Below are 115,343 nucleotides of genomic sequence, written 5' to 3' on the forward strand. Positions count from 1 at the left end.
CCACCACCTCGTCGCCCGGTCCGACCTCGGCGGCCGCGTACGCGACGTGCAGCGCCGCCGTGCCGTTGGAGACCGCGGCGACGCCCACCCCGCCGGTCCAGCGGGCGAGGTCGGCCTCGAACGCGTCGACCTGCGGCCCGGTGGTGAGCCAGTCACCGCGCAGCACGTCGGCGACGGCCGCGATGTCGTCCTCGGAGATCGACTGCCGGCCGTACGGGAGCATCCCGGTCATGCGGTCAGGCCGAGCATCTCGCGTAGCTGCTCGACGGTGAGCCACTCGTCGTTGGTGTCCGACTGGTAGGCGAAGCCGTCCGGCACGGGCTCGCAGTCGACCGGCGGCTGGTAGCCCCAACCGGCGATGGTCGGCTGGACGATGTAGCGGTCCTTGGCGCGCAGCGTCCGCCGACTGTCGTCCGGGGCGATCATCTCCTCGTGCAGCTTCTCGCCGGGCCGGATACCGATCTCGTGGGTGGTGGCGTCCGGCGCGACGGCCTCGACCAGGTCGAGGATGCGCATGCTGGGGATCCGGGGCACGAACAGCTCGCCGCCCTGCATCTGGTCGAACGAGTCCATGACGAACTGCACGGCCTGCTCGAGCGTGATCCAGAAGCGGGTCATCCGCTTGTCGGTGATCGGCAGGCTCTTGCCCTCGGCGGCCAGCCGGTGGAACAGCGGGACGACCGAACCACGGCTGCCGACCACGTTGCCGTAGCGCACCACGGCGAACCGGGTCGGGTGGTGCGCGGCGTAGTGGTTGGCCGAGACGAACAGCTTGTCGCCGACCAGCTTGGTGGCGCCGTACAGGTTGATCGGGCTGGACGCCTTGTCGGTCGAGAGCGCGATGACCTTCTTGACGCCGGCCTCGATCGCGGCGTCGACGACGTGCTGCGAGCCGGTGATGTTGGTGGCGATGAACTCCGACGGGTTGTACTCGGCGGTGTCCACCTGCTTGAGCGCGGCGGCGTGCACGACGTGGTCCACGCCGTGCATCGCCCGGGTGAGGCGGTGCCGGTCCCGGATGTCGCCGATGAACCAGCGCAGCCGCGGGTCGTCGCCGAGCTGCTGGCGCAGCTCGTACTGCTTGAGCTCGTCGCGGGAGAAGACCACCACCCGGGCGGGGTCGGCCTCGGTGAGGATGTGCCGGAGGAAGGTCCTGCCGAAGGAACCCGTTCCCCCGGTGATCAGAATGGACGATCCATTCAACTCACTCAATTTGGTGCTCCCGTGATCGTGGATGAACCGGCGGCCCTCGGCCGGCCGACCGGGGTGAGACGCTAACGGCGGCGGGTTAACGCACCGGCGCTCGCGGGTTAACCGCTCCCCCTGCTGTCGTGAATGGCGGGCACCGCGCAGGCGAACACTTCCGACCGTCCGGGAAGCGGGCTGACCAGGGGAGATCCGGCCGCTACAGTGGCCGCGCGAGCGACCCGGCCGCCGTGCGCGTGTCGTCGGTACCGCGTTCACCCGACATCCGCACCGCCTCGGTGCGAGCGGGTCATCCCCGGGCGTCACCGGCCGCGCCGCCCTGCCCGGCGGCGGCCCGGCCGGCAGTTCAGGAGGCGTTGATGGCAACCGGCAGCGACGTGATCGAACGACCGGCGGTCCCGGCCGGGGGACCGCCCGCGACACCCGAACGCCGGTGGCTGGTGCCGCTGCTGCTGTTCGTCGGCTGGCTGTTGAGCGTTGCCTGGCGTATGTGGCTGTCGCGGCACATCGCGCTGCCCATCGCGCATACCGACGAGGACAGCTACCTGAACACCGCCCGCGCCCTCGTCGGCGGTCCGGGCGGCTTCAGCAGCGAGAACGATCTGCTGCGCCGGGTCGGGTACCCGATGCTCATCTCGCCCGCGTTCCTCGGCCACCACGACTTCACCGACAGCTACCGCCTCGTCCAGCTGATCAACGCGATGGTCAACTCGACGCTGCTGCCTCTGGCGTACCTGCTCGGCCGGCGGGTGCTCAGGCTGCCCCGCGCGTCGGCGCTGCTCGCCGCCGTGGTGGCGGCCACGCTGCCGGCCACCGCCTTCTACGCCGGCGTCGCGATGATCGACACCGTGATGGCCCCGCTCGTCGTCGCCTGGCTGCTTGCCGTGCACCGGTGGATCGAGCGGCCCGGTCCGCTCGCCGCGGCCACCGTCGGCCTGCTGGTGGGCGCGTTCCATCTGCTGCACTCGCGGGCTCTGGTGATCGTGGCGGTGCACGCCGGCCTGGTCCTGCTGCTGTTCGTCCGCCGCCGGATCGACCCCGTCGCGGTGCTCGCGGCGCTGCTGCCGGTGCTGGCCCTGGCCCTGGTCAACGAGGCCGGCATCCGCTTCCTCGGGGACAAGGTCTACCTGCTCGGCAGCACCCCCGGTGGCGGCACCGTGGCCGCCGTCGCCTCCGCGCAGGGGGTGGTCCGCGTCGGCGCGGCCGTCACCACCCAGCTCTGGTACCTCGTGGTGATCACGTTCGGGATGGCCGGCATCGCCTGGGCCGCCGCGGTCAAGGAACTCTGGCGTCCGCGCCACGGCGACGCCACCCGCTGGACCATGGGTGTCGCACTGGTGGTGAGCGTCGGGGTCGCCAGCGGCGCGTCCGTGATCCTGGCCGGCATCACCGGCAAACCGTTGGACGCGATCTACGGCCGCTACGTGCAGATGCTCGCCCCGTTCTGGCTGCTGGTCGGGCTCGGGGTGCTGCTCACCGAGGAGCGTCGGGTGGTGCTGCGCCGGGCGGCGGTCGCGGTGGGCCTGCTGGTCGCCGGCGGCGCGCTGGTCGCCGTCCGGCTCGCGTACGTGGCCAGCCGGGGACACTCGCTGCGGTACGGCGGGTTCGGCGCACCGGACCTGATGGCGTTGACCAACGGTTGGCGGGAGATGCGTCCGGTGCTCGGGTCGCTGATCGGTATCGGCGCGTGCCTGCTGCTGGTGGCCGCGGTCCGGGTGCCCCGGCTACGGCTGCCGGTGCTCGGCGTCCTGGTCGTGGCCAACCTGCTCACCATGCAGGTGATCGACCAACGGCTGGTGCGACCGATGGCGGCGAGCACCGCGCCGACCCCGTGGGTCGCCGACGTCGGCGTACGCCCCGGCGAGCGCGTCTGGGCCTCCACCGGGGTGCACTACATCCTGCGGTTCAATCTGAGCCACCAGGTGACCTGGACCGACGTGCGGTGGTTCCGCGAGCAGCCACCCGCCGCCGCGCAGGTGGTGTTCGCCCGCTGGGCGCCCGGCCAACCGGACGACTGGGACGGCGCGAAGTACGGCTTCGTCCGGCTCGGCGGCAACGAGCGGCAGCACTGGGCGGCCTGGCGGCGGGCCTGATCCGATATTCGTTCCGCCCGGTGGACACCGCAATTGTGTGAACGGCGGATGTCCACCGGGTTAATGCTTGTCGGCCAGTGCGCAAATGGTGGCGGTAATCAGCGCTGGCGACGATCCTGACGGGCCAGGGAAATCGGGATCACGGTGATTTCCCGCCCGTCGGACACCTCCTGTCGTGGCGTGCCCTCGACGAATCGGAAACGCCGGTTCATCTGCCGCACGACGGTGTTGTGCGCCAGCACCTCGCCGTCGAGCCGCAGCAGGTGCAGTCCGTCGAAGGCGTACTCCACGGCCTCGGACATCACGCCCAGCCAGGCCGGCAGCGTCTCGCCCCGGTCGGCCAGCCCGTCCGCGTCCAGGTAGAAGCCCCACGCGCCGGTACGCGGTCCGTCCAGCCGCAGGTCGAAGAAGGTGACGACCCCGCAGGGCCGGTCGTCGTGGACGTACATCAGGACCCGTCGCGTCGGGTCCTCGCGCACCGCCGACCACCACCGGGCGTGCTCCTCGGCGGTGATTTCGTGGCTGGTCTTGCTGACCTGACGGTTGGTTTGCTGATTACGCCAGGACAACATCAGATGAACGTCGTCCGTCGTCGCTTCGCGCAGCACGTGCTCTCGCTTTCCTGTCTGAACACAACCGGTCCCGGCACCTTACCCGGGGCCACCGGGAAAGCAGTTATCCATTCGCCGGGTTGTAGACTCCGCCGCATGAACGAATTGAGTCGCGCGCAGATCCGCGACCTCATGGCGCAGGTGCTCAAGAACCAGGACAAGGAACTGCCCGACGACGACGCGGCGCAGTTGCGGGACATCGGTTTCCGCTCGCTGGACTTCTCCGAGCTGGCCCTGCGGGTGGAGGACGAGACGGGGGAGGAGCTCAACTTCGACGCTCCCGGCCTGCGCCGCATCGCCACCGTCGGCGACGTCCTCGACTTCCTCGTCGAGCTCCAGCAGCGGTGACCGTCGCGACAGCCCAGCCGGCCACCGCGGGCCCGGAACCGGCCGGCGTCGACAACCGGATCGTCGTGGGCGGCGCCCCGCTGACCTGGCGTACCTTGCCGTCGCCGGAGCTGCCCGACCCCGCGGCGGTGCTGGCGACCTCCGCCCGGCACGCGCTCGCCGCCGCACGGCAGCACGCCGTGCACGGCACCGAGCTGCTGCTCAGCACCGCGAGCCGGGTGGACGCGACGATGCGCGCGGAGCTGGGCGACGCCGGGTTCACCGTGACGCTGCTCGACGACGACGGCGCGCACCCCGGCGCGCCGACCCGACCGCGCGCCGCCGAACCCGGCCGGCTGTGGCTGCTGACGTCCGGCTCGACGGGCCGTCCCAAGCGGGTCGGGCACACCCTGGACACGTTGACCACCGTCCGGGCCGACCAGCCGGACCGGACCTGGCTGTGCCCGTACGCCCCCGGCACGTACGCCTGGTGGCAGGTGGTGACCCTGTCGTTGACCCAGCCCGGTCAGCACCTGGTGGTGGTCGACCCGGACGAGTTGGACGACTGGCCGGTGGTCGCCGCCACGTACGGGGTGGACGCCGCGTCCGGCACGCCCACCTTCTGGCGGCGCACCCTCTACCGGGACGCCGCCGCGCTGGCCCGGGTCCCGCTGCGGCAGATCACCCTGGGTGGGGAGCCGGTGGACCAGGCGATCCTGGACCAGCTCCGCGAGGTCTTTCCCGCCGCGCGGATCTCCTGGATCTACGCGTCCTCGGAGGTCGGTGCGTCCATCGTGGTGCACGACGGGCGGGCCGGGTTCCCCGTCGAGTGGCTGGACCGGGAAACCCCGGGTCGACCCACCCTCTCCGTACGCGACGACGAACTGGTCGTGACCTCCCCGTACCACGGGGTCGGCCTGGCCGGCCCGGTCCGCACCGGGGACCGGGTGCAGGTGCTCGACGGGCGGGTGCTGATCACGGGTCGGTTGGACTCCGACGAGATCAACGTCGGTGGGAGCAAGGTCTCCGCCGGTGTGGTCCGGGGCGTACTGGCACAGCATCCCGGCGTGGCCTGGGCCCGCGTCACCGGCCGCCGGGCTCCGGTGCTCGGCCGGATGGTCGTCGCCGACGTGGTCCTCGCGCCCGCCGCCGCCCCGCTGCCCGACGAGGCCGCATTAGTCCGCTGGTGCGCCGACCGGCTGCCCGAGCACGCCGTGCCCCGCCGGATCCGTGTGCTGACCGAGATTCCCGTCAAGGAGACCCTGAAGAGCGATGTCTGACCCCGCCGACACCAAGCTCGTACCCCCCAGCTCCGTGGTCCTCGTCTCCGGCGGTTCCCGAGGGCTGGGCCTGGCCATCGTCACCGACCTGCTCGACGCGGGCGTACGGGTGGCCGCGTTCGCCCGTACCGTCACCCCCGAGCTGGAGAAGCTCGCCGCCGAGCACCCCGACCGGGTGCACGTCGGTTCGGTCGACGTCACCGACCTGCGCGCCGCACAGGGTTTCGTCCGCGAGGTGGAGCAGCGTCTCGGCCCGATCGACGGCATCGTCAACAACGCCGCCGTCGGGCAGGACTCCCTGCACGTGCACACCGCCACCGACGACATCGCCCGGATCATCGAGACCAACCTGACCGCGCCGCTGCAACTGACCCGGTTGGTGATCCGTCGGATGCTCGCCAAGGGACTGCGCGGCCGGATCGTCAACATCACCTCGATCTGCGCGCAGCGCGGCTTTCCGGGCCTGGTCGCGTACTCGGCCACCAAGGGCGGCATGGACGCGGCCACCCGCTCGCTCGCCCGGGAACTCGGCGGCCGGATGCTGGTCAACGCGGTCGCGCCCGGTTTCTTCGCCTCGGAGATGTCCGCCGTGCTCGGCCCGACCCAGCTCGACCAGATCGTGCGCCGTACCCCGACCGGTCACCTGACCGAGCCGGAGGAGGTCGTACCGGTGGTGCGGATGCTGCTGCGCGAGCACACCAACATCAACGGTCAGGTCATCGTGGTGGACGGTGCCGCCTCCATCTGACCTGCGGCCGGTGCCGGGGCTGCTCGCCGCCGCCGAACGGCACCTCCGGATCGGTACGCCCGTCGAGGTGGCCGCGGCGACGACCCGCAGTCACCTCGACGACGGGCGCTGCGTCGGCTGGTACGGCCCGCCGGTGCCGGGCTGGCGGGTGGCCGTCGACGCGGAACGCGCCGACGCCCCGGTGCCCCCGGCGCTGGCCCGCCGCTTCGGCCCTGGTGACTTCTGGGCCCGCTGGACCCGGGCCGAGTGTCACGGCAAGTTGGCCGACGTGCCGATCGCGATCTGGTGGCGCCGGCACGGGTTGACCACTCCGGTGTACGGCACCACCCTCTGGCGCACGCTTCGGGTCGCCGACCTGGTGGTCACCGTCGGCTTCGCTCCCGGGCAGGGCGCCGGGCCGATCGGCCGCGCCTGACCGGTCGGGGTGCGGTTGGTGTTGGCGGTGCCTGTCGAGCTGCCCCACGAATGGGGCGAGATGGTGTCGGTGGCGGGCCCGCCCCATTTCCGGGGCAGCTCGACAGGACGCGGGCTGGGCGGCCGGACCGTCGGCTGTGATCGCGCACAGGGCATTGCCGGCTGCCGGGAGGGCGCACAGGGCATTGCCGGGCCGGTCGGCCGCGACTGACCGGTGGGGCGCGGGTGGTGTCGGCGGTGCCTGTCGAGCTGCCCCACATCTGGGGCGTGACGGCCTCAATGGCGGCCCGCCCCATTTCCGGGGCAGCTCGACAGGACGCGCACAAGGCACTGCCAACCGGAGGTACGCGCGGCCGCCCGGCGCTCTGTCCGCCGGCTCGCCCGGTCAGCCGGTCAGATCAGGTCCCAGCTCAGCGGGGTGCCGCGCGGGACGTCGGTGGTGAAGGTCCGGCCCCGTACCTTGTCGATCTCGACCGGGGCCAGGCCGCCGGCCGGCCGGATCGACCGGACGTTCTGCGCCGTCACCGGGTCGCCGGCCCGGACGTCCTCGACCACGAACAATGAACGGCGGAACCGCAGCCCCTCCCGCTCGGCCGGTGTCGGGCCGATCGCGGTGCCGCCCAGCGCCGCGTGGGCACGGCCCGACTCCTCGACGAGCGCCGTCAACTCCGCCGGGTTCAGCGAGAAGTCCGAGTCCACGCCGCCGTCGGCCCGGTCCAGGGTGACGTGCTTCTCGATGAAGCAGGCGCCCAGCGCCACCGAGGCGACCGCCACGCCGATACCGGGCGTGTGGTCGGAGAGCCCGACCGGCAGGTCGAACGCGCCGGACAGCACCGGCAGGCGGCGCAGGTTGCTGTCGCCGGGCGGCGCCGGGTAGGACGCGGTGCAGGCCAGCAGGACGATGCCCGCCGCGCCACCGTCGCGGGCGGTCCGCACGGCGGCGTCGATCTCGGCCACCGTCGCCATCCCGGTCGAGATCACCATCGGCTTGCCGGTGCTGGCCACCAACCGGATCAGCGGCAGGTCCACCAGCTCCGACGACGCGATCTTGTACGCCGGGACGTCCAGCGACTCCAGCAGCTCCACGGCGGTGGCGTCGAACGGTGACGAGAACACCGTCAGCCCGCGCTCGCGGGCCCGCGCGAAGATCGGGGCGTGCCACTCGTACGGCGTGTGCGCCCGCTCGTAGAGGCGGTACAGGTTCTCCCCGCCCCACAGCTCGTGCCCGCCCGAGATGCGGAAGGCCGGGGTGTCGACGTCGATCGTGATCGTGTCCGGCCGGTACGTCTGCATCTTGAGCGCGTGCGCACCGCTCTCGGCGACCGCGTCGACGATGGCCAGCGCCCGATCCAGGTCCCCGTTGTGGTTACCGGACATCTCGGCCACCACGAAGGGTCGCTCCCCGGCACCGACCGCGTGCGGTCCGATCTTGATTGTCGCCGTCATTCCGACCTCTGTTCCTACGCCCGCACCGACGTGCGGTGGTGCTGTCGTCGTCCCCCGACGGGCGGACGACCTGAAAAACCTCGGCACCCGCCGGACGGTTCACGACCGGCGGCCACCGGCCAACGCGTCCGACCGGTCCGACGTGCGCGCGGTGTGCCCGCCGTCCGGCCCGCTCGCCGACCCCACCGTTCGGGAAGGGTCGTCGGCCGTCGACGGGTCGCCGCCACCGGCCGGGACCGGGCGACGCCACCGGCCGGTGACCCGGTGCGCCTGCCGTAGCGCCGAGTACGCCAGCCAGTCACCGCGCCCCACCAGGCGGTGCTTGAGCCCGGTGACGCCCGCCGGCATCGGATAGCCCCCTGGGGGCAGGTATCGGCGGTAGTGCTCGGCGACCCGGTGGAAGAAGGCACGCCGCAGGTGCGGGTGCAGCCGGTCGTCGTTGCCGACCACCACCAGGTAGTGGCTGATCATCAACTGGAACAGCTCGGCACGCAGGCCCTCGTCCGGGTGCCGGCGGGCCACCCAGTCCATCAACCGCTCGTACTGACCGAACGCGTCGAAGTGCCGGCCGCTGCGGGTCGAGGTGATCGCGCCCTGGCGGCCCTGCCGGTACAGGTAGCAGACCCGATCCAGCACCGAGATCTTCTCCGCGCCGATCAGCAGCGGGTGGCTGAACGGGATGTCCTCGTACCAGCCGGGGAAGAAGCGCAGTTCCAACTCGTCAAGGAAGGCGCGTCGTACCACCTTGTTCCACGCCGTGTGCTGCACCCGCAGCAGTTGGGGCTGGTCGGCGAGGCGGGCCACGCCCGGCACCCCGCGCAGCAGGTGGCTGCTCGCGTCGACCTCCCGCCGGCCGTCCTCGTGCACCCGCAGGTGGTCCAGCATCAGCACGTCGGGCTGGTGTTCACGCAGCCGGTCCAGCACCGCCGCGATGGTGCCCGGCGGCAGCCAGTCGTCGCTGTCGACGAACCAGACGTACCGGCCGGTGGCCACGTCGAGGCCCGCGTTGCGGGCCAGGCCCAGACCCACGTTCTCTTCCAGGTGTACGACGCGGACGCCGTCGCGTCCGGTGGCGTAGGACCGCAGCATCGCGCCGCAGCCGTCCGGGGAGGCGTCGTTCACGGCGATCAGTTCGACCGCCTCCGACTCGCCCACCGGGATGTCCGCCCGGATCGACTCGAGGCACTGGTACAGGTAAGCCTCGACGCCGTAGACGGGCACGACGATGCTCAGCAGCGGCGCGTGCGTCGGCTCATTGACCACGTCGCCACCTTCGACGACCCGGATGGCCAGCCCCGGAACCACATGTGACCGCGGATGGTGGAAGTCCTGAACACCCGCGAAGCGGAAGGTTAACAACGGCCGCCCGGTTCACCCGGGAGTGACCCGGTAGGGTGCCTCGGTGCGGTCCTGCCGGGCCGTCGCGGGCGTCGTCGTCGCGCCGTCCGACGCCACGGGCCGAGGAGGAGGCGTACGTGCTGGTGACCCTGCGGAGCGTCGGGACCCCGGCATGACGAGCACCGCCGACGCGCCGGCCGCGCCGCCCGCCCCCGCCCGGCTGCCGTCGCTGACCGGGCTGCGGTGGATCGCCGCGCTGCTGGTCTTCGGGTTCCACGCCGGGACGATGCGGATCATCGCCGAGCCGGACTACAAGGCCGTGATCGACGCCCTGTTCACCCTCGGCCTGTCCGGCGTGCAGTTCTTCTTCATTCTCAGCGGCTTCGTGCTGGTCTGGTCGGCCCGCCCGGGCGACTCGCGGCTGACCTTCTGGCGTCGGCGGGTCGCGAAGATCTACCCGAACCATGTGGTGCTGTGGGCCGCCGCGCTGCTGGTCGCCTGGTGGTTCGCCGATCCCGTCCTGCCGGCCGTCGCTTTGGAGAACCTGCTGCTGTTGCAGGCCTGGGACCCCAGGCTGGGCTGGTTCTACAGCGTCAACACGGTGAGCTGGTCACTGTCCTGCGAGTTCTTCTTCTACCTCTGCCTCCCGCTGGCGCTGCCGTTGCTGCGCCGGGCCCGGCCCGCCGTCCTCTGGACGCTCGTCGTCGCGTTGCCGCTGCTGATCCTCGCGCTCTGGCCGGCCCAGCAACTGGTGCCGGAGGTGAGCCGCTGGTGGTTCACCCAGATCTTCCCGCCGGTGCGGTCCCTGGAGTTCTGGCTGGGGGCGGTGGCGGCCGAGCTGATGCTCCGGGGCCGTTGGCGCGGCCCGGGACTGCCCGTCGCCACCGCGATCTTCGTGGCCACCTGGGTGGCCGCCGCGCAGTGGATCCGTGCCGAGTTGTGGACCACCCTGCTCGCCGTCGCGTACCTGTTGGTGATCACCGCCGCCGCCGACGCCGACGTGCGGGACCGGCGCTCGCCGTGGCGCTCCCGTCCGCTGGTCTGGCTCGGCGAGGTCTCGTTCGCCTTCTACCTGGTACACGTCCTGGTGATGACCAGTGTGCTCCGGCTCAGCGGTGACTGGGGGACCGGGTTCCGGGGCTGGCGGGGTCCGGCGGTGGTGCTCGGATTCCTGCTCGTCAACCTGGTGCTCGCCGGGTTGCTGCACCGCTGGGTCGAGACCCCGCTGATGCGCCGGCTCGCGCCCCGCCGCCCGGCCCGGCCGCCGCTCGTCCCCCGGCAGCGCACTCCGGCGGTCGGCGATGGGGACGCCGACGTGCCGGGTGACACCGGCCGCGCGCCCGCGCAGGATCGCGCTCGATCCCGGTTGTAGTGGTGTCGTCGGCCGGTCGGGGCCACCACATCAACGATCGGGCACGATCATGACCGGGCGCGGTGGCACCCACCAGCGCTGGCTCCCGTCACCCTGTCCACCCTGGTCGGACGGGGTCGGCGCGGCGCGGGTCGACACGCCCGTCGCCGATGCGTACGGGCGGTTGCGACGGTAGCGTGAGGTGGTGCTCCCGGTCGCGCTCACCTGTCCCCTGTGGTGGGTGGCGCGCTGGGCGACCCGGGTGCTGACCAGCCTCGCCGTCCTGTCGCTCGCTCTCGGCGCGGCCCCGGCGCTGTTGCCGGCTCCGGCCGCTGCCGTGTCGCCGTCCACCGTGCAGTCGTCCGCCCGCGCGGACCGGACGACCGCCGTCAGCGCCACGGTCACCGCCGGCCGAGCCCTCGCCGACCGAGCTGCGGCGCAGCGGGCGAGCGCCGACCGGGCGGCCTCGCAGCGGGCGAGCGGCGACCGGGCGGCCTCGCAGCGGACGAGCACAGACCGGGCCGCCTTGCAGCGGGTGAGCGCAGACCGGGCCGCGTCGCAGCGGACCAGCGCCGACCAGGCCACCACGCAGCGGGCCGGCACAGAGCACGCCGCCCGGCGGGCCGCCGCAGACCCGGTCACTCGAGTGAGCGTCGCCGAGGCCGCCGCGGGCGTGCTGCCGGCGCGGCCCGTCGACCCGCAACCCGCGCTGCTCGGTGCTCCGGGTCTCCTGCCCGGCCCCCCGACCGCGGTGACCTCGGTGGGCACGGGCGCGGAACGCTTTCTGCGAGCCGCCGGCTCGGCCGGCCGGACGCCCCGAGCGCCGCCGGCCTAGCGGGTCACCCGCCGGGGTCGGCGCGCCATCCGGCGGGAGCGCCGAGTCGTACGGCAAGCGCCGAGTCCACACCGACCGCCAGGTCCACCACGGGCGGCGTCGCCAGGCCGAGCGCCCCCGTCACCGCATCTGACGACACATCGCCCGCACCTTCGCCGTGCGGCATCCCATCGCTGACGTGCTCATGCCGAGGAGCCGACCATGGAAACCGTCGTCTTCTACCAGTTCCTGACCGGGGTGCCCCGGGCCGCCGCCATCTGGTCGGCCCTGTTCCTGCTGGCGCTGACGGTCCTCGCCGTCCTGGTGGCCCGCCCGGAGCGGGACTCGCTCCCGGCCGATCCCACGCCGCCGACGCCCACCGCCCGCGAGACGGCCGCCGCGGAGATCGCCGACCTGCGCCGGTACGCCGAGGAGGTGGCCGTGGCCTCGGCCCGGGCGGCGCGGACCGCCCGGCGGCGGCGCGCTGACTGGCTGGTCGCTCAGGACGACGCTCAGCGGGCCTGGACGGCGTACGACGAGGCGGACAGCGCGGCCCGCCGGGTCGCCACCGCCGGCGCGCTGCCGACACCGCGTACCCCGCACACCCCCGCCGAGTACGCGGCCCGGGAGCGTTACCTGCACCGGGCCGCGATGGCTGCGTACTGGCGCGGGGAGTTGACCATGGCGCAGCTCGGTGACGTGTTCGGGCACCGGCGCGGCTGGGATCCGCGCCGGCACCCGGTCGAGCAGGAGGTGCTGCTCATCCGGGCGATCCGGGACGCGAGGCTGGCCGAGCACCGGACGGCCGCCGAGCGCGAGCGGACGGCCTGGCGGGACGCGGAGGTGGCCGCCTCGTCGGCACGCGCCCTCGCCCAGGAGGCGTACGCGGCGGCGGTGCGGTCACGGCCGGTCGCGGTGCCCTCGCGCCGTACGGTGACCCGGGTGTCGCCTACGGCCGTGGCTGCACGCTGGCGTCCGGTCCGCGCCGGTTGAGCCCGATCCGTTATGTGAGGCGGGTCACCGGCGGCGAAAATCGGGCGACCGGCATCATCGGCGGCCATTGTTCTCGCGATTGCGGCGGCGTTCTCGGCGCCGTGTCCGGTTGTCGCCCGCAGGTGCCGGCGGAACCGGTTGTCCCATCGAGTCACGTCAGCGGCCAAACGCGCAGAAATTGCGGTGCCAAATGATGTTTACGCAGGTGAGAGCGGCTTGGCAGAGTGCGGACCGACCAGTAGTGTCGTCCCGTCCGGTGCGGTAACCGATCGCAACAGGCGACGCCGCGCCGACCCGCTCAATCGTGAACAACGAACCGGGGACCCACAGTAAGTCCGGGGTGAATCCGCGAGCCACGGCCCGCGGTAGGGCGATCTTCCCGCCCGAATCCGTCAGCTAACCCGGTAGGCGGTGACGGAAGGAGTTCCATCCTCGTGCAGCATCCCTCGCCCCCCTCTTTGTTCCTCCGCCTCCACGGCGTAGCGGTGTCTCCGCTCACCCGCCTCGTGACGGTGAGCTGACCCCCGGTCACCGCACTTCCCGCCCGGTCACGCCGGGCGTTCCCCTGAGCGGTTCATCATCCGCGGGCCACGGCCCGTGCGCTGACGCCTGCCCGGATACCGGTCGAGCCCCGGTGTGCCGCTCTCCCTGTGAACCGTGGAGGACCTCGTGAAGCACACCCTGAAGCGCCAGCTCCGTCGCCTGGCGACCGAGCGCCCGTACCAGATCGTCGCCGCCTCCGCCGCGGCCCTGGTCATCGCCTCTACCACCGGCGCCCTGGTCGCCGGTGCCGACGACGCCCCGGCCGGCTCGCGCACCCCGACCACGGTCGCCGAGATGCGCAGCGACACCGTCGCCTCCCGTGGCGAACTCCGGTCCGCGCCCCCGTCGGCGAGCGCCGCACCGAGCACCGCCGCCCCGGCCACCAGCGCCGCGTCCCCCGTCGCGAAGGCCACGAGCAACCCGGACCTGACCCGGAAGCCGACGCCGCCCAAGCCGCCCGCGACGAAGGTCCTGGACTACGACTACGAGGCGCAGAACACCTACTACAACTGCGGCCCGGCGGCCACCCGCAACGCGCTCAGCGCCAGCGGCATCGACCGCACCCAGGAGGAACTCGGCGCGGAGCTGGGCACCACCGAGATGGGCACCAACTCGGCCGAGGACACCACCCGGGTGCTCAACGCCGAGGTGAAGGGCTCCCCGTACCGCACCCGGATGTTCGCGGGTACCCCCAGCTCGGCCCAGATCGACCGCCTGCAGGCCGACGTCGTCAAGGCCATCACCGACGGTCGCGGCGTGGTGGCCAACGTCGTCGGCGACGCCACCGACACCAACGGCGGTTGGCACTCCTACGGCGGCGGGCACTACATCGCCGTCGTCGGCTACAAGGACAACGGCCGGATCGTGCGGATCGCCGACTCGGCGAACGCCGCCGACCCGGCCTACTGGATCACCACTATCGACCTGGCGAACTGGATCGCCACCCGGGGTTACTCCGCCTGATCGAGGCGCGGACACCCACGACGCCACGGGCGCCGTCCCCACGAGGGGCGGCGCCCGTGACGTTGTGCGGACCACGCCGCTGAACGGCTCTCGTACCGGGCCGGGAACCGTGGGAGACTGCGGCCGTGGTGGATGAATCGGGTGGTCAAGCCGGCCGTGAGCCGATCCTGTTGCTGCTGCACGGCATGGGGGCGACGGGTGACGTGTGGCTGCCCTGGGCACCTCTGCTGGAGCAGCACTGGCCCGGCCGGTGGCTGGCGCCCGATCTGGCCGGTCACGGCTGGTCGGCGCCGTTGGCGTCGTACTCCTTCGAGGGTTTCGCCCAGCGGGTCGCGCAGGGCCTGACCTCCGACGACCGCCTCGTCGTGCTCGGACACTCGCTCGGTGGTGTGGTCGGCCTGGCGCTGGCGGCCCGCGCCTCCGGGCTGCCGGTGGACGCGGTGGTGGGGCTGGGCATCAAGGCCGTCTGGTCACCGGCCGAGCTGGCCCGCGCGGCGGACCTCGCCGCCCGGCCGGTGGGCTGGTTCACCAGCCGCACCGAGGCCGCCCGTCGGTACCTGCGGGTCGCCGGCCTCACCGGTCTGGTCCTCCCGGACCACCCGATGGTCGACGCCGGTCTGCGTCAGGTCGACGGCCGGTGGCGGCTCGCGATGGACACCGCCGCGTTCGCCGTGGGTGCGCCCGACCTGGCCGCGCTGCTCGCGGCGACCGACGTGCCGGTGGTGCTGGCCCGCGGGGAGCACGACCCGATGGTCACCGACGCGCAGCTCAAGGAGTACGGCGTACCGGTCGCCACGCTGCCCGGCCTCGGGCACAACGCGCACCTGGAGGACCCGGCGGCCGTGCTGGAGCTGCTGGAGCCGTACCGCTGATCGGCTAGGCGGGCGCGGGCGCGGGTACCTCCCGCGCCGACGCCAGCTCCTGGCGGGCGGCGGTGAGGAACCCCTCGGCGTACGACTCGGCGGGGAAGTCCCCCAGGTAACGACGGCGGGTGACCCAGCGGGCGTCGGCCAGCGGGTCGGTGTCCAGCAGGGCGGTGAGCACGGCGTCCACGTTGGACATGTCGCGCCGCAGCACGTAGCCCGAACCGGCCAGCGGGAAGCGTTCGGTGAACAGGTCGCCCTCGCCGCCCATGTCGGTGACGGCGTACGGCTTGCCGGAGTAGAGGTAGTCGGAGATCACCCCGGAGACGTCGGAGACCAGCGCGTCCGAGCGGTTGACGCACTCGGTCAGGCTCAGCTCACGGGCCGCCGCGCCGAACACGTGCTGCCGGCCGGTGCGGGCGCGGTCGGCGGCCAGCAGTTCGGTGAGCCGGCCCAACTGGCGCGCCGACGCGGGGTTCTGCGTCGTGTACGGGTGCGCCCGAAGGATCACCGTCGCGCCGCGCTCCAGCAGCCGCCGCAGCAACTCCTCGGCCACCGGCAGCGAGCAGTAGTCGGCGTCGGCGTGGTGCCCGGTCCAGGTCGGGGTGTAGAGCACCGTGGGGTGCGCGAGGCCCCGCGCCGGCTCCTGGCGTACCTCGATCGACTCGACCTGGGGACGGCCCACCACGACGAACTTCTCCGCCGGGATCCGTACGCCGGCGCGGGCGTACCTGTCGATCGCCGCCGGTCCGGCCACGAAGATCCGGTCGAAGATTCCCGAGACCGGGTTGGCGCTGGGTGCCTTGTCGCTGTCGCCGTGGTGCAGTTGGACGTGGGTGAGCTGGGTGAACCGGATGCAGTGGCTGTTCTTCGCCCCGTGGTTGACGTAGAAGGCCACCCGCAGGCTCGGCACCAGTGCCTCGTCCATCGCGCGCAGGGTGGGGCAGTAGACCACCGGCGCGTCGGTGGCCGCGGCGAGCGGCGCGAGGAACTCCGGCTCACGGACCAGCACCAGGAAGGGCCGGCCGATCCGTTCCAGGTACGGCAGCCACATGGTGACCTGGTACTCGGAGCCGGGCGGCGCGGAGAAGTAGAGCAGGAACTCCGGCTGGTGCCGGCGTAGCGCGCGGGCGACCTGCCCACCGCCGGCGGCCGGACGGAACCGCCGCTTGGCCAGGTCCAGTGCGACCGCCCCGGCGCCGGCGGCCAGCAGCAGGCTGGCGGCGAGCGCCACCACGGCCGGCAGGGTCAGCGCGGCGGCGACCGCGACCACGGCGAGCAGCCCGAGCAGGGCGACGCCGAGGCGGTCGGCGATCAGCGGGGTCCAGGCGCGTACCGGCAGGTTGGCCGCCCGGATCTCCAGGTTGCCCGCGGTGCGCAGCGGCCCCACCAGCAGCACCAGCCCCAGCAGGACCAGCGCCGTGGCGGCCAGCGCCGGATCGAACCCGTCGTCGAGCCGCCGTGAGTAACCGACCAGGACCGCCGCGGCGATCAGCGTGGTCTCGGCCACCAGGTCGGCGCCCGGTCGGATCCGCTGCTCGGCGGCCGCCGCCAGCAGCGCGGCGACGGCCAGCGCGAGGCCCCACCCGGTGCCGCCGGTGAGGGCCAGCACCACGAAGGCCAGTACGGCGAGCCCGGTGCTCAGGCACCGGGCGGCCAGCTTGCGAACCAGGTCACCACGCATGTCGCTCCGTTCGCCGCCCTCGGTGTCGCGGTGCCGCCGGCGTCAGTTCGCGGACGCCGCGGCCGGCGTCTCGGACCGGTCCGGACCGGCCTGGGCCGGCACGGACGGGCCGTCACCGGGCGTCCGGCGTACGTCGATGACCTGACCGGTCAGGTCGGAGATCAGCACGTCGAGCGAGGACTGGGCGACGGCCTCCGCCGCCAGCAGGGTGTTCTCCGGCTCCTCGCCGAAGGCCCGGGTACGCATGGGGGTGGCCGTCCGCTCCGGGTTGATGCAGTTGACCCGTACGCCGACGTCGGCCCACTCGTCGGCGAGCGCCTGGGTCAGGTTGACCAGGGCGGCCTTGGTGGACGAGTAGAGGGCGTAACGGGCCCGACCCCGGGTGTACGAGCTGGAGGTGTAGAGCAGGAGCTGACCCTTGGTCTGCTGCAGGTACGGAAGGGCCTGCCGGGCGATGGTCACCGGACCGACGAAGTTGACCTGCAACACCCGGTCCATCGTCTCCTCGTCCATCTCGGCGAGGGCGCCCCGCTCCAGGATCCCGGCGGTGACCACCACGTGGTCGATCCGGCCGGTGGCCTCGAAGGCGGTCGTCAGCGCGGCCTCGACGTCCTCGGCGCGCTCGACGTGGGTGCCGGTGGTCGAGCGGCTGAACGGGAAGACCTGCGCGCCGTAGCGCCGCGCCAGCTCGGTCAGCTCGTGGCCGATCCCGTAGCTGCCGCCGAACACCACGATCGTCCGGCCGGTCAGCTCCTCGGTGTAGCTGCGGTGGTCGGTCAGCCGGGGCGCCTGCGCCGCCGCGAGCTGGAAGAGCTTGTCCGCCAGGTGCACGTCGACCGGGTGGGTGACCTTGATGTTCTCGTCCGAGCCGTCGATCACCTTGATCGGGGTGCCCGGCAGGTACCGCAGCACCACGCCGCAGTCGTCGGTGGCGGCGAAGTCGGGGTCGTCCTCGGCGATCCGGTACGCCTCGCGGATGGTGGGGGAGCGGAACGCCTGCGGGGTCTGTCCCCGGCGCAGCCGGGAGCGCACCGGGATGTCGGTGATGCAGTCGTTCTCGTCCACCTGGACGATCGTGTCGGCGGAGGGGATGGCGACGTCGACGGCGGAGTAGGTCCAGAGCGCGTTCACGCACTCGCGGACGATCCGGCCGCTGAGCAGCGGGCGGACGGCGTCGTGGAAGAGGATGTTGCAGTCGGCCGGGCCGACGGCGTCGAGCGCGATCCGGGTGGTCGCGTTGCGGGTGTCGCCGCCCTCGATCACCTTGGTGACCTTGCGCAGGCCGGCCTTCTCGACGATCTGCCGGGCCTCGTCGACGTGACCGCTCGCCATCAGCACGATGATCTCGTCGATCTCCGGAGCGGCCTCGAAGACCGCGAGGGTGTGCTCGATGATCGGCTTACCGGCGATCTTGAGGAGCTGCTTGGGGATGCCGAGGCCCAGCCGGGTCCCGGTGCCGCCGGCCAGCACCACGGCCACTGTCCGCGAGGGCCGCCACGGTGCGGGGGTCTCCGTTGCGGCGTCCGGGCCAGTGGTCTGGTCCTGCGTCATTGCCGGATCCTCACTCTCAGGGTTGCGTTAACGGAAGGTTCCGCCCGAGCGGCGACGGAATGAACCTTAACGCGCGGACCGCGCCGCCCCAACGCGGGCGACGCGGTCCTGGTTGCCGTGTCGATGCCGGGGGTTGGCCGGCACTCTACTTGCTGTTCGCGTAGGCCTCGTACGCGCGGATGACCTCGTCGGTGGGGCCGTCCATCCGGATGAGGCCCGATTCCAGCCAGATCGTCCGTTCGCAGGTGTCGCGTACGGAGGAGAGCTGGTGGCTGACCAGGAACACCGTGCCGGCGCCCTCGCGCAGCTCACGGACGCGCTGCTCGCTGCGCTTGCGGAAGCCCTTGTCGCCGGTGGCGAGCGCCTCGTCGATGAGCAGCACGTCGTGCTTCTTGGCGGCGGCGATGGAGAACCGCAGCCGGGCCGCCATGCCCGACGAGTAGGTGCGCATCGGCAGGCTGGCGAAGTCACCCCGCTCGTTGATCCCGGAGAAGTCGATGATCCCCGCGGCCTGCTTGGCGACCTCGTCGGGGTGCATGCCCATGGCCAGGCAGCCCAGCACCACGTTGCGCTCACCGGAGAGGTCGTTGAGCAGCGCGGCGTTCACCCCGAGCAGCGACGGCTGCCCCTGGGTGTGGATCGCGCCCCGGTTGACCGGCAGCAGACCGGCGATGGCCCGCAGGATGGTGGACTTGCCCGAGCCGTTGCTGCCGATCAGCCCGATCGCCTCGCCCCGGTACGCGGTGAACGAGACGCCCTTGACGGCGTGCACCTCCCGGACGTTCGGCGCGTTGGTGCGCTTGACCAGCCGGCGCAGCGCCGCCACCGGCGTGGTGCCACCGGTGGCGCCCTGGTGGACCCGGTAGATGATGTGCGCGTCGTCCACCACCACGGTGGGGATCCGCTCGGGCGTCAGCACCGGCAGGGAGACGGTCGCCTCGTCGGCGGCCGGCAGGGAATCAACCACGGCCGTACTCCTGTTCGCCGCGCCAGAAGTAGATGTAGCCGCCGATGCCGGCCACCAGCGCCCAACCGGCGGCGACCAGCCAGAGCTGGGTCAGCGACTCGTTGAGCATCGGCGGCTCGTCCATCAGCGCGTAGCGCGCCAGCTCGATGTAGACCAGCAGCGGGTTGTACTGGACCAGCGTCGCCGCCCAGCCGGGCAGCCGCTCGAAGAGGCTGACGCTGTAGAGCACGCCGGAGCCGTACATCCAGGTACGCATGAGGAACGGCATGACCTGCTTGAGGTCGCTGGCCTTGGAACCCAGCCGGGCGACCGCCAGCACCACGCCGGCGTTGAAGACCGCCTGCAGCAGCAGGGCCGGCACCAGCATCAGCCACTTCCAGGTGATCGACTCGCCGGTGACCAGCACGATGCCGATCAGCACCACCATCGACGCCAGGAGCTGCTGGAACTGGGTCACCGTGGTGGACAGCGGCAGGCTGGCCCGGGGGAAGTGCAGCGCCCGGATCAGCCCCAGGTTGCTGCTGATCGACTGGGTGCCGGCCAGGACCGCGCTCTGGGTGAAGTTGAAGATGAACAACCCGGTGGTCAGGTAGCCGATGAAGTTCGGGATCCGGTCGTTCTGCCCCAGCACCACCCCGAAGATCAGGTAGTAGACCGCGGCGTTGGTCAGCGGGGTGAGCACCTGCCAGAGCTGGCCCAGCTTGGCGTTGCTGTAGGACGCGACCAGCTTGGCGTTGGCGTACGCGGCGATGAAGTGCCGGTAGGCCCAGAGTCGGCGGCTGTACTCGACGAGGGTGGGTCGCTCACCGGCGACCCGTAGCCCGTGCCGAGCGGCCAGCTGCGCCTGGGTCAGGCCCGTGTCAGGGTCGACCAGCGCGGTGGTGGCCATGGAAATGGCACTCCGATCTTTCGTGCAGACGGGTTGCTCGCGACGATGGAATCCTAGTGGGAGTCGTGCGCGGGACGCCGCCTCGTCGCTGCGTGGACAGTAGTCCGAAACACGTCGGGACGCAACCGTACCGTCGTTGCGCTACTGTAGCGGGCGTGACCTGCGAGAAGAGTCCTCGGTGACGACCGAGAAGAGACGCGCACCGGCCGGCGCGGCGGTGCTGCGCGACGAGATCACCACGGCCATCCGGCGCGCCCTCATGCAGGAGTTGGCCGCGGTCGGCTACGGCCGGCTCTCCATCGAGGCGGTGGCCCGCCGGGCCGGCGTCAGCAAGACGGCGGTCTACCGCCGGTGGAGCTCGAAGCTCGACCTGGTGGTGGAGATCGTCGCCGCCGCCGCGCACGGCAAGCTGCCGGTGCTGGACACCGGCACCCTGCGCGGCGACCTCGCGCTGCTGTTCCAGGCCGTGGCGCACGCGCTGCGCCACCCACTGGCGTCGCAGATCATCCCCGACCTGCTGGCCGAGGCGGCCCGGAACCCGGCCATCGACGAGACCCTGCGGCAGGTGCTGCGCACCCGCCAGCAGGAGATCGGCGGTCGCCTGGTCACCCGTGCCGTGCAGCGCGGCGAGCTGCCCGCCGACACCGATCCGGACGCCGCCGTCGACCTGATCGTCGGCCCGCTCTACTGGCGGCTCGCCATCGCCCGGCAGCCGCTCACCGACAGCTACCTGGACAACCTGGTCGAATCCGTGGCCGCCGGACTCGGCGCGACCGGCGTGGTGCCGCTGCCCCGGGCGACGCCGGTGTCCGGCTGACCGGGCCCGCGACACCCCCCCACGACGGGGACCTGGCGGGCCGATCGCCTCCGCTAGGCTGCCCCCTTGACACCCGGCCGTCACCGAGCCGACATCCACCTTTCGCCCCCAGATCCGCCTGACGAGAAGGACGCCCGTGGCCAACGTCGACAGCATCGCCGTCGCGCCCACTGACCCGGACCCGACGCCGCGCCCCGAGCCGGTGTCCCGGGCGAGTCAGGGCCCCGACCGTAGTCCCGCCGCCCGGGTGCGCGCGCTGGTGGCCGCCGCCCCGACGCTGATCACCGACGGCGCCGTGGTCGCGTTCGCGCTCTTCACCGTCCTCTACCACGCGGCCTTCCTGGCGGACCTGCGCCCGTCGGTGACCTTCCGGATCTGGCTGGTCGCCTGCGTGCTGCTCGCCGTGGTGGCGATCCTGCGCGGTCGCCGACGTCGGGCTGCCCTGCGGGAGGAGAGTGGGGCGGCCGAGCCGGCCGAGTCGACCGGGACGCCGCCTCCCCTGGACCGGCGGCTGCTGACCGGCGTGCTCGTCGCCGCCGTGGTGGCCGCGGTCAGCGCCGGAGTCGTCGGTACCGGTGCCGGGCTCTCCTGGTGGATCCCGGCGGTGGCGGGCCTGCTCGCGGCGGCCGGTGGGATCCTGCTGCTGCGTCGGGTCTGGCTGAACGGCCCGACGCCCACCTCGATCGCGCCACTGCCCACCGCGGGGCAGTCGGCGTACGCGCTGGTCATCTCGGTGCTGGTCGGGATCTCCTCGTTCTTCCTCGCCCGGAACACCCCGGACGACGTCTACTACGTCGGGAAGTCGGTCTGGATCGCCGAGCGGGACCTCATTCCGCTGAACGACTTCCTGTTCTCCGAGAACGTCCTGCCGGCGATGGGTTCGCAACCCCCGATCCCCTCGATCGAGGTGTTCGATGGCGCGCTCGGCAACGTGCTCGGGATCCACGGCGCCTCGGCCACCTGGTACGTGATGCTGCCGATCATGGCCGTGCTGGCGGTGCTCGCCCTCTGGCGGCTGACCCAGCGTTGGGCGCCCCGGCGGCCGGTGCTCGCCTTCTCGGTCGCCGTCGCGTACCTGTACCTGGTCGCCGGCGGGGACGCCGCGCTGGGCACGTTCCACCTGCCCCGGCTCTACGAGGGCAAGGGCATGTTCGTCTCGGCGGTCATCCCGCTGATGTGGCTCTACCTGACCGAGTGGTTCGACCGGCGTACCCGGCGGAGCCTGCTGCTCATCGTGGCGCTCTCGATCACCGCCATCGGCCTCACCACCACCGCCGCGATCATCCTGCCGATGCTGGTCGGCGCGGCCGGCTTCGCCATGCTGCTGGTCGGACGCTGGAAGCCCGCCGTGGTGGCGGCGGTGGCCGCCCTCACGTACCCGATCGGCTCCCTCGTGGTGTCCCGCCTCCTGCTCGGCGGGCTGGCCGCCGACGGCGCGGACGACGCCTTCTTCGACGCGGCGTACACCTACAAGCGGACCCTGCTGTTCGGTGTGGTCGGTGTGATCTCCGGTCTGGCGCTCTGGTGTGGCCCGCTGCTGGCCCGTCGACGTACGCCCGCGCTGCTCACCGCCGGTGCGACCCTGGCGCTGAGTGTGCTGTTCGTCCCCGGCGTGCTGGAGACGTTGAGCGCGCTCAGCGGCATCTCGGTCGTGTTGTGGCGGGTGCCGTGGCTGCTCGCCCTGCCGACCCTGATCGGTCTGCTCTGCACGGTTCGCGTGCCGGCCCCCACGCCGCTGCTGCGCCGCGCGGCGTCCGGAGGGATCGCGGTGCTGCTGGTCGCCTCGTTCGCGCTCTTCGCCACTCCGATGTGGTCCGCCAAGAGCTGGGTCGACGTGCACGAGCGGCCCACCTGGAAGCTGCCGCAGCAGCGCCAGTCGATCGCTTTCTGGATCAAGGGGTTGGATCGACCGCCGGGCCTGCTGCTGGCCCCGAAGACCATCATGCGGACCTCCCTGGTCGTCACCAGCCAGGTCCGGGTCGTCCTACCGCGTGACTTCTACCTCGTCGAGTACGACCTCAACTCCCAGTTCGCCAAGGACCGGCTGTTGCTCGCCGGCTTCGCCGACGGCGCCACCACCGCGACGCCGGCCGAGTTGGCGCCGGCGCTGGACCGGCTGGACGTGGGCACCATCTGCGTCTACAACGGGAACCAGTACGCCCGCGACCTGGCACCGCAGCTCGGCTACCAGGAGTTCGCGAAGCGCCGCAAGCCCGGAGCGATGACCTGTTTCCGGCGGCTCGGCTGAACAAGTCGTCCCAGAGATCGGTCGGTGCCGCAACGGTGCGGCGCCGACCGGTCGGCGTGGTGACCGATATGTGCGCCCGATACCCGAGCGACACCGCTGGGCGTCTTCGCGTTAAGGTCGCAGTCATCACCACCGCCCGCCGCACGGGGTCTGGATCACCGGATCCGTGGCCTGCCGCTGCGGGTGCGCGGTAGGTCATGCGCGACGGGGAGTGTCACCGACGCACCGCGGGCATGCGTCCACCACGGAAATCGTAGGGAGCGAACTCGTTGTTCGGCACGTTGACAGGACGCATCGGAGTGGCCGCCCGCAGCGCGCTGCTGGTGCTGGCCTACCTGGTCATGCTCGTCGCAGGCGTCTTCGGTTGGGTCGGCCTGTTCGCCGTCGCCGCACTGGCGGCGGTGATCGGCGAATTCGCCGTCGCCCGCTGGTCCCCGCCGTCCCAGGTGCTGCTGGAGAAGGTCGGCCTGACCTGGGCGTACCGGCAGTTGACCCGGGACCTGTCGGCGGTGCTGCTGGTCGCCGCCCAGGTCGCGCTCGACGGCGTCGAGCTGAGCCTGCTGCTGATCCTGCCGGCCGCGGTGTGGGTCGTCTCGGTCTTCGCGGGCGCGCTCTCCACCATGATCGACCGTCGTAACCCGCAGTCCGCGCTGGTGCGCAACATCGAGCTGGGCCCGCTGCGTTCGGCCCCGCGCCCGCCGGCCTGGGCGGCGGCGGTCGCGGGGGAGCGGATGCCCCTGCTCAACCTGCTGCTGATTCCGGCCGCAGTGGTCGCGGCGGTGCGGCACGAGACGACGCCGTACTTCGTCGCCGCCGCGGTCACGGTGGCGGCGACCGGGGTGGTGGGCGCGATCATCGCCCTCACCTGGCTGCGTGGTCGGGGCTCCGGCCAGGGTCCGCTGCTGCCGGCCGTGCAGCGCTGGCTCGACACGTACCAGCCCGAGGTGGCGCTCTACTTCGCCGGCCCGGCCAAGGACGTCTACCAGGCCAACATGTGGCTCGCCCCGACCGAGGCGCTGAACCAGCGCGCGGTGGTGCTGATGCGCAGCCGGGAGGCGTTCGCCGAACTGGCCGACACCCGGCTGCCGGTGCTCTGCGTACCGGCCGGGGTGGACTTCATGAACCTCGAACTCGGCAGCGTCCGCGCGGCCCTCTACGCCGCGAACGTCGGCGCGAACATCCACATGCTGCGCGAGCCCGGCATGAAGCACGTCTTCGTGGGGCACGGCGACAGCGACAAGCAGGCCAGCGTCAACCCCTACAGCAAGGTGTACGACGAGGTCTGGGTCGCGGGTCTGGCCGGTCGGGAGCGGTACGCCCGCGCCGGGGTGGGCGTGCTCGACGCGGACATCGTGGAGATCGGCCGGCCGCAGTTGGCCGGTGTGCACACCTTCGGGGCCGAGTCGGTGGACCGTCCGTTCACCGTGCTCTACGCGCCCACCTGGGAGGGCTGGCTCGACGACGACCCGTACCACACGTCGCTGGTGCTGATGGGTGAGCGGATCGTCAAGGGCCTGCTGGCGAGCAACCCCCGGGTGCGTCTGGTCTACAAGCCGCACCCGCTCACCGGGTCCCGGTCGAAGGCGGCCCGGGCCGTGCACGACCGGATCGTGGAGGCGATCCGGGCCGCCGGCGGCAACCCCAACGCGGCGTCCCTGGACGGCACCGCGCACCTGGTGGTGACCGGCCGTACGCCCGCGCTGTTCGACTGCTTCAACCAGACCGACCTGCTGATCAGCGACGTGTCCAGTGTGGTCTCGGACTTCGTGCAGAGTCAGCGCCCGTACGTGGTGGCCAACCCGGCCGGCCTGCCGGAGGACGAGTTCCGCCGGGAGTACCCGACCGCGCGGGCCGCGTACCTGCTCTCCGCCGACTGCGGTGAGCTGGAGAAGATCGTGGCGGTGACCCGGGCCGGCGACGACCCGATGACCGAGGCGCGCCGCGACCTGAAGACCTACCTGCTGGGTCCGGCGGAGGCCAACCCGATGGACCGGTTCGCCGAGGAGATCACCCGGCTCTGCCGCTGACCTTCACGCAGCACGTCCCGCGCCCGGCCCGACACCCGTCGGACCGGGCGCGGTCGTGTCAGCGGCGAGGCGGTGTGGTTCAGTCGAGCAGGGCGGCGACCGCGTCGGCGACCGGGGTGTCCGCCGGCAACGCCCGTGCCGTCACCACCGCGCTCAGCGGCAGCGGCCCGTACAGGTGGGGAAAGAGTTGCCCGCCACGCGACGGCTCCCAGCGCAGGGCGTCACCGAGGCGGTCGGCGTCCACGCCCAGCAGGGTGAGGCCGGTCGCGCCGGAGAAGTGCCGGCGGGCCGTCTCCACCACCTGGTCGGCGGCGGAAAGGTGGATGAAACCGTCCTGGCGGTCCACGGCCGAGCCGGCGACGACCCCGGCGTCCTGGGCGTCGTCCCACTCCACGGTCGGCAACAGCTTGTAGATCACCTCCGCAGACTACGTCGCCCGCGTTTCGGCCGTACCGCCGCCGACGCCGGTCGCCGCCCGGCATGCTCAGGTGGACCGGCCGGAAAGGGATGGACGATGGCGAGCTACGACGACGACTGGACCGACACCCAGCGCGGGCTGTACGACGAGTGCTACCGGGCCGGCGGCGAGTGGGCCGAGGACCCGGACACCCCGTCCGACGACGTGCAGCACGTGATCAACCTGGCCGAGGCGGACGACGACGCCTTCGACGACGCCGAGATCGACTTCCCGCCCCTGGTCGACGCCGTCACCCAGGCCAGCGGCGTCAACGTCACCAGCGTGCCCGCCCGGCACGACGATCCCGGTTTCCGGGGCTTCGCCGACGGGGTCCGGGACGCGGTCGCCGACGACGTGTTCGGGCTCTAGGAGACCAGCCCTCCCGCTCGCGGCGGGCTTCTGCCACCATTCGCAGGACGGCTGCGACGGATGGGGGCACGGTGCGGATCCTGCTGGTGGAGGACGACCGCCGGGTGGCCGCCGCGCTCTCCGCCGCACTGACCCGTCGTGGCTACCAGGTCGAGCACGCCGCCACGGTCGCCGCGGCGCTCTCCGCCGCCCCCTGCGACCTGGTGCTGCTCGATCTGACCCTGCCCGACGGCGACGGCACCGAGGTGTGCCGGGAACTGCGCCGGCGCAGCAGCCAACTCGGCATCATCGCGGTCACCGCGCGGGGTGAGGAGCGTGACCGGGTCCTCGGGCTGCGCCTGGGTGCGGACGACTACGTGGTCAAACCGTTCTCGATGGTGGAGTTGCAGGCCCGGATCGAGGCGGTGCTGCGCCGGGCCGCGAACGCCGCCCCGGAGCGGCACCTGATCGAGGCGGGGGCGGTGCGCATCGACGTGGCCGCCCGCACGGTGACGGTGGCGGGGCGCGCGGTGACGCTGACCCGCAAGGAGTTCGACGTGCTGCTGTCGCTCGCCCGCCAGCCGGGGGTGGCGGTGCCCCGCGACCGCATCCTGCTCGACGCCTGGGGTACCACCTGGGGCGATCCGCACACCGTCGAGGTGCACGTCGGCTCGTTGCGCGGCAAGCTGGGCGACGCGCGGCTGGTGGAGACCGTCCGCGGGGTCGGCTATCGGCTGCGCGATGCGTGAGGGGACGCCGTGCGCCGTCGACTGGTGATCAGTTACCTGCTGCTGATGGTGCTCGTCCTCGTCGCGCTGGAGAGCCCGCTCGCGGTCACCCTGGCCAGTCGGGAGACCGAGCGGGTACGCGCCGACCGGCTCGCCGACGCCACCCGGTTCGCCTCGCTGGCCGGTCCGGCGCTGCGCGGGGGCGAACCCGGCCCGATCGGCGCGGAGCTGCGCAGCTATGACGAGCTGTACGGGATCGGCGCGGCGGTGGTCGACCGGGACCGGGGCATCGTCGTCGACTCGGCGAGCTGGCGGTCCACCGGGACGGCCACGGTGCTGGACGTCGCGCTGGCCGGGCAACAGTCCAGCGCACCCGAGTCGGTCTGGCCCTGGTCCGCCGGCCCGGTGGTGGTGGCGGTGCCGATCAACGACGGCGGTGAGGTCCTCGGCGCGGTGGTGATCGTGACGCCGGCCGGCGAGATCCGCCGGGCCGTCACCACCTGGTGGCTGCTGCTCACCCTGGCCGGCCTGCTCGTGGTGCTGGCCTGCGTGCTCACCGCGTTCGGCCTGGCCGGCTGGGTGCTGCGCCCGGTCACCGAGCTGGACGCGGTCACCCACGAGATCGCCGAGGGCGACCGGGGCGCCCGCGTGCAGCACCGACTCGGTCCGCCGGAGCTGCGCCGCCTCGCGGCCAGCTTCAACCACATGGCCGACGTGGTCTCCGACGTGATGGACCGGCAGCGGGCGTTCGTCGCGCACGCCAGCCACCAGCTGCGTAATCCGCTCACGGCGCTGCGGTTGCGGGTGGAGGAGCTGGGTCCCAGCCTCACCGATCCGGACGGACGCGCCGAGCACCGGCTGGCGTTGGAGGAGACCGACCGGCTGGCCTTGGTGCTCGACGCGCTGCTCACCCTGGCCCGGGCCGAGCGCGAGGAGAACGAGCGGCTCACCGTGGACGCCGCCGCCGTGGCCGCCTCCCGGGTGGCCGCGTGGGCGCCGTTGGCCCGCCACCGGTCGGTCGCGCTGCGCCTGGCCACCAGCGACGCCCCGGCGTACGCGCGGACCGTGCCGACCGCCGTCGACCAAGCGCTGGACGCCCTGATCGACAACGCGGTGAAGTTCAGCGGGGCCGGCGGGGCGGTGACGGTGACGGTGGCCCACCGCGACGACGGGGTCCTGCTGGAGGTACGCGACACCGGCCCGGGAATGACCGAGAGTCAGCTCCGCCAGGCCACCGAGCGGTTCTGGCGGGCCCCCGACGCGCAGAACGTCGACGGCGCCGGGCTCGGCCTGACCATCGTCGCCGTGCTGGTGGACGCCTCCGACGGGCGGCTCACCATGCGTGCCGGCACCCCGCGCGGGCTGGTGGCCGGCCTGTGGTTTCCGGCGGCCGAGCCGGTGGCGGAGCCGGTGGACGGTGACCCGGCCGCCGACCGGTGGCCCACCCCGGCGCGCTAGAGGGCCGGCGACTCAGGGCGCAGCCGCCGCGGGCGACCCGGCAGCTCAGGCGCGGGCGACGCGGCAGCCCGGCCGCTCAGGGCTTCGCCGCCCGGTACCAGGCGGCGGCGCCCGGGTGCAGCGGCAGCGGCGCGGTGGCGATCGCCGAGCGGGGGCTCATCCGTCCCGCCGCCGGATGCGCCGCGCCCAACTCGGCTCGACGCTCCATCAGCAGTCGGGTCACGTCCCGGACCAGCGGCTCCGGCAGGTTCGCCCGCACGATGAGGTAGTTCGGGTCGGCCACCGTGGTCACCGGGTTCATCCCGTACACCGAGCGGGGGATGTCCCGGGAGACGTAGACCTGCCCGTAGCGGGCGCGCAGCGGCTCCGTCCACTCGCCCAGGTCGACGATCCGGGTGGCGCTGCGCCCGGCCAACTCCTCGATGCCCCGTACCGGCAGACCACCGGAGAAGAAGAACGCGTCGACGCGTCCGGAGCGCAGGGCGTCGACCGAGTCGTCCAGGCCGAGCCGTTCGCGGTGTACCGCGTCGCCGCCGAGCCGGGCCACCTCCAGCAGCCGGGTGGCGGTGATCTCGGTGCCGGAGCCGGCCGCGCCCACGGAGACCCGCCGGCCGCGCAGGTCGCCGACCGTACGGATCGGCCCGCCGTCGGTGGTGACCAGGTGCAGTTGGTCGTCGTACACCCGGGCCACCGCGTCCACCGACGGGTTCTCCGCGGGGTTGGTCGGCAGCACGTCGGCCTGGGTGAAACCCAGTTCGGCGGCGCCCGAGCCGACCAGGCGGACGTTCTCCGCCGAGGCCGCGGTGACCACCACGCTGGCCCGTACCCCGGGCAGTTCGCGGTTGAGGATGGTCGCGAGGGACTGCCCGAACGCGTAGTAGACGGCGGTCGGGCTGCCGGTGGCGATCCGGATCTCCACGGGCTCGCCCCTGTCGTCCCGGCAGCCGGCGACGGTCAGGGCCACGACCAGCGCCAGCGCCGCCGCCCACCCGCGGCGTCGACGGGCCCGAGGCGACGAGGTACGACTCACGCGGTGCACTGTGCGCGCTCCGGCTGGCCCGCGCAAGCCCGTACCCGTCAGTCCCGCCGGTGCGGGCTCTCGCTCAGCAGGCCGGGCGTCGGTCCGGCGTCGGCACCCCGTCGCGCGCCGGCTCCATCGACGCGCTGCGCAGGATGCGCTCCCGGTCCGGTCCGTCGGCCACGCTCACCAGGAAACAGCCGGTGCCCGGGCGGAGCGCGGCCGGCACGTCGAGCACGGCCGCGCTGCGGATCAGTACGGCGGCCAGCTCCCGGTCGGTGAGCCGCACACCGAGGATGTGCCGCCGTACGTGCCGCCCGCCGGCCAGCAGCGCCGACCGCCACGCCGCCGCCGCGAGGCGGGACACCCACCGGCGGCGGGCCGGCGAGGCGCCCGGCACGGGACCGCCCAGCAGCTCCCGACGCCCCTGCCACCAACCGGCGTCCATCAGCCGGGTGTACGCGCCCTGGTGCTCCGGCGGTACCCAGAGCCGGTGCAGCTCGTAGCGACGGCGCAGTCCACCGACCGCCACCTCCTGGCTGACCGGGATGTCGAGGCGGGCGAGCAACTGCCGCATCCGCTGCGCGGCGTCCTCCCGGTTGAACTCGACCCCCGGCGCGTGCGACGGCAGCGCGGCGGTCGACCGGCCGCCCCGCGGCGGCGCGGTGCAGCGCAGCAGGCAGGCCGCCTCGAACGCGTCGCCCAGGGTCAGCCAGTCCAGCGGGGGTGGTGTCGCCGGCGGGCGGGGCCGGTCGAGCAGGGCGGGGTCGCGGGCCAACTGAAGGCTCCCTCGTCGGAGTCTGGGTTCCCCTACCGTGGCCCCTGCGCGGCCGTTACGGAACGTGTCCTGCCCAGCCTTGAGGAAATCTTGCGGCTCTCGCTCCGCTACAGGTCGGTGACCACCAGATCCACCTGCCGTACCCGCCCGGCGGCGGCCGGTTCCTCCACCACGGTGTGCTTCAGCTCGCGCAGGATGCCGACCAGCTCCCGGGCGGTGCGCGGCCGGGCGTCGGCGAGGAGCAGATCGCGGACCAGCCGGCCCTTTGTCGCCTTGTTGAAGTGGCTCACCACCGAACGGACCGGCACGCCGTCGACCTCCCGCTCGTGCAGCACCCGCACGGTCACCGTCCGTTCGGCCAGCTCACCGCGCGGCGTCCAGGTGGCCGCGTACGCGCCGGAGCGCAGGTCCAGCACCGGGCCCCGACCGGCCGCGCCAGCCAGGACCGGCGTCAACTCCCTGCGCCAGTACGCCGACAGCGCCCCGACGTCCGGCAGGCGGACCCCGATCGGGCAGCGGTACGGCGGGATCCGGTCGGCGAGGCGTACCGCGCCCCACAACCCGGAGCTGATCAGGATCGACCGGCGGGCCGCCCGCAGCGCCGCCGGTGGCAGCGTGGCCAGCTCCAGCGCCTCGTAGAGCACGCCGGTGTAGAGCCGCTCGGCCGGTGCGGTCGCCGCCTCCCGCAGCCGGGCGTTGCGGCGCAGCTCGCCCCGCTGACCGTCGCTGAGCCCGAGCGTGGCCAACGCCGCCGCCTCATCGGGCCCCGCGCTGAGCGCCACGAGCGCGTCGAGCACCCGCTCGCGGGCCGGGTTCAGCTCCGGCAGCGAGAGCTTGTCCGGCGTCCACCGCCGTCCGGTGCCGGCGTCGGCCTTGCCCTCCGAGGGCGGCAGCAGGATGAGCATCGGGTCTCCTCGGACGGGTACGGCGGCGGCCCGGCCAGCGTACGACCCGTCCTCACCGCCAGGGCCGCACCGGGGTGTCGGGGTGGTACACGCGATAGCCACCCACCTCGCGTACCGGCGCGGCGTCGGGCCGGTCGGCGAGCAGCCGGCGCAGCCGCCGGTCCATCGGCGAGTCGACCTCCACCACGTAGCCCGGCCGCGCGGCCCGCCCGACCTGCCGCCAGTACGGCCGGTAGCGGTTCTGCCCCGGGGACAGGTCGCCGTCGAGCACCCCGCAGACCACCGTCTCATCGGTGTTGAAGATCAGCCGGTTGCAGGTCCAGTAGTCCCCGTACACCTCGTGGGGTCCGTCGGCGCGCAGCGCGGCGGCCAACTCCCGGGCCTGACGCTCCTCGGTCCGGGACGCCGCCGTGCCGCCGGTCGCGAAGAGCACGGTGACCACCAGCGTCGTCGCGGCCAGCGCGGCGAGGACGGCGGCGGCCAGCGCGCCGGTCAGCCGGCCGAGTACGCCCGCCGTGCCCCGCCAGCCGGCCACGCCCGCCGCCCAGAGCGGCCAGAGCACCGCCGGCAGCGACAGTTGCAGCACCGACAGGTAGCGGGCGTTGTCCAGTGGGCTGGTCGCGGCGAGCGGACTGCGCACGTACGACAGCAGGGTCAACGCCGCGCCGACGACCAGCGCGAGCTGCACGACCGGGCCGACCCGCGCGGCCCGTGGCCTGCCCGCGGCGTGCTCGTCGGTCGGCGTGCCCGCGGCCGGCTCGCCGGTTGTCGTGCCGGCGGCCCGGCGGTACGCGAGGAGCGCGAGCACCGCGGCGGCCACCAGCAGCGCCGGGTAGAGCAGCCCGAACCACTGCTGCCAGCGGCCGCACCCGTCGACCGGACAGAGCCCGTGCGCCAGCGGCACCCCCTCCAGCAGACCGCCGGAGATCCGCTCGGACCACGGCGGCAGCGGGCCGTCCTTGGTGCTGACCTCCCGGAACACCGTCAGCGAGTCCTCACCCGGCCCGGCCCGCAGGTTGTCGACGACCATCGGCGCGATCCCGACCACGAACCCCGCCACCAGCAGCAGCCCGGACCAGCCGAGCAGTTCCCGCCGCACCGCCCAGACCAGGGCCAACGCGGCGACCGCCAGGTACGGCAGGATCAGCCAGTCCGACCAGGCGGCCAGCCCGGCCAGCAGCCCGAACAGCGCGACGGCGAGCCGGCGGTGGCGTACCGACCCGGCGGCCAACCCCACCACGATCAGCAGCATCAACAGCACCGCCGGTTTGACCTCCGGCCGGCCGCCGACCACGGTGAGCTGGTCCCGCACCACCCGCTCGGGTCCCAACGCCAGCAGACCTACCACCAGGACGGCGAACCACGGCGCGTAGAGCCGACGGGTGAGCCGGTACGCCAGGTAGAGGAAGATCGCGTACAGGGCGAGCATCGGCAGCCGCAGCACCGGCCAACTCGGCCCGAACAGGGCGAGCAGTGGCGCGGCCAGGTACGACTCCAACATCCCCATGTAGTGCTGGCCGTAGAGGAAGACGGGATGCTCCCGGCCCTGCCCGATGTGCAGGGCGGCCAGCCCGAAGGTCGCCTCGTCGCTGTTCGACACCGGCACCGTGTACAGCGTCAGGACCAGCCGGTACCCGACGCCGACCAGCCCGAACAGCAGCGCCACGAGCGCCGGCCGGTCGAGTCGCGGACGCCACCGCCCGCGGTGCTGCTCTGGATGCGACACGACCACGCCCCCGTCGTCGTCCCGACCGGAGTGTTTCACGGACGGCGGGCCGGCCGTGGCGGATCGGCTCAGCCGGCTCGGCTCGGCCCGGTGGCGGGGGTTCGGGGCGTGCCCGCGGGCCCGGGGTGCGGGCCGGCTCGGTGGCCGGGGTTCGGGCCGTGCTCGCGTGCCCGGCGTTCGGCCCGGCTCGCGTGGCCGACTCCGGCGACGTGTGGCAGGGTTGGCGGGTGCCACCCACACCCGCCGGCGAACTTGCCGTGCCGAACCTGCACCGGGCCGCGCGGATCGAAGACGCCGTGCATCAGCTCGTGGAGCGTCGGCTGCGCCGGACCGGCTGGCGGATCAACATCGTGGCGTACACCGGCTACGGCCGCCCCGGCTGGGTGCGCGTCATGTGCCGGGTGCTGCTCGGTCGTCCGGACACCCGCCAGCGCGGGCGGCTGGAGAAGGTCCGTGGCTGGCGCAGCTTCACCACGCTGCCCGCCAAGCACGTCACGGTGCACATCGAGGCCGGCGGCGTACGGCACGAGGCCCAGGCGGACCGCAGCGGTTTCGTCGACACGCTCGTCGAGGCCGACCTGCCGCCCGGCTGGGGCACCGTACGGCTCAGCGTCCCCGACGCCGAGCCCGTCGACGCCCCCGTGCGCATCCTCGACCCGGACGTCAAGTTCGGCATCCTCTCCGACATCGACGACACGGTCATGGTGACGGCGCTGCCCCGACCGCTGCTCGCCGCGTGGAACACCTTCGTCCTGGACGAGCACGCCCGCGCCGCCGTACCCGGCATGGCGGTGCTCTACGAGCGGCTGGTCACCGCGCACCCCGGCGCCCCGGTCTTCTACCTCTCCACCGGAGCGTGGAATGTCGCGCCCACGTTGACCCGGTTCCTGTCCCGGCACCTCTACCCGGCCGGGCCGCTGCTGCTCACCGACTGGGGTCCGACCGCCGACCGCTGGTTCCGCAGCGGCATGGAGCACAAGCGCTCCACCCTCGCCCGGCTGGCCAAGGAGTTCCCCGACGTACGCTGGCTGCTGGTCGGCGACGACGGCCAGCACGACCAGGAGATCTACCGGGAGTTCGCCGCCGCCCACCCGGAGAACGTCGCCGGGGTGGCGATCCGCAGGCTGTCCCCGACCCAGTCGGTGCTGGCCGGTAGCCTGCCCGCCCCGGCCGGGCGACCCTCGTCGGGGCCGGTGGGGCAGAAGTGGCTGTCCGCGCCGGACGGCGCCGGCCTGTGGCAGCTGCTCCGCGACGCCGGCCTGGTCTGACTCGCCAACCGCGCACAACGTGTGCGTGCCGTGTGCGCGCCGCCAAGATCTGCGCGACATCGGGGATGGTGCTGTCTCCCGCGTGTCGGAGGCAGCAACATCCGGGAAGTTGCTCGGATCTCCATGCAGCGCTCGGTTGCGACGCTGCGTTATCGTCCCTCCCGACCCGACCGAGCGGTGGACGGGGAGCGGGGGTGGACAGTGCTGCACTACGCGCCACTTCGGTTGGCCGCCGACGAGCGGATCGTCTTCACCCAGCGCGGATATCTCCCGTTTGGCACGACGTCACTGAGCAGGAAAGGTGTCCTGCTCACCATCACGACACGGCGGCTGCTCTTCGCGCCGGTCAGGGTCTGGGGTCTGCGGAGCTTCGGCGAGTCCTGGGTCCGCGCCCAGTCGATGAGCCTTCAGGATGTGACGGCCTTGGTACCCGCGGCCGGTGCTCGCTTGACGATCAGTTCCCGGTTCGGCGACAGCGTCTCCTTCGTCGCCATTCTCCCGACCGGTGTCGGGTTCGTCTGGCAGGCTGGCGCCGCCGTCCCGTACCGCGACGAGACGGTACGACGGATCAGGGAGTCCTGTGGCCTCGGCGAGCCCGGTTCGAGGGTCGTCGAGCCGGGTGACGGCGGTGCGTCCACCTGAACGCGCCGGACGCGGCCCAGACCGCACGCAGTCGAATGAGTGGCCGTCGCCTCCTCGCCTGGGGAGTGCCGTTGCTGCTGGTGCTGGCGGCAGTCGCCGGGTACCTCGCGATCCGGCCCGCCGACGTGCGGCTGGCCGGCACGCCCACAGGACCTCTCATCCCGACGTCACGTGGCGAGCTGCTGGGCGCGCCGGTCGGCCTGGCGAACGGCGAGGTCGTCTTCCTCCTGGTCGAGCGAGGTGGATGGGATTCACCGCAGGCGCTGTTCAGCGTGCATGGCGACGGCGGCGAACTCGACCGGATGAGCTACTGGGACTGGGAGATGAAGTGTCCCGGCTTCTACACCCTGGAGCGCATCGCCGCTCGCGGAGGTGACGACATCCTTGCCGCCGGCTACTGCCACGGAGAGAAGGACGTGGTCGACCTGCTGAATCCGGCGCACACGCGCATGGAGCGCTGGGCTGGCTTCGATGCGGTGGCCGGCGTTTCTTCGGCCGACGATGGCACCGGAATCCTCGTGGCCAAACCGTCAGGCGCGGCGTGCCTCACGCTTCTCCGCGGCTCGACCGGCACGTGGAAAGAGGTCACGAGCGGGCAGGGTGAAGACGTGGCAACCGGGCCACGTGGGGCGTGTCGCTTCGACGACGATCAGCCGCTGTTCCTCGGCGCTGTCGGGACTCAGGACGTCTACGTCGTGCAAGGGCGAACGCTGTGGCTGACGAACGGCCGCGAAGGGCTTGTCGAGCAGGATCTGCCATTCGAGGTGATCCGGGGAGTGGCGACGATCGACGGCCGGCGGTTGGCGGTCAGCGGCCGCGTCGACGGGCGGGACGGGATCTGGCTCTACTCGCTCGACGGCGATGCGGTGCGCCTACGTGTCGAGGGACGGTTCGGTGAGCTGTCCCGGATTGACGGCGGAGTGTTGACCGGACAGTCGGTCCGGGGCGGGACACAGATCGTCCGCATCGCGGTGCAGTAGGGCGACGCCGCCAGCTGGAGAGTTGTACGTCGTCCCACCTCTTCAGCGTGACGATCACTTAATGCTGACCAGTTCCAGGAGGCTCCTGACGGCTGCAGCTGCGCGAGCCCGGGCTGGTCCGACGGCTGCTGTCGGGCTACCGGACGTCGAACACGTCTTCAAGGACAAGCCTCGCCCGGCCGGGGACCTCTTCGTCCGGGAAGATCTCGGCGCAAAGGCCGAGGACCTCTCCGGGGTCGTTCAACCCAAGGTGTTCCACGAGGAAGCGGATGTCATCAGCGTCTCGGCGTCGTGCCGCGAGAACCTTCATCGCAAGCAGATGCTCCGGGGACGCCGCCGAGACCCGCAGGCCAGGATGATCGAAGACTCTTGGTGCCTCCGGGTCCCCGCCAGCGGCGACGTACACGCTCGCCTGCTCGTTCAGCCACCACTGCGGCAGCCCTAGCTCGTCCGCGACGGCCCGCGCTTCGTCGAGGACGATGCCGTGCGGCTGAAAAACGGCGTCAATATCGCGCGTCGCCCGGCGGGCGTCGTAGGCCAGTGCCATGGCAGCCCCGCCGAAGATGTACAGGTCGGCGACCACACCCCGCTTTGCCAGCCGGTCACCGAGCCTGCGGAAGGCGTCCTGGATGGCAGTACGATTCAGCAGCGGGTCGTCGGCGCTCACGCGACCTTCAACTCCTGCGGGGAGATGAACACCCCACGGCGCCGGAATGCCGCGGGCGCGTGCACCACGGCGTCGACGCGGGCGGCACGCGTGTTGAAGGGGAACCAAAACTGCCGTAGCGACCGCGACTCGACCCACGAGGGTGCACCGCGCCCGTCGCGGGCGGAGAGATACTCCGCCAATGCGGCGAGGAAGACATCCCAATGATCGTCACCGGTTGGCGCTGGCTCCTGGATCAGCAGGTCAGCACGCTGCTCGGATGCTTCCCAGCCGTACTCCTCCAAGAACTCCGCCACCAGACGCCACCGCCTGGTGTCGTCGCTCCCGGCGAGCAGGACACCCAGGCGTGCCATCGTCATCGGCTCGTACCGCGCAGGACGATTGCTCACAGCATCAACGTAGTACAGGACCGCGCCGATACGTCGTAGGGCCTTCAGGCTGACCAGTGAACCCGCCCGCCACGCCGGCGGGCGGCGGTCAGATGCCGCGTTGCGTTCTCGTCCCTCTCGACCCTCGACGACATCTGCAACTTCCGGAGGTGATGGGACATCTTAGGTCGACTCCGAAAGCAATTCCACCTTGATCACTTGATGCTCACCAGTTCCAGGAGCCTTCTGGAGACTGGTGAGCATCAAGTGATCATGTATCCGGCGGGAGCGGTCAGTCGCGGCGGAGCCAGATGACGCCCAGCGGGGGCACCTGGAGGGCCGCCGAGGCCACCATGCCGTGCCAGGGCACGTCCTCGGCGTGCACCGCGCCCAGGTTGCCCACGCCGGACCCGCCGTAGTGGTGGGCGTCGGTGTTGAGCACCTCGGTCCAGGTGCCGCCGGCCGGTAGGCCGATCCGGTAGTCGTGCAGCGGCAGGGCCGAGAAGTTCGCCACGCATACCAGCGTCGAGCCGTCCGGGGCGATCCGGACGAAGGAGACGGTGTTGTTGGCGACGTCGTCGCCCGCGATCCACCGGAACCCGGCCGGTTCGGTGTCCTGCGCCCACAGCGCCGGGGTGCCCCGGTAGACGCGGTTCAGGTCACCGACGAGCCGCTGCACGCCGGCGCGAGCCGGGTCGTGCAGCAGGTACCAGTCGAGGCCGCGCTCCTCGCTCCACTCCCGGTCGTCGGCCAACTCGGAGCCCATGAACAGCAGCTGCTTGCCGGGGTGCGCCCACATGTACGCCAGCAGTGCCCGGACGTTCGCCAACCGTTGCCAGGTGTCGCCGGGCATCTTGCCGGCCAGCGAGCCCTTGCCGTGCACGACCTCGTCGTGGCTGATCGGCAGTACGTAGTTCTCGCTCCAGGCGTACGCCAGGGAGAAGGTGAGCTGGTGGTGGTGGTGCTGGCGGTAGATCGGGTCCTTGGACGTGTAGAGCAGGGTGTCGTGCATCCAGCCCATGTTCCACTTGAACCCGAAGCCCAGCCCGCCGTCGGCGGTGGACCGGGTGACCCCCGGCCACGCGGTCGACTCCTCGGCGATCATCACGACCCCGGCGTGGTGCTTGTAGACCGTCGCGTTCACCTCCTGCATGAGCGCGATGGCCTCCAGGTTCTCCCGACCGCCGTACTGGTTGGGGGCCCACTGGCCCTCCTCGCGGGAGTAGTCCAGGTAGAGCATCGAGGCGACCGCGTCGACCCGCAGCCCGTCCACGTGGAACTGGTCGCACCAGTAGAGCGCGTTGGCGACCAGGAAGTTGCGCACCTCGCGGCGGCCGAAGTCGAAGACGTAGGTGCCCCAGTCGGGGTGCTCGCCGCGCCGGGGGTCGGGGTGCTCGTAGAGCGGGGTGCCGTCGAAGCGGGCGAGGGCCCACTCGTCCTTCGGGAAGTGGGCGGGCACCCAGTCGAGGATCACGCCGATGCCGGCGGCGTGCAGGGCGTCGACCAGGTGCCGGAACTCGTCCGGGTCGCCGAAGCGGGAGGTCGGGGCGTAGTAGCCGGTCACCTGGTAGCCCCAGGAACCGCCGAACGGGTGTTCCATCACGGGCAGGAACTCCACATGCGTGAAGCCCAGTTCGGTGACGTAAGCGGTCAGCTGGTCGGCCAGCTCACGGTAGCCGAGGCCGGGCCGCCACGAGCCGAGGTGCACCTCGTACACGCTCATCGGCTCCTGGTGCGGCTGCCGCCCGGCCCGCCGGGCCAACCAGTCGGCGTCGTTCCACCGGTACGTCGAGTGGTGTACCACCGAGGCGGTGGCCGGCGGCACCTCCGCGTACGCCGCCAGGGGGTCGGCCTTGTCCCGCCACTGCCCGTCGGCGCCGAGCACCCGGTACTTGTAGCGGGCCCCGACCCGGGCGTTGGGCACGAACAGCTCCCACACGCCGCTGGAGCCGAGCGACCGCATCGGCCAGCCGTCGTCGGCACCCCAGCCGGTGAAGTCACCGATCACGCGCACGCCCTGGGCGTTCGGCGCCCAGACGCTGAACGCCACGCCCTCGTCGAAGACCCGCGCGCCGAGCGCGTCCCACAGCCGCTCGTGCCGACCCTCGCCGATGAGGTGCAGGTCCAGCTCGCCGAGGGTGGGCGGGTAGCGGTACGGGTCGTCGTGCGCCGTGCCGTCGACCTCCACCCGGTAGTCGAGCACGGTCCCCTCGACCTGCGCCTCGAAGACACCCAGGTCGTGCACCCGCTTCATCGGATGCCGCTCGTCGCCGACGAGCAGCACCACGTCGCCCGCGCCCCGGCGCATCGTGCGGATCGTGGTCGACCCGTCGGCCGGGTGCGCTCCGAGCAGCGCGTGCGGGTCGTGCGTCACACCGGTGATCAGCTGGTCCATCGGTCGTCCTTCGGGGCGGCGTCGGTCGGTGCGGAGGCGGGCGGGCGGGTGGCAGCCGGGCGGGGCGCGGACGGCCGGCCGGTCGAGGACTGGGCGGCAGCCGCACGGGCCGCCGCACGGAACGCCAGCGTGGCCGGCGTCGCCACCCCGCTGGCCGGGGCCGCCGGCCTGCTGGCCGGGTTCACGGGCGCGGCGACCGGAGGCGGCGCAGCGCTGGCCCGGGGCGGCGGCGCGCTGGCCGGGGCCGCCGGGGCCGTAACCGGGGGCGGCGTCGAGCCAGCGTCGGCCGTCGGTCCAGCGTCGGCCGTCGAGCCGGCGCCCGCCGCCGTGCCCGTGGCGGATGTCGGTGCCGGAGTCGTCGGTGAGGTGCCGCCGGAGATCTCGTCCGGGACGTCGGCGACGGTGAGGTCCGCCGGTTCGACACCGGCCGGCTCGGGTACGGCGGGCGGCGTCGGGCGGCGGACGGTCAGCACGTGCGCCGGTTGCAGGTACGGGTCGAGCCGCACCGCGTTGCGCTGCCCCCAGTCGTAGCTGGCGCCGGTCAGCTCGTCGTACACGGTGAAGCGCTCGTGCCAGTCGAACCCGAGCGCCGGCATGTCGAGCGTGGTGTTGCCCCACTGCACCTCGCGCGAGTCGAACGAGCAGACCACGATGACCGTGTTGCCAGTCTCCGGGTCGTGCTTCGACCAGCACAGCAGCGCCGGGTTGTCGATCTCGTGGAAGCGCAGGTTGCGGAGCTGGTGCAGGGCGGGGTTGTCGCGGCGTACCCGATTGAGGGTGGTCAGGAACGGCGCCAGCGAGCGGCCCCGCGCCTCGGCGGTGGCCCAGTCGCGCGGGCGCAGCTCGTACTTCTCGTTGTCCAGGTACTCCTCCGCGCCCGGCCGGGCCACGTGCTCGAACAGCTCGTAGCCCGCGTACAGGCCCCAGGAGGGGGAGAGCAGCGCCGCCAGCACCGCCCGGATCTTGAACATCGGCGGGCCGCCGTGCTGCAACGATTCGTGCAGGATGTCCGGCGTGTTCGGCCAGAAGTTCGGCCGCATGTAGTCGGCCGACGCGACCAACTCCTCGCAGTACTCCCGCATCTGCGCGGCCGTCGTGCGCCAGGTGAAATAGGTGTACGACTGCGTGAAGCCGATCTTGCCGAGCCCGTGCATGATGGCCGGCCGGGTGAACGCCTCGGCGAGGAACAGCACGTCCGGGTCGACCTTCTTGACCTCGGCGATCAGCCAGTGCCAGAAGTCGAACGGCTTGGTGTGCGGGTTGTCCACCCGGAAGATCCGGATGCCCTCGCCCACCCAGTGCAGCACCACCCGCAGCACCTCGGCCCGGATGCCCTCCGGGTCGTTGTCGAAGTTGATCGGGTAGATGTCCTGGTACTTCTTCGGCGGGTTCTCCGCGTACGCGATGCTGCCGTCGGCGCGGGTGGTGAACCACTCCGGGTGCTCGGTCACCCAGGGGTGGTCCGGCGCGCACTGCAACGCCAGGTCCATCGCCACCTCCAGGCCCTGCGCCGCGGCCGCATCGATGAAGGCCCGGAAGTCCGCCGGCGTACCCAGATCGGGGTGGATCGTGTCGTGGCCGCCCTCGGCGGCGCCGATGGCCCACGGCGAGCCCACGTCGGTCGGCCCGGCGGTGAGCGCGTTGTTGCGGCCCTTGCGGTTGATCCGGCCGATCGGGTGGATTGGCGGCAGGTAGAGCACGTCGAAGCCCATCGCGGCGACACCGGGCAGCCGCTCGGTCGCGGTGGCGAAGGTCCCGGAGCGGCCACCCGCCGCTCCTTCGGAGCGCGGGAAAAACTCGTACCAGGCCGAGAAGAGGGCCCGCTTGCGGTCAACCCAGATGGAGTACGCGTCACCGACCGTCACCAACTCGCGCACCGGGTGCTCCCAGAGCAGGTCGGCGAGGGCGAGTGCCGGGGCGACGCGCTGCGGCAGCGGCAGGTCGGTGTCGGCGAGGGCGGTCAACGCGTCGGCGACGCGCGCGCGGTCAGCGGCCGGTACGAGGTCCCGGGCGGCGGCCAGCACCCGGGCGCCCTCGGCCAGGTCGTTGGCGAGGTCGGCCGCGCCCTGCCCGGCGGCGATCTTCTTGGTGACCGCGTTCTGCCACGTCAGGTACGGGTCCTGGAAAGCCTCGATGACGAAGGTCCACGCGCCGACGCTGTCGGGAGCGATGGTGGCGTGCCAGCGGTCCTGGCCCGGTTCGCCGGGGCGCATCCGGGTGAACGGCCGTTCCTCGCCGTCCGGGCCGGTCCACACCACGTTGCAGCCCAGCGCGTCGTGCCCCTCCCGGTAGGCGCGCGCCGACACCGGAACCGGCTCGTCGACGACCGCCTTGGCCGGGTACCGCCCGCACGAGACGACGGGGGAGACGTCTTCGATCGGGAACCGTCCTGTCACTCCGCCAACCTACTGTGCGAGATCCGCTCGCGCGCGGCCAAGCACCGGCCCGATGGGCACCCGACCCAAGATCCGCTCACTTTCGGGGAAACTGCTGCATCAGAGCGCGTCGAGGCAGCAGTTTCCCCGAAGTTGTGTGGATCTCCGCGATGCGGATCGTCGTGACACCGCTGGGTGGGGCGGGCTGCGTGACGGCAGGCGTCACGCAGCGTTGATTACGTCACGGAGGTGTGGGCGCATGCGGCTGAACAGCAAGGGCCAGGTAACGATCCCGGCTGCGCTGCGAGCCCGTTACGACCTGCGCGCGGGTGACGAGGTCGACGTCGTCGAGGAGGGCGGCGCTCTCCTCATCGTTCGCGCGCAGGACGCCGGCACCCGGGGGCAGCGGCTCGTGCGCCGCATGCGTGGTCGGGTCAGTGCCAGTTGGCCCCCCGCCGACCGGCCGCTCTTGTCCTGATCTACTCGCATTCCGTGAAACCGGGGTGTCAGTGGGCCGGCGATGCCGCGGTTTCCTGAAGTCCGAGTGGATCAAGGGTTACGCGGGTGACTCGAACGGGTCAGGCGGGCGGGTTCGGTGCCACGAACGACCCCTTGCCCTGGCGAGTGACGATCCAGCCGCGCTCCTCCAAGATCCGCAGAGCGTAACGCACCGGCCATGCGCTCGACTGGTACTGCTCGCGCATCTCGGCGATCGACGGCAGCTTGTCGCCCACTTTGAGGGTGCCGCTGCGGATCGAAGCAGCGACGTCGTCAATGATCTGCTCGTATAGCGGTGCTTGCGGCATGGTGGCGCCACCTCTCGTCAGCGCACCGATCTTCGCACTCTGGGTGACTCGCCGTGCATGCTCTGTTGACTGTGACGGCATTGCCTTCTAAGTTGACGGGCAGGGGTTCTCTCGTCAGCAGCGGAGGTCCCTCGGGCAGGGCGGGGCGGTTCCCCCGTGTCGCCCCGCCCTGACCTGCTTCTTCGCCATCGCGTTCCGTCGCGTCCAGGAGGTGCCGATGCGTGAACGTCCGTCCGACGGGCCGCTGCCGCCCGCGTACCCGGTGGCCGGTGGTCGGCCGCCGCAGCCCGACGGGGATCGGGTGCCCTGTCCGCCGCGTCCTGTGCGGGCACCGCTGCCCCGGCGGCAGTACCTCTACGGAATTGTGATCGCTGTGGTCGTACTCCTGTTGTTTGTTCTTGGGGTGGTGCGGTGAGCGCGACGGGCCGGCGGTGAACGAGCTGCCGGTGGGTCGCCGCGTCGCCCAGTGGCGGGTGCGGCGCAACATGACGCAGCAGCAGTTCGCCGACCGGCTCGGCAAGTCGAAGAGTTGGGTGGACAAGGTCGAACGTGGGGTACGCCGGCTGGAGCGGGTGTCGAACCTCCGGGAGATCGCCGAGACGCTGCGCATCGACGTCGAGGTGCTGCTGGCCACCCGGCCGGTGCGGCGCGCGCCGGTTGCCGCCGGAGTGGATGGGGTGCGGGCGGCGCTGGCCCGGTACGACCGGTCGGGTGGAGACCGGCCGCCGCTGGTCGAGGCGTTGCGGGCTCGGGTGGAGCACGCCGAGCAGAGTTACCGCCACGCTCGGTACCCGGCGTTGCTGGCCCTGCTGCCCGGCCTGCTCGACGCGGCCCGGGAAGCGCACGCGGCTCGCCCTGGAGCGACGGACGCGCTGTTGGTGCCGGTGTACGCGCTCATCGCCCTGGCGCTGGTCAAGGTCGACCAGGGTGACCTGGCGTGGTTGGCCGCCGACCGTGCGATGACCGCCGCCGCCGACGACCCCCGGCTGGCCGCCGTCGCCACCGTGGCACTGAGTCAGGCCCTACGCTCCCGTGGTCGGCGGCTCGCCGCTCTGGATGCCGCGCTCCTCGCCGTCGACCGCTGCGACGGGTCCACGGCCGCCTCGTCGCTACGAGGAGCGCTGCTCATCCAAGCCGCCCTCGCCGCCGCGGACCGGGGAGACGAACACGTCGCCCGCCAGTCGCTCGACCAGGCTGCGGACGCCGCCCGGGCTGCCGGAGCGGACAGGCGGGCGGCGGTCGACGCGGCTCGGGTGGTTGCCGAGGCGGCGCTGGGCGACGTCACCACGGCCACGGCCCGGCACCAGCGACTGGTCGCCGACGACCGGTGGCGGTCACTGCCGCCCGAGCACCGGGCCGCGTACCTCCTCGACGTGGCCCGCGTTCACGCTCGCGCAGGTGACATGCGCCGGGCCGGCCGGACGCTGCTCGACGCGGAACGCGTAGCCCACAGCGAGGTGCACCATCGGCCGGCGGTACGGAAGCTGGTCGCCGTCGTGTCGCGAAACGCCGACGCGTCGGCTGAACTGGCCCAGCTCGCCGCCACCCTCCACGTCGCCTGACGCTGTCTCCCTCAGCTCGCGATGACCGAGCGGTAGATGTCCAGGGTCTGCCGCGCGACGGCGTCCCAGGAGAAGTGCTCCACCGCGCGCCGCCGGCCGGCCAGACCGAACCGCTCGGTACGCGCCGGGTCGGCGAGCAGCGTGTTGATCGCCGCCGCCAGGTCGGCCACGAACGTCTCCGGCTTCAGCGGCGTGCCCGACCCGTCGGTGGCCTGCTCGATCGGCACCAGCAGGCCGGTCTCGCCGTCCGCCACCACCTCGGGGATGCCGCCGGTGGCGGTCGCCACCACGGCCGTCTCGCAGGCCATCGCCTCCAGGTTGACGATGCCCATCGGCTCGTACACGGACGGGCAGGCGAAGACGGTGGCGTGGGTGAGCACCTGGATCACCTCGGGCTTGGGCAGCATCTCGGCCACCCAGATGACGCCGGATCGGTTGGCCCGCAGCTCGGCGACCAGCTCCTCGACCTCGGCGGCGATCTCGGCCGTGTCCGGCGCGCCGGCCAGCAGCACGAGCTGGGTGTCCGCCGGCAGCTCCCGGGCCGCCCGCAGCAGGTAGGGCAGGCCCTTCTGCCGGGTGATCCGGCCCACGTAGACCACGCTTGGCCGGGACGGGTCGATGCCGAGCCGGTCAAGCACGTCGGTGTCGGAGTCCGGGGCGTACTGCACGGTGTCGATGCCGTTGTAGACCACCCGGACCCGGTCCGGGTCGATCCGCGGATACGCGGTGAGCACGTCACTGCGCATCCCGTCGCTGACCGCGATGATCGCGTCGGCCGACTCGTACGCCGTGCGCTCGATCCAGGAGGAGAGCGCGTAGCCGCCGCCGAGCTGCTCGGCCTTCCACGGTCGCAGCGGCTCCAGGCTGTGCGCGGTCACCACGTGCGGCACCCCGTGCAGCAGCTTCGCGGTGTGCCCGGCCAGGTTCCCGTACCAGGTGTGGCTGTGCACCACGTCGGTGCCGGCGGTACCGGCGGCCATCTCCAGGTCCACGCCCATCGTCCGCAGCGCGGCGTTCGCGCCGGTCAGGCCCGGCGGATCGGCGTACGCCGTGACACCCGGCTCGGTACGCGGCAGGCCGAAGCAGTGCACCCGGACGTCGGCGAGGCGACGCAGCTCCCGGGCCAGGTACTCGACGTGCACGCCCGCGCCGCCGTAGACCTCCGGCGGGTACTCGCGGGTGAGCAGGTCGACGCGCAGCGGGGTGGGTTCCGTCATGACCCCGCACCCTAGTGCAGAAGACTCCCCGTACGAGTGGTGAAGTGGCACGCGGGTGGATAGCGTCGGGGCATGGCTGCCAAGGTGCTCGCGATCGTCCTGGCGGGTGGGGAGGGCAAGCGCCTGATGCCACTCACCACGGACCGGGCCAAGCCGGCCGTCCCGTTCGGCGGGATGTACCGCATGGTCGACTTCGTCCTCTCCAACCTGGCCAACGCCGGCTATCTCAAGATCGTCGTGTTGACCCAGTACAAGTCCCACTCCCTCGACCGACACATCACCAAGACCTGGCGGATGTCCACGCTGCTCGGCAACTACGTCACCCCGGTGCCGGCGCAGCAGCGCCGTGGCCCGTGGTGGTTCGCCGGCTCGGCCGACGCCATCTACCAGAGCTTCAACCTCATCAACGACGAGCAGCCCGACTACGTGATCGTCTTCGGCGCCGACCACATCTACCGGATGGACCCTCGGCAGATGGTGGAGGACCACATCGCCTCCGGCGCCGCGGTCACCGTCGCCGGCATCCGCCAGCCGCTGTCGATGGCCGACCAGTTCGGCGTCATCGAGGTCGGCGAGGACGGCCGGAAGATCCGCGCGTTCCGCGAGAAGCCCACCGACGCGGTCGGACTGCCCGACGCGCCGGACGAGATCTACGCCTCGATGGGCAACTACGTCTTCACCACCCGGGCGCTCTGCGAGGCCGTCGAACGCGACGCCGCGGACAAGAGCAGCAAGCACGACATGGGCGGCAGCATCATCCCCATGCTCGTCGAGCGGGGCGAGGCGAACGTCTACGACTTCCGCGACAACGAGGTGCCGGGCAGCACCGACCGGGACCGGGGCTACTGGCGCGACGTGGGGACGCTCGACTCGTTCTACGACGCGCACATGGATCTGATCAACGTGCACCCGGTGTTCAACCTCTACAACTTCGACTGGCCGATCTACACGGAGCAGCCGCCGTGGCCGCCGGCCAAGTTCGTCCACCAGTGGGGTGAGCGGGTCGGCCGGGCGGTCGGCTCGATGGTCTCCCCGGGCGTGGTGATCTCCGGCTCGCTGGTGGAGAACTCGATCGTGTCGCCGAAGGTGCGGGTGCACTCCTGGGCGCACGTCGAGGGCTCGGTGCTGATGGAGGGCGTGGAGATCGGCCGACACGCGGTGGTCCGACGGGCGATCCTGGACAAGAACGTCTTCGTCCCCGAGGGCGTCGAGATCGGTGTCGACCTGGAGAAGGACCGCCAGCGTTACACCGTCTCCGACAACGGCATCGTGGTCATCGGCAAGGGCCAGAAGGTCGAGCCGTGACCGACAGGCACTCTTCGAGGAGGATCCCGCAGTGACCCATCCCCGTGCCGGCCAGCCCGCCGAGCCCGCCGACCTGGTCGACGTGCCGCGCCTGGTCACCGCCTACTACGCCGAGCATCCGGACCCCGCGGACCCGGCGCAGCAGGTCTCCTTCGGCACCTCCGGTCACCGGGGCTCCAGCCTGCGCAACGCGTTCAACTCCGACCACATCGTCGCGGTCACCCAGGCGCTCTGCGACTACCGGCGGGAGCAGGGCCTCGACGGGCCGCTCTTTCTCGCCCGGGACACGCACGCGCTCTCCGCGCCGGCCGCCGTGGACGCCCTCGAGGTCCTCGCCGCCAACGGCGTGACCGTGCTGGTGGACAGCCGCGACGGCTACACCCCCACGCCGGCGCTGTCGCACGCGATCCTCACCCACAACCGGGGTCGTACCAGCGGTCTCGCCGACGGCATCGTCATCACCCCGTCGCACAACCCGCCGGACGACGGCGGTTTCAAGTACAACCCCACAAACGGTGGGCCCGCCGACACCGACGTCACCCGGTGGATCCAGGACCGGGCCAACGCCATCCTGGCCGCCGGGCTCAGGGAGGTCCGGCGGATCACGTACGCGCGGGCCCGCGCCGCCGACACCACCGGGGAGTACGACTTCCTCGCCCACTACGTCGACGACCTGCCGGCGGCGATCGACATCGACGCGATCCGCGACGCCGGCATCCGGATCGGCGCGGACCCGCTGGGCGGGGCGAGCGTGGCGTACTGGGGGGAGATCGCCGAGCGGCACCGGCTCGACCTGACGGTGGTCAACCCGACGGTCGACCCGACCTGGCGGTTCATGACCCTGGACGGCGATGGCAAGATCCGGATGGACTGCTCCTCGCCGAACGCCATGGCGTCGCTGATCGCCGCGCGGGCCGACTACCAGATCTCCACGGGCAACGACGCCGACGCCGACCGGCACGGCATCGTCACCCCCGACGGCGGCCTGATGAACCCGAACCACTTCCTCGCGGTCGCGATCGGGCACCTGTTCCGGACCCGCGCCGACTGGGGGCCGGCCGCCGCCGTCGGCAAGACCCTGGTGTCGTCCTCGATGATCGACCGGGTGGCCGCCGACCTGGGCCGGCCGCTGCTGGAGGTGCCGGTCGGGTTCAAGTGGTTCGTGCCCGGCCTGCTGGACGGGGCGGTCGGCTTCGGCGGCGAGGAGAGCGCCGGGGCGTCGTTCCTGCGCCGCGACGGCTCGACCTGGACCACCGACAAGGACGGCATCCTGCTCTGCCTGCTGGCCTCCGAGATCCTGGCCACCACCGGGCGTAGTCCCAGCGAGCACTGGGCGGAGTTGGCCGAGCGCTTCGGCGCGCCCGCGTACGCGCGCATCGACGCCCCGGCGACCCGCGAGCAGAAGGCGGTGCTGGCCAAGCTCTCCCCGGACCAGGTGACCGCCACCGAGCTGGCCGGCGAACCGATCACCGCCACCCTGACCACCGCGCCCGGCAACAACGCCCCCATCGGCGGCCTGAAGGTCAGTACGAAGTCCGGCTGGTTCGCCGCGAGGCCCTCGGGCACCGAGGACGTCTACAAGATCTACGCCGAGTCCTTCCAGGGCCAAGACCACCTGAAGAAGATCCAGGAAGAAGCCAAAACCCTGGTAGACCAAGCCCTAACCCAAACCCCCTAACCCACCCCGGGCTCCTGCCCCCCCTCCACTCCAGCTGATCAAGAGGTTTGCGTCACGACACGCCGGACGGCGTGACGCAAACCTCTTGATCAACGGCGGTGAGGGCGGGGGCGGGGGCAGCAGGGTGGGTGGTCTTCAGCAGGGTGGGGGGTCGGCTGGTGGGGGCAGTTGCTGGCCTCGTCGGCGTAGCTCTTCGGGGAGCAGTTCGCGCAGTTGCTCGGGGAGGAACGGCAGGTCGAGCAGCGTCATCTTCAACTGGTTGCGCTCCTGGTAACGCAGCGGGTCGAAGCGGACCACCAGACCGGCGTCGCGGCGGTACGAGATGTCCACCGCCCCCTCCGTCGCCGCGTCGCGGAACACCAGCCCGTCCATCTCCACCACCACCGGCGACGAGTTGGGCTGTAGCTCCAACCGGATCTTCTCGTCGGGGGAGAGCACCACCGCCCGCGAGATGCCGGCCATCGGCGCTGCCGGCGTGATCACCACCGAGTCCGCCGCCGGGGAGATCAGCGGACCGCCGGCGGCGTAGCTGTACGCCGTCGAGCCGATCGGGGTGCTGACCACCACGGCGTCGCTGCGGTAGTAGCCGTACTGCTGGCCGTCAATGGCGAGCGTGACGCTGACGAAGCCGGCGCCCGGCTGGCGCACCAACGCGATGTCGTTGAAGGCCACCACGTCATCGCCGCACACGTCGCAGGCGAGGCAGGCGTGCGACTCGACGGTGAAATCCTTCGACAGCAGCCGGCCCAGCGCTTCGGGCAGCTCCGGTGGCTCGATCTCGACGAGAAATCCCAGACGACCCAGGTGGACGCCGAGCACCGGCTTCGGGTCCAGGATGGCGGAGCGCAGCGCGCCCAGCATGGTGCCGTCGCCGCCGATGCTGATCAACGCGTCGGCGCGGACGGCCACCTCCTTGTCGGGCAGGGGCTCGACGGTGGCCGGCACCCGGTGCTTGTCCTGGGCGCGCACGTAGAGCGTCTTGTGGTGGCGCGTGGCCCACCGTTCGATGATCCCGACCACCTCGGTGACATCCCGGGTGGGGTGCAGTACCAGACCCAGCCCCGACACCCGTACAGCTCACCACACCGGTGTCGGACGCGTCCGGCGTACACCCGAAGGTGCGCCGGCGGTCACGCGGACCGCCGGCGCACCTCGTGCCGTCAGCGGCGCGGCCGTCCGGTCAGGTGCGTGAGGGAGCGGGCGACCAGGTCGTCGCGGACCGCCGGGGCCAGGCCCTCCAGCCCGAAGCCCAGGTAGACGGTGTCCGCGGTGACCACCGCCGACCCCTCCTCGAACGCCTGCTGGCTGCGCGACCAGTCGGTGGCGTTACCGGCGGAACCGGCGGGCGGACCGGCCACCGTCCAGCCGCCCAGGTCCTCGGTCTCGAACGAGGTCTCGGTGGCCGTGGCCCCGTCGACGAGCACCCGGGCATCGTCCAGGAAGACGCCCAGGCCCTGGGTGCCCCAGTCGGAGACGTACGAGATCGACACCTCGACCTGCTTGCCGGCGTACGCCGACAGGTCGATCGAGAAGTCCTGCCAGCCGTTGGACGCGCCGGTGGCGGCGTGCCACTCACCGGTGGTGCCGGTGGGCGAGCAGTCGGCGCCCTGGTAGTGCTCGGTGAACGGGTGGATGGTCCGCCACCCCGAGGCGCAGCTGTCCCCGGTCTCCCGGCCGGTGTGGCCGTTGGCGTCCGGCAGCGTGGTCCAGTCGTCGCTGCCCACCTCGTGCGCCTCGACGACGAGGAAGTCCCAGTTCGTCTCGATGTCGTACGAGGCGGCGAACCGCAGCTCACCGCTGGTGGCCCCGGTGAGGTCCACGGTGCGGGTGAGCCGCTTGTACGACTCGTCGGCCTGCCCGCTCCACAGGTACCAGTCACCCGTGCGCGGGTCGAACGGGGCCGCCCCCGGACGTACCCAGCCCACCGGCGCGGAGCTGGCGAACTGCGGGAAGTCGTCCACGGGCAGGAAGCTCGACGTGGTCAGGAACGAGGCCGTGTGGGCCTGGTTGCCGGCCGAGCCGGGCGCGTTGAGGGTGCCGGACAGGCCGGCGTACGCCCCGCCGACGCCCTGGATCGGGTACGGGCCGTGGGTGCCCGTGCCGCCGTCGCTGACGTAGGTGTACGCGCCCAACCAGTACTGCTGGAAGTCGTTCAGCAGCGGCAGGCAGGCGGCGTCGTCCCCGTCGGTGCACTCCGGCGGCGCGTCCGGGTGGTACACGTACGCGCCGTTGGCGCCCTGCGCGTAGAGGGCGTACTGGCCGCTGACGAGCAGCTTGCCGCCCTCGTTGAGGTAGTCACGCACGGCCAGTTCGGTGTCCAGCGCCGCCTTGGCCGTGGTGCCGGCGACCTGGCCGGTGGAGCGCAGGATGATGTCGTCGCCGGTCTCCCAGACCACCGCCTTGTAGTGCGACAGCACGCCCAACGGGTGCGGGGCGGTACGCCCCATGGCGTCGAAGTCGTACACGTCGCTGGTGCGTCCGGCGGCGGTCAGCGACGCGGCGATCTCGTCGGCGTACCTGGCGGTGGTGCCGGTCTGCGCCGGGCTCAGCCCGGTGACGTCCTCCACGGCGAGGACCAGCACGTCACCGCCGATGTCGGTGTGCACCCGGTAGGTGAAGTGTTCGCTGGCCACCACCCCGGCGCGTGGCTTGACGCCGGTGAACCAGACCTCCACCCGGTCCCCGGGCTTCGTGCCGGTGACCGTGCCACGCAGTTCGGCGTAGTAGTCGTCGTTGGTGTCGCCGTACCGTTCGCCGCCGCGCCACTCGCGGACCCCGACCGTCTTCGGCCGGCCGCCGTTGACCGTGTAGTGCATCCGTACGTTCTTCAGGGCCCGCCGGGTGATGGAGGCGACCTGCTGGGTGCGCCCGTACGAGGTGTCGAAGGCGTCCACCACGAAGTCGGGGGTGCTGCGGCCGACCACCGACACCGGGTCGTCCGGGTCGGCCGCGGACTTCGCCACGGCCAGCGCGAACGGCAGGTTCTTGGCGACCTCGCCGGCGATCAACGTCTCGTCGTCCGGGAAGATGAAGTCGCTGACGCAGTCCTCCGGCCGCCACTGGTCGTCCGGGTCGACGGACGCGGCGGATTCGCAGGTCGACATCTCCGGGGTGAAGCCCAACGTGCCGTATTTGACGGTGGCGTGGCTGTCGGTGTCGCCGTTGGTGGTGTACAGCTCGGCGGAGATGTCCGGGTCGTAGCCGGGCACGGCCGGGTGGGCGTCGTCACCGGCCATCGCCTGGTAGATCACGTCGTCGGGGGTGGGTGTGCTGACCTGCCAGCCGACGCCGTAGAGCAGCAGCTGGGCCGCCGAGTGGTAGTTGACGTAGAACTCGAACCCGACCCGGCGGAACAGACCGTCGAGGGCCCTCGTCTCCGGCTCGGAGGAGGGCCGGGCCCCCCGGTAGGTGTCGCTGTTGGGGTCGGGCGACGAGCCCTCGTTGTCGTACCCCCACTTGAAGGCGAAGTTGCGGTTCAGGTCGACGCCGTCACCGGAGCCGATCTGGCCGTCGCCGTCGTTGTCCCGCAGGTTCTTGCGCCAGAGGCGGTTCCCGGGGGTGAACGTGTAGTCGTAGCCGTCCGGGTTGGCGACCGGCAGGAACCACAGCTCGGTCGTGTCGAGCAGGCGGGTGATCTCCCGGTTGGTGCCGTAGCTGTCGAGGACGTGGTGCATGAGGCGGCGGGTCATCTCCGGGGTGATCCACTCGCGGGCGTGCTGGGCGCCGGAGTAGAGCACCGCCGGTCGCTGGCCGTCGCGGACCTTGCGGGCGTCCTTGGTCACCTTGACCGCGAGGATCGGTTTGCCCTGCTGGGTCCGGCCGATCGTCTCCAACTTGGCCAGCTTCGGGAACCGGGCCGCCGTGGCGGTCAGCTCGTCGCGCAGGCCACCAGGCTCGCTGTACGGCCGGAACGCCGACCAGCCCGCGGCGGCCTGCTCCCGCAGCGCCTGCGACGCGTCCTTGCCGCGGACCTTCTTCACCCGCAGGGGTACGCCCCGGTCGATCAGTCGTTTCGCCTGTCGCGGGGTGAGGACCGTCTCGACGGCGGTGCGTCCGGCGGAGTCCGCCGTGGCGTCGTGGCCGAGGTCCACACCGGCCTCACGCAGCAGGTCGCGCTGCTTGCCGTCGACCGTGCCGACGTACACCTCCAGGCCCTCGCGGGCGCCCGGATCCGACGGTGGCCGCGCGCTCGCCGGTGGGGCCAGTGCCAGGGCTCCGAGCAGGGTGACCACGCCGGCGATCGCCAGTCGTCTCGGTCTCATCGCGCCTCCTTGGGTGAAGGACCTGTAGGCGCGAGCCTTCGGTGCGGCGTGATCGATGTCAATAGGTCGATGGGAGCGGGGTGGCTGACCGTGTCGGTACCGGTGCCGCAGGTGACGGCCCGAGCGGTGTGGGCCGGTGCTGTCGCAGGTGGCCCACGATCGCCTCGCAGAACACCGCCTCGATGTCGCAGGTCTCCTCGACGTACCCCCACCCGCCGTCACGCCGGACGTGGTAGCCGGTCGAGTTCTCCGCGGTGACCGTGCCGAAGTGCAGGCACTGGAACTCGATCAGGTGGAACGCCGTGCCGTCGTGGGCGATGTCCATCGAGGTGAGCGGGGTGCCGAGAGCGTCGCTGACCTGTTCGGCGTAGTCGAGCAACGCGTCCCGGTCGACCCCTGCCATGTCGTGGAAGTCGAAGTCGCCGCTGCCGCTGGCCCGGAAGTCGCCGGCACGGTTGCGCCGGTACAGGGTGTAGTAGCGCTCGCCCAACCGCAGCACCTTGAAGTCGCCGGCGAGCCCCGGAATCATCGCCTGGACCAGGAACTTCTGCCGGTGCAGCGAGCGGGCGTGGTGGTCGCGGCGCAGCAGTCGCCGGCCGTGCTCGCGGGCGGCTTCACGCCGGTCGTGAGTCCGGCTGAGCGTTCGAGCGGTGCGCAGCAACTCGTGGTGGTCGCCGGCCCGGGCGACGAACTGGGAGCCGGCGCCGTGCGCCGACTTGAGCACCTTGGGCCACGACCCGTCCAGGACCGTCGCGGCGAGTTCCTCGAAGGTGCCGAAGGTGCGGGTGCCGAGGCGGCGGGCGGCACGCGGAAAGAGCTGGGCCCGCAGCGCCTCCATCATGACCTTGTTGTGGTGCGCCCGCAGGTAGCGGTAGCCCGGTATGACCCACGCTCCCCGGGTCTCCAGCGCGAGCACCAGATCCTCGATCCAGCTCTTGTAGTGCAGCCCCTCGTCCTCCGACGAGGTGTAGAGCACCGGCACCCCGGACAGGTCCTCGGTCAGGTCGAGGTCCACGAAGCGGACGACCTCCGGACGGAGGCCGGCCTCGCTGAAATGCGTGGTGATCCGGTCGAGGTCCATCGTGCACAGGCCGTGTCGTGTGCGGGCCGTGGAGTAGAACGTTCCCCGGTAGTCGGTCAGGATCAGGATTCTGGTCATCTTGGTCTCTTTTCGCAGGCCTCAATCCGAAGGTTCGGTGTGTTCGTTTCGCGGGGGTCAGACGCCGATAAGTGAAACATGGTGCGTTCTACTCATATGAGGACATCAAGAACATGTTTCCGACTCACTTTCACCTCAGTCGCTTTTGGTGGTAATTCTGGAAAATGCGGCAATGTGGAGAACTGTCGGATCTACACTTCGGACCGCATGACCACATCGAGCATCACCACCACGAGAACGGGGAACAAGCGTTGCTGAGCATGGTTCGCGGCGTGGCAACCGCCCTGCGGGACCGGCGCGCCGCCGCCCGCGATCCCGAGGGCTTCGCCCGGTCACTCGGTGTCAACCTGCGTGGCCGGGTCCGCTTCTACGGCATCGACCGGGCGATGTTCGGGTCCGAGCCGTGGCTCGTCAGTCTGGGCGACAACGTCTACGTCACGGCCGGAGTCCAGTTCATCACCCACGACGGCGGGACGCTGATCCTGCGCCGGGAGGTGCCGGATCTGGAGTGGACCGCACCGATCATCGTCGGGGACGACGTCTACCTCGGCGTACGGACGACCGTTCTGCCTGGCGTGACGATCGGCGACCGGTGCATCATCGGCGCCGGCTCGGTGGTGACCCGGGACATCCCCGACAACAGCGTCGCCGCCGGCGTACCGGCCCGGGTGATCCGCAGCACGGACGACTATCTCGACCGGATGCGCGCCCGTTCGCTGGGCTGCGGGCACCTGCCGGCCGCCGAGAAGGCCGCCGTGATCCGGCAGATCTACGGGGTTCCCGAGCAGGTCGGCGCCGCACGGGCGGGGTTCTGATGCGGGTGGTGGCCGGCCGGCCCGGGCCCCTGCTCGGTCCGCTCGTCGTGACGCTGGACCGACTCGCTCACGCGGTCAGCCGCGCCCGCCGGGCCGTCCGAGGTCTCGCCCTGGCCGGACGGTTCGCCGCCCGGGGCGACAACTTCACGTTCGACCCCGACGGTGTCTACACCTGCGAGACGATCGAGGTCGGGCACAACGTGGACCTCGGGTACCGGCCGATCCTGATGGCGGCGCGGGCGCGGATCCGGATCGGCGACAACGTCATGTTCGGCCCCGAGGTGACCATCCGGGGCGGTAACCATCGCATCGACCAGGTCGGTGTACCGATGATCGCGGTCGGCAAGGAGCCCGGCGACGACAGCCACGATCGGGGCGTGACCATCGGCGACGACGTCTGGGTGGGCACCCGGGCGGTGATCCTGCACGGGGTCACCATCGGTCGGGGCGCGGTGGTCGGGGCCGGCGCGGTCGTCACCCGCTCGGTGCCGCCGTACTCCGTGGTCGCCGGCAACCCCGCCCGGGTGATCCGGCTGCGCTGGTCGCTGGAGACCGTTGCGGAGCACGAGCGTCGGCTCTACCCGCCGGAGCGCCGGCTCACCTCGGCCGCACTGGCCGCGCTGGCCGGGCTGCCGGCGCCCGAGCCCCGTCCGGCGGTCACGAAGTCGCTGACCGCCGGCGTCCAGGCCCGGTAGTCGAAGCAGTGCGCGCGCTCCCGTGCCGCGCGGCTCATCGCCCGCCATCCCGGGTCGTCGACACGTAGCGCTCGCTCCAGCCCACGCCGGACGTCGTCCGCGCCGGAACCGTCGAGCACGATGCCCTCGCGGCCGTCCACGATGTAGCGCCGCAGGTCACTCGTGTAGTTCAGCAACACCGGACAGCCGGCGGCGAGGCTCTCCGGGACCTTTGACGGGAAGCCCGCCTGCGCGTACCCGACCGTAGGGCGGACGAGCACCGAGAAGTGTGCCCGGCGCAGCTCGGCGAGCACCCGGTCGCGCGGCACGCGACCGAGGAAGCTCACCTGGTCGTCGAGGTCGTCGGGGCCGGCCTCGTCCAGATCGGAGAGGCTGGTGGCCTGCTCCCGGCTGATCCCCGCGATGGTCAGGTGCACCCGGGCGCGCTCGTCGGGGGCGAGGGCGCGGATGCCCTCCAGGAGTACGGCGAGTTGGTCCTTGGTCCCGGCCGACCCCGCGTAGAGCAGCCGGAGCCCGTCATCCAGCGGGGGCGGAGCCGGAGCGTCGTAGTCGGAGCAGTCCACCTGCGGCGGCACCACGAGGGTGGGGCGGCCCACCCCCACGAAGTGTCGCTCCAGCGCCTCGGTGATCGCGATGATCCGATCGGCGAGCCGGCCGGCCAGGAAGAAGGCCCACCGGTGCCGGGCGAAATACGGTGTGAACCAGCCGTGCGGGAACTGCGCCGCGTCGTGCCGTTCGAGGACGTCCACGGTCACCGGGCAGCGCACCGCCGTGCGGAGCACCAGCCAGGTCAGCAGGTTCCACAGGCCGAGTGGCAGGTAGACGGCGGTCAGCTCCTTCGGGCGTACGCCCGCGCGGCGCAGTGCGCTGATTACCCGCAGCGGACGGGTGCACCGGTGCAGCCACCGGCCCGCAACGCCACCGCCGGCGCGCTCGCGGGACAGCGTGATGAGACGTACGCCGGGCGGCAGGTCGGGTGCGGTGGGTGGGCGCGTCCCGTCCTCGGGCCAGTCGTTGACCACCAGGGTCACGCCGCCCGGCGGCGTGGCCGAGCGGGCCAGTTGCAGGAGACGGTTGGACATCGCGTCGCCGTGTGGAAACCGGTACGCGGCCAGCGCCAACACCTGCGGCGTGGTGGCGGCGGGCCGCAGATGTCGGCGCTGGCCGGCGATGGTGGTGGACTCGCCCACGGTCCGTCCCCTCGAGAGATATACGTTTTTTGGTCGTTATGGCCGGTAAGTCTAGGGTGTGGTCGTCACCGAGGCGGGCTACGTGGACTCGTGTCGGGGGATGAAGTGGAGTCGCCAGGAGCTGATCGTAATCGCAAAGCTACTCTAAGCAACTATGGCCGATCGTTCTCGTTGTACCTGGTGACCTGTCGGCGGGGGCGCGGAGGCGGCACGGCATGCGACGACCGATCACCACTGCGGCGCCGGCCGTCGGGCGGCACCGGCTGGCGGTGGCCGACCGACCCGCGCCGCCAGGCCCACCCGCGCCGCCGGGCTCGGGCAGGTCCCGCAGCCGGGCGCTCGTCGGTGGCATCGTGTCCTCACTGGCCGGCAAGATGGTGGGCCTCGCCGCGCCGCTGCTGATCACGCCGCTGGCGTTCCGCAGCCTCGGGGCCGAACGGTACGGCCTCTGGATGGCCGTCACCTCGCTCACCAGCATGGCGCTCTTCGCCGACTTCGGACTCGGCAATGGCCTGCTGACCAGGCTGGCGAGGTTGCGCGGCACCGGCGAGCGGCAGGCGGCGGCCCGGGAGGTGTCCAGCGCGTACGCCCTGCTGGGCGTGCTGTCCGCGCTGCTGATGACCGCGCTGGTCGTGAGCCTGTGGTGGGTGCCCTGGCCGGCGCTGCTGAACGCCACAGCGCCACCGCTGGCGGCCGACGTCCGGCCGGTGGTGCTGCTCTGCTTCGGCGCCTTCATCGCCAACATTCCCATCGCCCTCATCCAGCGGGTCCAGTACGCCCACCAGCAGGTCGCCCAGAGCAACCTCTGGCAGGCCGGCGGCAGCCTGATCTCGGTCGCCCTGGTGTACGCGGCGGTCACCAACGCGGTCGGGCACGTGCTGGTCATCGCCGCCGCGGTGCTCACCGTGCCGGCGGTCAACCTGGCCAACTCGCTCTGTTACTTCGGCTGGCAGGACCGCGAGCTGCGGCCGCGTCTGCGACACGTCCGCGCCGGGGTGGCCCGGGGACTGCTGCGCCTCGGCGTCCGGTTCTTCCTGCTCTCGGTGCTCGCCTCGGTGGTGCTCAACCTCGACGGTTTCCTCATCGGCCGGGTACTCGGCCTGAGCGCCGCGGCGACGTACGCGGTCGTGCTGCGGATGTTCGCCCTGCTGACCCTCTTCATTACGCTGGTGAACCTGCCGCTCTGGCCCGCCAACAGCGAGGCCCTGGCCCGCGGGGACCTGCCCTGGGTACGGCGCGTCACGGCACGGATGGTGTGGCTGTCCGCCCTGGTCGTCAGTCTGCCCGGCGTCGCGTTCGTGCTGGTCGGCAACGACGTGCTGCGACACTGGGTACGCGCCACCGACCTCCCGCACGTGTCACCGGTGCTCTTCGCCGGTCTCGCCCTGTGGTCGGTGCTGCTGGCGGTCGCGGCTCCGCTGTTCATGGTGCAGAACAGCGTGGGACTGCTGCGACCCCAGTTCGTCGGCTGGGCCGGTTGCCTGCTGCTCGCCGTACCCCTGAAGGTCGTGCTGGCCCACCGCATGGGTCTGCCCGGGGTGGCGCTCGCCTCGGCGGTGACCTACGGGCTCACCGTGTTGCCGGCCGCCGTCGTGGGCTACCGCCGTGTCCTGGCCGGCGCGGGCACGCCGCCCCCGGCGGCGGTGCCGGTCGTGACGCCGTGAGGCGGTCGGCGCGCCGTCACTTCGCCGCCGCTGTCGCCGTTACCACCGGTGGTGCGCTCCGGCCCGCCGGGTCATCGTCGAAACGAGGGTTCATGCAGCGAGTCGAAGTGACCCGGCCGGTGGTGGTGCAGCACTCGGCCGGCCTCCCGGGAGCCAACGGCCCACTGACCGCTGTGCAGCGGGTGCTCGCCTCGCACCTGGCCGAGGAGTACGAGTTCGTCCGGATGCACCAGAGCGCGGGCAACGGCAGCCTGAATGTGCCGCTGCTGCGGGAGTGGGTGCGACTGCTGCGACGGGTCCGCCCCGACCTCGTGCACGTACGCGGTCTGCAGAACGAGGGTTTCCACGGGGTGCTCGCCGCGCGCCTCGCCGGCTGCCCCCGGATCCTGGTCACCGTGCACGGCACCGTCCGTGACCTGCGTGGACCGGGTCGAGCCTGGCGTCGCCGGCTGCTGGTGCGCGGGGCCGAGCCCGCGACGCTGCGGTTGGCCAGCCACGTCGGCACCGTCTGCGAGTACGCGGCCCGCCGCGACTTCCTGCGCGACCTCGGTGGGAAGTTCGTCGGCGTGATCCCCAACGGGGTGCCGCTGCCGGAGGATCCCCGCGAGGCGCGGCAGCGGACCCGCGCCGAGCTGGGCCTCGATCTGGACGACGTGGTCATGATCGCGGTCTCACGACTGACCTGGGAGAAGGGGTACGGCGTTCTCGCCGACGCGCTACGCCGGCTGCCCCCGTCCACCGTGCGCCGGCCGCGGCCGTCCACCGTCCGTCGCGTCCTGCTGGTCGCCGGTGACGGCCCCGACCGCGCCGGGATCGCCGCCGCCCTGGCCGCCGCCGGCGATGTCGAGGTACGCCTGCTCGGCAACCGGCTCGACGTGCCGGACCTGCTCGCCGCGGCGGACCTGTTCGTCTTCCCGACCCTGCACGAGAACCTCTCCAACGCTCTGCTGGAGGCCATGGCGTACGGGCTGCCGGTCGTCGCGTCGGCGGTCGGCGGCAACGTGGAGGTCCTGCGCTCCGGCGGCGGCCGGCTGGTGCCGGCGGGTGATCCCCAGGCCCTGGCCGGGGCGTTGTCGCCGCTGCTCGACGACCCCGCCGAGCGACGACACATGGGGGAGCTGGCCCGCAAGGTGGTGGCCGAGAGCTACAGCCTCGACGTCATGCTCGGCGCGCTGGACGGGGTCTACCAGCGAATCCTCGGGGAGTGAGGATGGCAGTACGCCGCAGCCCACGGGTCGGCCTGCTGGGCTTCACCGTTCCGGACGAACTGCTCGCCGAGATCATCGCCCGGGACACCATCCTGCCCACCCAGACGCACACCTTCGCCTGGGGCCTGGTACGCAGCCTGCGCGCCGCCGGTTGCCCCGTGCACCTGCTCTCCGCCGCGCCGGTGTCGAGCTGGCCGGGCAACCGCCAGATCCGCTTCCGCGCCGGTCGGTTCCGGCAGGACGGCGTGGACGGGGATCTGCTGCCGTTCGTCAACCTGCTCGGGCTCAAGCACCTCACCCGGTTCGTGGCCGCGTGGCGCGTCGGGAGTCGCGTGCTGCGCGAGCGGGAGACCGACGTGCTGCTGGTGCACGGCGTGCACTCGCCGTTCCTGTGGTTCGGCGTGCTGCGCGCCCGACGTCGGGGCGTACGGGTGGTTCCGGTGCTCACCGACCCGCCGGGCGTCGCGCTGCCCACCGACGGTCGGTTGGTCCGGCTGCTGCGCGGGCTCGACGTGGCGCTGGTCCGGGCAGCCCTCGCGCGCTGCTCCGGGGTGATCGCCCTGACGGCCGCGCTCGCCGACGACTTCGCCCCCGGCCGCCCCCGACTGGTCATGGAGGGCATCTGCGCCGTCGACGACCTCCTGCCGGCCGGCCCCACGAACACCCGCGACATCGTCTACGCCGGCGGCCTGAGCCGCGCCTACGGCGTGGACCGGCTCGTCGAGGCGTTCCGCGCGCTGCCCGGTGACGACCTGCGGCTGTGCGTGTACGGGCGCGGCGAGCTGGAGGGCTGGCTGCGGGACCAGGCCGCCCTGGACCGGCGCATCCGACCTCCCCAACTGCTGCCCCGCGGGGAGCTGTTGCCCCGGCTGTCCCGGGCGCGGGTGCTCGTGAACCCCCGCCCGGTGGATCAGGACTTCGTCCGCTGGTCGTTCCCGTCGAAGATCATCGAATACCTGGCCACCGGCGTGCCGGTGGTGAGCACCCGGTTGCCGGGGATCCCGCCGGACTACACCCCCTGGCTCTCCTACGCCGAGCCGGACACCGCCGAGGGGCTGCGGACCGCCATCGAGCAGGTGTTGGGCCTGTCCGAGCACGCGGCCCGGGAACTCGGCGTCGGCGGCGCGCGGTTCGTCCGGGAGACCCGCAACCCAACGGCCCAGGGGCACCGGATGCACGACTTCCTCGCCGGGCTGGTGGGGTCCACGGCTGCGGCCGACTCCGCCGCGTTGACTCCCGACCGGGTCGGCTGACCGGCCGGCTCAGCGCACCAGGCCGACAAGCGGTCGTCGGGGCCGGTCGGTCGACACCACCGGTGGCGGCTCGGCGGCCGTATCGGGCAGCGCTACCGGCAGCCGGGACCACAGGGCCAGCATCAGCCAGGCCACCGGCGAGATCTCCCAGTGCCCGCTGAGCCAGATCGGCGTCCACCCGACGATGAGCGCGCCCACCAGCATCCCGTGCCGGCGACCGAGCCGGGGCGCCGCGTCCCGGAGCAGGAAACCGATGAGCGCGACGAACAGCGCGATCCCGATCAGGCCGAGGTCGTTGCCGAGGGTGAGCAGGAGCGTGTGGGCACCCACCCCGTAGTACGGGTTGGTGCTCGGGAAGGCGCCCACGCCGATGCCCACCAGCGGTGAGTCCCAGAACGACGCCTCCGCGATCGGCCAGACGGCCAGCCGTCCGGAGAGATCGTCCAGGGGGCGGTTGAACACGTTCTCCAGCCACTGTGGCTGGTAGCGCGTCAGGTGTCCGAACGGCACCAGGACCAGCAGCAGAGCCGAGCCGGCGGCGGCGAAGGCCCAGGTCCGCCCGGCCAGCCGGTCGATGACCAGGTACGCCGCGACAGCGGCCAGCGCGATCTGACTGGCGCGCGTGCCGGTGAGCATCGTCCCGTACCCGAACAGCGGCAGCAGCAGCCACAGGGCGGTGCGGACCGGGCGGTTGCCGACCCGCGCCACCAGCAGCAGGACGGCGACCAGGGCGGCGGTGGCCAGGCAGTACGCGGTGTAGTTGACGCCCACCCCGTCGAGTGAGATGCGCAGCGCGGTCGCGTCGAGGCGGCTCGCCCGGATCAGTTGGACCGTGGTCCAGCCCGCACCGGCGAGGTAGGCACCGGCGACCAGCAGCAGCCGGCGTCGGCTGGACAGCACGTGCCGGGCCGCGATCAGGAGCAGGGCGACGGTCCACCAGGCCCGGATCGCGATCTGGCTGCTCTCGATGTCCCGGGTCCACATCAGCGTGGCGCTGGCCCAGCAGCAGATGAGGATGGCCAGGTAGTCCGCCGGTCCGGTGCGGGGGATGCGACCACTGGTGACCAGCGCGGCGGCGGCGAGCCAGAGCCCGCCCTGGTACACCATGTTGGGGCTGAGCGGGGCCAGGAACGCGGCGAGGCAGATGGGGAGCACGCTCAACCTGGCCAGGTTCCACCGAGGGCCGGTCATCGGATCGACGCTCCGTGGATTGTCGATCCGGCGCGTGGTCGGCGTGGCGCCTCCCGAACGTCGGGGTTGGTGCTCCACGATGGACCGGGTTGCGCCGTACCCCTGAGCCACGGGCTCTCCTCCTGCCGAGCGGTGATCCGGCCGGCGGGCGCCGTACCGTGCCGCAACGAGCCTAGGTGGAGATTGAGGGGCGTACCTGCGGTTTCCTCAACATAAGGAGCAAATCGGGCATTGCGCTGATGTCTATCGGCCACGCCCGCGTGCCGCGGCCTTACCGAGCAGGTCCTCGATCTGGTCGACACCGACCCGCAGCGACATCCGGTCCAGGTAGAGCTGTCGACCCCGAGCGCCCATCGCGAGCCGTCGCTCGGGGGACACCGTGGCCGCGGCCACGAACTGGTCGGCCAGCGCCCGCCAGTCGTCCGGCGGGCACACCAGGCCGGCGCCGCCGGCATCGACCAGCCGGGCGGCGTCACCGTCGGCCGACATCAGCACCGGAACGCCACAGGCGAGTGCGGCCTGCAACTTCGACGGCACGGTCCCGCGCAGCCACGGCAGATCGCGCAGCATGACCAACTGGTAGTCGGCGGCGGCGTACAGCTCGGCCATCTCCTCGGCCGGACGGCGGCCCAGGAACCGTACGTTCGACGCGCCCAGCTCCTCGGCGAGTTTCCGGGCCTGCTCCGCGCCCAGGCCGGTGCCGACGAAGACCAGGTCCACCGCGTCTGGCGCGGCGGCCGCGGCCCGGATCGCCACGTCGACGCCCTGCAACAATCCCAGGTTGCCGGCGAACATCACCGTGGTCCGCCCGCGATGACCGATCGCGGCCCGCGCCGCGTCGGTACACGGCACGGGCCGGAACAGCGCCTCGTCGGTCCAGTTGAACACCGTGCGCACCGCTCCCGGGTCGACCCCACGCTCGACCACCTGCTCCGCCATCGCGGGCGCGATCACCGCGATGCCGGCGCACGAGTGGTAGATCCGGCGCATCGCGGCCGTGAGAACCCGGTCCAGCACGCGTCCGGCCAGCCCGGCCGGGGCCATTCCCGAGGCCGTCACGGACTCCGGCCACAGATCCTGTACGTGCAGCACCGCCGGTACGCCCCGCAGCACGCGCAGCAGGCCGGCGGCGGCGTACGAGGTCGGCGGCGGGTGATAGACGTAGAGCGCGTCGACGTCGCGCAGGTGTCGCGGGGCGGCCACCGTGCTGGTGGCCGCGAACGACAGGTAGCTCGCCGCCCGGCGCAACCCGGAACGGTCGTGGCTCGGGTACGCCGGCACCCGCCGCACGCAGACCCCGGCCTCGGTGCTCCGGTGGTTCCAGCGCTGTCGCCAGCCCGGGTAGGTCCGGCCCAGCGGCAGGCTCGGGAAGGTGGTCAGCACGCGCACCTCGTGCCCGCGCCGGGCCAGCTCGGTCGCCAGTTGGCCGGGCACGAACGTGCTCTCCGGCGGGTACCACTGACTGATCAGTCCGATTCGCATCTCCGGCGCTCCCGTTCGGCTCGGCCGGGATTCGTACCGGCGTCTGTCCGCGGGGTCAGCTCACCACATCAAACGGGTCACTAACCCCAACTCGCTCATCAGGGCTGACAACGGACGGAACGGATCGGAGGACACGCGCCGCGCCGTGACCTGGGCCGCAAGCGCTCGTTGACCTACTGGCAGCCGGCCGCTCGGCCGCCGCCGACGGGCCGAAGGGGAGACCTCGTGAAGGTAGTGGTGACCGGGGGAGCCGGCTTCATCGGCGCCAACCTGGTACGGGCGCTCGACGACACCCCACAGGTGACCGAGATCGTGGTCGTCGACGACCTGTCCACCGGCCTGCTCGACAACCTGCACGACCAGCCGGTCCGGCTGTGCCGGGGCACCGTGCTCGACCCCGACCTGCTCGACGAGGCGTTCAGCGGCGCGGCCAGCGTGGTGCACCTGGGCGCCCTCGGCTCGGTCCCGCGCTCCATCGACCGGCCGCTGCCCAGTCACCACGCCAACGCCACCGGGACCCTGATGGTGCTGGAGGCCGCCCGCCGTCACCATGTCCAACAGGTGATCCTGTCGTCGTCCTCGTCGGTCTACGGCGCCAACCCGGTGCTGCCCCGGCAGGAAGGGCTCCGCCCGATCCCGGTGTCCCCCTACGCGGTCTCCAAGCTCGCCGCCGAGGCGTACGCCGTCGCCTACGCCTCCTGCTACGACCTGGGCGTGCTGCCGTTCCGGTTCTTCAACGTCTTCGGGCCACGGCAGGCGGCGCACCACGCGTACGCCGCCGTGCTGCCCCGGTTCGTCACCGCCGCTCTCGCCGGAGAGCCGCTGCGGGTGCACGGTGACGGCCGACAGACCCGCGACTTCACCTTCGTCGGCAGCGTCACCTCGGTGATCGTCGACGCCATCGTGCGCAGGGTGTCCACCACCGACGTGGTGAACCTCGCCTTCGGCGCGCGGGTCTCGCTGCTCGACATCATCGCCGAGCTGGAGGACATCATGGGCCGACCCCTGCCCGTGGTGCACGAGCCACCCCGCCCCGGCGACGTACGCGACTCGCAGGCCGACTGCGGCCGGCTGCGGGAGCTGTTCCCCTCGGTACGACCGGTACCGCTGCGCACCGGCCTGGAGCAGACGGTGTCCTGGATGTCCGATCGCGTGCTCACCGGCCAGTAGGCCGCGCCCATGTCGTCCGGGGTCGCCGAACGGGCCCGGCGAGCCGGCACGTCGGGCGGGCGACATCGCCGTTCGGGGCGTGGCCGCCGACTGGTCGCCGGTGTCACCACGGCTCTGCTCAGTCGGGCCGCGGGGCTGGTCGTCCCGATCGTGTTGGTGCCGGTGACACTGCCGTACTTCGGCAACGACCTGTACGGACTGTGGATGGCGGTGGCCTCGCTGGCCGGCATGGCGGCGTTCGCCGACCTGGGCCTGGGCAGCGGATTGATGACGAAGCTGGCCCCCTGCTACGCGTCCGGCGACACCGCTCGCGCCCGCCGGTACATCTCCAGCGCCTACCTGACCCTGACGATCCTGGCGGTCGCGCTCACCGCCGTGCTGTGGCTGACCGCCCGCGCCGTGCCATGGCCGACTCTGTTCAACGTGTCCGGGCAGGTCAGCCCGGAGCAGACCCGGCTCGTCCCGCTGATCTGCCTCACCGCGTTCGCGCTGAACGTGCCGCTGTCCCTGATCGCCCGGGTGCAGTACGCCTACCAGCAGGTCGGTCCCAGCAACGTCTGGCAGACCGGCGGCAATGTCGCCGCGCTCACCGCCATTCTCACCGTGGTGTGGGCCGGTTGGTCACCGATTCTGGTGATCGCGGTGTCCGCCGTCGCGCCCCTGTTGATCAATCTGCTCAACACCCTCTGGTTCTTCGGCCGGCAGGAGCCGGAACTGCGGCCGACGCCGCGAGACGTCCAGCCGGGAGTCGCTTGTGAGCTGGCCCGGCTCAGCGGGCTCTTCTTCCTGCTGACCGTGGTCATCTCGATCGCCACCAACGCCGACACCCTGATCATCGCCCACGTGCTCGGACTGTCCGCGGTGGCCGGCTACGCGGTGCCGGCGAAGCTGCTCTCCCAGCTCGGCCAACTCGTCGTCCTGGTCAACGTGCCGCTCTGGCCCGCCAACGGCGAGGCCCTGGCCCAGGGCCACCTGGACTGGGTACGGCGAACCACCCGCCGGATGACCGTGCTGTCGATCCTCGCCGCCGGCCTGCCCGCCGCCGTGCTGGTGCTCTTCGGCGACCGGCTCTTCGCCGCCTGGCTGCCGGTGCCCATGGGCGACGACCGCTGGCTGCTCGCCGGACTGGGTCTCTGGTGGCTCGCGCAGGCCGCGCTGTCGCCACGGTTCATGGTGCAGAACGCCAGCGGTGTCATCGTCCCGCAGCTCGTCGGCTGGGGGGCGTTCCTGGCGCTGTCGGCGCTCGGCAAGTGGTACGCCGCCGGCCGGCTCGGTGTCGCCGCCGTGCCCTGGGTGGGCGCCGCCGGGTACGCCGTGACCGTCGTCCCGGCCGGGCTCTACGGATACCACCGGACGCTGCGTCGACACCGTCGTCCGGTCATCGAGGAAGAGGGAGTCGCCACGCATGCTGTCCGCTGAGGAGTACCCCCGTGTCCTGGTGGTGAGCGCCGCCGTCTTCGACCGCTCCACCGGCACCGGCATCACCCTGTCCAACCTGTTCGCGGGCTGGCCCGCCGACCGCCTCTCCCAGCTGTACACGGAGGACGCCACCCCGGGTGCGGAGGTGCGGGGCACGTTCAACCGGTTCGCCCCGCGCAACGCCCCGGTGGAGTATCACCTGTTCCGGCTCCGCCAGCGCACGCGCCGGACGGCCCCGACGGACGCTCCGGTCGACGCGCCGCCAAACCCGGCGCGTGCCCGGCTGCGCTCGCAGTTGCGGGCCTTCGTCGACGTCAGCCCCGTCCGTGTCCCCACCGACGTCCGGAGCTGGCTGCGGGAGCAGCGACCGGACGTGGTGTACGCGACGCTCGGCAGCATCCGGATGATGCGCCTCGCGGTGACCGCCGCCCAGGAGTGCGAGGCGCCGCTGGTGCCGCACTTCATGGACGACTGGCCCAGCACCCTGTACGCCGGCGGGCAGTTGCTCGGCGTTCCCCGGCTGGCGGTTCTCGCCGGGGTGCGGGAGGTGCTGCGGCACTCGTCGTACGGGATGGGGATCAGCGAGGCGATGGCCCGTGAGTTCGAGGGCCGGTACGGGTTGCCCTTCGCCGCGTTCGGCAACTGCGTGTCCCCGGCGGACTTCGCCGACCCCTCGGCCCCGGCGGCCACGCGTCGCGAGGACGGGGTGGTCGATCTCGTCTACGTCGGTGGGCTGCACCTCGACCGGTGGCGGTCGCTGCGTCGGATCGGTGAGTCGGTGCAGCGGCTGGCGGAACGGGGAGTCCCGGTCCGGCTGACCGTGCACGCCCCGGCGGCCGACCTGGGACGGTACGGCGGTCGGCTGGCGGGACTGCCGGCTGTCCGGATGGGCGGGTCGCTGCCCGCGAGCGAGGTACCCGGCGCGCTCCGGCAGGCCGACGTGCTGGTGCATGTCGAGGCGTTCGCCGAGGAGCACCGGCGGTACACGCGCTACTCGCTGTCGACGAAGATCCCGCAGTATCTGGCGGCGGGCCGACCGGTGCTCGGGTTCGGTCCCGCCGAACTCGCGTCGATGGCCCACCTCTCGGAGGCGGAGGCGGGCGTGGTCGTCGGCGTCGACGACGATGCCGCCCTGACCGACGCGGTCGGCACGCTCTGCGCCGACGTCGAGTTGCGGAGTCGGCTGGGTCGGCAGGGGCTGGCGTACGCGCTGCGGCACCACCGTACGGACCGGGTGGCGGCCCGCTTCGCCGAGGTGCTGCGGGAGGCTGCCCACCGCCGGGTCCGGCCACCGGCGCCCCGGGCCGGCGGTGTGTCCCTGCGGGGCGTGGACGCCGGCTGACCGGCGCCGGCCGACGGTCAGCGGCGCGGGGACGTCCCGACGCTGACCGTCGGCGCTGACGTCGCCCGGCGCAGCAGGGTGCGGGCGTGCCGGGGTGCGACACCCCGGGACCGGGCCGGACCCAGGGCGCGGGGCACCACGGTGAGCAGCCCGAGGACCAGCCAGAAGCCGAGCGCGGTCTCCCACTGACCGGTCAACCAGATCGGCAGCGTGGCGGCGGTGAAGGCGCAGACCAGCAGTAGTGCCGTCCGACCCGTGCGGGCCGCGGTGACCAGCGCGCCGGCCATCGTGCCGAAGTACAGCAGGACCCCGATCAACCCCAGGTCGTTGCCGACGGTGAGCAGCAGGTTGTGTGGCCCGATCTCGAACGGGTTGGTGGAGATGAACACGCCGGCACCGGACCCGGTCAGGGGGGACTCCCACCAGGTCGACAGGGCGTACGGCCAGATGGAGAGGCGCCCGGAGATGTCACCGGTGGGGCGGCCGTACAGCCCGTCGAGCCAGAGCATCTCGTTCTGCGGGGTCATCCCGAACGGCACGGCCAGCACCGCGCCGGCGGCGATCCCCGCGACGGTCATCCCCGCGAACCGGGGGAGCAGGTACGCGGCGAGGGCGGCGAGCAGTCCGAGCACCATGCCGATGGCGGCGCCGCGGGAACCGGTGAGCAGCACCGCGTACCCGAGCAGCGCGATCAGCGGCAGCGACGCCACCCGCACCGCTCGCCGGTGCGCGCCGGCCAGCGCGAGGACCAGGGCGAGCACCACCCCGACGACAAGGGTGTAGGCGGTGAGGTTCACCTCGCGGCCGTCGACGCCGTAACGGTGCGCGAAGAGCAGCACGTCGCCCTGTGAGCGGGCGCCGGTGGCCACCTCGACGGCCACGATGGCGCAGCCGGCCAGGTAAGCCCCACCGACCAGCAGGAGGTCCCGCCGGCCCCGGACGACGTGCCGGCAGGCCACCAGGAGCAGGCCGACCGAGATGTAGCGGTACGCGCCGGGCAGGGCGAGATCGGTACGGCTGCTCCACAGTGGGCTGACGGCGGCCCAGAACACGAGCAGCAGCGCGAGCGTGTCGACGGCGCGCAGCCGGGGGAGTCGACCGCTCAACCCGATGGCCAGCAGCGCCAGCGGAGCCGCGTAGTTGAACGACCACCAGGGCGGACGCGCGGCCACGAAGGCGACCGCGCAGAGCAGCAGGACGGCGGGGAGACTCCCGGTGGGGCCGGAGGGCCGGGCTCCGGGACGCGCGGTGGTCGGTCGACGACGGCGCGGCGGCGGTATCACCCGGTCGGTCGCCCGGACCTGCAGGCGGGGGCCGGTCCGCGGCGGTGCCGCGGTCACCGATCGAGCCCGGGGTACGCGTTCGGCCCGCGGCCGGCGGAGAGAGGGAGCGGCACGCAACCGTTTTATCAGCTACAGAACGGTGAAGTGGCGAATTCACCCGACAAAACCGGACCTTTCTGCCGCGATTTTGCCCCTCCTACCCCTTGTTTGGGGTGTTTGGACCAAACGCGTATCCGGGCCTTCCGGCCCTTCGTTGACCTGGGTGCCGTAACCAGGTGGGGCTTCGTCTGGCCGGGGGACCGGCGCCCGTGTGACAGCGCGTAGCGCGCTGCGCCCGGGCTGGCGGGTGGCAACCGCCCGTCAGAGGCTGAAACGGGAGAAGCAATGAGCGCAATGACCGCGGGCCGTCGGGTGCTGATCACCGGCGGGACCGGATCCTTTGGACAGACCATGGCCCGCCGCCTGCTCGACCGGGACGTCGCCGAGGTGCGGATCCTCAGTCGGGACGAGGCGAAGCAGGAGGCCATGCGCCGCTCGCTCGGCGACGAACGGGTGCGCTACCACGTCGGCGACGTCCGGGACGTCGACACCGTGCTGCGGGCCACCCGGGGTGTCGACTTCGTCTTCCATGCGGCGGCACTCAAGCAGGTGCCCTCCTGCGAGTTCTTCCCGCTCGAAGCGGTGCGTACCAACATCCTCGGCAGCGGCAACGTGGTCGAGGCCGCCGCGCACAACGGGGTCAGCTCGGTGGTCGTGCTCAGCACCGACAAGGCCGTGTACCCGGTCAACGCCATGGGCATGAGCAAGGCGCTGATGGAGAAGGTCGCCCAGGCGTACGCCCGCAACAACCCGAACAGCTCCACCACCGTCTCCTGTGTGCGCTACGGCAACGTGATGTACTCGCGCGGCTCGGTGATCCCGCTCTTCGTCGAACAGATCAAGGCCGGCCGGGCGCTCACCGTCACCGACCCCATGATGACCCGGTTCCTGATGTCGCTCGCCGACTCGGTCGACCTGGTCGAGCACGCGTTCCACCACGCACACCCCGGCGACGTGTTCATCCGCAAGGCCGCCGCCTGCACCATCAGCGACCTCGCTGAGGCGGTCTGCCAGCTCTTCGACGTGCCGTTCAAGCTGGAGGTCATCGGCGTACGGCACAGCGAGAAGTGGCACGAGACCCTCGCCAGCCGGGAGGAGTTGGCCCAGGCCGAGGACTTCGGCGACTTCTTCCGGGTGCCACTGGACGCCCGCGACCTCAACTACGCGCTCTACGTCTCCGAGGGAGAGTTGGGCGAGGTGCCCCGCGAGGACTTCAACTCGGCCAACGCGCGGCGACTCGGCGTACCCGAGGTGGTCGAGCTGCTCAAGACGCTGCCGGAGATCCGGGCGGAGCTGGCGCTGCGCGACCCGGTGTTGGCGTGCTGAGCCTCGCCGTCACCGGTGCCGGCGGTTTCCTCGGCTGGCACGTGCGGGTCCTGCTGCACGCGCTCGGCTGGCCCGAGCCGACCGTGCTGAGCCGCGCCGACCTCACCGACCCGGCGGTGGTGGCCGGCAAGCTCGCCGGAGTGGACCGGGTCCTGCACCTGGCCGGGGTCAACCGCGGTGAGCCCGCCGACGTCGCCGCCGGCAACGTGCAGCTCGCGGCCCAGCTCGCCGCCGGCCTGCGGGCCTGCCCGGAGCCGCCCGCGCAGGTCGTCTTCGCCAACTCGGTGCAGGCCGGCAACGGCACCCCGTACGGCGACGCCAAGGCGACCGCCGCCGGCATCCTCGCCGACACCGGCGTGCCGCTCGACGATCTGCTGCTGCCCAACCTGTACGGGGAGCACGGCCGACCCTTCTACAACTCGGCGGTCGCCACGTTCTGCCGACTGCTCGCCGAGGGCGGACAGCCGGACGTGCACGGCGACCGGGAGCTGGACCTGGTGCACGTCACCGACGCGGCGGCCCGGCTGGCCGGCGTCCCGGCCGGCGGCTCCTGGGACCCGGGCCTGCCGGCGCTGCGGATCGGCGTCCGTGACCTGGCCGACCAGCTCACCAGCTACGCCGGCAGCTACCGCACCGGAGAGATCCCGCCGCTGCGCGACCGGCACGACGTGCGGCTGTTCAACACCTACCGCTCGCACTGCTTTCCGGCGCACTACCCGCTGGCCCTGCCCGTCCGGACCGACGCCCGGGGCGCGCTGGTCGAGACGGTCAAGACGCATGGGGGAACGGGGCAGACGTTCTGCTCGACCACCCGACCCGGCATCACCCGGGGCGAGCACTTCCACCTGGCCAAGGTGGAGCGGTTCGTGGTTCTGCGCGGCACCGCCGAGATCAGCCTGCGTCGCGTCGGCGACACCGACGTCGTCCGGTTCCCGGTCAGCGGCGACGAGCCGGTCGTGATCGACATGCCGACCATGTGGGCGCACAACATCACCAACACCGGTCCGGACGAGCTGCTCACCCTCTTCTGGACCAACGAGCTGTTCGACCCGGAACGGCCCGACACATGGCCGGAACCGGTCGGTGAGGTGCACCGGGTGCCGGCCGGCGTCCGGTGACAGACCTGCGGAGGGAGAGCACATGACCCGGGTGATGACCGTCGTCGGCACCCGTCCCGAGATCATCCGACTGTCCCGGGTGCTCAGCCGGCTCGACGACACCGTCGACCACACGCTGGTGCACACCGGGCAGAACTGGGACACCACCCTCTCCGACGTGTTCTTCACCGAGCTGCGCCTGCGGGAGCCCGACCGGTTCCTGCGGGTCGACACCTCGTCGCTGGGTCGGGTGCTCGGCGGGGTCCTGGTGGGCATGGAGGCGGCGATCGCCGAGGTACGTCCGGACGCCCTGCTCGTCCTCGGCGACACCAACAGCTGCATCGCGGCGCTGATGGCCCGCCGGATGCGGGTGCCGGTCTACCACATGGAGGCCGGCAACCGGTGCTTCGACCTGAACGTGCCGGAGGAGACCAACCGGCGCCTGGTCGACCATGTGGCCGATTTCAATCTCGTCTACACCGAGCACGCCCGGCGTAACCTGCTCGCCGAGGGCCTGCACCCGCGCCGGATCCTGCACACCGGCTCGCCGATGCGCGAGGTGCTGGAGCACTACCGGGCGCCGATCGCCGGCTCCACCATCCTGCGCCAGCTCGAACTGGACCAGGGCGGCTACTTCCTGGTCAGCGCGCACCGGGAGGAGAACGTGGACCGGCCCGACCGGCTCCAGCGGCTGCTGGACTGCCTCGTCGCGGTCCGCGACAGGTGGAATCTGCCGGTGCTGGTCTCCACCCATCCGCGCACCCGCAAGCGGCTGGAGGCGCTGGCGCCGGACGCCACCGCGCTGGACGGCATCGCCTTCCACGAACCGTTCGGCCTGCTCGACTACGTGCACCTGCAGACCCGGGCGTACTGCACCCTGTCGGACAGCGGCACGATCAGCGAGGAAGCCGCCATCCTCGGCTTTGCGGCGGTGACCTTGCGCGAGTCGATCGAACGCCCCGAGGCGCTCGACGCGGGCGGCATCATCATGACCGGCCTCGACCCGCAGGGCGTCGTCGAGGCCGTCGAGGTGACGGTGGCGCAGGTCGCCGCGCAGGGGGTGCCCTGCCCGGTCGACTACCAGGTGCCGGACACCTCCCGACGGGTGGTCGACTTCATCCTCTCCACCGTGCGGCGGCACCACGACTGGGCGGGCATCCGCCACTGAGCCGCCCGCGCGGGCGGTCGGTGGTCCGGCGGGACCGGCCACCGGCCGCCCGCGTCGTGCTCACCGACGACGGGTCGCCACGTCCTCCACGATGTCGGCCACCTCGGCCGCCGCCCGCAGATCGTCGAACGACGCCAGTACGTGCTGCCGCGCGAGCCGTCCGCGCAGGGTGAGCGTCCCGGCCCGCCAACCCTTGTACGCCGCCTCGAGCGCGTCCACCAGGGCGGTCGGATCACCGGGCGGCACCACCCAGCCGGAACGGTCGGTGACCGCCTCGGGTAGCCCACCGGCCGCACTGACGATGCTCGGCACTCCCATCGAACCGGCCTCGACCGCCGCGCCCGGACTGTCGCAGAGCGACGGCGACACGCTCACGTCGGCTGCGGCGTAGCAGGGCCGCACGTCCGGAACCGACTCCACCCAGGTCGTTCCGGGATCGTCGGTCACCTCGAAGCGCTCGCCGAGTTGCCGCCGGTAGCTCTCCCCGGCGGCCGTCCAGCCGCCCCCGACGAGCAGCAGATGCGCGTCCGGATGCCGGCGACGGAAGGTACGCCACGCGGCCAGCAGCACCTCGTGCCCCTTCACCCCCCGACCCGAGTGGACCAGGCGTTTGGGTGGGTAGACGTAGGAGACCATCACCGCGAGGAACGCGCCCTGGTCGATGCCCAGCTCGGCGCGGACCTTCGCCCGCTGGTCCGGGCGGGTGGCGTCCGGGCTGAAGGCGTCGGTGTCCACGCCGTACACCGCGACCGGCCGCCGCTGCGGCGGGCAACCCAGCTCCCCGTAGCGGGCGGAGGCGTAGCGGCAGCCGCAGATGACCACGTCGTCGAGTCGCCACATGAACCGCTCCACGGACCGCACCAGGCGGGACTCCAGGTACGCCGGGCCGGCCACCATGTGCACCCGACGCACCGGCATGCCCACAGTGGCCAACCGCACCGCGTACGCCGAGGCGATCAGGTGGTACTGCACGACGTCGGGGCGCAGCCGCCGCAGCAGCCTGCGCAGCCGCACCAGGCAGACCGGCGCGTACGGACCCAGCGTGAAGTCGTACGGGGAGGCGATCACCTCGAAGCCCCGCCGGGCCAACTCGTCGGTGAGCTGCCCGTTGCCGGCCGGCAGCACGACTGTCACCTCGTGGCCCCGATGGCGCAGCTCCTCGACCTGGGGCAGCAGCCACAATCCGCCCGCGTTCGTCTTCACCAGCACCACGACGCGCAGAGGACGCACACCGAGCGGGTGAGCCACGCCCGGAGCGCTCACCGGGCCGGTACTCCCTTGACCACCGTGCCGGCCGGCACGTCCCGGACCACGCACGCTCCCGCGCCGACGATCGCGCCGGCGCCCACCCGCAGCTTCTGCAACACCACCGCCCCGGCGCCGATCAGCACCCCGTCACCCAACCGGCAGTCGCCCGACACCGCGCCCAGCGGGTTGACCGAGACGTGGTCCCCCAGCTCGCAGTCGTGTGCCACGGTGCTGTTCTGGTTGAGGTGCACGTGGCGGCCGAGCGTGACGTTTGTCGTCACCCGGGCGCCGGCGAACGCGATTAGGCCCTCGCCGTTGACGACGTCCGGGCCGAGGGTGGCGTCCGGGTGTACCAGCGTGGCGGCCGGCAGCCCGTACCCGGCCAGCCGGCCGTCCACTTCCCGGCGGGCGTCCGGGTCGCCGATGCCCAGCGCAAGGTACGTGCCGGCGGGTTGGTCGCCGAGACGGTTGCTGACACCCAGGTACGGCACGTCGAGCTGGTGCACCCGCTTCAGGTTGACCTCGCTCGGGCGGTCGTCGACGAAGCCCCGTACGCGCCACACCGGCCCGTCGGCCGCGGCCGCGTTGACGGCCCGGACGATGCCGAGCACCTCCCGGCCGTGCCCGCCGCAGCCGACGATGACGAGGTCCAGGCTCACGGGTGGGCCTCTGCCGTCGCCGGCGCGGCCACAGCCAGCTCGGGTGGGCCGAGATACTCGTGCGCCGTGGCCGCACCCGCCGCGGTGATGCCCTCGCGGCGCAGCACGGTGCGGACCGTCCGCAGCAGGATGCGCAGGTCCAACCCGAGTGAGCGCTGCCGCACGTACCGCACGTCGAGGTCGAAGCGCTCCTCCCAGCTCAGCGCGTTGCGTCCGTACACCTGTTGCAGGCCGGTGATGCCGGGCCGGACGTCGTGGCGGCGGAACTGCTCGGGGGTGTACCGGCCCAGATACACGGGCAGCAGCGGGCGCGGCCCGACCAGGCTCATCTCGCCGCGCAGGACATTCCACAGCTGCGGCAGCTCGTCGAGGCTGGTGGTGCGCAGCCAGCGGCCGAACGGGGTGAGCCGGGCGGCGTCGTTGGCCGGTGCGCCCTCCTCGCCGCCGACGGTCATCGACCGGAACTTGACCAGCTCGAACAGGCGTCCGTGCCGGCCCGGTCGGGCCTGCCGGAACAGCACCGGGCGGCCCATCGTGACCAGGACGGCGAGCGCCACGGCGGCGAGCACCGGCGTGGCCACCAGCAGCGCGACGGCGGCCACGAGCACGTCCAGGATCCGCTTCACGGTGTCGTAGCGGCGGCTCATCGGGGGCCCTCGAGGAACTCCACGATCCCGTCGAGGACCCGTTCGACCTGCTCGTCGGTGAGGGCGGAGCCGCTGGGCAGGGAGAGGCTGCTGGCGAAGAGTTCGTCGGCGACGCCGGTGAGGGCGACCTGCCGGTCGGCGTACACCGGTTGGCGGTGCATCGGTTTCCACATCGGCCGGGTCTCCACGCCGCGGGTGGCGAGGTGCCGGCCGAGGTCTTCGGCGTGCCAGCCGGCGCGCTCGGCCTCGACCACGACGGAGGTCAGCCAGCAGTTCGAGCCGGCGTCGCCGGCCCCGAGGATGCGGGTGCCCGGCACCGCCGAGAAGAGGCGTTCGTACCGGTCGCGCAGCGCGCGCCGGCGGGCGATCATCGTGTCCAGCCGGCCCAGCTGCGCCCGGCCCAGCGCGGCCAGCAGCGTGCTGAGCCGGTAGTTGTAGCCGACGTCGCGGTGCTCGTAGTGCGGCACCGGCTCGCGGGCCTGGGTGGCGAGGTGGCGGGCGCGCGCGACGATTCCGGCGTCGTCGGACACCAGCATGCCGCCGGCCGAGGTGGTCATGATCTTGTTGTGGCTGAACGAGTAGATGCCGACCCGGCCGAACGTGCCGGCGCTCCGCCCCCGGTAGGTGGAGCCGAGCGCCTGCGCGGCGTCCTCCACCACCGCGACGCCGGTGGCCGCGCAGAGCGGCAGCAGCCGGTCGTAGTCGGCGCAGCGCCCGTTGATGTCGACGGCCAGCACGGCGGCGACCCGCCGGCCGGCGTCGGCGAGCCGGCCGAGGAGGTCGGAGAGCAGGTCGACGTCGAGGTTGCCGGTGGCCGCCTCGCAGTCCACGAAGACCGGTTCGGCGCCGGTGTAGATCACCGCGTTGGCGGTGGCGGCGAAGGTGAGCGTGGGTACCACCACCACGCTGCCCGGGCCGGCTCCCACGGCGAGCAACGCCATGTGCAACGCGGCCGTACCGGAGGAGAGGCCCAGGGCGTACCCGACCCCGACCCGTGCCGCGACCTCCCGCTCGAACGCGCCCAACTCCGGCCCCTCGGGGTCGAAACGGCCGCCGCGGATCGCGCGCAGAAGACAGGCCTCTTCCAGCTCACCGATGTCCGGTGGGGACAGGTAAACCGGATCGGTCACTGCCAGGCCGCCGCTGCGCGGCGCCACGGGCGAACGGTGCTGGATCAGGTCCACGGACGATGCCTCCGATCGGACGTGACAAAAGACCAGATTGGTTGTAACAGGGTCTATGAGGGCGTGTGAGTGGTTTCGGCAAATCCGCGTCGATTGGGCCTGTCCGCCCCCGCCGTCCGGGTCGCCGTGCCGCATCGGCCGGCCATGACTCGGCCGACTACAGTGCTGCCGGGCCGACAGCGCGCCACCGACACCTGGGAGAACGAGTGCTGCACCTGAGGGTGATCGCCCCGGCGGACCGATCCTCGGCGGTCGTCGACCTGCTGGCCGGCGAGGCGGGCGTGACGCACCTGGCCGTGCTGCCGGGCGCGGCCCGCCAACCGCAGGGCGACCTGATCCTCTGCGACGTGGTCCGGGAGAGTGCCGACGGCGTGCTGCACGGTCTGCGGCAGCTCGGGGTCGAGACGAGCGGCGGCATCGCGGCCGACGACGTCGAACTGACCATCTCCGCGTCGGCCGACGAGGCCGCGGCGCGGGCGCCCGGCAGTGGCGCCGACGCGATCGTCTGGGACGAGATCGCGGCGAAGACCGGTGAGCAGACCGAGCTGTCCGGCACCTACCTGGTGTTGATCGTCGTGGCCACCATGATCGCCGGTATCGGTGTGTTGCTGGACCAACCGATCCTCATCGTCGGCGCGATGGTGGTCGGTCCGGAGTTCGGCCCGCTCGCCGCGCTCTGCGTGGCGCTGCTGCGTCGTCGCTTCGACGTGATCGGCCGTTCGGTCCTGGCCCTGAGCGTCGGCTTTCTCGCGGCCATGGTGGTCACCGTGCTGAGCACCTGGGCGCTTACCGCCGCCGACCTGGTCAGTCGGGAGATGCTGCTCGCCCCACGCCCGCTCACCGACTTCATCTGGCGGCCGGACGCGTTGTCCTGGGTGGTCGGCCTGCTCGCCGGGGTGGCCGGGATGCTCTCCCTGACGTCGAAGAAGTCGGGCAGCCTGGTCGGGGTGCTGATCTCGGTGACCACCGTGCCGGCCGCGGCGAACGTCGCGGTGGCCGCCGCCTACGGGGTGTGGGACGAGGCCGCCGGCTCCGCTCTCCAACTGGTCATCAACGTGGCCGCGATCGTGCTCGCCGGACTGCTCACTCTCCTGGTGCAGCAGGCGTGGTGGTGGAACCTGGCGCGGCGGACCCGCCGGGCGCGTCGTCCAGCAGCCGGCTGAGCAGCGTCCGCAACGGCATCGACTCGCCGTCGCGGCCGCCCGCCCCGACCACGAGCGGCGCCGGGCTGGGCTGCGGGTCGACGCCGAACAGCCGGGCCCGCAGGCCGCCCGGGACGGTCAGCAGATGGAACCGGCCGGCCACGTCCACCGCCCGGGTGCCGGCCCGGTCGACGTACCAGCCGGTGAGCCGGGTCCGGTAACGCCCGCGTCCGTCGTAACCCCGGGCCACCAGGCGCGTGGTGGGCAGCCCTCGCCGGGTCGCCTCCGCCACGAACCAGGCCACCAGCTCCGCCGCCTCGGCCTGCTCGGCGGCACGCCGCCGCGCGTCGGCGTCCGCGTGCGCCCGCACCGCCTGCCGCTGCCGCTCCCGCCACTGAAGGCCGTCGTCCGCACCCACGAGCCGACGGTACGCGACCGGCTCAGTCGAGGACGGCCCGCAGCGTACGCCGGGCGGTGTCGGCCATCACCGGGTTCGTCTCGACGTAGTACGGCAGCGCGTTGATCGCCTGCACCAGGGCCCAGCCGCGCCCGCGTTCCCAGGTGGAGTCGTCCACCCCCAACGCCTGCCGGTACGTCTGGCGCGAGCCGGCGTCGAAGAGGTGCCACGCCGGTACCAGGTCCACCGCCGGGTCGCCCACGCCCACCGTGCCCAGGTCGATGACGGCGACCAACCGACCGTCGCGGACCAGCAGGTTGCCCGGCATCAGGTCGGCGTGGATCCACACGTCGGCGCGATCGTGCCGGGGCGCCTCCCGGCACCGGTCCCAGACGGTGGCGAGCCGAGCGGTGTCGGTCAGCCCGGCGCTGGCCGCGAGCGCGGCCCGCACACCGGCATCGTGGTCGGCCAGCGGTCCACCCCGGCCGGACCCCGCCCAGGACCGGCCGCCGGCGTCGATGCGGCGCAGAGCCGCCACCACCTCGGCCAGGTCACGGGCGAACACGTCGAGGTCGCCGATCCGGTCCGGCTCGGCCGTCTCCCCGGGAATGAACCGGTACGCCGACCACGGCCCGGCGTACCCCTCACCCGGCTCGCCGAGCCCGAGCGGTTCGGGCACCGCGACCGGCAGGTGCGCGCCGAGCAGCACGGCGTACTCCTGCTCCCGCCGCAGCTCGGCGCGGAGCTCCGGGTCGGCGCAAGGCCGCAGCGGAAACCGCAGGACGATCTCCGTACCGAGCCGGAACAGGGCGTTCACCGTGCCGGTCGAGGACAGCGGTCGCACCGGCAGCTCCCGCCACCGGGGAAACTGCTCGGCCACCAGCGCGGTGACCATGTCCACGCTCACGTCCACCTGATCGGCATGCATCCGCATCGCGAGATCATCACTCCGGTTCCGCCGGCACGCGAACGGATTTCCGTTCGTCTCCCGCCGACGGAGCCTGTAGAGCTGCCCCAGAAATGGGGCAGCTCTACAGCGCCCGCCGAGGGCCTGGTGTGTATGCGATCACGCCGGTAGGCGGATCAGGCCAGGCCGGCGCGGCGCAGGGCTTCCGCCATCGCGTCATTGGCCGGCGCCGGCGCGCCCTGCCGCTGCTGGCCGCCGCGACCGCCCTGCCCACCGCGACCGCCCTGCCCACCGCGACCGCCCTGCCCACCACGACCGCCCTGGCCGCTGCGACCGCCCTGCCCGCCGCTGCCGCCCTGCCCGCCGCTGCCGCGACCGCCCTGCGGTCCGCGCTGCGCCGGGCCGCCGCGTCCCTCCTGGCTGGTCCGACCACCACCGGTGGCGGCGGGGTCGTCGTCCAGGCGCAGGGTCAGGGAGATCCGCTTGCGGGGTACGTCCACGTCGAGCACCCGGACCTTGACCACGTCGCCGGACTTGACCACCTCGCGGGGGTCCTTCACGAAGGTCCGGGACATTGCCGATACGTGCACCAGGCCGTCCTGGTGCACGCCGACGTCGACGAACGCGCCGAACGCGGCCACGTTGGTGACCACGCCCTCCAGCACCATCCCCGGCGTCAGGTCGCTGATCTTCTCCACGCCCTCGACGAAGGTGGCGGTACGGAACTCCGGCCGTGGGTCACGGCCCGGCTTCTCCAACTCGGCCAGGATGTCGGTGACGGTGGGCAGGCCGAACCGGTCGTCGACGAAGTCGGTGGCGCGCAGCCCGCGCAGGATCGCGCTCTTGCCGATCACCGCGCGCAGGTCCTGGCCGGTGCTGGCGAGGATGCGCCGGACCACCGGGTACGCCTCGGGGTGCACGCTTGACGAGTCCAGCGGGTCGTCACCGTCGGGGATGCGCAGGAAGCCGGCGCACTGCTCGAACGCCTTCGGCCCGAGCCGGGCCACCTTCTTCAGCTCGGTCCGTGACCGGAACGGCCCGTTGGCGTCCCGGTGCAGCACGATGTTCTCGGCCAGCCCGGCCCCGATCCCGGAGACCCGGGTCAGCAGCGGCGCGGAGGCGGTGTTGACGTCCACCCCGACCGCGTTCACGCAGTCCTCCACGACGGCGTCCAACGACCGGGAGAGCTTCACCTCGGACAGGTCGTGCTGGTACTGGCCGACCCCGATCGAGCGCGGGTCGATCTTCACCAGTTCGGCGAGGGGGTCCTGGAGACGGCGGGCGATGGAGACCGCGCCGCGCAGCGACACGTCCATTCCGGGCAGCTCCTGGGCCGCGTACGCGGACGCGGAGTAGACCGACGCGCCGGCCTCGGAGACCATCACCTTGGTCAGGTTGAGCTGCGGGTGCCGCTTGATCAGGTCGGCGGCCAGCTTGTCGGTCTCGCGGGAGGCGGTGCCGTTGCCGATCGCGACCAGCTCCACGCCGTGCGCGCCGGCCAGCCGCGCGAGGGTCTCGATCGACGCGTCCCACTGCCGACGGGGCTCGTGCGGGTAGATGGTGTCGGTGGCGACCACCTTGCCGGTGGCGTCGACCACGGCCACCTTGACCCCGGTCCGCAGGCCCGGGTCCAGGCCCATCGTGGGCCGGGTACCGGCCGGCGCGGCGAGCAGCAGGTCCCGCAGGTTGGTGGCGAAGACCCGGACGGCCTCCTCTTCGGCCGCCTGCCACAGCCGCATCCGCAGGTCCGCGCCGAGGTGGATGAGGACCCGGGTACGCCACGCCCAGCGGACCGTGTCGGCCAGCCAGCGGTCGGCCGGACGGCCGGCGTCGGACACCCCGAACCGGCCGGCGATCATCGCCTCGTACCGGCTGGGGCCGGTCGGTACGGCGTCGGCCTCGCCCGCCTCGTCCGGCTCCATGGTGAGGTCGAGCACGCCCTCCTTCTCGCCCCGGAACATGGCCAGGATCCGGTGCGAGGGCAGCTTCGGGTACGGCTCGGAGAAGTCGAAGTAGTCGGCGAACTTCGCGCCGGCGGTTTCCTGCCCCTCGCGTACCCGGGACACCAGCCGGCCCCGCGACCACATCTGCTCGCGCAGCGTGCCGATCAGGTCGGCGTCCTCGGCGAAGGTCTCGATGAGGATGGCCCGCGCGCCCTCCAGCGCGGCGGCGGCGTCCGCGACGCCCTTCTCCGCGTCGACGTACCCGGCGGCCGTGGCCCGCGGGTCCTGGCTCGGGTCGGCCAGCAGCGTCTCGGCCAGCGGCGCGAGACCGGCCTCGCGGGCGATCTGCGCCCGGGTCCGCCGCTTCGGCTTGTACGGCAGGTAGATGTCCTCCAGCCGCGACTTCGAGTCGGCGGCCATGATCTGCGCTTCCAGGGCCTCGTCCAGCTTGCCCTGGCCGCGGATCGACTCCAGCACGGCGGCCCGCCGCTCGTCCAGCTCCCGCAGGTAACGCAGGCGCTCCTCCAGGGTGCGCAGCTGGGTGTCGTCGAGCAGGCCGGTGGCCTCCTTGCGGTAGCGGGCGATGAACGGCACGGTGGCGCCGCCGTCGAGCAGCTCCACGGCCGCCCGCACCTGACGCTCGGCCACGCCGAGTTCGTCGGCGATCCGCTGATGAACAGACTGGGTCACGATCTCGATCCGCCTTCGGAAGTGGGGTACCGCTGCATTGTGCCGGGCGTCCCCGGCCACTGTCGCCGCACCCGGCCGGGCGACCCGGCGACGGCCCTACCGGGCCTGCGCTAGCGTGGCGATCATGGAATCACCTGCGGAGCCGCGCGCCCGGCGGCTCTTCGGCGGCAGCGCCCGGGCCCTCGGCGACCTCGCGGCCAACCCGTTCCGCGCCGACCGGGACCGGATCGTCGGCTCGCCGTTCTTCGCCCGGCTCGGTGGGGTCACCCAGGTGATCAGCCCGGTCGGCTCCGGTCTGCTGGTGCACAACCGGCTCACCCACAGCCTCAAGGTCGCCCAGGTGGCCCGTGCCGTCGCCGAGCGGCTGACGGCCGACGACCGGTGGCGTGACCTGCTGGACAAGCTCGGTGGTTGCGACCCGGACGTGGTGGAGGCCGCCGCTCTCGCGCACGACCTCGGTCACCCGCCGTTCGGCCACCTGGGGGAGCGGGTACTCGACCGGCTGGCCCGCCAGCGTCTCGGCCTCGCCGACGGGTTCGAGGGCAACGCGCAGTCGTACCGGATCGTCACCAGCACCGAGATCCGGGGCGCGGCCACCACCGGGTTGGACCTGACCGCCGCGGTCCGCGCGGCGCTGCTGAAGTACCCGTGGACCCGGCTGGACTACCCCGACCCCCACCCGCGCCTGCTGGACCCGCCGCCGCGGGGCGCCACCCCGCCACCCGACGACCCGGAGAGCGGGTCGTTGAAGTTCGGGGCGTACCGGACCGAGTTGGACGACCTGCGGCAGGCCCGGGAGCCGTTCGTCGGCCGCATCGCGGACTGGCAGCAGACCGTCGAGGCGTCCGTCATGGACACCGCCGACGACATCGCGTACGCCATCCACGACGTGGAGGACTTCTACCGGGTCGGGGTGCTCCAGCAGGGCGCGGTGTCCGCCGAGTTGATCGCCTGGCAGCGCGAGAGCGGACACTTCCGGGCGATCACGGACGCGGCGCTGGCCACCTCGGCCCGGCGGCCCGGCGCCGCCATCGAGCGGCTGCGTCGGCAACTGCACCGCAAGGACGCCTGGGTGGCCGACGACGACGCGTTCGCCGCCGCCGTCGAGCACGTCCGCGAGGAGTTGGTGGACGGGCTGCTGGCGATGCCGTTCGACGGCTCGATCGAGGCGGAGCAGTACGTGGCGCGGTTCTCCGCCCGCTGGTCCACCCGCTTCGTCGAGGCGATCACCGTGACCGATCAGCCGTCGGTGCGCTCCGGTCATGTGCTGCTCGGCTGCGCCCAGTGGCACGAGGTGCAGGTGCTCAAGTTCGTCCACCACCGGTTCGTGCTGGCCCGCCCCGACCTGGCCCTGCACCAGCGTGGTCAGGCCCGGCTGCTGGGCACCCTGGTCGAGGCGCTGTGGGAGTGGCTGCTCGACCCGGAGGAGGAGTCCCGGCTGCCCCGCCGGCTGCACGACCTGGTCGAGCTGGCCGAGGCGGAGCTGCATCCGCGTACGCCGCACCGGATCGGCCGGGCCCGGGGACGCGCCATCGTGGATTTCGTCGCGCAGCTCACCGACGGCCAGGCCGTCGCCATGCTGGACGCGCTCTCCGGGCGCTCCGGCGCGCTCTGGACCGACGCCTTCGTGCTCTGACGGGCTGCCTCAGGCGATGCTCGCCTTTGCCTGAGGGTCACGCGACGGACTGCCACCAGCCGTCTACGGCCGGCGGGTCGTCGACCACCACCCGTTCGCCCGGGCGGGGCACGGCGAGTCGCACGTCGCGGGCCTTCGCCTCGGCCCACAGCCGGTTCACCGGCTCCGACCAGTCGTGCAGGGCCAGGTTGAACGTCGCCCAGTGCACCGGGATGAACAGCCCGCCGCGTAGGTCGAGGTGGGCGTCGACCGCCTCCTCGGGGAACATGTGAATGGTCGGCCAGGCCCGGTCGTACGCGCCGATCTGCATCAGCGTCACGTCGAACGGCCCGTGTTCGGCGCCGATCGCCGCGTACCCGGAGAAGTAGCCGGAGTCACCGGTGTAGAAGACCTTGCGCCGTGCCCCGGCCACCACCCAGGAACTCCAGAGCGTGCCGTCGCGGCGCAGCCCGCGACCGGAGAAGTGCTGGGCGGCGGTGGCGGTGATCTCCAACCCGTCGACCCGGTGCGACTCGGACCAGTCCAGCTCGATGATCCGCTCGGCGGGCACCCCCCACCGATCCAGGTGGGCCCCCACGCCGAGCGGCACCACGAACGGCGCCGACTGCCCGGCGACCAGCGCCCGCACGGTCGGCATGTCCAGGTGGTCGTAGTGGTCGTGGGAGATCAGGATGGCGTCGAGCGGCGGTAGCTCGTCCAGGCCCACCGGCGGCTCGTGCAGCCGACGCGGGCCGACCGCGCCGGACGGCGAGCAGCGGTCACTCCACACCGGGTCGAGCAGGACCCGCCGGCCCTCGATCTCGATCAGCGCCGAGGCATGGCCGTACCAGACGATGTTCAGTTCGTCGGCGGTGTCGGCGGCCGGCGAGGTGCCGGGCCGTAACAGCGGCACGGGCGCGCTGGGGCGGCGCTTCTGCTTGCCGAAGATCAGTTCCCGGACCAGGTTGCGACCCGGTTCGGCGGCGACCATGGTGCGGACGTCGGCCTGGTTGTGGAACGTGCCGTCGCGGAACTGCGGCGAACGGGCCGCCCGCTCGGCCCGGGCCCCGGCGAGCCGGCCGCCCAGCGCCGCGGGCACGTCCCGTGCCATCCAGGCCAGGCCGGCCAGCGCGGCCAGTCCCGCGGTCGCCCGCATCCGTCGCCCGAGCGACCCCTGCCCGTCCGTACGTCCCGCTGGCGTCATCGCCGTCCTTCCGCCGTGTCCCGCACTACACGGTAGTTCCCCCTGACGGTTCCCGCCCCGGCGGTCGCCGGCACCGGGCCGGTCGTCCCCCGACGACCGGCCCGGCAGCGGAGTCAGCCGCCGTTGCTGGGCCGCTGGACGGTCGTCCGGTACGTGGTGCCCGTGCCCCCGAGCCGGTCCACCGCGGCGAGGAACTTCGGACCCATGGCGGCCCGCGCCCGTACCGCCGGGTGGGTCGCACCGAAGTTGTCCGGGTCGGCCTGCCCGTCGGCGAAGAGCGCGTAGGTGAGCACCGCCGCGCCGGACCGGTCGAAGATCACCCCGGCCTCGTGCCGGGCGTCGGCGAACCAGCCGGCCTTGGTGGCGATCCGGGCCCGCTCGTCCGAGGACATGGTGCGCCGGATGCCGTCGGTGAAGGCCACCGGGGAGCGCAGCAGCCCGAGCAGGTGCGCCGTCGAGGCCGGCGAGAGCAGCGTGCCGGCGACCAGGGCCCGCAGCAGGTCGTGGGTCTCGGATGGGGTGCTCGTGCCGAGGAAGAACCGGTTCGGGTTGGCCACCGGCTCGACCTGGGTGTTCGGGAAGCCCTTGGCGACCAGGATCGAGTTGATCTCGGCGGCGGGCGCGACCAGCCCGCACAGCCGTACGGCGGTGTCGTCCGAGACGGTCAGCAGGTTCGCCAGCACATGGCCGAGCGTCACGCTGCTCGGGTACGCGCCGTCCAGGCTGAAGATGCCGTCACCACCCGGCACCACGATCGCCGCGGTCACCTCGACCCGCTGGTCCAGCGTCAGCAGTCCACGGTCGACCTTGTCCAACACCGCCGTGGCGACCGCGATCTTGTTGACGCTGTACGCCTCGATCCGCCGGTCGGCCTCGGCCGCCACCGCCACCACCGGCGCGCCCGCCGGGTCGGCCACGCTGACGTACGCCTGCCAGTTGCCGCCGGCCTCGGCGCGGTGCCGGCCGAAGACGGCGGCGACCCGCCGGGCCGCCTGGGCGGGAGTGGTCGGTGTCGCCTCGGCGGCACTGGCCGGAGTGGTCGCGGCGAGCACCGTACCGGCGGTGGCCACCGTGCCCAGTCCGAGGGCGGTCCTGCGGTTCAGTCGGATGGTCAATCGTCTCTCCCGTCGTGGGGCGCCGGAGCGCCTGCCGGCCCCCCACGCTAGGCGAGTTGATCTATCCATGATGCCCCCGAAAAGGATTCCGAACGGTCCCGAACACCCCCGAACAGTCTCACCCGGGCCGTCGGCGCAGCGCGGCGCCGATCGCGCCGGCCGCCGCGACGCGGAGCTGCCCGGCCGGCCTGGACACCACTCGGCCGAGTTCTCGCAGGTCGGGCAGGTGGCCGCCACGGACCGCCTCGCCGGCCGGGTTCGGCGCGAAAACCGAGCCGTCGTGCGCCGCGACCGGCCGCCCGCTGAGGCCGGCGAGCCGCATCAACGGGCCGACCAGCACGTCGTAGACGCCGGGCAGCACCGTGAAGCCCGCCCGCAGCAGCACGTTCAACCGGCCCACCGACACCTCCCGGCGTGGACGGTCCACGCAGTCGACGATGGCCCGGGCCACCCGCTGCGGCCCGGCGACCGGCGGTGGTGGGCGGCCGACGCGGCCGAGATAGTTGGCCGCCTGCTGATAGACCGGTGTGTCCACACTGCCCGGGTTGACCAGACACAGCCGGATGCCCGGGCTGTCCCGCAGCTCCTGCTGGACCGTCCGGGCCAACCCCTGCAAACCCCACTTGCTCGCCACGTACGCGCTCATGTACGGGGCGGTGACGTGCCCGAGCACCGAACCGGTGAGGATCAGCGTGCCGGCGCCGGTCGCCCGGAAGTGCCGCAGCGCCACCCGGGCCGCGCCGGCGGCGGCCAGTAGATCGGTGCGTACCACCTGGTCGAACACCCGCTCCGGCAGCTCGTCGAAACGCCCGTAGGCCATCACCGCCGCGGTGTGCACCCAGACGTCGATGCGACCGAACCGCTCGATCGCCGCCTGCGCCAACGCCTCCAGCGCGCCCGCCTCGGTGACGTCGGTGGCCACGGTCAGGACGTCGACGGCCGCACACTCCGCGCGTACCTCGGCGAGAGTCTGCGGCGCGCGGGCCGCGAGGACCAGGCGGTCGCCGCGCTCGGCGAACGCCCGGGCCGTCGCCCGGCCGATCCCGCTGGTCGCGCCCGCGACCACCACCACCCGACTCACGGCTCCAGGACCACCTTGATGCAGCCGTCCTCCTTCTTCTGGAACATCTCGTACGCGCGCGGCGCGTCGCTCAACGGCAGCCGGTGGGTACGCAGATCCTCCACGCCGAGGGGGTCGTCGTCGCCGGCGAGCAGCGGCATGATCTCGTCGACCCAGCGGCGCACGTGACACTGCCCCATCCGCAGTTGGATGCCCCGGTCGAACATCTCCATCATGGGCATCGGGTCGGCCTCGCCGCCGTACACACCGGAGAGCGAGACGGTGCCGCCGCGACGGACGGCCTTGAGCGCGGCGTGCAGGACGCTCAGCCGATCGATGCCGGCTCGGTCGGTCATCGACTGGGCGAGCTTGTCCGGCAGCAGCCCGACGGCCGCGTGGGCGAGCTTGCCGACCGGCGAGCCGTGCGCCTCCATGCCGACCGCGTCGATGACGGCGTCCGGGCCACGCCCGTCGACCAGGTCGATCAGCGCGCCCGGCACGTCGGACAACTCGCGTACGTCGAGCACCTCGATGCCGTGCCGGCGGGCCAGCTCCAGCCGCTCGGGCACCAGGTCCAGCCCGATCACCCGTCCGGCGCCGAGGTGGCGGCCGATGCGGGCGCAGAACTGGCCGACCGGGCCCAGCCCGAAGACGGCCAGGGTGCCGCCGGGCGGGGTGTCCGCGTACTTCACCGCCTGCCAGGCGGTGGGCAGGATGTCGGAGAGGTAGAGGTAGCGCTCGTCCGGGCCGGTCTGCGGGATCTTGATCGGCCCGAATTGGGCCTGCGGAACGCGCAGGTACTCGGCCTGGCCGCCGGGCACCGAGCCGTAGAGGGACGTGTAGCCGAACAGCGCCGCGCCCTTGCCCTCACCGGTCACCTGGGTCGTCTCGCACTGGGCGTAGAGCTGACGCCGGCACATCCAGCAGTCGCCGCAGGCGATGTTGAACGGCACCACCACCCGGTCGCCGGGCCGCAGGCCGGTGACCTCCGCGCCGACCTCCTCGACGATCCCCATCGGCTCGTGTCCCAGGATGTCCCCGGGCTTCAGGTACGGCCCCAGCACCTCGTACAGGTGTAGGTCCGATCCACAGATCGCCGTCGAGGTGATCTTGACGATCGCGTCGGTCGGCTCCTCGATCCGGGGATCGGGCACCTCCTCGACCCGTACGTCCCGCTTGCCCTGCCAGGTCAACGCCTTCATGTCCGGCTGCCCTCCCTCGGTCCTGCCTGACTGCTACCCGGGCAGGGGGAGTTGAACCGGTGGTCCGGGCTTGTCGGTGGTTGCGGTTGGGGCTGGGGGGTGACCGTGCCGGGCTTGTGGGTGGTTGCGGTTGGGGCTGGGGGCGACCGTGCCCGGCTCCGGGCGGTCAGGCTTGATCCCTGCGCCGGGCACGGCCGCCCCCAGCCCGCGCTGGTCGCCGTCCGCGCTCGGCGTGGCGTGGCCGCTCGTGGGTGGCCCTGTTGATCGACTCGGATTCCAGGAAGTCGGGGTGTTGCGGGCCCCTGGACGGGCCGACTTCCTGGAGGCTGAGTTGGTCTTGCCCTGTTGCCCGTTGACGGGTTCGGGAAGCGGTGCGAGTCGCGCGCATCGCACCTGTTGCCCACGGCGTTGCGCCGCATCGGCACGCACGCCGAGCGCCGCTTGCCGCATGATCGACTCCATTGCGCCGAGGTGGCGGTATCCCGGCGCCAGGACACCGCCACCTCGCCGATGTCGAGTGGATCTTGCCCGCGCGGGCCAGTCGCGCCAGGCCGGGTGTGGGACCTCAACGCCTGACCGCCGCGCCCGATGATCGGAGCGCGGCGGTCAGGGTGGCCTGAGCCGGGAGGGTCAGGAGCCGGGCGTGTTGCCGCCCTTCGTGGTGGCCGACAGGTAGTCGCGGTTGAGCCGGCCGATCGTGTTCAGCGGGATGCCCTTCGGGCAGGCCACCGTGCACTCGCCGGCGTTGGTGCAGCCGCCGAAGCCGGCCTCGTCGTGCGCGTCGACCATGCCGATCACCCGGGTGTAGCGCTCGGGCTGGCCCTGCGGCAGCAGCGAGAGTTGGGTGAGCTTGGCGGCGGTGAACAGCATGCCGGAGCCGTTCGGGCAGGCCGCTACGCACGCGCCGCAGCCGATGCAGGCCGCCGACTCGAAGGCGGCGTCCGCGTTGGCCTTGGCGACCGGGGTGGAGTGCGCCTCGGGCGCGCTGCCGGTGGGCGCGGTGATGTAGCCACCGGCGGCGATGATCTTGTCGAAGGCGCTCCGGTTGACCACCAGGTCCTTGACCACCGGGAAGGCGCTGGCCCGCCACGGCTCGATGTCGATGGTGTCGCCGTCGGAGAACTGTCGCATGTGCAGCTGGCACGCCGTGGTGCCGCGCTGCGGCCCGTGGGCGTCTCCGTTGATCATGAGGCCGCACATGCCGCAGATGCCCTCGCGGCAGTCGTGGTCGAACGCCACCGGGTCCTCGCCGGCGAGGATCAGCCGCTCGTTGAGCACGTCGAGCATCTCCAGGAACGACATGTCCGGGGACACGTCGTCGACCGGGTAGGTCACCATCCGACCCTTGTCCTCAGGGCCCTTCTGGCGCCAGATGCGCAGGGTCAGGTTCACTTGTAGCTCCGCTGCGTGGGGTGGACGTATTCGAACTTCAGGTCTTCCTTGTGCAGCACCGAGGGCTCACCGGTGGCGGTGAACTCCCAGGCCGCGACGTACGCGAACTTGTCGTCGTCGCGCTGCGCCTCCCCGTCGGGGGTCTGGTGCTCGGCCCGGAAGTGACCGCCGCAGGACTCCTCGCGGTGCAGGGCGTCGATGCACATGAGCTCGGCCAGCTCGAAGAAGTCGGCCACCCGGCCGGCCTTCTCCAGCGACTGGTTCAGCTCCTCGCCGGTGCCGGACACCTTGACCCGCTGCCAGAACTGCTCGCGCAGGTCGCGGATCTCACCGATCGCCTTGCGCAGCCCGGCCTCGGAGCGCTCCATGCCGCAGTGCTCCCACATGATCTGGCCCAGCTCCCGGTGGAACGAGTCCACGGTCCGGTCGCCGTTGACCGCCAGCAGCCGCTGGATCCGGTCCTCGACGTCGGTACGCGCCTCGACCGCCGCCGGGTGGCTGGCGTCGACCTTGTCCAGGGGGCCGGAGGCCAGGTAGTTGGCGATGGTGGTGGGCAGCACGAAGTAGCCGTCGGCGAGGCCCTGCATCAGCGCCGAGGCGCCCAGCCGGTTGGCGCCGTGGTCGGAGAAGTTCGCCTCGCCGATCACGAACAGGCCCGGGATGCTGGACTGGAGGTCGTAGTCGACCCAGAGCCCGCCCATCGTGTAGTGCACGGCGGGGTAGATCCGCATCGGCACCTCGTACGGGTCCTCGCCGGTGATCCGCTCGTACATCTCGAAGAGGTTGCCGTACTTGGCCTCGATGGCCTTGCGGCCCAGCCGGTCGATGGCGTCGGCGAAGTCGAGGTAGACGCCGAGCTTGGTCGGCCCCACGCCGCGGCCCTCGTCGCAGACGTTCTTGGCGGCGCGGGAGGCGATGTCGCGGGGGACCAGGTTGCCGAAGGACGGGTAGATCCGCTCCAGGTAGTAGTCCCGCTCGTCCTCGGGGATGTCCTTGGGACTGCGGTCGTCGCCCTTGCGCTTGGGCACCCACACCCGGCCGTCGTTGCGCAGCGACTCGCTCATCAGGGTCAGCTTCGACTGGTGGTCGCCGGAGACCGGGATGCAGGTCGGGTGGATCTGCGTGTAGCAGGGGTTGGCGAAGTACGCGCCCTTGCGGTGCGCCCGCCAGGTGGCGGTGACGTTGCAGCCCTTGGCGTTGGTGGAGAGGTAGAAGACGTTGCCGTACCCACCGGAGGCGAGCACGACCGCGTCGGCCATCTCGGTGCTGATCTCGCCGGTGACCAGGTCCCGGACGACGATGCCGCGCGCCTTGCCGTCGACGATGACCAGCTCCAGCATCTCGTGCCGGGCGTTCATCTCCACGTTGCCGAGGCCGATCTGCCGCTCCAGGGCCTGGTACGCGCCGAGCAGCAGCTGCTGGCCCGTCTGGCCCCGGGCGTAGAAGGTGCGCTGCACCTGCGCGCCACCGAAGGAGCGGGTGTCCAGCAGGCCGCCGTACTCGCGGGCGAACGGCACGCCCTGGGCGACGCACTGGTCGATGATGTTGACGGAGACCTCGGCCAGCCGGTGCACGTTCGACTCCCGGGAGCGGAAGTCGCCGCCCTTGACGGTGTCGTAGAAGAGCCGGTGCACGGAGTCGCCGTCGTTGCGGTAGTTCTTGGCGGCGTTGATGCCGCCCTGCGCGGCGATCGAGTGGGCGCGGCGCGGGCTGTCCTGGTAGCAGTACGACTTGACGTGGTAGCCCTGCTCGGCCAGCGTCGCGGCGGCCGATCCGCCGGCCAGGCCGGTGCCGACCACGATCACCGTCATCTTGCGGCGGTTGGCCGGGTTGACCAGCTTGGCCTCGAAGCGCCGGGTCTCCCAGCGCTTGTCGATCGGGCCGGCGGGCGCCTTCGTGTCGGCGATCGGGTCGCCCTCGATGAAGAGTTCCATGTCAGGACACCAATCCGGTGAGTACGGCGAACGGGACCACCAGGTATCCGGCGCAGAGCACGACGGCGAAGACCAGGGCGGCGGTACGGGCCCGACGCTCGCCCCGGGGCGTCTGCTGCCCGAGGCTGCGGAACGCGCTGAACGCGCCGTGGCGCAGGTGGAAGCCGAGCGTGACGATCGCCAGGGTGTAGAAGAGCGTGACGTACCAGCGCTCCGGGGCGAAGTCGGCGACGACGTTGCCGTACGGCTTGCTCTCGTTGCCGACCGGGTTGAACGTGCCGGTGGTGAGGTCCAGCAGGTGGTAGATCACGAACAGCAGGATGATCACGCCACCCCAGCGCATGGTGCGGGCCGCGTAGCTGCCGCGGACCTTCTTGCGGTGGGCGTACTTCACCGGGCGGGCGGCGCGGGCGCGCAGCGCGAGCACGGTGGCGGCCCAGATGTGGGCGACGACGGCCACCACGAGGACGGTGCGCAGGATCCACAGGAACCAGACACCGGGCAGCAGTGGCTTGCCGATGTCACGCAACCAGTGCGCGTAGTGGTCGAACGACACCTGGCCCGTGAACACCTTCAGGTTCCCGAGCATGTGCGCGATCAGGAACAGCACCAGCAGGATGCCCGTCACCGCCATGACGGCCTTGAGGCCGACGTTGGAGCGGATGGGCGACCGAGTTTTCGTCATTACCACGGGACCGACGCTAGGAGCACTTTGATCAGTCGTCCAATGCATCGAACTCGCAGTGTTGATAGCCATAAGCTATGTAGATGCAGCTCCATCAGCTCCGGTACTTCGTTGCGGTGGCCGAAGTACGACATTTCACCCAAGCCGCCGACATCGTCGGCATAACCCAGCCCTCGTTGAGTAAGCAAATTCACGCCTTGGAGACCGACCTCGGAGCCCCGCTGTTCGAGCGGGTAAGGGGCAACATCGCCCTCACCGCGGCCGGGGAGGTGCTGCTGCCGTTGGCGACCCGGATCCTCGCCGACGTGGAGACCGCGACCCGGGAGGTGCAGGAGTTGGTCGGCCTGCGGCGCGGGCGGGTACGACTCGGCGCGACCCCGAGCCTGGCCACCTCGCTCGCCCCGCCGGTGCTGCGGCGCTTCCGCGACGCGCACCCCACGGTCGACCTGCGCGTCGAGGAGGGTGGCTCGCAGGATCTCGTCCGTGACCTGCTGCGCGGGGACCTCGACCTGGCGCTGATCATCATGCCGTCGCAGGGCGCCGACCCGGGCCTGCGGGTCGACCCGATCCTGCGCGAGAGCCTGGTGGTGGCCTCGGTGGACGAGGTGCCGACCGCCTCGGCGACGGGTGAGCTGCACATCACCGACCTGCGCGACCTGCCGATGGTGATGTTCCGGGAGGGCTACGACCTGCGCGACGCCACCATCGCGGCATGTCGGGAGGCGGGCTTCGAGCCCACCTTCGCGGTGGACGGCGGCGAGATGGACGCGGTCCTCAGCTTCGTCGAGGCGGGGCTCGGTATCGCGCTGGTACCCGGGATCGTGCTGGCCCGGCGCCCCGGGGTGCGCATCACCCCGCTGGCCGCCCCCGGCGTGACGCGGACCATCGCGGTCGCCCGCCGCCGCGACGTGGTGCCGACGCACGCCGGGCGTGAGCTGCGCCGGATCCTGCTCGACTACGTCCGGACGGCGATCGACCAGGGAGAGCTACCGCCTGGTGTCGAGCCTCGTTGAGGGGATGTCGGGACGACGTCGTCCACCCGATCGCCGGTCCACCTCGGCCGAGCGGTCGGTGTCGTCGGCTGAGCCGTCCGCGTAGATCATCCTGTTCGTGATGACTTGGTTAAATGAGCCTTAACCTCGCAATATCCGACTCGATGTCCGACCAGGTCTTTTAAGGTGGAACCCTGCACAGGGCAAAACACCCATTCACTTCTTAACGGCTCACCGGCGGCTATTTCGCCGGCAGGAGGCTCGACATGAGGGTTCTGGTTACCGGCGGCGCCGGCTTTATCGGGTCGCACTTCGCGCGCAGTCTGCTCGGCGGGCGCTACGTCGGGTTCGAGCACTGCGACGTGACGGTGATCGACAAGCTGACGTACGCCAGTGATCGGTCCAACCTGCCGGCCGCGCACCCCCGTCTGACGTTCCTGCGGGGAGACATCTGCGATCGACAGTTGCTCGCCGAGGTGGTCCCGGGACACGACGCGGTGGTGCACTTCGCCGCCGAGTCGCACGTGGACCGTTCGATCGACGATCCGGCCCCGTTCTTCGAGACCAACGTGATGGGCTCGCACCACCTGCTGGCCGCCTGCGCGCGGGCCCGCGTGGGCCGGGTCGTGCACGTCTCCACCGACGAGGTGTACGGGTCGATCAACCAGGGCTCGTGGAACGAGACCTGCGTCCTGGAGCCGAACTCGCCGTACGCGGCGTCGAAGGCGGCCAGCGACCACGTCGTCCGCTCGTACTGGCGCACCTACGACGTGGACGTGTCGATCACCCGCTGCGCCAACAACTACGGGCCGTACCAGCACATCGAGAAGGTCATTCCCCGCTTCGTCACCAGCCTGCTCACCGGTCAGGACATCACGCTGCACGGCGACGGCAGCGCGGTACGCGAGTGGCTCCACGTGGACGACCACTGCCGGGCCATCGCGCTGGTGCTGGCGAAGGGCCGTGCCGGCGAGGTCTACAACATCGGCGGCGACATCGAGCTGACCAACCGGGCGCTCACCGAACGGATCCTGCGGTTGGCCGGCGTCGGCTGGGAGCGCGTCCGGCACGTACCGGACCGCAAGGTGCAGGACCAGCGCTACTCGCTGGACTACCGCAAGATCTCCGAGGAACTCGGCTTCGAGCCGCAGATCCGGTTCGCCGACGGGCTCACCGAGGTCTTCCGCTGGTACCGGGAGAACCGGGCCTGGTGGGCGCCGACCGGCACGGAGACCCGCGGCTCGGCGTTGACCAGCGCGGTGCGCGGCGTGCCGGCCGGCCGGGCGCTCTCCGTCCAGGCCCACTGAGCGGGCCGCTGACCCGACCGGTCGGGTCAGCGGCCTTCGGCGTCGTCCATCGCGCGGTAGATCCGCTGCTCCGAGACCGGGTACGGGGTGCCCAGCGCCTGGGCGAAGACGTTCACCCGCAACTCCTCGATCATCCAGCGGATGCCCCGGACGGCCGCCTCCTGCCGGCGTGCGGGTGCCACGGCGGCGAGCAGGTCGTCGTACTCCTTCTGCACCACCGCGATCCGGTCCTGCTGCTGGCGGTCGCGCTGCGGGTTGCCGCCGAGCCGGTCCAGCCGGCGTTCGATGGCGGTGAGGTAGCGCAGCAGGTCGGGCAGGCGGGCGTACCCGGTCTCGGTGATGAAACCGGCGTGCACCAGCCCGGCGAGCTGTTTGCGGATGTCGGCGAGGGCCGCCACCACGGCCAGGTTGCGGGTCGCGCCGAGCCGCTGCTCGATCGCGTACGCGGCGGCGAGCACCTTGCGGGCCCGGTCCATCACCTCGAGAACGGTGTCGACCAGGTCGGCGCGGACCTTCTCGCGCAGGGCGGCGAAGCCCTCGGCGTCCCACGCCGGCCCGCCGGCGGCGTCGATCAGCCGGTCGATGGCCGCCCCGGCGGCGTCCTCGATCAGCTCCTGCACGCCGCCGTGCGGGTTGCGACTCAACGCCAGCTTCGCCTCGTTGCTCAACCGGCCCTGGAGGAACCGCGCCGGGGACGGCACGGTGAGCCGCAGCAGTCGGCGGGTGCCGGCCCAGTGCGCGGCCTCCGCCTCGGCGGGCGAGTCGAACACCTTCACCCCGACCGTCGTGCCCTCGTCGACCAGGGCCGGGTACGCGGTCACCGCGTAGCCGGCGCGTACCTGCTCGATGGTCCGCGGCAGGGTGCCGAAGTTCCACTCCCGCTGGCCGGTACGGGCGACCTCCGGCGCGGCGGCCGCCACGACCTGGCGTACCTCCTGACGCAGTTGACGTTGCAGGGCCGGCAGGTCCTTGCCCTCGGCGACCGGTTTGTCGTCGTCGCCGAGCACCCGGAACGTCACCCGCAGGTGCGCGGGCAGCTTGCCCGGCTCCCACGCGTCGCGGGGCACGGTCACCCCGGTCATCCGGCGCAGTTCCCGGGTCAACGCGTCCAGCAGCGGCTCCGCGCCGGGCGTGATCGCGGCGAGGGCGGCCCGGGCGTAGTCCGGCACCGGCACGAAGTTGCGCCGGATCGCCTTGGGCAGCGAGCGGATCAGCGCGATCACCAACTCCTCGCGCAGCCCCGGCACCTGCCAGTCGAAGCTCTCCGCCGGCACCTGGTTGAGCAGCGGCAGCGGGATGTCCACGGTGACGCCGTCGGTCGCCGTGCCCGGCTCGAACCGGTAGGTCAGCGGCAGCGTCACCCCCTGGGTCTGCCACTCGTCCGGGTAGTCGCTCTCGTCGACACCGCCCCGGCCGTCGTTGACCAGCAGATCACGGGTGAAGGTCAGCAGGTCGGGCCGCTCGTGGCGGGTCTTCTTCCACCAGGTGTCGAAGTGCCGGCCGGAGACCACGTCGGCGGGGATCCGCTGATCGTAGAAGGCGAAGATCGTTTCGTCGTCGACCAGGATGTCCCGGCGGCGGGCCCGGCTCTCCAACTCCTCGATCTCGCCCAGCAGCCGCTTGTTGTCGGCCCAGAACCGGTGGTGGGTCTGCCAGTCGCCCTCGACGAGGGCGTGCCGGATGAACAGCTCCCGGCTCAGCGTCGGGTCGATCCGTCCGAAGTTGACCTTGCGGGAGGCGACCAGCGGAATGCCGTACAGGGTGACCTTCTCGTAGGCCATCACCGCGGCCTGCTTCTTCTCCCAGTGCGGCTCGCTGTAGCTGCGCTTGACCAGGTGCTGCGCCAGCGGTTCGACCCACTCCGGCTCGACCCGCCCGGCGATCCGCCCCCACAGCCGGGAGGTCTCCACCAACTCGGCGGCCATCACCCAGCGCGGCGGCTTCTTGAACAGCGCCGAGCCGGGGAACAACGCGAACTTGGCGCCCCGCGCCCCCAGGTACTCGTGCTTCTGGGCGTCCTTGAGGCCGATGTGCGACAGCAGGCCGGGCAGCAGCGACTGGTGCACCTTCGGGGTGTCGATCTCCTCCGGCAGGTCCGCGCCGCCCCGCCGGCCCGCCCCCCGGCCGGCGTCCGCGTCGGCCGGGGTGTCCCGCGCCGGCCGCCCGCCGCGCCGGTCGCCCTCGGCCGGGGTACGCAGCACCTGGCGCAACTGACTGACGATGTCCTGCCACTCGCGGATCCGCAGGTAGTTCAGGTACTCCGCCTTGCACATCCGGCGGAACGCGCTGGACGACAACTCACGCTGCTGCTCCCGCAGATACCGCCACAGGTTCAGGTACGCGACGAAGTCCGACTCCTTGTCGGCGAACCGGGCGTGCGCCTGGTCGGCCTGGGCCTGCTTCTCCGCCGGGCGCTCGCGCGGGTCCTGGATGGAGAGCGCGGCGGCGATCACCAGGATCTCGGTGGCGCACCCGTTGCGCTCGCCCTCGACCACCATCCGGGCCAGCCGCGGGTCGACCGGTAGCTGGGCCAGCCGGCGGCCCAGCGCGGTGAGCCGCTTCGCCGGATCGGTCTCGGTCGGGTTCAACGCGCCCAGCTCGTGCAGCAGGTTGACGCCGTCGGCGATGTTGCGCTTGTCCGGCGGGTCGATGAACGGGAACGCGGCCAGGTCGCCCAGCCCGATCGCGGTCATCTGGAGGATGACCGACGCCAGGTTGGTCCGCAGGATCTCCGGGTCGGTGAACTCGGGGCGGGACAGGAAGTCCTGCTCGTCGTAGAGGCGGATGCAGATGCCGTCCGACGTACGACCACAGCGGCCCTTGCGCTGGTTCGCCGACGCCTGCGAGACCGGTTCGATGGGTAGCCGCTGCACCTTGAGCCGGTTGGAGTAGCGCGAGATCCGGGCGGTACCCGGGTCCACCACGTACTTGATTCCGGGCACGGTCAGCGAGGTCTCCGCGACGTTGGTGGCGAGCACCACCCGCCGTCCGCTGTGCGCCGCGAAGACCCGGTGCTGCTCGGCGGCGGAGAGCCGCGCGTACAGCGGCAGGATCTCGGTGCCCAGCAGCGACCGCTTCTTCTGCACCAGCTTGCCCAGCGCGTCGGCGGTGTCGCGGATCTCCCGTTCGCCGCTGAGGAAGACCAGGATGTCGCCCGGGCCCTCGGCGGCCAACTCCTCGACGGCGTCGCCGATCGCCTGGATCTGGTCGCGGACGTTCTCCTCGTCGGCGTCGCCGTCCGCCTCGCCCTCGGCGACCTCGACCAGCGGCCGGTAGCGGACCTCGACCGGGTAGGTGCGGCCGGAGACCTCCACGATCGGCGCCGGTTCGCCCTCGGCGTCGGCGAAGTGCTTGGCGAAGCGGTCGGTCTCGATGGTCGCCGAGGTGATGATCACCTTGAGGTCGGGTCGCCGCGGCAGGAGATCCCGCAGGTAGCCGAGAATGAAGTCGATGTTGAGGCTGCGCTCGTGCGCCTCGTCGATGATCAGCGTGTCGTACTGGCGCAGCATCCGGTCGGTCTGCAACTCGGCCAGCAGGATGCCGTCGGTCATCAGCTTCACCAGGCTGCGCTCGCTCACCTGGTCGGTGAAGCGCACCTTGTAGCCGACCACGTCACCCAGCTCGGTGCCCAGCTCGTCGGCGATCCGGTCGGCCACCGTCCGGGCGGCCAGCCGGCGGGGCTGGGTGTGCCCGATCAGGCCGTTGATGCCACGCCCCAGCTCCAGACAGATCTTGGGGAGCTGGGTGGTCTTGCCGGAACCGGTCTCGCCGGCCACGATCACCACCTGGTGGTCGCGGATGGCGGCGGCGATGTCGTCCTTGCGCTCGCTGACCGGCAACCCCACCGGGTACGTGATCACCGGCACCGCCGTCTGTCGGGCGGCCAGCCGCTGCTCGGCGCGGTCCAGTTCGGCGGCGATCTCGGTCAGCGCCGCCTCCCGGCGCTGCGGGTCGCGCAGCTTGCGGGCACCGTCGAGGCGCCGCTGGAGCCGGCGCTGGTCACGGAACATCAGGGGACTGAGGCGGCGGTGCAGGTCGCGGACGGGATCGGTCGCGGCGGAGGAGGCTGGATTCTGCATGTCGTGCCCAAGGATAGGCAGCCCGGCGGCGGGCCGCCCCTGGGTTACCGCGCGCGGGGTCCTTCGCCGCGCGGACGGCGGTCTACAGTTGCGGCCGACGTCGAGCCGCTGGGGGGCCGGGATGGAGCTGCGGGACACCGATCGGGCGCTGGTGCAGGCCGCCACGGCGGTCGCCAAACTGCGGTGCCGCAGCCAACGGCACACCGGCGCGTCGGCCGCCCGTACCGCCGACGGCCGGGTGTTCTCCGGCGTCGACGTCCGGCACGACGGCGGGGACACCTGCGCGGAACTGGTCGTGATCGGCACGGCCGCCACCCAGGGCGTGACCGAGCTGGAGACCATCGTCTCGGTCGCCGACCGGGGCCGTACGGTCGTCGGACCGTGCGACAGGTGCCGGCCGGTGCTGCTGAGCTACTTCCCGACGGTGCGGGTCATCGTCGGCGAGCCGGACGACCTGCGGGTGCTGCCGCTCGCGGAGCTGCCCGGCTGAGGGCGTCAGTCGCCGGCCGCCGCCTCCAGCATCGAGACCGGGATCGGCACGCTCTCGTACCGGACGTTGCCCTCGGGCACCAGCCAACTCGCCACCCGCGCGGCCAGCAGGCCGGCCCGGACGGCCGGGTCGTCGGCGTAGAGCCCGCGTACTTCGTCCGGGGCGATGGAGAAGACGACGAAGCCCCGCATCCCGTGGTCGTCGGCGTCCAGGAGCGGACCGGCCGCGAGCACCAGCCCCTGCTCCACGAGGCCCGCCTGGTGGGCCAGATGGCCGTGGTGCAGCCGGTCCACCGCCTCCGGCGGCAGGTCCGGCGGATCCGACGGTCGGGTCAGCAGGACGACCGTGTGCTGGTCGAATCGCATGCCCCACACCCTATGGCGCTTGGTGTCCCTCTTACGGGTGTTATCCGCCTTCCACCCCACTTGCCCCCGTCCGCGAAACTCATTCTCTTATCGAGGTCCGATACGAGTGGAGGTGCGGCATGGTCAGCAGACGACAGGTGCTCGTCGCCGGTGCCGCCGGTGGCGCCGCGGTCCTGGTCCCGGCCGGTTCGACGGCCGCGGGCCGCGCGCTCGCCGGCGCGACGGTGCTGCGCGCCGCCGACATCCCGAAGTACGTCGCGCCGCTGCGCATCCCCCCGGCCATGCCCCGGGTGGCGAACGATCCGGAGCGGGACACGTACGTCGTGGGGGTGCGGCAGTTCCGCCAGCAGATCCTGCCGCTGTCCTGGCCGCGTACGACGGTGTGGGGTTACGGCTCGACCGCCCACCCCGACAGCTTCGGCTACCCGGCGCCCAGCATCGTCGCCCGGGTGAACCGCCCGGTACGGGTGACCTGGGTCAACGAACTCGTCGACAGCCGGGGCGACTACCTGCCGCACCTGCTGCCCGTCGATCCGACCCTGCACTGGGCCAACCCGGCCGGGGGCCGCGAGAACCGGGACCGGCACGGCCGCTCGGACGGCAGCCGCCGGGGCTACCGGGGGCCGGTGCCCCAGGTGGTCCACCTGCACGGCGCGCACAGCACGCAGGAGAGCGACGGGCACGCCGAGGCGTGGTACCTGCCGGTGGCCCGCGACCTGCCGGCCGACTACGCCGTGACGGGCAGCGCGTACCGCGAGTTCCGGTCCCGCTTCGCCGAGGGTTCCGGCCTGCGCTGGGCGGCGGGTTCGGCCACCTTCGAGTACGGCAACGACCAGCGGCCCTGCACCCTCTGGTACCACGACCACACGCTGGGCCTGACCCGGGAGAACGTCTACGCCGGGCCGGCCGGCTTCTACCTGCTCGGCGGCGACGACCTGCCCGACGGGGTGCTGCCCGGCCCGACGCCCGGCCACGACGACCCGCCGGACACCGACTACCACGACATCCCGCTGCTGATCCAGGACCGCAGCTTCAGCGCCGACGGCGAACTGGTCTACCCCGGGGGGCACCACGACGGTGCGGCGTGGACCTCGGCGTTCTCCGGCACCACCATCGTCGTCAACGGCCGGACCTGGCCCAGCCTGACGGTCCAGCGCCGGCGCTACCGGTTCCGCCTGCTCAACGGCTGCAACAGCCGCTTCCTGATGCTCAGCGTCGCCGCCCACGCCACCGCGCGGCCGGCCCGTCCGGTGCTGCCGATCTGGCAGATCGGCAGCGACAGCGGGTTCCTGCCCGAGCCGGTGTCGCACGACCGCGTCACCCTCGGCCCCGCCCAGCGGGCCGACGTGATCGTCGACTTCACCGGCGTACCCGCCGGCACCGAGTTGTTCCTCGTCAACGAGGGGCCCGAGTGGGCGTACCGGGGCGGCCGGCCCGGGGTGGACTTCCCGCCGTCCGACCCGCGGACCACCGGGCAGGTGCTGCGGTTCGTGGTCGACGATGCCGTCGGCGCGGACCCCAGCGTGCCGCCGGAGCACCTGCAACTGCCGCCCCACCCCCGGCTCGGTGCGCCGGAGCGGGTCCGGCACCTGTCGCTCAACGAGCGGATGTCCGGCGGGTCGATGGTGATGCTGCTCGGCACCCTCGACGAGCGCGGCCGGGGTCTGCCGATGCGCTGGAGCGACCCGGCGACCGAACAGCCCCTCGTCGGCGCGACCGAGGTGTGGGAGGTGCGCAACTTCACCCGCCAGGTCCACCCCGTCCACCTGCACCAGGCCCAGTTCGAACTGCTGGGCCGTGGACGGTCGGGCCGGGCGGAGCCGGGCCCGGGGGAGCGGGGCTGGATGGACACCGTCCTCGCGTACCCGTGGGAGGTGACCCGGATCAAGGCCCGCTTCGACCTGCCGGGCCGCTTCTCCTGGCACTGCCACCTCCTCGAACACGAGGACAACGAGATGATGCGACCCCTGAACGTGCTGCCGCGCGGCGCCGCGTCGGCCGGGGACGGCAGCGCGGCGGGAGTCCCGCACACCCCCGCCGCGGCATCGACCGACGCCAGTTAGGTCACTTTCCGCAGGTCGGCTAAGGTTAGGCGAACCTAAGCTCGAACGTGCAGGAGTCTCGTGACCACCCTCGTCGCCCGGCCGACACCGGCCCGCAGCCGGTCCGGTGCCCGTACCGGCCGACGGGTCGCCGTCACCGTCGGGGCTGCGCTGGTGCTGCTGCTCGCCGTCCTGGCCAGCTTCGCGCTGGGCAGCCGGCCACTCGGAGTCGGCGCGGTCTGGCACGCGCTCGTCGCGCCGGACGGCAGCGACGCGAGCACCATCGTCCGGGAACTGCGCATGCCCCGTACCGCGCTCGGCCTGGCCGTCGGGCTCGCGCTCGCCGTGGCCGGCGTGCTGTTCCAGGCGCTCACCCGCAACCCGCTCGCCGAGCCGCGCATCCTCGGCATCAGCGCCGGCGCGTCATTCGGCGTGGTGCTCGCCATCTCCGTCTTCGGCATCGGCACGCTCGCCGGGTACGTCTGGTTCGGCATCGCCGGCGCGCTCGCCGCCGGCCTGCTGGTCTTCGCCATCGCCAGCCGGGCCCGCGAGGGCGCGAGCCCGGTCACCCTCGCGCTGGTCGGCGCGGCGCTCGACGCCAGCCTCGCCTCCGGGGTGTACGCGCTGCTCAGCATCGACGCCCGCACGTTCGAGGAGTACCGCTTCTGGGTGGTGGGCGGACTGGCCGGCCGGGATCTCGGCGTCACCGCCCAGGTGGTGCCGTTCGTCCTCGCCGGGCTGCTGCTCGCCGCCCTGGTGGCCCGGGGCCTGGACGCGCTCGCCCTCGGCGACGACGTGGCCCGCGGCCTGGGCCACCGCATCGGCCTGGTCCGCCTCGGCGGTGGAATCGCCGCCGTACTGCTCACCGGTGCCGCGGTGGCCGCCGCCGGCCCGGTCGCCTTCGTCGGGCTGGCCGTGCCGCACCTCGCCCGCGCCCTGGTCGGCGCGGACCACCGCTGGACCCTCGCCGTCTCCGCCCTGCTCGGGCCCGCGCTGCTGCTCGGCGCCGACGTGGTCGGCCGACTCGTCGCCCCGCCCGGCGAGATCCCGGCCGGGATCGTCACCGCCCTGGTCGGCGCGCCGCTGCTCGCCGTGCTGGTCCGCCGCGCCCGGGTGGTGACCGCGTGACCCGCGTCGGGCTGTCGGTCTCCATGCCCGCCGACTCGACCGCTGGCGGCACGTCCCGGCTGCCCGGGCGGTCGCTGCTGCGGATCGGTCCGGTCAGCCTGCTGATCCGCCGCCGCGCGACGCTGGTGGCCGCCGTACTGACCGTGCTGCTCCTGCTGGCCGTCGTGCTCAGCCTGTCGCTGGGCACCCCGTACGTCGCCCCGGCCGACGTGCTGCGGGCGCTCTCCGGCGCGGGCACCCCGTACGACCTCGTGGTCTTTGATCTTCGCTTGCCCCGGATCGTGCTGGCGGCGGTGGCCGGCGCGGCCTTCGGCGTGGCCGGCACGCTGATCCAGAGCGTGGCCCGTAACCCGCTCGCCAGCCCGGACGTCATCGGCATCACCCAGGGCGCCGGCCTCGCCGCGACCGTGGCGTTGACCAGCGGCGCGGCGGCGGTGCTGGTGGCACCCAGCGCGCTGGTCGGCGGCCTGCTGGCGGCGCTGCTGCTGTTCGCCCTCGGCGCGCGGCACGGTCTGGCCGCACAACGGTTCGTGCTCGCCGGGGTGGCGGTCGCGTTCGCCTTCCGGGCGCTGACCGAGGTGGTCATGCTCACCGCCGATCCGATCGACGGCCTGCGGGCGCAGATCTGGCTGATCGGCACCCTCGCCGGCAAGGGCTGGACCGAGGCCGCCTGGATCGCCGGCACCCTCGCGGTGCTGCTGCCCGTGCTCGCCTGGGCCGGCTGGGCGCTGAACAGCACCGCCCTCGACGACGACACCGCCCGGGGCGTCGGGCTACGCCCGGTGGCCCGCCGGATCGGGCTCGCCGGCACCGGCGTGCTCGTCGCCGCGATGGTCACCGCGCAGGTCGGGGCCGTCGACTTCGTGGCGCTTGTCGCACCGCAACTCGCCCGGCGGCTGGTCCGCGCCGAACGCCCCCCGCTGGTCTGCGCCGCACTGCTCGGCGCGCTGCTGCTGGTCCTCGCCGACCTGGCCGGCCGCCGACTGTTCGCGCCCACCCAACTGCCGGCGGGCGTGCTGACCGCCGCGATCGGCGGCCCGTACCTGATCTTCCTGTTGCTTCGTGGACGGCGGCGGTCGTCGTGACGCCTGCAAGGAGTCGAGTGATGCTCTCCACCCGCGACCTGGTCGTCGGCTACGACGAGCGGACCGTGCTCGACGGTCTCACCCTGGACCTGCCCACCGACGCGTTCACCGTGATCGTCGGCCCCAACGCGTGCGGCAAGTCCACCCTGCTGCGCACGATGGCCCGGCTGCTCACCCCGCGCCAGGGCACCGTCCTGCTGGACGGCACCGCCATCCGTGACCTGCCCACCCGCGACGTGGCCCGCCGGCTCGGCGTGCTGCCGCAGAGCCCGCTGGTGCCCGAGGGCGTCACCGTGGCCGACCTGGTCGGCCGCGGCCGACAGCCGTACCAGCGGTGGTGGCGGCAGTGGTCCTCGTCCGACGCCGCGGCGGTCGACGAGGCGATGCGGCTGGCCGACGTCGCCGACCTGGCCGACCGGCCGGTGGACAGCCTCTCCGGTGGTCAGCGGCAACGGGTGTGGATCGCGATGACCCTTGCCCAGGACACCGAGGCGCTGCTGCTGGACGAGCCGACCACCTTCCTCGACCTGGCCCACCAGGTGGAGGTGCTGGACCTGCTGCACCGGCTCCGCGTCGAGCGCGGCCGCACGGTGGTCGCCGTGCTGCACGACCTCAACCAGGCCGCCCGTTACGCCGACCATCTGGTCGCCATGCGCGCCGGCGCGGTGGTCGCCGCCGGCCCACCCCGGGAGATCCTCACCGCCGAGCTGGTCCGGGACGTCTTCGGGCTGGCCTGCGTCGTCGTACCCTGCCCGGTGACCGGCGCTCCCCTGGTGGTGCCCGCACACACCGGCGGCCCGGCCCTCCCCGCCGCCGGTGCTGCTGGCGTGGGCGGCTCGGCTGCCGCTGCCGATCCCGATTCGTCGACGACGTCCGTACCGGACGCCCGATCCGCCGACGGCGACGCGGCCAACCCGCTCGCCGGCACGTACCCCTCGAAAGGACTCTGATGCGTCGTCTCGTCGCCGCTCTCGCCGCGGCCGTCGCCCTCGGGGCCGGCCTCACCGCCTGCGGTGAGAGCGACCCGGTCGCCGGCTCCGCCACCGGGGAGACCCGGGAGATCACCCACGCCATGGGCACCACCAAGGTTCCGGCCGAACCCAAGCGCGTCGTCGTGCTCGACACCGACAAGATCGATACCGCGCTCTCGTTGGGCATCACGCCGGTCGGCGCGGCCACCGCGGGCGAGGCCAAGAGTTGGCCCACGTACTTCGGCGCGGACAAGCTCGCCGGCATCAAGGAGGTCGGCGTGCTCACCGAGCCCGACCTGGAGGCGATCAACGCCCTCAAGCCGGACCTGATCCTCGGCAGCAAGTTCCGCCAGGAGAAGTTCTACGACGAACTGGCCGCCATCGCGCCGACCGTGTTCACCGACAAGGTGGGCATCACCTGGAAGGAGAACTTCCTCCTCGACGGCAAGGCACTCGGCCGCGAGCAGCAGGCCAAGGACCTGCTCGGCGCGTACGAGAAGCGGGCCAAGGACTTCGGCGCGACCCTCGGCGACCCCGCCGCCCGCAAGGTGTCCATCGTCCGGTTCATCCCGGGCAACATCCGGGTGTACGGCCCGGACTCCTTCTCCGGCATCGTCGTCGGCGACACCGGTCTGGGCCGCCCCGAGCGGCAGTTGCTCGCCAACAAGGAGGACAAGCGCTTCGACCTGGTCAGCCCCGAGCGGATCAACGAGGTCGACGCTGACGTCATCTTCGTGACCGCGTACGGCGACAAGGCCGCCGCCGAGCAGGCCAAGGTGGCCGGTGGCACCCTCTGGAAGGGTCTCGGCGCGGTCAAGGGCGGCAAGGCGTACCCGGTCTCCGACGAGGTCTGGATGACCGGCATCGGCGTCGGCGCCGCCAACAAGATCCTCGACGACCTGGCCACGTACATCCCCGCCACCTGACCCCACCTGCCCCGCCGGGTGCCTGAAGATCCGCGCAAGTTCGGGGAAACTGCTGCCTCGCCCGCCAACGAAGCAGCAAGATCCCTGAAGTTGCGCGGATCTTGGCGTTGGAAGGCGGTGGACCTGGGCGTCAGCGGGAGCGGGAGCGCAGGGCGCGACGGAGTTCGTCGAGGAAGCCGTCGAAGTCCTCGCGGAATCGCTTCGCGGTGACGTGCAGCACGATCCAGTCCTCCCCGATCAGGCGGTTGAGGCGGCGTCGGTCGCGGTGGAACTGCTCCGGATCGTCGTGCCACAGTCCGTCGTACTCGACGGCGACCTTCAGGTGTGGCCACGCCAGGTCGAGACGGGCCACGAACCTTCCGTCCCGCTCGACCACGAACTGGGTGACCGGCGTCGGCACCCCGGCGAGCACGATCCGCACGCGAAGTCGGGACTCCGGTGCCGACTCCGCCCCCGCGTCTGCCAGGTCAGCGACCCGCACCATGCGCTTCCAGCCTCGGTCGCCGACCCGCTCTCTGGCCTCTGCCCGCAGCGGTGCGAGCGTCACCAGATGCAGGTGGGCGAGCCGATCCACGATCGCGACGGCCTCCTCCGTCGGCAGCCACTGGGCCAGATCCCAACAGGTACGCGTCGGCGTGGTCACCGGGATGCCGCGCCGTAGCGTGACGTCGGCCCCGTCGATCGCGCCAGCATGGACGACGAATCCAGACACCGGTCCGAAGCGCTGGCCGCTGGGCACGAGGACATCGACTGGCTCGTTGCCGGCGACCGACGTTGCGCAGTAGAGCGCTGCTGCGCTGCGCCCGGCGATCACCACACCCGGGGGTAGCACCAGTTGGGCCGCTGCGGCACAACGAGCGCGGTGGGTGACCTCCAGCCGGGCATCGGCGTAGACGTCGCGAAAGAGCGGCCGCCACGCCGAGCTGCGCAGTTCCGAAGGGGTGAGCAAACCGTCCGCGACGGCGCGGGAACCGCGAAAGACGCGCCCCTGCAACCGTGCCGGACGCCGTGGAGAAGCAGGCATGGAGACACCCTGCCGGCCGGCCACGCCCGCCGACAGCCCCTGTGGATAACCCTCACGCAGGATCAGACGCACCAAGATCCGCGCAACTTCAGTGTTCTTGCTGCTTCCCGATCGCGGGAGGCAGCAGTACCCCTGAAACTGCGCGGATCTTGACGACGACGACGGCGCGACGACGACGGCGCGACGGCGGCGACGGCGGTGGGGGTGGGTTCGGTTAGGCGGCGGTGGACCAGATGGCGCGGAAGGCGGCGGCTTCGCCGGCCAGCCAGCGTTCGATCTGCTCGGGCTTGGCGTCGGTGGGCATGCGGTGGGCCTGACCGCGCCGGACGTCGACCAGGACGGGCTCGGCGTGCGGGAGGACCGCGTCCATGTGGCGGGCCATCAGGTGCAGCGTGGCGAGCACCGATTCCTCGCTGGGTGGCGCCTCGTCGAAGTGCAGCCGGATCGCGTCGGCGTGGCCGTCGGCGTGGCGTACCCCGAAGTGGGGGTTGATCTTCACGGGTAGGTCGCCGAGCATTGCCAGCGCGTCGCGGGTCTGGGCCAGGTCGAGGGTTGCGGGGTCGCCGAGGGAGTGCAGCCACGCCGTGGCACCGGGCACCAGCGCCTGGTAGAGCGGGCGCCAGCGCGGCTTGACGACGTCGACCACCCCGGCCAGGTGGGTGCCGCCGGTGTGGAAGGCGATGTCGGCCTTGAGCGCCTTGACGAACTGGCCGTGCGGGTTGAAGCCGGAGCGGCTGGCGCGCTGCTTACGCAGACCGCCCACGAAGGTCGCCTTGGTGGGGCCGGTGCGGTCGACGTAGCGGGTGAAGCCGAGCAGGGTGGTGTAGGGCGTCAGGGGCGTGGAGGTGGGCGCGGTCACGGGCGTCCTCCCAGTCGTAATCCTGCAGGTCAGGATCTTTATTAGTACATACATTCTAATCGACGGGCCTGACATTGCCCAGCGAAAACGGCTGCCGCCGCCACCCATCGCGCTGCGGCCGCAGGCGCGCGACGCGGACCTCCTGCTCGTCCGGCTCGCCGCCGCCGCGTGAGCCGACATCGATGACAGTCGCACGCGTGAAATGATCAGGACCATGTCGGAGCTGAACAATCAGCGGCATTTCTGGGAGACCGCCGGCGCGGCGAAGACCTTCACTCATCCGATCGACTTCGCATGGCTCTCCCGGCTGCCGTCCACGGCTCGGATCATCGACTACGGCTGCGGCTACGGGCGGATCACCGGGCTGGCGCAGCAACACGGCTTCGCCGATGTCGAAGGCGTCGACACATCCGTCCGCCTCATCGACAGAGCCCGTCAACGTCATCCCACACTCAGCTTCCGAGTGCTAACAGACCCGCCCGCGCTGCCCTATCCGGATGCCAGCGTCGACGCGGTGCTTCTCTTCGCCGTTCTCACGTGTGTTCCGACCGATGTTGGGCAGCAGCAGCTCATCACCGAGCTCACCCGGGTACTCCGACCGGGCGGGCTGCTCTACGTGAGCGACCTGCTCCTGCAGACCGACCAGCGCAACCAGGCTCGATACCGACAGCACGCCGAAACCTACGGAAACTACGGCGTCTTCGAGACGGACGACGGTGCGATCTGCCGGCACCACACTGCCGATCGGCTGCGGAACCTGCTGCTCGACGGCTTCACCATCCACACCACCCGTCAGATCACCGTCGAGACGATGAACGCCAATTCGGCGACTGCGCTGCAGATCCTGGCCGCGAAGACCCGTCCGAGCCGAATCGTCTGAGTCCTGGCCGACGGCCCCGGCGATGGGTGCCGTCCGTGGACGGGGCACCGACGACGCGGCAGAGGGGGCACCCGGTATTCCGGACGCCCCCTTCGTCGCGGCGACCGCTAGAGCTGGCCGACGTCGGTGATCCGGACGACCGCCGCGCCGACCTCGTCCGAGGCGACGAGGTCGATCTCGGCGCTGATGCCCCAGTCGTGGTCGCCGTCCGGGTCGTCGAAGATCTGCCGGACGGTCCACTTCTCCCGGCCCTGTTCGATCATGAGCAGCGCCGGGCCGCGGGCGTCCGGACCCACCCCGATCGAGTCGTACGCCTCGAAGTACGGCGTCAGGGCGTCGGCCCACGCGTCGTAGTCCCAGCCGTCGGCGGCGTCCAGCTCGGCGAGCAGGTCCCAGCGGCGCAGCGCGGCCAACTCCACCCGGCGGAACAGCGCGTTGCGCACCAGCACCCGGAACGCGCGCGCGTTGCGGGTGACGGCCGGCGGCCGGTCGCTCAGCGAGGCGTGCGCCTGGGCCACCTCGGCCACGTCGGACGGGTTGCGCAGCCGCTCCCACTCGTCGATGAGGCTGGAGTCGACCTGGCGGACCAGCTCACCCAGCCACTCGATGAGGTCGATCAGCTCCTCGGTCTTGGCGTCCTCGGGCACGGTCTGGCGCAGCGTCTTGTACGCGTCGGCGAGGTAGCGCAGGACCAGGCCCTCCGACCGGGTCAGTCCGTAGAACTGCACGTACTCGGTGAAGGTCATGGCCCGCTCGTACATGTCGCGGACGACGGCCTTGGGGGAGAGCTGGTGGTCGGCGACCCAGGGGTGACCCTGCCGGTACATCTCGTACGCGGCCTCCAGCAGCTCGGCGAGCGGCTTGGGGTGGGTCACCTCGTCGAGCAGTTCGAGGCGGGCCTCGTACTCGATGCCCTCGGCCTTCATCGCGGCGACCGCCTCGCCGCGTGCCTTGAACTGTTGGGCGGACAGGATCTGGCGGGGGTCGTCGAGGATCGACTCGATCACGCTCAGCACGTCGAGGGCGTACGACGGGGATTCGGCGTCGAGCAGCTCGATGGCGGCCAGGGCGAGCGGGGAGAGGGGCTGGTTGAGGGCGAAGTCGAGCTGGAGGTCGACGGTGAGCCGGACCCGCCGGCCGGTCTCGTCCGGCTCGGGCAGTTCCTCGACGACCCCGCCGGCCCGGAGTGCCCGGTAGATGGCGATGGCCCGGCGGATGTGCCGGCGCTGCGCGGCGGGTTCCTCGTGGTTGTCGGTGAGCAGGTGCCGCATCGCCGCGAACGCGTCACCGGGTCGGCCGATCACGTTGAGCAGCATCGAGTGGCTGACCTGGAAGCTGGAGGTCAGCGGCTCGGGCTCGGCCTCCACGAGGCGGTCGAAGGTGGGTTGGCCCCAGCCGATCGAGCCCTCCGGCGGCTTCTTGCGGACGACCTTGCGGCGCTTCTTCGGGTCGTCGCCGGCCTTTGCCAGGGCCTTCTCGTTGTCGATGACGTGTTCGGGGGCCTGCACGACGACCCGGCCGATGGTGTCGTATCCGGCCCGGCCGGCCCGTCCGGCGATCTGGTGGAACTCGCGGGCCTTGAGCAGGCGGGTACGGACGCCGTCGTACTTGCTGAGGCCGGTGAACAGCACCGTGCGGATCGGGACGTTGATGCCGACGCCGAGCGTGTCGGTGCCGCAGATGACCTTGAGCAGGCCGGCCTGGGCGAGGGTCTCGACCAGGCGGCGGTACTTGGGCAGCATGCCGGCGTGGTGCACGCCGATGCCGTGCCGGACCAGTCGGGACAGCGTCTTGCCGAAGCCGGAGGTGAACCGGAAGCCGCCGATCGCCTGCGCGATCATGTCCTTCTCGGCGCGGGTGCAGACGTTGACGCTCATCAGCGCCTGGGCCCGTTCCAGCGCGGCGGCCTGGGTGAAGTGGACGACGTACACCGGGGCCTGTTTGGTCTCCAGCAGCTCTTCGAGGGTCTCGTGCAGCGGCGTCATCGCGTACGAGAAGATGAGCGGGACCGGCCGCTCGGCCGAGCGCACGACGGCGGTGGGCCGGCCGGTGCGCCGGGTCAGGTCGTCGACGAAACGGGTGGTGTCCCCCAGGGTGGCGGACATCAGGACGAACTGCGCCTGCGGCAGCTCGATGATCGGCACCTGCCAGGCCCAGCCCCGGTCGGGCTCGGCGTAGAAGTGGAACTCGTCCATGATCACCTGGCCGACGTCGGCGCGGTCGCCCTCGCGCAGCGCCAGGTTGGCCAGGATCTCGGCGGTGCAGCAGATGATCGGGGCGTCGGCGTTGACGCTGGCGTCGCCGGTGAGCATGCCGACGTTCTCGGCGCCGAAGACCTCGCAGAGGGCGAAGAACTTCTCCGACACCAGTGCCTTGATGGGCGCGGTGTAGAACGTCGTCCGGTTGTCGGCCAGGGCCGCGAAGTGCGCGGCGATCGCCACCAGGCTCTTACCCGAGCCGGTGGGCGTGTTCATGATCAGGTTGGCGCCGGAGACGATCTCGATGACCGCCTCCTCCTGGTGGGGGTAGAGGTCGAGGCCGCGCTCCTTCGCCCAGCCGGCGAACGCGTCGAAGAGGGTGTCGGGGTCGGCGCTTCTCGGCAGCGCGGCGGTGAGCGTCATAGCGTGTCCCATGGTGCCTGGATCATGCCCTCCGGCGCCAACCGGCTCGCGTTTGCGCGCCGCCGGAAGATCAGTCAGCGCCGCCGGAAGATCAGGTCGGCGACCGGACGGCCCGCCGTGATCGCTCGCCGCTCGAACTTGGTCACCGGGCGGTGCGCCGGACGGGGCGCGAATCCGCCGTACGTGTCGACCAGCTCCGGGTCCGCGTCCAGGGTCTCCCGCATCGCCTCGGCGTACTCGGCCCAGTCGGTGGCGCAGTGCAGCACACCGCCGGGGGTCAGCCGGGAGCGCAGCAGCGCCACGTGCGCCGGCTGAATGATCCGCCGCTTGTGGTGCCGGGCCTTCGGCCACGGGTCGGGGAAGAACACGTGCACGGCGGCCAGGGCGCCCTCCGGCAAGCCGTTGACCAGCTCCAACGCGTCACCCCGGGCTACCCGCACATTGCGCAGGTCAGCGCGGTGCACCAGGTCGAGCAGGTTCGCGATTCCCGGCGTGTGCACCTCGACCGCCAGATAATCTCGGTCCGGGTCGGCGGCGGCCATCGCGGCCGTGCTGTCGCCCATGCCCGAGCCGATCTCCAGCACCACCGGGGCCCGGCGGCCGAAGAGGGCGGCCAGGTCGACCGACGCGCCCGACACGTCCAGGCCGTAGGAGGACCAGAGCCGGTCCAACGCGTCGGTCTGCCGGCTGGTCATCCGCCCCCGACGGGGGTGGAAGGTGCGGATCGTCCGGCCGGTGGGCGGGACGGTGGCGGGGTCAGGCTCGGTGATGGTCACAGCGACCCGAGCGTACGCGAGATCGTCGGCGGATCGGATGTGATGTGCGACCGGGAATGAGAGGATCCGATTGGTACGGCAGGCCGGGCGGTCCGCTGCCCGGCGCGGTCCGACGGCGTCGAGAGGGGGCATCGTGAGAGTGACCCGCGGCGGCGTGCTCCTGTCGGTGGCGACCATGCTCGCCTTCCCCCTGCTGACCGCCGTTCCCGCGCTCGCCGCCCCGGCAACGCTCGCCACGCCGCCGGCTGCCGCTGCCGTCCCCGCCGGGCCGTCCGACCCCCTGTCGACCGCTTCCGACTGGCCGCTCGATCCGCTGTCGGCCGTCGCCGCACCCGCGGGGTCTCTCGACGTCCGGGCGGTTGCCGCGCCTGCGCCGCTCGACGTCCTGCCGGCCGCCGCGCCCGCGCCGCAGCCCGGTGGCGTGCCGGGTGGCGCGCCGCAGCCCGGTCCCGTGGACATCTTCGTCGAGGTGAGCCCCAGCACGGTGCAGCCCGGCTACCTGGTCGGCATCCGGGCCAGTTGCCGGGACAACTCGGTCGGCGCCACCGTCGTCTCGGACGCGTTCGGCGCGGTCGGCGTGCAACCGCAGCACGGCGTGCTCACCGCCGCGCCGATGGTGCGCGAGCGCACCCGTCCCGGCAACTACCGGGTCAAGCTGGAGTGCCGCGACGGGGAGACCGCGTCGACCATGCTGCAGGTGGTCAAGAAGGTCCCGTCCCCGCATCCCAGTCGAGGGCCGGCGACCGGCTTCGGTGGCACCGCCGGCGGTACGGCCGGCAAACTGCTGCTGCCCGGCGGTGCCGCCTTCACGGTCGCCGGGCTTGTCCTCGCCGTGGTGGCGCTGCGCCGGCCCCGACGCGTCGCGAGCCGCTGAGCCCGCCATGGAGATCTTCCGCCCCACGCCGCCGCCGGTTGGCTCCCGCCCGTCCACGGGCTCGCGCCCGCCCGCCGGCGCGTGGCTGCCCGGCGATGCCCACCCACCCGGCGACACCCGCCCACCCGCTGTCGCGCGCCCGTCCGGCGATGCCCGGCAATCCGCTGCTGCCCGGCAGGCCGGCAATTCGCTCCCGTCCGTTGGCGCGAAGCCCTCGCCGCCGTCCCGCGCATCGCGGGTCTCGGCCGAGCGTCCGGCGGTGGCCGGCCGTCCGCCGACCGCCGTCGCTCCGCGCCGCAGCCGGCCGACCGGCCGCAGCCCCTGGCCGGTGCCGCTGGCCGTGGTGCTGGTGCTGGTGGGCGTCTTCGCGACCGGCGCGGGACTGGGCCGCTCGGTCGGCCCGTTCGACCTGGCCCCTACCGGCGGCGACCGTCCGGCCCGCAGCGAGACGGTCGGGCTGTCGGCGAGCCGCCCGGTGCGCCTCAGCGTCCCGGCGATCAAGGTCTCCGCGCCGGTGGCGCCGGTCGGGCAGGCCCGGGACGGGACGATCGCCGTACCGCCGCTGGAGAAGCAGAACGAGACCGGCTGGTACGACCGGGGGCCGACACCGGGTGAGCCGGGTCCCGCCGTCATCGTCGGGCACGTGGACACCAAGAGTGGCCCGTCGGTCTTCTACGACCTGGGCAAGCTGAAGCCCGGTGACCTGATCGAGGTCGTCCGGGCGGACCGGTCGACGGTGGTGTTCAAGGTCGACACGGTCGAGCGCTTCCCGAAGGACCAACTCCCCGCCGAGCGCATCTACGGGCACGACGGGCCGGCCGGGCTCCGGCTCATCACCTGCGGTGGCCAGTTCATCGGCGGTCGCACCGGCTACGAGGACAACGTGATCGCGTTCGCCACCCTGCAGTCGTCCCGCAAGCCGTGACCTGCGGTTGATCCACACGAGGTCGCCGACATCGGGGTGTCCCGGTGGCCCGGACACCCCCACGTCGCCGAAACCGAGTCGATCATCCGCTCTATTCGGTTGGCACCTCAGGTTCACCCTTGACGTAGATGCCTTTACCTTGCTTGCCGACCACCAGGCCGCGATCGTGCAGAAGTCCGAAAGCGCGATTCACCGTTGCAGGTGAGACATGCCGGGCGTCGGCGAGCTCCGCAGTGGACGGCAGCTTGTCACCAGGCTTCAGCTCGCCCGAGCGAATCATGCGCTGGATGTCGTCTGCGATCTGGCGGTACTCGGCTTGCTCATACGGCATGACTTAAGTCTAGGCGGTCACGAACCACAAGATCACACATAAGTCAAGCTCTGACTTAGGTCAAAGTCTGACATAAGCTGGACGCGTCAAGGCAGCAACCGAAGGAAGCGGGAATCGTGCCGTATCACGGTAAGCAGCCGCTCGTGACCAGGGCTCAGTCGTACCGGTCGAACGGGGGTCGCGGTGCCGATCGATGAACCGATCTCCAAGGCGACCGAGTTGTTCATCGCTGCCAAGGTCTTGGACGCCCACTGGTCTCGGGCACTTGACCAGCCGTGGCGGGTGGGCGGTTGCCTGGAGTGCCACGGTCGCAACGACTGTCCACAGCTCGACTGGGCGATCGAGTTGACCGCGGAAGTCGCCTCAGTCATGTTTCAGAAGCGGTGACTCGCCGTGCCGGGGTCCGGTCAAGACCGTGCTCGAACCAGGATGTAGTGGCCTCGCGCCGCATGGAGGGGACTACATCCAGGATCGAGCGCGATCAAGGTGCGGGCCCGCCCGCCTTGACGCGCTCAACGCGCCAGAACCGCCCGACCCTGCTCAGGGCTGGGGTACGTGTAAGGCCACCTCGAACTCCAGCAGGGTCGCGCCGCTGGACACCGGCGGGCGGGGCGTCTCGCCGGGGGCGGTGGCGTGGGCGGCCCGGGCCGAGCCCGAAGCCCACGCCTGGTACGCCTCCTCGCTCTCCCACCTCGTGTAGACGAAGTAGCGGGTCTCGCCGGCCACCGGGCGGAGCAGTTCGAAGCCGAGGAAGCCGGGGGAGCCCTCCACCGCGCCCGCCCGCGCCGCGAACCGCTTCTCCAACTCGGGGCCGGCGCCCGGCGGAACCTCGATAGCGTTGATCTTCACGACTGCCATGTGTCCACCCTAGGGCCTGTGCCGGCGGTCAGAACGTCTCGACGGCGGGCACCAGGTCCGCGTCGATGACGATCGGCGCGTGGTCGGAGGGGCCCTTGCCCTTGCGGGCCTCCCGGTCGACGTACGCCGAGCGGACCGCCCGGCTGAACGGCGCGGAGGCGTACACCAGGTCGATCCGCATCCCCTTGTTCTGGTGGAACATTCCGGCGCGGTAGTCCCAGTAGGTGAACGGGTGCGGCCCCTTCATGGGCGTCGGCACCACGTCGTTGAGGCCGAGGTCGCGCAGCGCGGCGAGGGCGGCCCGCTCGGCCGGGGTGACGTGCGTGGAGTGGGTGAACACCGCCGGGTCCCAGACGTCGGCGTCGGTCGGCGCGACGTTGAAGTCACCGCAGACCGCCAGCGGCAGGCCACCGGCCAGCTCGGCCTCCAGCGCGTCGCGCAGCGCCGCGAACCAGGCCAGTTTGTACGCGTAATGCGGGTCGTCGGGTGTGCGCCCGTTGGGGACGTACACCGACCAGACCCGCACCCCGTCGCAGCTGGCGGAGATGGCCCGGGCCTCCGGCTCCGGGAAGCCCGGCTCGCCCGCGAAGCCGACGCGGACGTCGTCGAGCCCGACCCGGGACAGGATCGCGACCCCGTTCCAGCGGCCGTCGCTGTGGCTGGCCACCGTGTAGCCCAGCTCGCCCACCTCGGCCACCGGGAACGCGCCGTCCGGGCACTTCGTCTCCTGCAGGCAGACGACGTCGGGCCCGGTGCCGGCGAGCCACTCCAGCAGCCGGGGGAGCCGGGCCTTCACCGAGTTCACGTTCCAGGTCGCCAGGCGCATACGTCCACCCTGCCGTATCCGAGGCCGCGACGCCGCCTCAGCCAGGTGCCGTGTCGCCGGGTCAGCTCCCGGGAGTGTCGCCCGGCCGGGTCTGTTCGGCCAGGAACCGTTCCAGTTCCGCGCCGAGTTCGTCGGCGGTGGGCAGCGGACCGGCGTCCGGGGCGAGCAGGCTCCGCTCACCGCGACCCCGGGCGAACGCGTCGTACTGCTCCTCCAGGGCCTGGACCAGTGCGGCGGCGTCCTCGGTCTGGACGACCTGCCGGTCGATCTCCACCCGGACCACCTCGGCGGCCGAGCGCAGGCCGTCGCCGGGCAGCAGCAGCCCGGTGCTGCGGGACACGGCGCTCAGCAGCACCTCGGCGGCGGCCGGGTACTCGGTCTGCGCCACGTAGTGCGGCACGTGGGCGGCGAAGCCGAGCGCGTCGCGGCCCTGCTGCCCGAGGCGGAACTCCAGCAGGTGCCCGACGCTGCCGGGCACCTGGACCCGTTGCAGCCACGGCTCGTACCCGCTGATCAGCTCGGGGCGGGTGGCGTGGGCGGTCACCCCGGTCGGCCGGGTGTGCGGCACCGCCATCGGGATCGAGTTGAGCCCGACGGTGAGCCGTACGTCCAGCCGGGCGGCGAGCCCCGCGACGGCGGCGGTGAACCGCTCCCACTGCAGGTCCGGCTCGGGGCCGGTGAGCAGCAGGAACGGCGTCTCGTCGTCGTCGTGCAGCAGGTGTAGTTCCAGCTTCGGCGCGTCGAAGCTCTCCCAGTGGTCCTCGTTGAAGGTCATCACCGGTCGGCGGGAGCGGTAGTCGAAGAGCTGGTCCACGTCGAAGGTGGCGATCGGCCGACCCTCGAGCGAGGTGAGCAGTTGCTCGCGGGCCAGCCGGCTGGCGTTGCCGGCGTCCACGAACCCGGTGAGGGCCTGAATCAGGACCGGCTGCCCGAGGTCGGGCAGATCGTCGGTGAGCTGGTAGAGCTCGTGTGGGTCGAGCACCGGTGCGGACCTCCCTGGAATGTGCCTGTTCGGGCGCCGTCGCGACGGACAGCACCCGGTTCGGGCAACGTACCCGCCATCCTGGTGCATTCCTGCGTCGGGCGATCCGTCGCCCGCCCGGTGGGCACGATCGGACGAACCACCCGATTACGTCGATCGGCCGATGGGCGGTTCGGCCCAAAGGCCGAGTTTGTCGATCATGTCGGGTCGCGCGGACCGATGTCCGTCTCTGTCCGCGTCCGTGGCGGCCTGCGCGGCGGGCCGCTTTCCCGAGGTACGCGAGGTTCGTTCCCCGTCCGGG

100 protein-coding genes, 1 pseudogene and 1 riboswitch (1 of these 102 running past the window's edge) are annotated in these 115,343 nt (G+C 72.1%); of the genes and pseudogenes, 49 read left to right on the plus strand and 52 right to left on the minus strand.

Translation table 11 applies throughout. From position 1 onward, the window contains the following. Positions 1 to 232: the start of a DegT/DnrJ/EryC1/StrS family aminotransferase gene (locus ACN263_RS08945; protein WP_422739340.1), read on the minus strand. The gene continues 926 nt to the left of window position 1, outside the view; 232 of the gene's 1,158 nt are visible here — the first part of the coding sequence; its start codon is at positions 230 to 232; its stop codon lies beyond the left edge, outside the window. Further along, positions 229 to 1,212 (minus strand): UDP-N-acetylglucosamine 4,6-dehydratase (inverting), encoded by a 984-nt coding sequence (pseB, locus tag ACN263_RS08950; protein ID WP_355050345.1) that lies wholly within the window; start codon positions 1,210 to 1,212, stop codon positions 229 to 231. The genes ACN263_RS08945 and pseB overlap by 4 nt, the downstream gene beginning before the upstream one ends. Positions 1,213 to 1,565: 353 nt before the next feature. On the opposite strand from pseB, the gene ACN263_RS08955 reads away from it, so the two are divergent. After that, entirely contained in the window at positions 1,566 to 3,299 is a 1,734-nt protein-coding gene (locus ACN263_RS08955; protein WP_422739341.1) for a hypothetical protein, read from the plus strand. A gap of 98 nt (positions 3,300 to 3,397) precedes the next feature. On the opposite strand, the gene ACN263_RS08960 is transcribed toward ACN263_RS08955, so the two are convergent. Further along, positions 3,398 to 3,907, minus strand: a complete 510-nt coding sequence (locus tag ACN263_RS08960) for a GNAT family N-acetyltransferase (protein WP_422739342.1) — start codon at positions 3,905 to 3,907, stop codon at positions 3,398 to 3,400. A gap of 99 nt (positions 3,908 to 4,006) precedes the next feature. Between ACN263_RS08960 and ACN263_RS08965 the strand changes: the two genes are divergently transcribed. From ACN263_RS08965 to ACN263_RS08980, 4 genes are read left to right on the plus strand one after another with little or no spacing between them, the layout of a single operon-like run. After that, on the plus strand, positions 4,007 to 4,258 hold the full coding sequence (locus ACN263_RS08965; RefSeq protein ID WP_422739343.1) for an acyl carrier protein: 252 nt from the start codon (positions 4,007 to 4,009) through the stop codon (positions 4,256 to 4,258). Continuing rightward, complete coding sequence (locus ACN263_RS08970) at positions 4,255 to 5,517, plus strand: AMP-binding protein (RefSeq protein ID WP_422739344.1); 1,263 nt, start codon at positions 4,255 to 4,257, stop codon at positions 5,515 to 5,517. Before ACN263_RS08965 ends, ACN263_RS08970 begins: the two co-directional genes overlap by 4 nt. Beyond that, a complete protein-coding gene (locus ACN263_RS08975) occupies positions 5,510 to 6,265 on the plus strand; it encodes an SDR family NAD(P)-dependent oxidoreductase (protein ID WP_422739345.1) in 756 nt (251 codons plus the stop codon). The genes ACN263_RS08970 and ACN263_RS08975 overlap by 8 nt, the downstream gene beginning before the upstream one ends. Continuing rightward, on the plus strand, positions 6,249 to 6,680 hold the full coding sequence (locus ACN263_RS08980) for a hypothetical protein (RefSeq protein WP_422739346.1): 432 nt from the start codon (positions 6,249 to 6,251) through the stop codon (positions 6,678 to 6,680). Before ACN263_RS08975 ends, ACN263_RS08980 begins: the two co-directional genes overlap by 17 nt. A 392-nt stretch (positions 6,681 to 7,072) precedes the next feature. Here the strand turns inward: ACN263_RS08980 and pseI are convergent, their stop codons facing one another. Then, positions 7,073 to 8,125: a pseudaminic acid synthase gene (pseI, locus tag ACN263_RS08985; RefSeq protein WP_422739347.1), complete on the minus strand. Its 1,053-nt coding sequence runs from the start codon at positions 8,123 to 8,125 to the stop codon at positions 7,073 to 7,075. Positions 8,126 to 8,224: 99 nt separating this feature from the next. Then, positions 8,225 to 9,388, minus strand: coding sequence for a glycosyltransferase family 2 protein (locus ACN263_RS08990; protein ID WP_422739348.1), 1,164 nt, complete (start codon positions 9,386 to 9,388; stop codon positions 8,225 to 8,227). A gap of 247 nt (positions 9,389 to 9,635) precedes the next feature. Here ACN263_RS08990 and ACN263_RS08995 point away from each other — a divergent pair, with 247 nt between their 5' ends. Beyond that, positions 9,636 to 10,835 (plus strand): acyltransferase family protein, encoded by a 1,200-nt coding sequence (locus ACN263_RS08995; protein ID WP_422739349.1) that lies wholly within the window; start codon positions 9,636 to 9,638, stop codon positions 10,833 to 10,835. A gap of 184 nt (positions 10,836 to 11,019) precedes the next feature. Next, the gene (locus tag ACN263_RS09000; RefSeq protein ID WP_422739350.1) at positions 11,020 to 11,649 is read left to right on the plus strand and encodes a hypothetical protein; all 630 of its coding nucleotides are present in this window, start codon (positions 11,020 to 11,022) and stop codon (positions 11,647 to 11,649) included. Between the two features lie 4 nt (positions 11,650 to 11,653). Here the strand turns inward: ACN263_RS09000 and ACN263_RS09005 are convergent, their stop codons facing one another. Beyond that, entirely contained in the window at positions 11,654 to 11,788 is a 135-nt protein-coding gene (locus ACN263_RS09005; protein ID WP_422739351.1) for a hypothetical protein, read from the minus strand. Between the two features lie 62 nt (positions 11,789 to 11,850). Between ACN263_RS09005 and ACN263_RS09010 the strand changes: the two genes are divergently transcribed. The 3 genes from ACN263_RS09010 to ACN263_RS09020 all read left to right on the plus strand — a co-directional run bounded on the left by ACN263_RS09010 (position 11,851) and on the right by ACN263_RS09020 (position 14,999). Next, a complete protein-coding gene (locus ACN263_RS09010) occupies positions 11,851 to 12,621 on the plus strand; it encodes a hypothetical protein (RefSeq protein ID WP_422739352.1) in 771 nt (256 codons plus the stop codon). A 285-nt stretch (positions 12,622 to 12,906) separates the two neighbouring features. After that, positions 12,907 to 13,047, plus strand: a riboswitch (cyclic di-AMP (ydaO/yuaA leader). A 231-nt stretch (positions 13,048 to 13,278) separates the two neighbouring features. Then, positions 13,279 to 14,127 (plus strand): C39 family peptidase, encoded by an 849-nt coding sequence (locus ACN263_RS09015; RefSeq protein WP_422739353.1) that lies wholly within the window; start codon positions 13,279 to 13,281, stop codon positions 14,125 to 14,127. 125 nt (positions 14,128 to 14,252) lie between these two features. Continuing rightward, positions 14,253 to 14,999 (plus strand): alpha/beta fold hydrolase, encoded by a 747-nt coding sequence (locus ACN263_RS09020; RefSeq protein WP_422739354.1) that lies wholly within the window; start codon positions 14,253 to 14,255, stop codon positions 14,997 to 14,999. Between the two features lie 4 nt (positions 15,000 to 15,003). Here ACN263_RS09020 and ACN263_RS09025 read toward each other — a convergent pair whose 3' ends face one another. From ACN263_RS09025 to ACN263_RS09040, 4 genes are all read right to left on the minus strand, one after another. After that, complete coding sequence (locus ACN263_RS09025) at positions 15,004 to 16,674, minus strand: CDP-glycerol glycerophosphotransferase family protein (protein WP_422739355.1); 1,671 nt, start codon at positions 16,672 to 16,674, stop codon at positions 15,004 to 15,006. Positions 16,675 to 16,716: 42 nt separating this feature from the next. After that, a complete protein-coding gene (locus ACN263_RS09030) occupies positions 16,717 to 18,225 on the minus strand; it encodes a D-ribitol-5-phosphate cytidylyltransferase (protein ID WP_422739356.1) in 1,509 nt (502 codons plus the stop codon). Positions 18,226 to 18,370: 145 nt separating this feature from the next. Further along, a complete protein-coding gene (locus ACN263_RS09035; protein ID WP_422740642.1) occupies positions 18,371 to 19,180 on the minus strand; it encodes an ABC transporter ATP-binding protein in 810 nt (269 codons plus the stop codon). 4 nt (positions 19,181 to 19,184) lie between these two features. Beyond that, a complete protein-coding gene (locus tag ACN263_RS09040) occupies positions 19,185 to 20,081 on the minus strand; it encodes an ABC transporter permease (RefSeq protein WP_422739357.1) in 897 nt (298 codons plus the stop codon). A 217-nt stretch (positions 20,082 to 20,298) separates the two neighbouring features. Between ACN263_RS09040 and ACN263_RS09045 the strand changes: the two genes are divergently transcribed. From ACN263_RS09045 to ACN263_RS09055, 3 genes are all read left to right on the plus strand, one after another. Beyond that, positions 20,299 to 20,898 carry a TetR/AcrR family transcriptional regulator gene (locus ACN263_RS09045; protein WP_422740643.1) on the plus strand — a complete coding sequence of 200 codons (600 nt, stop codon included), beginning with the start codon at positions 20,299 to 20,301 and terminating at the stop codon, positions 20,896 to 20,898. Between the two features lie 136 nt (positions 20,899 to 21,034). Next, the gene (locus tag ACN263_RS09050) at positions 21,035 to 23,146 is read left to right on the plus strand and encodes a DUF6077 domain-containing protein (protein WP_422739358.1); all 2,112 of its coding nucleotides are present in this window, start codon (positions 21,035 to 21,037) and stop codon (positions 23,144 to 23,146) included. 269 nt (positions 23,147 to 23,415) lie between these two features. Next, positions 23,416 to 25,173 carry a CDP-glycerol glycerophosphotransferase family protein gene (locus ACN263_RS09055; RefSeq protein ID WP_422739359.1) on the plus strand — a complete coding sequence of 586 codons (1,758 nt, stop codon included), beginning with the start codon at positions 23,416 to 23,418 and terminating at the stop codon, positions 25,171 to 25,173. Between the two features lie 79 nt (positions 25,174 to 25,252). On the opposite strand, the gene ACN263_RS09060 is transcribed toward ACN263_RS09055, so the two are convergent. Further along, complete coding sequence (locus tag ACN263_RS09060) at positions 25,253 to 25,591, minus strand: DUF952 domain-containing protein (protein WP_422739360.1); 339 nt, start codon at positions 25,589 to 25,591, stop codon at positions 25,253 to 25,255. A 96-nt stretch (positions 25,592 to 25,687) separates the two neighbouring features. On the opposite strand from ACN263_RS09060, the gene ACN263_RS09065 reads away from it, so the two are divergent. The 3 genes from ACN263_RS09065 (at position 25,688) to ACN263_RS09075 (ending at position 28,164) form a co-directional block, all read left to right on the plus strand. Continuing rightward, positions 25,688 to 25,999 carry a hypothetical protein gene (locus tag ACN263_RS09065; protein WP_354862099.1) on the plus strand — a complete coding sequence of 104 codons (312 nt, stop codon included), beginning with the start codon at positions 25,688 to 25,690 and terminating at the stop codon, positions 25,997 to 25,999. A 71-nt stretch (positions 26,000 to 26,070) separates the two neighbouring features. Then, positions 26,071 to 26,727, plus strand: a complete 657-nt coding sequence (locus ACN263_RS09070) for a response regulator transcription factor (protein ID WP_422739361.1) — start codon at positions 26,071 to 26,073, stop codon at positions 26,725 to 26,727. A gap of 9 nt (positions 26,728 to 26,736) precedes the next feature. Then, on the plus strand, positions 26,737 to 28,164 hold the full coding sequence (locus ACN263_RS09075) for a sensor histidine kinase (RefSeq protein ID WP_422739362.1): 1,428 nt from the start codon (positions 26,737 to 26,739) through the stop codon (positions 28,162 to 28,164). Between the two features lie 76 nt (positions 28,165 to 28,240). Here ACN263_RS09075 and ACN263_RS09080 read toward each other — a convergent pair whose 3' ends face one another. From ACN263_RS09080 to ACN263_RS09095, 4 genes are all read right to left on the minus strand, one after another. Next, on the minus strand, positions 28,241 to 29,203 hold the full coding sequence (locus ACN263_RS09080; RefSeq protein ID WP_422739363.1) for a TAXI family TRAP transporter solute-binding subunit: 963 nt from the start codon (positions 29,201 to 29,203) through the stop codon (positions 28,241 to 28,243). A 64-nt stretch (positions 29,204 to 29,267) separates the two neighbouring features. Further along, positions 29,268 to 29,960, minus strand: coding sequence for a hypothetical protein (locus ACN263_RS09085; protein WP_422739364.1), 693 nt, complete (start codon positions 29,958 to 29,960; stop codon positions 29,268 to 29,270). Positions 29,961 to 30,067: 107 nt separating this feature from the next. After that, positions 30,068 to 30,865 carry a peroxide stress protein YaaA gene (yaaA, locus tag ACN263_RS09090; protein ID WP_422739365.1) on the minus strand — a complete coding sequence of 266 codons (798 nt, stop codon included), beginning with the start codon at positions 30,863 to 30,865 and terminating at the stop codon, positions 30,068 to 30,070. Between the two features lie 52 nt (positions 30,866 to 30,917). Further along, positions 30,918 to 32,591 carry an ArnT family glycosyltransferase gene (locus ACN263_RS09095; protein WP_422739366.1) on the minus strand — a complete coding sequence of 558 codons (1,674 nt, stop codon included), beginning with the start codon at positions 32,589 to 32,591 and terminating at the stop codon, positions 30,918 to 30,920. A 227-nt stretch (positions 32,592 to 32,818) separates the two neighbouring features. Between ACN263_RS09095 and ACN263_RS09100 the strand changes: the two genes are divergently transcribed. From ACN263_RS09100 to ACN263_RS09110, 3 genes are all read left to right on the plus strand, one after another. Next, complete coding sequence (locus ACN263_RS09100; protein WP_422740644.1) at positions 32,819 to 33,859, plus strand: App1 family protein; 1,041 nt, start codon at positions 32,819 to 32,821, stop codon at positions 33,857 to 33,859. Positions 33,860 to 34,084: 225 nt separating this feature from the next. Continuing rightward, entirely contained in the window at positions 34,085 to 34,501 is a 417-nt protein-coding gene (locus ACN263_RS09105; protein WP_422739367.1) for a hypothetical protein, read from the plus strand. A 71-nt stretch (positions 34,502 to 34,572) separates the two neighbouring features. Then, complete coding sequence (locus tag ACN263_RS09110) at positions 34,573 to 35,481, plus strand: hypothetical protein (RefSeq protein ID WP_422739368.1); 909 nt, start codon at positions 34,573 to 34,575, stop codon at positions 35,479 to 35,481. A gap of 136 nt (positions 35,482 to 35,617) precedes the next feature. On the opposite strand, the gene ACN263_RS09115 is transcribed toward ACN263_RS09110, so the two are convergent. From ACN263_RS09115 to ACN263_RS09130, 4 genes and pseudogenes are all read right to left on the minus strand, one after another. Continuing rightward, the gene (locus ACN263_RS09115; protein WP_422739369.1) at positions 35,618 to 36,148 is read right to left on the minus strand and encodes a DUF6036 family nucleotidyltransferase; all 531 of its coding nucleotides are present in this window, start codon (positions 36,146 to 36,148) and stop codon (positions 35,618 to 35,620) included. Beyond that, positions 36,145 to 36,537, minus strand: a complete 393-nt coding sequence (locus tag ACN263_RS09120) for a hypothetical protein (RefSeq protein WP_422739370.1) — start codon at positions 36,535 to 36,537, stop codon at positions 36,145 to 36,147. The genes ACN263_RS09115 and ACN263_RS09120 overlap by 4 nt, the downstream gene beginning before the upstream one ends. Positions 36,538 to 36,808: 271 nt before the next feature. After that, entirely contained in the window at positions 36,809 to 38,911 is a 2,103-nt protein-coding gene (gene glgB, locus ACN263_RS09125) for a 1,4-alpha-glucan branching protein GlgB (RefSeq protein WP_422739371.1), read from the minus strand. A 347-nt stretch (positions 38,912 to 39,258) separates the two neighbouring features. Next, positions 39,259 to 41,307, minus strand: a pseudogene (locus tag ACN263_RS09130) (maltotransferase domain-containing protein); the annotation flags it as partial. A gap of 238 nt (positions 41,308 to 41,545) precedes the next feature. Here ACN263_RS09130 and ACN263_RS09135 point away from each other — a divergent pair. Continuing rightward, positions 41,546 to 41,764, plus strand: a complete 219-nt coding sequence (locus ACN263_RS09135) for an AbrB/MazE/SpoVT family DNA-binding domain-containing protein (RefSeq protein WP_422739372.1) — start codon at positions 41,546 to 41,548, stop codon at positions 41,762 to 41,764. A gap of 100 nt (positions 41,765 to 41,864) precedes the next feature. Here the strand turns inward: ACN263_RS09135 and ACN263_RS09140 are convergent, their stop codons facing one another. Next, positions 41,865 to 42,092: a winged helix-turn-helix domain-containing protein gene (locus ACN263_RS09140; protein ID WP_422739373.1), complete on the minus strand. Its 228-nt coding sequence runs from the start codon at positions 42,090 to 42,092 to the stop codon at positions 41,865 to 41,867. Positions 42,093 to 42,309: 217 nt separating this feature from the next. Between ACN263_RS09140 and ACN263_RS09145 the strand changes: the two genes are divergently transcribed. Then, on the plus strand, positions 42,310 to 42,507 hold the full coding sequence (locus ACN263_RS09145; RefSeq protein WP_422739374.1) for a hypothetical protein: 198 nt from the start codon (positions 42,310 to 42,312) through the stop codon (positions 42,505 to 42,507). Positions 42,508 to 42,523: 16 nt separating this feature from the next. Beyond that, complete coding sequence (locus ACN263_RS09150) at positions 42,524 to 43,654, plus strand: helix-turn-helix domain-containing protein (protein ID WP_422739375.1); 1,131 nt, start codon at positions 42,524 to 42,526, stop codon at positions 43,652 to 43,654. Positions 43,655 to 43,665: 11 nt separating this feature from the next. On the opposite strand, the gene glgA is transcribed toward ACN263_RS09150, so the two are convergent. Beyond that, the gene (gene glgA, locus ACN263_RS09155; protein ID WP_422739376.1) at positions 43,666 to 44,871 is read right to left on the minus strand and encodes a glycogen synthase; all 1,206 of its coding nucleotides are present in this window, start codon (positions 44,869 to 44,871) and stop codon (positions 43,666 to 43,668) included. 72 nt (positions 44,872 to 44,943) lie between these two features. Between glgA and glgC the strand changes: the two genes are divergently transcribed. Together glgC and pgm are read left to right on the plus strand one after the other, a co-directional pair. Then, entirely contained in the window at positions 44,944 to 46,176 is a 1,233-nt protein-coding gene (glgC, locus tag ACN263_RS09160; RefSeq protein WP_278138510.1) for a glucose-1-phosphate adenylyltransferase, read from the plus strand. Positions 46,177 to 46,207: 31 nt separating this feature from the next. Then, a complete protein-coding gene (gene pgm / locus ACN263_RS09165) occupies positions 46,208 to 47,854 on the plus strand; it encodes a phosphoglucomutase (alpha-D-glucose-1,6-bisphosphate-dependent) (RefSeq protein ID WP_422739377.1) in 1,647 nt (548 codons plus the stop codon). Between the two features lie 135 nt (positions 47,855 to 47,989). Here the strand turns inward: pgm and ACN263_RS09170 are convergent, their stop codons facing one another. From ACN263_RS09170 to ACN263_RS09180, 3 genes are all read right to left on the minus strand, one after another. Next, positions 47,990 to 48,913 carry an NAD(+)/NADH kinase gene (locus tag ACN263_RS09170; protein WP_422740646.1) on the minus strand — a complete coding sequence of 308 codons (924 nt, stop codon included), beginning with the start codon at positions 48,911 to 48,913 and terminating at the stop codon, positions 47,990 to 47,992. 101 nt (positions 48,914 to 49,014) lie between these two features. After that, positions 49,015 to 52,116 (minus strand): M14 family zinc carboxypeptidase, encoded by a 3,102-nt coding sequence (locus ACN263_RS09175; protein WP_422739378.1) that lies wholly within the window; start codon positions 52,114 to 52,116, stop codon positions 49,015 to 49,017. 58 nt (positions 52,117 to 52,174) lie between these two features. Beyond that, a complete protein-coding gene (locus ACN263_RS09180) occupies positions 52,175 to 53,275 on the minus strand; it encodes a hypothetical protein (protein ID WP_422739379.1) in 1,101 nt (366 codons plus the stop codon). A 272-nt stretch (positions 53,276 to 53,547) separates the two neighbouring features. On the opposite strand from ACN263_RS09180, the gene ACN263_RS09185 reads away from it, so the two are divergent. Together ACN263_RS09185 and ACN263_RS09190 are read left to right on the plus strand one after the other, a co-directional pair. Further along, positions 53,548 to 54,090, plus strand: a complete 543-nt coding sequence (locus ACN263_RS09185; RefSeq protein WP_422739380.1) for a DapH/DapD/GlmU-related protein — start codon at positions 53,548 to 53,550, stop codon at positions 54,088 to 54,090. Further along, entirely contained in the window at positions 54,090 to 54,785 is a 696-nt protein-coding gene (locus ACN263_RS09190) for an acyltransferase (protein WP_422739381.1), read from the plus strand. The genes ACN263_RS09185 and ACN263_RS09190 overlap by 1 nt, the downstream gene beginning before the upstream one ends. Here the strand turns inward: ACN263_RS09190 and ACN263_RS09195 are convergent. Then, positions 54,668 to 55,975 (minus strand): glycosyltransferase, encoded by a 1,308-nt coding sequence (locus ACN263_RS09195; protein ID WP_422739382.1) that lies wholly within the window; start codon positions 55,973 to 55,975, stop codon positions 54,668 to 54,670. The two genes, ACN263_RS09190 and ACN263_RS09195, sit on opposite strands and share 118 nt — an antisense overlap. Positions 55,976 to 56,190: 215 nt before the next feature. Between ACN263_RS09195 and ACN263_RS09200 the strand changes: the two genes are divergently transcribed. The 3 genes from ACN263_RS09200 (at position 56,191) to ACN263_RS09210 (ending at position 60,100) form a co-directional block, all read left to right on the plus strand. After that, positions 56,191 to 57,639: a lipopolysaccharide biosynthesis protein gene (locus ACN263_RS09200; RefSeq protein ID WP_422739383.1), complete on the plus strand. Its 1,449-nt coding sequence runs from the start codon at positions 56,191 to 56,193 to the stop codon at positions 57,637 to 57,639. 92 nt (positions 57,640 to 57,731) lie between these two features. Further along, complete coding sequence (locus ACN263_RS09205; protein WP_422739384.1) at positions 57,732 to 58,847, plus strand: glycosyltransferase family 4 protein; 1,116 nt, start codon at positions 57,732 to 57,734, stop codon at positions 58,845 to 58,847. Between the two features lie 2 nt (positions 58,848 to 58,849). Continuing rightward, on the plus strand, positions 58,850 to 60,100 hold the full coding sequence (locus tag ACN263_RS09210; protein ID WP_422739385.1) for a glycosyltransferase: 1,251 nt from the start codon (positions 58,850 to 58,852) through the stop codon (positions 60,098 to 60,100). A 9-nt stretch (positions 60,101 to 60,109) separates the two neighbouring features. Here the strand turns inward: ACN263_RS09210 and ACN263_RS09215 are convergent, their stop codons facing one another. Together ACN263_RS09215 and ACN263_RS09220 are read right to left on the minus strand one after the other, a co-directional pair. Further along, entirely contained in the window at positions 60,110 to 61,291 is a 1,182-nt protein-coding gene (locus tag ACN263_RS09215; RefSeq protein WP_422739386.1) for an O-antigen ligase family protein, read from the minus strand. Positions 61,292 to 61,534: 243 nt separating this feature from the next. Further along, positions 61,535 to 62,773: a glycosyltransferase family 4 protein gene (locus ACN263_RS09220; RefSeq protein ID WP_422739387.1), complete on the minus strand. Its 1,239-nt coding sequence runs from the start codon at positions 62,771 to 62,773 to the stop codon at positions 61,535 to 61,537. A 225-nt stretch (positions 62,774 to 62,998) separates the two neighbouring features. On the opposite strand from ACN263_RS09220, the gene ACN263_RS09225 reads away from it, so the two are divergent. The 3 genes from ACN263_RS09225 to ACN263_RS09235 are packed head-to-tail and all read left to right on the plus strand — an operon-like array spanning position 62,999 to position 66,704. Beyond that, positions 62,999 to 63,943, plus strand: coding sequence for an NAD-dependent epimerase/dehydratase family protein (locus tag ACN263_RS09225; protein ID WP_422739388.1), 945 nt, complete (start codon positions 62,999 to 63,001; stop codon positions 63,941 to 63,943). A gap of 9 nt (positions 63,944 to 63,952) precedes the next feature. Continuing rightward, positions 63,953 to 65,362: an oligosaccharide flippase family protein gene (locus ACN263_RS09230; protein ID WP_422739389.1), complete on the plus strand. Its 1,410-nt coding sequence runs from the start codon at positions 63,953 to 63,955 to the stop codon at positions 65,360 to 65,362. Further along, a complete protein-coding gene (locus ACN263_RS09235; protein ID WP_422739390.1) occupies positions 65,349 to 66,704 on the plus strand; it encodes a glycosyltransferase family protein in 1,356 nt (451 codons plus the stop codon). Before ACN263_RS09230 ends, ACN263_RS09235 begins: the two co-directional genes overlap by 14 nt. Before the next feature lie 17 nt (positions 66,705 to 66,721). On the opposite strand, the gene ACN263_RS09240 is transcribed toward ACN263_RS09235, so the two are convergent. Next, positions 66,722 to 68,044 (minus strand): O-antigen ligase family protein, encoded by a 1,323-nt coding sequence (locus tag ACN263_RS09240; RefSeq protein WP_422739391.1) that lies wholly within the window; start codon positions 68,042 to 68,044, stop codon positions 66,722 to 66,724. A gap of 327 nt (positions 68,045 to 68,371) precedes the next feature. On the opposite strand from ACN263_RS09240, the gene ACN263_RS09245 reads away from it, so the two are divergent. The 3 genes from ACN263_RS09245 to wecB are packed head-to-tail and all read left to right on the plus strand — an operon-like array spanning position 68,372 to position 71,677. After that, complete coding sequence (locus ACN263_RS09245; RefSeq protein ID WP_422739392.1) at positions 68,372 to 69,412, plus strand: polysaccharide biosynthesis protein; 1,041 nt, start codon at positions 68,372 to 68,374, stop codon at positions 69,410 to 69,412. Beyond that, positions 69,406 to 70,530, plus strand: a complete 1,125-nt coding sequence (locus tag ACN263_RS09250; RefSeq protein WP_422739393.1) for an NAD-dependent epimerase/dehydratase family protein — start codon at positions 69,406 to 69,408, stop codon at positions 70,528 to 70,530. The genes ACN263_RS09245 and ACN263_RS09250 overlap by 7 nt, the downstream gene beginning before the upstream one ends. A gap of 22 nt (positions 70,531 to 70,552) precedes the next feature. Next, positions 70,553 to 71,677 carry a non-hydrolyzing UDP-N-acetylglucosamine 2-epimerase gene (wecB, locus tag ACN263_RS09255; RefSeq protein ID WP_422739394.1) on the plus strand — a complete coding sequence of 375 codons (1,125 nt, stop codon included), beginning with the start codon at positions 70,553 to 70,555 and terminating at the stop codon, positions 71,675 to 71,677. Positions 71,678 to 71,737: 60 nt separating this feature from the next. Here wecB and ACN263_RS09260 read toward each other — a convergent pair whose 3' ends face one another. The 4 genes from ACN263_RS09260 to ACN263_RS09275 are packed head-to-tail and all read right to left on the minus strand — an operon-like array spanning position 71,738 to position 75,388. Beyond that, a complete protein-coding gene (locus ACN263_RS09260) occupies positions 71,738 to 72,940 on the minus strand; it encodes a glycosyltransferase (RefSeq protein ID WP_422739395.1) in 1,203 nt (400 codons plus the stop codon). Beyond that, on the minus strand, positions 72,937 to 73,584 hold the full coding sequence (locus ACN263_RS09265) for a NeuD/PglB/VioB family sugar acetyltransferase (protein ID WP_422739396.1): 648 nt from the start codon (positions 73,582 to 73,584) through the stop codon (positions 72,937 to 72,939). Before ACN263_RS09265 ends, ACN263_RS09260 begins: the two co-directional genes overlap by 4 nt. Next, positions 73,581 to 74,231: a sugar transferase gene (locus ACN263_RS09270; protein WP_422739397.1), complete on the minus strand. Its 651-nt coding sequence runs from the start codon at positions 74,229 to 74,231 to the stop codon at positions 73,581 to 73,583. The genes ACN263_RS09265 and ACN263_RS09270 overlap by 4 nt, the downstream gene beginning before the upstream one ends. Then, positions 74,228 to 75,388 carry a DegT/DnrJ/EryC1/StrS family aminotransferase gene (locus tag ACN263_RS09275; RefSeq protein WP_422739398.1) on the minus strand — a complete coding sequence of 387 codons (1,161 nt, stop codon included), beginning with the start codon at positions 75,386 to 75,388 and terminating at the stop codon, positions 74,228 to 74,230. Before ACN263_RS09275 ends, ACN263_RS09270 begins: the two co-directional genes overlap by 4 nt. A gap of 233 nt (positions 75,389 to 75,621) precedes the next feature. Between ACN263_RS09275 and ACN263_RS09280 the strand changes: the two genes are divergently transcribed. Continuing rightward, positions 75,622 to 76,578: a DUF389 domain-containing protein gene (locus ACN263_RS09280; RefSeq protein ID WP_422739399.1), complete on the plus strand. Its 957-nt coding sequence runs from the start codon at positions 75,622 to 75,624 to the stop codon at positions 76,576 to 76,578. On the opposite strand, the gene ACN263_RS09285 is transcribed toward ACN263_RS09280, so the two are convergent. The 3 genes from ACN263_RS09285 to ACN263_RS09295 all read right to left on the minus strand — a co-directional run bounded on the left by ACN263_RS09285 (position 76,499) and on the right by ACN263_RS09295 (position 80,497). Then, a complete protein-coding gene (locus tag ACN263_RS09285; RefSeq protein ID WP_422739400.1) occupies positions 76,499 to 76,975 on the minus strand; it encodes a hypothetical protein in 477 nt (158 codons plus the stop codon). The two genes, ACN263_RS09280 and ACN263_RS09285, sit on opposite strands and share 80 nt — an antisense overlap. A gap of 22 nt (positions 76,976 to 76,997) precedes the next feature. After that, entirely contained in the window at positions 76,998 to 77,888 is an 891-nt protein-coding gene (locus ACN263_RS09290) for an aminoglycoside phosphotransferase family protein (protein WP_422739401.1), read from the minus strand. A gap of 149 nt (positions 77,889 to 78,037) precedes the next feature. Continuing rightward, a complete protein-coding gene (locus tag ACN263_RS09295) occupies positions 78,038 to 80,497 on the minus strand; it encodes a Tex family protein (protein WP_422740647.1) in 2,460 nt (819 codons plus the stop codon). A gap of 121 nt (positions 80,498 to 80,618) precedes the next feature. Between ACN263_RS09295 and ACN263_RS09300 the strand changes: the two genes are divergently transcribed. After that, positions 80,619 to 82,130, plus strand: coding sequence for a deoxyguanosinetriphosphate triphosphohydrolase family protein (locus ACN263_RS09300; protein WP_422739402.1), 1,512 nt, complete (start codon positions 80,619 to 80,621; stop codon positions 82,128 to 82,130). A gap of 37 nt (positions 82,131 to 82,167) precedes the next feature. On the opposite strand, the gene ACN263_RS09305 is transcribed toward ACN263_RS09300, so the two are convergent. From ACN263_RS09305 to ACN263_RS09335, 7 genes are all read right to left on the minus strand, one after another. After that, positions 82,168 to 83,313, minus strand: a complete 1,146-nt coding sequence (locus ACN263_RS09305; RefSeq protein ID WP_422739403.1) for an MBL fold metallo-hydrolase — start codon at positions 83,311 to 83,313, stop codon at positions 82,168 to 82,170. A 113-nt stretch (positions 83,314 to 83,426) separates the two neighbouring features. Then, positions 83,427 to 84,428: a serine hydrolase gene (locus tag ACN263_RS09310; protein WP_422739404.1), complete on the minus strand. Its 1,002-nt coding sequence runs from the start codon at positions 84,426 to 84,428 to the stop codon at positions 83,427 to 83,429. 118 nt (positions 84,429 to 84,546) lie between these two features. After that, positions 84,547 to 85,509 (minus strand): SDR family NAD(P)-dependent oxidoreductase, encoded by a 963-nt coding sequence (locus tag ACN263_RS09315; protein ID WP_422739405.1) that lies wholly within the window; start codon positions 85,507 to 85,509, stop codon positions 84,547 to 84,549. Then, entirely contained in the window at positions 85,506 to 86,690 is a 1,185-nt protein-coding gene (locus tag ACN263_RS09320) for a zinc-dependent alcohol dehydrogenase (protein ID WP_422739406.1), read from the minus strand. Before ACN263_RS09320 ends, ACN263_RS09315 begins: the two co-directional genes overlap by 4 nt. A 630-nt stretch (positions 86,691 to 87,320) precedes the next feature. Then, positions 87,321 to 88,082: a succinate dehydrogenase/fumarate reductase iron-sulfur subunit gene (locus ACN263_RS09325; RefSeq protein ID WP_422739407.1), complete on the minus strand. Its 762-nt coding sequence runs from the start codon at positions 88,080 to 88,082 to the stop codon at positions 87,321 to 87,323. Beyond that, positions 88,079 to 90,016, minus strand: coding sequence for a fumarate reductase/succinate dehydrogenase flavoprotein subunit (locus ACN263_RS09330; RefSeq protein WP_422739408.1), 1,938 nt, complete (start codon positions 90,014 to 90,016; stop codon positions 88,079 to 88,081). Before ACN263_RS09330 ends, ACN263_RS09325 begins: the two co-directional genes overlap by 4 nt. Position 90,017: 1 nt before the next feature. Then, complete coding sequence (locus tag ACN263_RS09335; RefSeq protein WP_422739409.1) at positions 90,018 to 90,701, minus strand: succinate dehydrogenase cytochrome b subunit; 684 nt, start codon at positions 90,699 to 90,701, stop codon at positions 90,018 to 90,020. Between the two features lie 83 nt (positions 90,702 to 90,784). On the opposite strand from ACN263_RS09335, the gene ACN263_RS09340 reads away from it, so the two are divergent. Beyond that, positions 90,785 to 91,714, plus strand: coding sequence for a LysR family transcriptional regulator (locus ACN263_RS09340; protein ID WP_422739410.1), 930 nt, complete (start codon positions 90,785 to 90,787; stop codon positions 91,712 to 91,714). Between the two features lie 245 nt (positions 91,715 to 91,959). Further along, positions 91,960 to 93,000, plus strand: a complete 1,041-nt coding sequence (gene rfbB, locus ACN263_RS09345; protein WP_422739411.1) for a dTDP-glucose 4,6-dehydratase — start codon at positions 91,960 to 91,962, stop codon at positions 92,998 to 93,000. Positions 93,001 to 93,026: 26 nt separating this feature from the next. On the opposite strand, the gene hrpA is transcribed toward rfbB, so the two are convergent. After that, positions 93,027 to 97,079: an ATP-dependent RNA helicase HrpA gene (gene hrpA / locus ACN263_RS09350; RefSeq protein WP_422739412.1), complete on the minus strand. Its 4,053-nt coding sequence runs from the start codon at positions 97,077 to 97,079 to the stop codon at positions 93,027 to 93,029. A gap of 121 nt (positions 97,080 to 97,200) precedes the next feature. On the opposite strand from hrpA, the gene ACN263_RS09355 reads away from it, so the two are divergent. Next, positions 97,201 to 97,569 carry a cytidine deaminase gene (locus tag ACN263_RS09355; RefSeq protein WP_422739413.1) on the plus strand — a complete coding sequence of 123 codons (369 nt, stop codon included), beginning with the start codon at positions 97,201 to 97,203 and terminating at the stop codon, positions 97,567 to 97,569. Between the two features lie 5 nt (positions 97,570 to 97,574). Here the strand turns inward: ACN263_RS09355 and ACN263_RS09360 are convergent, their stop codons facing one another. Then, a complete protein-coding gene (locus ACN263_RS09360) occupies positions 97,575 to 97,934 on the minus strand; it encodes a YciI family protein (RefSeq protein ID WP_422739414.1) in 360 nt (119 codons plus the stop codon). Between the two features lie 119 nt (positions 97,935 to 98,053). Between ACN263_RS09360 and ACN263_RS09365 the strand changes: the two genes are divergently transcribed. Genes ACN263_RS09365 through ACN263_RS09385 form a run of 5 tightly spaced genes read left to right on the plus strand, consistent with a single transcriptional unit; the run spans position 98,054 to position 104,086 of the window. Then, a complete protein-coding gene (locus ACN263_RS09365; RefSeq protein WP_422739415.1) occupies positions 98,054 to 99,997 on the plus strand; it encodes a multicopper oxidase family protein in 1,944 nt (647 codons plus the stop codon). A gap of 60 nt (positions 99,998 to 100,057) precedes the next feature. Next, positions 100,058 to 101,104 (plus strand): FecCD family ABC transporter permease, encoded by a 1,047-nt coding sequence (locus ACN263_RS09370; RefSeq protein WP_422739416.1) that lies wholly within the window; start codon positions 100,058 to 100,060, stop codon positions 101,102 to 101,104. Further along, complete coding sequence (locus ACN263_RS09375) at positions 101,101 to 102,189, plus strand: FecCD family ABC transporter permease (RefSeq protein ID WP_422739417.1); 1,089 nt, start codon at positions 101,101 to 101,103, stop codon at positions 102,187 to 102,189. Before ACN263_RS09370 ends, ACN263_RS09375 begins: the two co-directional genes overlap by 4 nt. A 20-nt stretch (positions 102,190 to 102,209) precedes the next feature. After that, positions 102,210 to 103,139: an ABC transporter ATP-binding protein gene (locus tag ACN263_RS09380; RefSeq protein WP_422739418.1), complete on the plus strand. Its 930-nt coding sequence runs from the start codon at positions 102,210 to 102,212 to the stop codon at positions 103,137 to 103,139. Further along, positions 103,139 to 104,086 carry an ABC transporter substrate-binding protein gene (locus ACN263_RS09385; RefSeq protein ID WP_422739419.1) on the plus strand — a complete coding sequence of 316 codons (948 nt, stop codon included), beginning with the start codon at positions 103,139 to 103,141 and terminating at the stop codon, positions 104,084 to 104,086. Before ACN263_RS09380 ends, ACN263_RS09385 begins: the two co-directional genes overlap by 1 nt. Before the next feature lie 130 nt (positions 104,087 to 104,216). On the opposite strand, the gene ACN263_RS09390 is transcribed toward ACN263_RS09385, so the two are convergent. Continuing rightward, complete coding sequence (locus ACN263_RS09390) at positions 104,217 to 105,110, minus strand: endonuclease domain-containing protein (RefSeq protein WP_422739420.1); 894 nt, start codon at positions 105,108 to 105,110, stop codon at positions 104,217 to 104,219. A gap of 214 nt (positions 105,111 to 105,324) precedes the next feature. Then, entirely contained in the window at positions 105,325 to 105,969 is a 645-nt protein-coding gene (locus ACN263_RS09395) for a hypothetical protein (protein WP_422739421.1), read from the minus strand. A gap of 214 nt (positions 105,970 to 106,183) precedes the next feature. Here ACN263_RS09395 and ACN263_RS09400 point away from each other — a divergent pair, with 214 nt between their 5' ends. Then, positions 106,184 to 106,849 (plus strand): class I SAM-dependent methyltransferase, encoded by a 666-nt coding sequence (locus tag ACN263_RS09400; RefSeq protein WP_422739422.1) that lies wholly within the window; start codon positions 106,184 to 106,186, stop codon positions 106,847 to 106,849. Between the two features lie 107 nt (positions 106,850 to 106,956). On the opposite strand, the gene ACN263_RS09405 is transcribed toward ACN263_RS09400, so the two are convergent. Both ACN263_RS09405 and trmB read right to left on the minus strand, forming a co-directional pair. Continuing rightward, positions 106,957 to 109,470 carry a DEAD/DEAH box helicase gene (locus ACN263_RS09405; protein WP_422739423.1) on the minus strand — a complete coding sequence of 838 codons (2,514 nt, stop codon included), beginning with the start codon at positions 109,468 to 109,470 and terminating at the stop codon, positions 106,957 to 106,959. A gap of 74 nt (positions 109,471 to 109,544) precedes the next feature. Next, the gene (gene trmB / locus ACN263_RS09410; RefSeq protein WP_422739424.1) at positions 109,545 to 110,246 is read right to left on the minus strand and encodes a tRNA (guanosine(46)-N7)-methyltransferase TrmB; all 702 of its coding nucleotides are present in this window, start codon (positions 110,244 to 110,246) and stop codon (positions 109,545 to 109,547) included. A gap of 130 nt (positions 110,247 to 110,376) precedes the next feature. On the opposite strand from trmB, the gene ACN263_RS09415 reads away from it, so the two are divergent. Together ACN263_RS09415 and ACN263_RS09420 are read left to right on the plus strand one after the other, a co-directional pair. Further along, positions 110,377 to 111,120, plus strand: coding sequence for a hypothetical protein (locus tag ACN263_RS09415; protein ID WP_422740648.1), 744 nt, complete (start codon positions 110,377 to 110,379; stop codon positions 111,118 to 111,120). Between the two features lie 259 nt (positions 111,121 to 111,379). Then, complete coding sequence (locus ACN263_RS09420) at positions 111,380 to 112,045, plus strand: class F sortase (RefSeq protein WP_422739425.1); 666 nt, start codon at positions 111,380 to 111,382, stop codon at positions 112,043 to 112,045. A gap of 91 nt (positions 112,046 to 112,136) precedes the next feature. Here ACN263_RS09420 and ACN263_RS09425 read toward each other — a convergent pair whose 3' ends face one another. Beyond that, a complete protein-coding gene (locus ACN263_RS09425) occupies positions 112,137 to 112,376 on the minus strand; it encodes a GntR family transcriptional regulator (protein ID WP_422739426.1) in 240 nt (79 codons plus the stop codon). A 183-nt stretch (positions 112,377 to 112,559) separates the two neighbouring features. Here ACN263_RS09425 and ACN263_RS09430 point away from each other — a divergent pair, with 183 nt between their 5' ends. After that, complete coding sequence (locus tag ACN263_RS09430; protein WP_422739427.1) at positions 112,560 to 112,763, plus strand: hypothetical protein; 204 nt, start codon at positions 112,560 to 112,562, stop codon at positions 112,761 to 112,763. 153 nt (positions 112,764 to 112,916) lie between these two features. On the opposite strand, the gene ACN263_RS09435 is transcribed toward ACN263_RS09430, so the two are convergent. The 3 genes from ACN263_RS09435 to ACN263_RS09445 all read right to left on the minus strand — a co-directional run bounded on the left by ACN263_RS09435 (position 112,917) and on the right by ACN263_RS09445 (position 115,042). Further along, positions 112,917 to 113,234 (minus strand): antibiotic biosynthesis monooxygenase family protein, encoded by a 318-nt coding sequence (locus ACN263_RS09435; RefSeq protein ID WP_422739428.1) that lies wholly within the window; start codon positions 113,232 to 113,234, stop codon positions 112,917 to 112,919. A 28-nt stretch (positions 113,235 to 113,262) separates the two neighbouring features. Continuing rightward, positions 113,263 to 114,060 carry an exodeoxyribonuclease III gene (locus tag ACN263_RS09440; protein WP_422739429.1) on the minus strand — a complete coding sequence of 266 codons (798 nt, stop codon included), beginning with the start codon at positions 114,058 to 114,060 and terminating at the stop codon, positions 113,263 to 113,265. A gap of 61 nt (positions 114,061 to 114,121) precedes the next feature. Continuing rightward, on the minus strand, positions 114,122 to 115,042 hold the full coding sequence (locus ACN263_RS09445) for a proteasome assembly chaperone family protein (RefSeq protein ID WP_422739430.1): 921 nt from the start codon (positions 115,040 to 115,042) through the stop codon (positions 114,122 to 114,124). Positions 115,043 to 115,343: the final 301 nt, after the last annotated feature.

Origin of the sequence: Micromonospora sp. WMMD729 (genome assembly GCF_049315225.1) — a bacterium.
GTDB lineage: Bacteria > Actinomycetota > Actinomycetes > Mycobacteriales > Micromonosporaceae > Micromonospora.

Coding starts and splice junctions, on each gene's coding strand:
- glgB (WP_422739371.1), bottom strand. CDS start 38,911: ATGGACCAGCTGATCACCGGTGTGACGCACGACCCGCACGCGCTGCTC.
- ACN263_RS09135 (WP_422739372.1), top strand. CDS start 41,546: ATGCGGCTGAACAGCAAGGGCCAGGTAACGATCCCGGCTGCGCTGCGA.
- ACN263_RS09330 (WP_422739408.1), bottom strand. CDS start 90,016: ATGGAACTCTTCATCGAGGGCGACCCGATCGCCGACACGAAGGCGCCC.
- ACN263_RS09385 (WP_422739419.1), top strand. CDS start 103,139: ATGCGTCGTCTCGTCGCCGCTCTCGCCGCGGCCGTCGCCCTCGGGGCC.
- ACN263_RS09205 (WP_422739384.1), top strand. CDS start 57,732: ATGCAGCGAGTCGAAGTGACCCGGCCGGTGGTGGTGCAGCACTCGGCC.
- ACN263_RS09335 (WP_422739409.1), bottom strand. CDS start 90,701: ATGACGAAAACTCGGTCGCCCATCCGCTCCAACGTCGGCCTCAAGGCC.
- ACN263_RS09380 (WP_422739418.1), top strand. CDS start 102,210: ATGCTCTCCACCCGCGACCTGGTCGTCGGCTACGACGAGCGGACCGTG.
- ACN263_RS09320 (WP_422739406.1), bottom strand. CDS start 86,690: ATGAAGGCGTTGACCTGGCAGGGCAAGCGGGACGTACGGGTCGAGGAG.
- ACN263_RS09305 (WP_422739403.1), bottom strand. CDS start 83,313: ATGACGCCAGCGGGACGTACGGACGGGCAGGGGTCGCTCGGGCGACGG.
- ACN263_RS09400 (WP_422739422.1), top strand. CDS start 106,184: ATGTCGGAGCTGAACAATCAGCGGCATTTCTGGGAGACCGCCGGCGCG.
- ACN263_RS09175 (WP_422739378.1), bottom strand. CDS start 52,116: ATGAGACCGAGACGACTGGCGATCGCCGGCGTGGTCACCCTGCTCGGA.
- ACN263_RS09290 (WP_422739401.1), bottom strand. CDS start 77,888: ATGCGGATGCATGCCGATCAGGTGGACGTGAGCGTGGACATGGTCACC.
- ACN263_RS09025 (WP_422739355.1), bottom strand. CDS start 16,674: ATGCGTGGTGACCTGGTTCGCAAGCTGGCCGCCCGGTGCCTGAGCACC.
- ACN263_RS08965 (WP_422739343.1), top strand. CDS start 4,007: ATGAACGAATTGAGTCGCGCGCAGATCCGCGACCTCATGGCGCAGGTG.
- ACN263_RS09425 (WP_422739426.1), bottom strand. CDS start 112,376: ATGCCGTATGAGCAAGCCGAGTACCGCCAGATCGCAGACGACATCCAG.
- glgA (WP_422739376.1), bottom strand. CDS start 44,871: ATGACGGAACCCACCCCGCTGCGCGTCGACCTGCTCACCCGCGAGTAC.
- wecB (WP_422739394.1), top strand. CDS start 70,553: ATGACCCGGGTGATGACCGTCGTCGGCACCCGTCCCGAGATCATCCGA.
- ACN263_RS09235 (WP_422739390.1), top strand. CDS start 65,349: ATGCTGTCCGCTGAGGAGTACCCCCGTGTCCTGGTGGTGAGCGCCGCC.
- ACN263_RS09010 (WP_422739352.1), top strand. CDS start 11,851: ATGGAAACCGTCGTCTTCTACCAGTTCCTGACCGGGGTGCCCCGGGCC.
- ACN263_RS09355 (WP_422739413.1), top strand. CDS start 97,201: ATGGAGCTGCGGGACACCGATCGGGCGCTGGTGCAGGCCGCCACGGCG.
- ACN263_RS09210 (WP_422739385.1), top strand. CDS start 58,850: ATGGCAGTACGCCGCAGCCCACGGGTCGGCCTGCTGGGCTTCACCGTT.
- ACN263_RS09390 (WP_422739420.1), bottom strand. CDS start 105,110: ATGCCTGCTTCTCCACGGCGTCCGGCACGGTTGCAGGGGCGCGTCTTT.
- ACN263_RS09360 (WP_422739414.1), bottom strand. CDS start 97,934: ATGCGATTCGACCAGCACACGGTCGTCCTGCTGACCCGACCGTCGGAT.
- ACN263_RS09145 (WP_422739374.1), top strand. CDS start 42,310: ATGCGTGAACGTCCGTCCGACGGGCCGCTGCCGCCCGCGTACCCGGTG.
- ACN263_RS08995 (WP_422739349.1), top strand. CDS start 9,636: ATGACGAGCACCGCCGACGCGCCGGCCGCGCCGCCCGCCCCCGCCCGG.
- ACN263_RS09435 (WP_422739428.1), bottom strand. CDS start 113,234: ATGGCAGTCGTGAAGATCAACGCTATCGAGGTTCCGCCGGGCGCCGGC.
- ACN263_RS08975 (WP_422739345.1), top strand. CDS start 5,510: ATGTCTGACCCCGCCGACACCAAGCTCGTACCCCCCAGCTCCGTGGTC.
- ACN263_RS09220 (WP_422739387.1), bottom strand. CDS start 62,773: ATGCGAATCGGACTGATCAGTCAGTGGTACCCGCCGGAGAGCACGTTC.
- ACN263_RS09300 (WP_422739402.1), top strand. CDS start 80,619: ATGGAATCACCTGCGGAGCCGCGCGCCCGGCGGCTCTTCGGCGGCAGC.
- ACN263_RS09440 (WP_422739429.1), bottom strand. CDS start 114,060: ATGCGCCTGGCGACCTGGAACGTGAACTCGGTGAAGGCCCGGCTCCCC.
- ACN263_RS09040 (WP_422739357.1), bottom strand. CDS start 20,081: ATGGCCACCACCGCGCTGGTCGACCCTGACACGGGCCTGACCCAGGCG.
- glgC (WP_278138510.1), top strand. CDS start 44,944: ATGGCTGCCAAGGTGCTCGCGATCGTCCTGGCGGGTGGGGAGGGCAAG.
- ACN263_RS09030 (WP_422739356.1), bottom strand. CDS start 18,225: ATGACGCAGGACCAGACCACTGGCCCGGACGCCGCAACGGAGACCCCC.
- ACN263_RS09245 (WP_422739392.1), top strand. CDS start 68,372: ATGAGCGCAATGACCGCGGGCCGTCGGGTGCTGATCACCGGCGGGACC.
- ACN263_RS09140 (WP_422739373.1), bottom strand. CDS start 42,092: ATGCCGCAAGCACCGCTATACGAGCAGATCATTGACGACGTCGCTGCT.
- yaaA (WP_422739365.1), bottom strand. CDS start 30,865: ATGCTCATCCTGCTGCCGCCCTCGGAGGGCAAGGCCGACGCCGGCACC.
- ACN263_RS09065 (WP_354862099.1), top strand. CDS start 25,688: ATGGCGAGCTACGACGACGACTGGACCGACACCCAGCGCGGGCTGTAC.
- ACN263_RS09365 (WP_422739415.1), top strand. CDS start 98,054: ATGGTCAGCAGACGACAGGTGCTCGTCGCCGGTGCCGCCGGTGGCGCC.
- hrpA (WP_422739412.1), bottom strand. CDS start 97,079: ATGCAGAATCCAGCCTCCTCCGCCGCGACCGATCCCGTCCGCGACCTG.
- rfbB (WP_422739411.1), top strand. CDS start 91,960: ATGAGGGTTCTGGTTACCGGCGGCGCCGGCTTTATCGGGTCGCACTTC.
- ACN263_RS09215 (WP_422739386.1), bottom strand. CDS start 61,291: ATGACCGGCCCTCGGTGGAACCTGGCCAGGTTGAGCGTGCTCCCCATC.
- ACN263_RS09230 (WP_422739389.1), top strand. CDS start 63,953: ATGTCGTCCGGGGTCGCCGAACGGGCCCGGCGAGCCGGCACGTCGGGC.
- ACN263_RS09190 (WP_422739381.1), top strand. CDS start 54,090: ATGCGGGTGGTGGCCGGCCGGCCCGGGCCCCTGCTCGGTCCGCTCGTC.
- ACN263_RS09340 (WP_422739410.1), top strand. CDS start 90,785: ATGCAGCTCCATCAGCTCCGGTACTTCGTTGCGGTGGCCGAAGTACGA.
- ACN263_RS09200 (WP_422739383.1), top strand. CDS start 56,191: ATGCGACGACCGATCACCACTGCGGCGCCGGCCGTCGGGCGGCACCGG.
- ACN263_RS09270 (WP_422739397.1), bottom strand. CDS start 74,231: ATGAGCCGCCGCTACGACACCGTGAAGCGGATCCTGGACGTGCTCGTG.
- ACN263_RS08955 (WP_422739341.1), top strand. CDS start 1,566: ATGGCAACCGGCAGCGACGTGATCGAACGACCGGCGGTCCCGGCCGGG.
- pseI (WP_422739347.1), bottom strand. CDS start 8,125: ATGACGGCGACAATCAAGATCGGACCGCACGCGGTCGGTGCCGGGGAG.
- ACN263_RS09180 (WP_422739379.1), bottom strand. CDS start 53,275: ATGACCAGAATCCTGATCCTGACCGACTACCGGGGAACGTTCTACTCC.
- ACN263_RS09405 (WP_422739423.1), bottom strand. CDS start 109,470: ATGACGCTCACCGCCGCGCTGCCGAGAAGCGCCGACCCCGACACCCTC.